This is a genomic window from Aquibium microcysteis (assembly GCF_014495845.1).
GTDB lineage: Bacteria > Pseudomonadota > Alphaproteobacteria > Rhizobiales > Rhizobiaceae > Aquibium > Aquibium microcysteis.
This window is the reverse complement of sequence record NZ_CP061080.1, coordinates 625,319-738,296: the sequence shown is the minus strand read 5'-3', so window position 1 is coordinate 738,296 and position 112,978 is coordinate 625,319. Positions and strand designations below refer to the sequence as shown.

Annotated in this window: 102 protein-coding genes, 1 tRNA gene, 3 pseudogenes and 1 riboswitch (2 of these 107 cut by a window edge); of the genes and pseudogenes, 43 read left to right on the top strand and 63 right to left on the bottom strand. The window is 67.7% G+C overall.

The window, feature by feature from the left end; translation table 11 throughout:
* From IAI54_RS03380 to IAI54_RS03350, 7 genes are all read right to left on the bottom strand, one after another.
* Positions 1–1,059, bottom strand: partial view of a Na+/H+ antiporter subunit D gene (locus IAI54_RS03380; protein WP_187971019.1) — the 5' portion only. 462 nt of this gene lie to the left of the window's left edge; the window shows 1,059 of its 1,521 coding nt (coding positions 1–1,059); the start codon lies at positions 1,057–1,059; its stop codon lies beyond the left edge, outside the window.
* Positions 1,052–1,438, bottom strand: coding sequence for an NADH-quinone oxidoreductase subunit K (locus tag IAI54_RS03375; RefSeq protein ID WP_187971018.1), 387 nt, complete (start codon positions 1,436–1,438; stop codon positions 1,052–1,054). Before IAI54_RS03375 ends, IAI54_RS03380 begins: the two co-directional genes overlap by 8 nt.
* Positions 1,435–1,839 carry an MnhB domain-containing protein gene (locus tag IAI54_RS03370; protein WP_187971017.1) on the bottom strand — a complete coding sequence of 135 codons (405 nt, stop codon included), beginning with the start codon at positions 1,837–1,839 and terminating at the stop codon, positions 1,435–1,437. Before IAI54_RS03370 ends, IAI54_RS03375 begins: the two co-directional genes overlap by 4 nt.
* A 4-nt stretch (positions 1,840–1,843) precedes the next feature.
* Positions 1,844–4,159 (bottom strand): hydrogen gas-evolving membrane-bound hydrogenase subunit E, encoded by a 2,316-nt coding sequence (gene mbhE / locus IAI54_RS03365; protein WP_187971016.1) that lies wholly within the window; start codon positions 4,157–4,159, stop codon positions 1,844–1,846.
* A gap of 175 nt (positions 4,160–4,334) precedes the next feature.
* Complete coding sequence (locus IAI54_RS03360) at positions 4,335–4,586, bottom strand: hypothetical protein (RefSeq protein WP_187971015.1); 252 nt, start codon at positions 4,584–4,586, stop codon at positions 4,335–4,337.
* Positions 4,583–5,689 (bottom strand): FAD-binding oxidoreductase, encoded by a 1,107-nt coding sequence (locus tag IAI54_RS03355; RefSeq protein WP_187971014.1) that lies wholly within the window; start codon positions 5,687–5,689, stop codon positions 4,583–4,585. The genes IAI54_RS03360 and IAI54_RS03355 overlap by 4 nt, the downstream gene beginning before the upstream one ends.
* A gap of 223 nt (positions 5,690–5,912) precedes the next feature.
* Positions 5,913–7,160 carry an aromatic ring-hydroxylating oxygenase subunit alpha gene (locus IAI54_RS03350; RefSeq protein ID WP_187971013.1) on the bottom strand — a complete coding sequence of 416 codons (1,248 nt, stop codon included), beginning with the start codon at positions 7,158–7,160 and terminating at the stop codon, positions 5,913–5,915.
* A 116-nt stretch (positions 7,161–7,276) separates the two neighbouring features.
* Positions 7,277–7,494: riboswitch (cobalamin riboswitch) on the bottom strand.
* A gap of 180 nt (positions 7,495–7,674) precedes the next feature.
* On the opposite strand from IAI54_RS03350, the gene IAI54_RS03345 reads away from it, so the two are divergent.
* A complete protein-coding gene (locus tag IAI54_RS03345) occupies positions 7,675–9,798 on the top strand; it encodes a DUF294 nucleotidyltransferase-like domain-containing protein (RefSeq protein ID WP_187971012.1) in 2,124 nt (707 codons plus the stop codon).
* A 134-nt stretch (positions 9,799–9,932) separates the two neighbouring features.
* On the top strand, positions 9,933–13,010 hold the full coding sequence (locus IAI54_RS03340; RefSeq protein ID WP_187971011.1) for an autotransporter outer membrane beta-barrel domain-containing protein: 3,078 nt from the start codon (positions 9,933–9,935) through the stop codon (positions 13,008–13,010).
* Positions 13,011–13,068: 58 nt separating this feature from the next.
* On the opposite strand, the gene IAI54_RS03335 is transcribed toward IAI54_RS03340, so the two are convergent.
* The 4 genes from IAI54_RS03335 to IAI54_RS03320 form a co-directional block, all read right to left on the bottom strand.
* Complete coding sequence (locus IAI54_RS03335; RefSeq protein WP_187971010.1) at positions 13,069–13,938, bottom strand: SDR family oxidoreductase; 870 nt, start codon at positions 13,936–13,938, stop codon at positions 13,069–13,071.
* Between the two features lie 68 nt (positions 13,939–14,006).
* Positions 14,007–14,195 (bottom strand): hypothetical protein, encoded by a 189-nt coding sequence (locus IAI54_RS03330; RefSeq protein ID WP_187971009.1) that lies wholly within the window; start codon positions 14,193–14,195, stop codon positions 14,007–14,009.
* A gap of 132 nt (positions 14,196–14,327) precedes the next feature.
* Entirely contained in the window at positions 14,328–14,735 is a 408-nt protein-coding gene (locus tag IAI54_RS03325; protein WP_187971008.1) for a hypothetical protein, read from the bottom strand.
* 110 nt (positions 14,736–14,845) lie between these two features.
* A complete protein-coding gene (locus IAI54_RS03320) occupies positions 14,846–15,397 on the bottom strand; it encodes a glyoxalase superfamily protein (RefSeq protein WP_187971007.1) in 552 nt (183 codons plus the stop codon).
* 265 nt (positions 15,398–15,662) lie between these two features.
* On the opposite strand from IAI54_RS03320, the pseudogene IAI54_RS03315 reads away from it, so the two are divergent.
* Positions 15,663–17,981: pseudogene (locus IAI54_RS03315) on the top strand (ATP-dependent helicase); the annotation flags it as partial.
* A 75-nt stretch (positions 17,982–18,056) separates the two neighbouring features.
* Positions 18,057–18,401 (top strand): annotated as a pseudogene (locus tag IAI54_RS29235) (ATP-dependent DNA helicase); the annotation flags it as partial.
* A 526-nt stretch (positions 18,402–18,927) separates the two neighbouring features.
* On the opposite strand, the gene IAI54_RS03310 reads toward IAI54_RS29235, so the two are convergent.
* A complete protein-coding gene (locus IAI54_RS03310; protein ID WP_187971005.1) occupies positions 18,928–19,566 on the bottom strand; it encodes a transposase in 639 nt (212 codons plus the stop codon).
* Positions 19,567–19,738: 172 nt separating this feature from the next.
* Between IAI54_RS03310 and IAI54_RS03305 the strand changes: the two genes are divergently transcribed.
* Positions 19,739–20,419 (top strand): isochorismatase family protein, encoded by a 681-nt coding sequence (locus IAI54_RS03305; RefSeq protein ID WP_187971004.1) that lies wholly within the window; start codon positions 19,739–19,741, stop codon positions 20,417–20,419.
* Between the two features lie 16 nt (positions 20,420–20,435).
* Here IAI54_RS03305 and IAI54_RS03300 read toward each other — a convergent pair whose 3' ends face one another.
* Positions 20,436–21,077: a DapH/DapD/GlmU-related protein gene (locus IAI54_RS03300; RefSeq protein WP_187971003.1), complete on the bottom strand. Its 642-nt coding sequence runs from the start codon at positions 21,075–21,077 to the stop codon at positions 20,436–20,438.
* A 44-nt stretch (positions 21,078–21,121) separates the two neighbouring features.
* Positions 21,122–21,613 carry a CreA family protein gene (locus IAI54_RS03295; RefSeq protein WP_187971002.1) on the bottom strand — a complete coding sequence of 164 codons (492 nt, stop codon included), beginning with the start codon at positions 21,611–21,613 and terminating at the stop codon, positions 21,122–21,124.
* Between the two features lie 143 nt (positions 21,614–21,756).
* On the opposite strand from IAI54_RS03295, the gene IAI54_RS03290 reads away from it, so the two are divergent.
* From IAI54_RS03290 to IAI54_RS03280, 3 genes are all read left to right on the top strand, one after another.
* Entirely contained in the window at positions 21,757–21,900 is a 144-nt protein-coding gene (locus IAI54_RS03290) for a hypothetical protein (protein WP_187971001.1), read from the top strand.
* A gap of 34 nt (positions 21,901–21,934) precedes the next feature.
* A complete protein-coding gene (locus IAI54_RS03285; RefSeq protein ID WP_187971000.1) occupies positions 21,935–22,513 on the top strand; it encodes an SCO family protein in 579 nt (192 codons plus the stop codon).
* A gap of 82 nt (positions 22,514–22,595) precedes the next feature.
* Positions 22,596–23,480 (top strand): 50S ribosomal protein L11 methyltransferase, encoded by an 885-nt coding sequence (locus tag IAI54_RS03280; RefSeq protein WP_187970999.1) that lies wholly within the window; start codon positions 22,596–22,598, stop codon positions 23,478–23,480.
* Positions 23,481–23,816: 336 nt separating this feature from the next.
* On the opposite strand, the gene IAI54_RS03275 is transcribed toward IAI54_RS03280, so the two are convergent.
* Positions 23,817–23,996: a hypothetical protein gene (locus tag IAI54_RS03275; RefSeq protein WP_187970998.1), complete on the bottom strand. Its 180-nt coding sequence runs from the start codon at positions 23,994–23,996 to the stop codon at positions 23,817–23,819.
* Between the two features lie 243 nt (positions 23,997–24,239).
* Here IAI54_RS03275 and IAI54_RS03270 point away from each other — a divergent pair, with 243 nt between their 5' ends.
* The 4 genes from IAI54_RS03270 to IAI54_RS03255 all read left to right on the top strand — a co-directional run bounded on the left by IAI54_RS03270 (position 24,240) and on the right by IAI54_RS03255 (position 28,224).
* Positions 24,240–26,066 (top strand): aminopeptidase P family protein, encoded by a 1,827-nt coding sequence (locus IAI54_RS03270; protein WP_187970997.1) that lies wholly within the window; start codon positions 24,240–24,242, stop codon positions 26,064–26,066.
* Between the two features lie 134 nt (positions 26,067–26,200).
* On the top strand, positions 26,201–27,496 hold the full coding sequence (locus IAI54_RS03265) for a hypothetical protein (protein WP_187970996.1): 1,296 nt from the start codon (positions 26,201–26,203) through the stop codon (positions 27,494–27,496).
* A 129-nt stretch (positions 27,497–27,625) separates the two neighbouring features.
* Positions 27,626–27,907 (top strand): type II toxin-antitoxin system ParD family antitoxin, encoded by a 282-nt coding sequence (locus IAI54_RS03260; RefSeq protein ID WP_187970995.1) that lies wholly within the window; start codon positions 27,626–27,628, stop codon positions 27,905–27,907.
* Positions 27,904–28,224 carry a type II toxin-antitoxin system RelE/ParE family toxin gene (locus IAI54_RS03255; RefSeq protein WP_187970994.1) on the top strand — a complete coding sequence of 107 codons (321 nt, stop codon included), beginning with the start codon at positions 27,904–27,906 and terminating at the stop codon, positions 28,222–28,224. The genes IAI54_RS03260 and IAI54_RS03255 overlap by 4 nt, the downstream gene beginning before the upstream one ends.
* 52 nt (positions 28,225–28,276) lie before the next feature.
* On the opposite strand, the gene IAI54_RS03250 is transcribed toward IAI54_RS03255, so the two are convergent.
* On the bottom strand, positions 28,277–28,879 hold the full coding sequence (locus IAI54_RS03250) for a flavin reductase family protein (protein WP_187970993.1): 603 nt from the start codon (positions 28,877–28,879) through the stop codon (positions 28,277–28,279).
* Positions 28,879–29,463: a nitroreductase family protein gene (locus IAI54_RS03245; RefSeq protein ID WP_187970992.1), complete on the bottom strand. Its 585-nt coding sequence runs from the start codon at positions 29,461–29,463 to the stop codon at positions 28,879–28,881. The genes IAI54_RS03250 and IAI54_RS03245 overlap by 1 nt, the downstream gene beginning before the upstream one ends.
* A 108-nt stretch (positions 29,464–29,571) precedes the next feature.
* Here IAI54_RS03245 and IAI54_RS03240 point away from each other — a divergent pair, with 108 nt between their 5' ends.
* Positions 29,572–30,561, top strand: a complete 990-nt coding sequence (locus IAI54_RS03240; RefSeq protein ID WP_187970991.1) for a hypothetical protein — start codon at positions 29,572–29,574, stop codon at positions 30,559–30,561.
* 22 nt (positions 30,562–30,583) lie between these two features.
* Here the strand turns inward: IAI54_RS03240 and IAI54_RS03235 are convergent, their stop codons facing one another.
* The 6 genes from IAI54_RS03235 to IAI54_RS03210 form a co-directional block, all read right to left on the bottom strand.
* Complete coding sequence (locus tag IAI54_RS03235; RefSeq protein ID WP_187972996.1) at positions 30,584–31,534, bottom strand: lysophospholipid acyltransferase family protein; 951 nt, start codon at positions 31,532–31,534, stop codon at positions 30,584–30,586.
* A gap of 104 nt (positions 31,535–31,638) precedes the next feature.
* Positions 31,639–33,636: a threonine--tRNA ligase gene (gene thrS, locus IAI54_RS03230; RefSeq protein ID WP_187970990.1), complete on the bottom strand. Its 1,998-nt coding sequence runs from the start codon at positions 33,634–33,636 to the stop codon at positions 31,639–31,641.
* A gap of 135 nt (positions 33,637–33,771) precedes the next feature.
* A complete protein-coding gene (yidD, locus tag IAI54_RS03225) occupies positions 33,772–34,131 on the bottom strand; it encodes a membrane protein insertion efficiency factor YidD (protein ID WP_187970989.1) in 360 nt (119 codons plus the stop codon).
* Entirely contained in the window at positions 34,124–34,486 is a 363-nt protein-coding gene (locus IAI54_RS03220) for a HepT-like ribonuclease domain-containing protein (protein ID WP_187970988.1), read from the bottom strand. The genes yidD and IAI54_RS03220 overlap by 8 nt, the downstream gene beginning before the upstream one ends.
* On the bottom strand, positions 34,483–34,776 hold the full coding sequence (locus tag IAI54_RS03215) for a nucleotidyltransferase family protein (RefSeq protein ID WP_187970987.1): 294 nt from the start codon (positions 34,774–34,776) through the stop codon (positions 34,483–34,485). The genes IAI54_RS03220 and IAI54_RS03215 overlap by 4 nt, the downstream gene beginning before the upstream one ends.
* A 17-nt stretch (positions 34,777–34,793) precedes the next feature.
* Positions 34,794–35,240 (bottom strand): iron-sulfur cluster assembly scaffold protein, encoded by a 447-nt coding sequence (locus IAI54_RS03210; protein WP_187970986.1) that lies wholly within the window; start codon positions 35,238–35,240, stop codon positions 34,794–34,796.
* A gap of 237 nt (positions 35,241–35,477) precedes the next feature.
* On the opposite strand from IAI54_RS03210, the gene folE reads away from it, so the two are divergent.
* From folE to IAI54_RS03195, 3 genes are all read left to right on the top strand, one after another.
* A complete protein-coding gene (gene folE / locus IAI54_RS03205) occupies positions 35,478–36,116 on the top strand; it encodes a GTP cyclohydrolase I FolE (protein ID WP_187970985.1) in 639 nt (212 codons plus the stop codon).
* A 34-nt stretch (positions 36,117–36,150) separates the two neighbouring features.
* On the top strand, positions 36,151–36,606 hold the full coding sequence (gene hisI / locus IAI54_RS03200; RefSeq protein ID WP_187970984.1) for a phosphoribosyl-AMP cyclohydrolase: 456 nt from the start codon (positions 36,151–36,153) through the stop codon (positions 36,604–36,606).
* A 161-nt stretch (positions 36,607–36,767) separates the two neighbouring features.
* Positions 36,768–37,736: a patatin-like phospholipase family protein gene (locus IAI54_RS03195; protein ID WP_187970983.1), complete on the top strand. Its 969-nt coding sequence runs from the start codon at positions 36,768–36,770 to the stop codon at positions 37,734–37,736.
* Between the two features lie 30 nt (positions 37,737–37,766).
* Here IAI54_RS03195 and recJ read toward each other — a convergent pair whose 3' ends face one another.
* Positions 37,767–39,554 carry a single-stranded-DNA-specific exonuclease RecJ gene (gene recJ / locus IAI54_RS03190; RefSeq protein WP_187970982.1) on the bottom strand — a complete coding sequence of 596 codons (1,788 nt, stop codon included), beginning with the start codon at positions 39,552–39,554 and terminating at the stop codon, positions 37,767–37,769.
* 196 nt (positions 39,555–39,750) lie between these two features.
* Between recJ and IAI54_RS03185 the strand changes: the two genes are divergently transcribed.
* Positions 39,751–40,791: a zinc-dependent alcohol dehydrogenase family protein gene (locus IAI54_RS03185; protein WP_187970981.1), complete on the top strand. Its 1,041-nt coding sequence runs from the start codon at positions 39,751–39,753 to the stop codon at positions 40,789–40,791.
* Between the two features lie 101 nt (positions 40,792–40,892).
* Here the strand turns inward: IAI54_RS03185 and glpX are convergent, their stop codons facing one another.
* From glpX to IAI54_RS03165, 4 genes are all read right to left on the bottom strand, one after another.
* Positions 40,893–41,870 carry a class II fructose-bisphosphatase gene (glpX, locus tag IAI54_RS03180; RefSeq protein ID WP_187970980.1) on the bottom strand — a complete coding sequence of 326 codons (978 nt, stop codon included), beginning with the start codon at positions 41,868–41,870 and terminating at the stop codon, positions 40,893–40,895.
* Between the two features lie 156 nt (positions 41,871–42,026).
* A complete protein-coding gene (locus IAI54_RS03175) occupies positions 42,027–43,340 on the bottom strand; it encodes a homoserine dehydrogenase (protein ID WP_187970979.1) in 1,314 nt (437 codons plus the stop codon).
* Positions 43,341–43,422: 82 nt separating this feature from the next.
* Entirely contained in the window at positions 43,423–44,643 is a 1,221-nt protein-coding gene (locus tag IAI54_RS03170) for an LL-diaminopimelate aminotransferase (protein ID WP_187970978.1), read from the bottom strand.
* A 94-nt stretch (positions 44,644–44,737) separates the two neighbouring features.
* Complete coding sequence (locus IAI54_RS03165) at positions 44,738–45,133, bottom strand: hypothetical protein (protein WP_187970977.1); 396 nt, start codon at positions 45,131–45,133, stop codon at positions 44,738–44,740.
* A gap of 117 nt (positions 45,134–45,250) precedes the next feature.
* On the opposite strand from IAI54_RS03165, the gene IAI54_RS03160 reads away from it, so the two are divergent.
* The 6 genes from IAI54_RS03160 (at position 45,251) to IAI54_RS03135 (ending at position 51,373) form a co-directional block, all read left to right on the top strand.
* Positions 45,251–47,083, top strand: a complete 1,833-nt coding sequence (locus IAI54_RS03160; protein WP_187970976.1) for a PHA/PHB synthase family protein — start codon at positions 45,251–45,253, stop codon at positions 47,081–47,083.
* Positions 47,084–47,401: 318 nt separating this feature from the next.
* Positions 47,402–48,517, top strand: a complete 1,116-nt coding sequence (locus IAI54_RS03155) for a YcbK family protein (protein WP_235679234.1) — start codon at positions 47,402–47,404, stop codon at positions 48,515–48,517.
* A 79-nt stretch (positions 48,518–48,596) separates the two neighbouring features.
* Positions 48,597–48,672: transfer RNA gene (locus IAI54_RS03150), tRNA-Glu, on the top strand.
* 123 nt (positions 48,673–48,795) lie between these two features.
* Positions 48,796–49,629, top strand: a complete 834-nt coding sequence (map, locus tag IAI54_RS03145; RefSeq protein WP_187970975.1) for a type I methionyl aminopeptidase — start codon at positions 48,796–48,798, stop codon at positions 49,627–49,629.
* Between the two features lie 110 nt (positions 49,630–49,739).
* A complete protein-coding gene (gene radC / locus IAI54_RS03140; RefSeq protein WP_187970974.1) occupies positions 49,740–50,498 on the top strand; it encodes a RadC family protein in 759 nt (252 codons plus the stop codon).
* 146 nt (positions 50,499–50,644) lie between these two features.
* The gene (locus IAI54_RS03135) at positions 50,645–51,373 is read left to right on the top strand and encodes a methyltransferase domain-containing protein (RefSeq protein ID WP_187970973.1); all 729 of its coding nucleotides are present in this window, start codon (positions 50,645–50,647) and stop codon (positions 51,371–51,373) included.
* 12 nt (positions 51,374–51,385) lie between these two features.
* On the opposite strand, the gene IAI54_RS03130 is transcribed toward IAI54_RS03135, so the two are convergent.
* The 8 genes from IAI54_RS03130 to IAI54_RS03095 form a co-directional block, all read right to left on the bottom strand.
* On the bottom strand, positions 51,386–51,769 hold the full coding sequence (locus IAI54_RS03130; RefSeq protein ID WP_187970972.1) for an SUF system Fe-S cluster assembly protein: 384 nt from the start codon (positions 51,767–51,769) through the stop codon (positions 51,386–51,388).
* Between the two features lie 5 nt (positions 51,770–51,774).
* Positions 51,775–53,055 carry a cysteine desulfurase gene (locus IAI54_RS03125; RefSeq protein WP_187970971.1) on the bottom strand — a complete coding sequence of 427 codons (1,281 nt, stop codon included), beginning with the start codon at positions 53,053–53,055 and terminating at the stop codon, positions 51,775–51,777.
* A gap of 58 nt (positions 53,056–53,113) precedes the next feature.
* Entirely contained in the window at positions 53,114–54,379 is a 1,266-nt protein-coding gene (gene sufD / locus IAI54_RS03120; protein WP_187970970.1) for a Fe-S cluster assembly protein SufD, read from the bottom strand.
* Positions 54,380–54,388: 9 nt separating this feature from the next.
* On the bottom strand, positions 54,389–55,144 hold the full coding sequence (gene sufC / locus IAI54_RS03115) for a Fe-S cluster assembly ATPase SufC (protein WP_187970969.1): 756 nt from the start codon (positions 55,142–55,144) through the stop codon (positions 54,389–54,391).
* Complete coding sequence (locus IAI54_RS03110; RefSeq protein WP_187970968.1) at positions 55,144–55,368, bottom strand: hypothetical protein; 225 nt, start codon at positions 55,366–55,368, stop codon at positions 55,144–55,146. The genes sufC and IAI54_RS03110 overlap by 1 nt, the downstream gene beginning before the upstream one ends.
* Before the next feature lie 244 nt (positions 55,369–55,612).
* A complete protein-coding gene (locus IAI54_RS03105; RefSeq protein WP_420838291.1) occupies positions 55,613–55,936 on the bottom strand; it encodes a GIY-YIG nuclease family protein in 324 nt (107 codons plus the stop codon).
* A 226-nt stretch (positions 55,937–56,162) separates the two neighbouring features.
* Entirely contained in the window at positions 56,163–57,674 is a 1,512-nt protein-coding gene (gene sufB / locus IAI54_RS03100; RefSeq protein ID WP_187970966.1) for a Fe-S cluster assembly protein SufB, read from the bottom strand.
* Positions 57,675–57,827: 153 nt separating this feature from the next.
* The gene (locus IAI54_RS03095; RefSeq protein WP_187970965.1) at positions 57,828–58,994 is read right to left on the bottom strand and encodes a cysteine desulfurase family protein; all 1,167 of its coding nucleotides are present in this window, start codon (positions 58,992–58,994) and stop codon (positions 57,828–57,830) included.
* A gap of 222 nt (positions 58,995–59,216) precedes the next feature.
* On the opposite strand from IAI54_RS03095, the gene IAI54_RS03090 reads away from it, so the two are divergent.
* Positions 59,217–59,891: an alpha/beta hydrolase gene (locus IAI54_RS03090; RefSeq protein ID WP_187970964.1), complete on the top strand. Its 675-nt coding sequence runs from the start codon at positions 59,217–59,219 to the stop codon at positions 59,889–59,891.
* Between the two features lie 251 nt (positions 59,892–60,142).
* On the opposite strand, the gene IAI54_RS03085 is transcribed toward IAI54_RS03090, so the two are convergent.
* Complete coding sequence (locus IAI54_RS03085; RefSeq protein ID WP_187970963.1) at positions 60,143–61,279, bottom strand: anhydro-N-acetylmuramic acid kinase; 1,137 nt, start codon at positions 61,277–61,279, stop codon at positions 60,143–60,145.
* Positions 61,280–61,386: 107 nt separating this feature from the next.
* On the opposite strand from IAI54_RS03085, the gene tyrS reads away from it, so the two are divergent.
* Positions 61,387–62,643, top strand: a complete 1,257-nt coding sequence (gene tyrS, locus IAI54_RS03080) for a tyrosine--tRNA ligase (protein WP_187970962.1) — start codon at positions 61,387–61,389, stop codon at positions 62,641–62,643.
* A 71-nt stretch (positions 62,644–62,714) separates the two neighbouring features.
* Here tyrS and IAI54_RS03075 read toward each other — a convergent pair whose 3' ends face one another.
* Positions 62,715–66,095, bottom strand: a complete 3,381-nt coding sequence (locus IAI54_RS03075; RefSeq protein WP_187970961.1) for a YhdP family protein — start codon at positions 66,093–66,095, stop codon at positions 62,715–62,717.
* A gap of 152 nt (positions 66,096–66,247) precedes the next feature.
* Between IAI54_RS03075 and IAI54_RS03070 the strand changes: the two genes are divergently transcribed.
* The 3 genes from IAI54_RS03070 to IAI54_RS03060 all read left to right on the top strand — a co-directional run bounded on the left by IAI54_RS03070 (position 66,248) and on the right by IAI54_RS03060 (position 68,944).
* Positions 66,248–66,715, top strand: coding sequence for a peroxiredoxin (locus tag IAI54_RS03070; RefSeq protein WP_187970960.1), 468 nt, complete (start codon positions 66,248–66,250; stop codon positions 66,713–66,715).
* Positions 66,716–66,720: 5 nt separating this feature from the next.
* The gene (locus IAI54_RS03065) at positions 66,721–67,572 is read left to right on the top strand and encodes a ferritin-like domain-containing protein (protein WP_187970959.1); all 852 of its coding nucleotides are present in this window, start codon (positions 66,721–66,723) and stop codon (positions 67,570–67,572) included.
* A gap of 94 nt (positions 67,573–67,666) precedes the next feature.
* On the top strand, positions 67,667–68,944 hold the full coding sequence (locus IAI54_RS03060) for a M23 family metallopeptidase (protein WP_187970958.1): 1,278 nt from the start codon (positions 67,667–67,669) through the stop codon (positions 68,942–68,944).
* Between the two features lie 194 nt (positions 68,945–69,138).
* Here IAI54_RS03060 and prfB read toward each other — a convergent pair.
* The 3 genes from prfB to IAI54_RS03045 all read right to left on the bottom strand — a co-directional run bounded on the left by prfB (position 69,139) and on the right by IAI54_RS03045 (position 74,288).
* Positions 69,139–70,267, bottom strand: a protein-coding gene (prfB, locus tag IAI54_RS03055) for a peptide chain release factor 2 (RefSeq protein WP_187970957.1) whose coding sequence is annotated in 2 segments (ribosomal slippage) — positions 69,139–70,200 and positions 70,202–70,267 — 1,128 coding nt in all. Because the reading frame shifts where the segments join, the coding sequence is not laid out codon by codon here.
* A 121-nt stretch (positions 70,268–70,388) separates the two neighbouring features.
* Positions 70,389–72,836 carry a penicillin-binding protein 1A gene (locus IAI54_RS03050; protein WP_187970956.1) on the bottom strand — a complete coding sequence of 816 codons (2,448 nt, stop codon included), beginning with the start codon at positions 72,834–72,836 and terminating at the stop codon, positions 70,389–70,391.
* Positions 72,837–73,040: 204 nt separating this feature from the next.
* Positions 73,041–74,288: an N-acetylmuramoyl-L-alanine amidase gene (locus IAI54_RS03045; RefSeq protein WP_187970955.1), complete on the bottom strand. Its 1,248-nt coding sequence runs from the start codon at positions 74,286–74,288 to the stop codon at positions 73,041–73,043.
* Between the two features lie 621 nt (positions 74,289–74,909).
* On the opposite strand from IAI54_RS03045, the gene IAI54_RS03040 reads away from it, so the two are divergent.
* A complete protein-coding gene (locus IAI54_RS03040) occupies positions 74,910–77,903 on the top strand; it encodes an Rne/Rng family ribonuclease (RefSeq protein ID WP_187970954.1) in 2,994 nt (997 codons plus the stop codon).
* A gap of 348 nt (positions 77,904–78,251) precedes the next feature.
* On the opposite strand, the gene IAI54_RS03035 is transcribed toward IAI54_RS03040, so the two are convergent.
* Positions 78,252–79,412: a pyridoxal phosphate-dependent aminotransferase gene (locus IAI54_RS03035; RefSeq protein ID WP_187970953.1), complete on the bottom strand. Its 1,161-nt coding sequence runs from the start codon at positions 79,410–79,412 to the stop codon at positions 78,252–78,254.
* 126 nt (positions 79,413–79,538) lie between these two features.
* Here IAI54_RS03035 and IAI54_RS03030 point away from each other — a divergent pair, with 126 nt between their 5' ends.
* The 5 genes from IAI54_RS03030 (at position 79,539) to aat (ending at position 84,423) form a co-directional block, all read left to right on the top strand.
* Positions 79,539–80,948: a M48 family metalloprotease gene (locus tag IAI54_RS03030; protein WP_187970952.1), complete on the top strand. Its 1,410-nt coding sequence runs from the start codon at positions 79,539–79,541 to the stop codon at positions 80,946–80,948.
* A 31-nt stretch (positions 80,949–80,979) separates the two neighbouring features.
* Positions 80,980–81,780: a DsbA family protein gene (locus IAI54_RS03025; protein ID WP_187970951.1), complete on the top strand. Its 801-nt coding sequence runs from the start codon at positions 80,980–80,982 to the stop codon at positions 81,778–81,780.
* A 199-nt stretch (positions 81,781–81,979) separates the two neighbouring features.
* Positions 81,980–82,441 (top strand): acetyl-CoA carboxylase biotin carboxyl carrier protein, encoded by a 462-nt coding sequence (gene accB, locus IAI54_RS03020; protein WP_187970950.1) that lies wholly within the window; start codon positions 81,980–81,982, stop codon positions 82,439–82,441.
* Positions 82,442–82,448: 7 nt separating this feature from the next.
* A complete protein-coding gene (gene accC / locus IAI54_RS03015) occupies positions 82,449–83,792 on the top strand; it encodes an acetyl-CoA carboxylase biotin carboxylase subunit (protein WP_187970949.1) in 1,344 nt (447 codons plus the stop codon).
* 13 nt (positions 83,793–83,805) lie between these two features.
* Entirely contained in the window at positions 83,806–84,423 is a 618-nt protein-coding gene (gene aat / locus IAI54_RS03010; RefSeq protein WP_187970948.1) for a leucyl/phenylalanyl-tRNA--protein transferase, read from the top strand.
* Positions 84,424–84,434: 11 nt separating this feature from the next.
* Here the strand turns inward: aat and IAI54_RS03005 are convergent, their stop codons facing one another.
* The 7 genes from IAI54_RS03005 to gatB form a co-directional block, all read right to left on the bottom strand.
* Positions 84,435–85,070 carry a LysE family translocator gene (locus IAI54_RS03005; RefSeq protein ID WP_187970947.1) on the bottom strand — a complete coding sequence of 212 codons (636 nt, stop codon included), beginning with the start codon at positions 85,068–85,070 and terminating at the stop codon, positions 84,435–84,437.
* Positions 85,071–85,144: 74 nt separating this feature from the next.
* Complete coding sequence (locus IAI54_RS03000; RefSeq protein WP_235679233.1) at positions 85,145–85,591, bottom strand: DUF2155 domain-containing protein; 447 nt, start codon at positions 85,589–85,591, stop codon at positions 85,145–85,147.
* 112 nt (positions 85,592–85,703) lie between these two features.
* Positions 85,704–86,102, bottom strand: a complete 399-nt coding sequence (locus tag IAI54_RS02995; protein ID WP_187970946.1) for an NADH:ubiquinone oxidoreductase subunit NDUFA12 — start codon at positions 86,100–86,102, stop codon at positions 85,704–85,706.
* 102 nt (positions 86,103–86,204) lie between these two features.
* A complete protein-coding gene (locus IAI54_RS02990) occupies positions 86,205–86,675 on the bottom strand; it encodes a GNAT family N-acetyltransferase (protein ID WP_187970945.1) in 471 nt (156 codons plus the stop codon).
* Positions 86,676–86,982: 307 nt separating this feature from the next.
* Positions 86,983–87,243, bottom strand: coding sequence for a hypothetical protein (locus tag IAI54_RS02985; protein WP_187970944.1), 261 nt, complete (start codon positions 87,241–87,243; stop codon positions 86,983–86,985).
* Positions 87,236–87,727, bottom strand: a complete 492-nt coding sequence (locus tag IAI54_RS02980) for a GNAT family N-acetyltransferase (RefSeq protein WP_187972993.1) — start codon at positions 87,725–87,727, stop codon at positions 87,236–87,238. Before IAI54_RS02980 ends, IAI54_RS02985 begins: the two co-directional genes overlap by 8 nt.
* Complete coding sequence (gene gatB / locus IAI54_RS02975; protein ID WP_187970943.1) at positions 87,727–89,226, bottom strand: Asp-tRNA(Asn)/Glu-tRNA(Gln) amidotransferase subunit GatB; 1,500 nt, start codon at positions 89,224–89,226, stop codon at positions 87,727–87,729. Before gatB ends, IAI54_RS02980 begins: the two co-directional genes overlap by 1 nt.
* A 77-nt stretch (positions 89,227–89,303) precedes the next feature.
* On the opposite strand from gatB, the gene IAI54_RS02970 reads away from it, so the two are divergent.
* Positions 89,304–89,633 (top strand): DUF6455 family protein, encoded by a 330-nt coding sequence (locus IAI54_RS02970; protein WP_187970942.1) that lies wholly within the window; start codon positions 89,304–89,306, stop codon positions 89,631–89,633.
* A gap of 290 nt (positions 89,634–89,923) precedes the next feature.
* On the opposite strand, the gene IAI54_RS02965 is transcribed toward IAI54_RS02970, so the two are convergent.
* Together IAI54_RS02965 and IAI54_RS02960 are read right to left on the bottom strand one after the other, a co-directional pair.
* On the bottom strand, positions 89,924–90,355 hold the full coding sequence (locus IAI54_RS02965) for a CBS domain-containing protein (protein ID WP_187970941.1): 432 nt from the start codon (positions 90,353–90,355) through the stop codon (positions 89,924–89,926).
* 93 nt (positions 90,356–90,448) lie between these two features.
* Complete coding sequence (locus tag IAI54_RS02960; protein ID WP_187972992.1) at positions 90,449–91,147, bottom strand: rhomboid family intramembrane serine protease; 699 nt, start codon at positions 91,145–91,147, stop codon at positions 90,449–90,451.
* Between the two features lie 414 nt (positions 91,148–91,561).
* Here IAI54_RS02960 and IAI54_RS02955 point away from each other — a divergent pair, with 414 nt between their 5' ends.
* From IAI54_RS02955 to IAI54_RS02945, 3 genes are all read left to right on the top strand, one after another.
* Positions 91,562–92,185, top strand: coding sequence for a PAS domain-containing protein (locus IAI54_RS02955; protein WP_187970940.1), 624 nt, complete (start codon positions 91,562–91,564; stop codon positions 92,183–92,185).
* A 185-nt stretch (positions 92,186–92,370) separates the two neighbouring features.
* Positions 92,371–92,988 carry a PilZ domain-containing protein gene (locus tag IAI54_RS02950; protein ID WP_187970939.1) on the top strand — a complete coding sequence of 206 codons (618 nt, stop codon included), beginning with the start codon at positions 92,371–92,373 and terminating at the stop codon, positions 92,986–92,988.
* A gap of 281 nt (positions 92,989–93,269) precedes the next feature.
* A complete protein-coding gene (locus tag IAI54_RS02945; protein ID WP_187972991.1) occupies positions 93,270–93,845 on the top strand; it encodes a transglutaminase-like cysteine peptidase in 576 nt (191 codons plus the stop codon).
* A gap of 131 nt (positions 93,846–93,976) precedes the next feature.
* Here IAI54_RS02945 and IAI54_RS02940 read toward each other — a convergent pair whose 3' ends face one another.
* Both IAI54_RS02940 and IAI54_RS02935 read right to left on the bottom strand, forming a co-directional pair.
* Positions 93,977–94,504, bottom strand: a complete 528-nt coding sequence (locus IAI54_RS02940; protein WP_187970938.1) for a gamma carbonic anhydrase family protein — start codon at positions 94,502–94,504, stop codon at positions 93,977–93,979.
* Between the two features lie 28 nt (positions 94,505–94,532).
* Complete coding sequence (locus IAI54_RS02935; RefSeq protein WP_187970937.1) at positions 94,533–94,832, bottom strand: DUF6949 family protein; 300 nt, start codon at positions 94,830–94,832, stop codon at positions 94,533–94,535.
* 143 nt (positions 94,833–94,975) lie between these two features.
* Here IAI54_RS02935 and IAI54_RS02930 point away from each other — a divergent pair, with 143 nt between their 5' ends.
* Positions 94,976–95,710 (top strand): hypothetical protein, encoded by a 735-nt coding sequence (locus IAI54_RS02930; RefSeq protein ID WP_187970936.1) that lies wholly within the window; start codon positions 94,976–94,978, stop codon positions 95,708–95,710.
* 18 nt (positions 95,711–95,728) lie between these two features.
* Here the strand turns inward: IAI54_RS02930 and IAI54_RS02925 are convergent, their stop codons facing one another.
* Positions 95,729–95,935, bottom strand: coding sequence for a DUF3126 family protein (locus IAI54_RS02925; RefSeq protein WP_187970935.1), 207 nt, complete (start codon positions 95,933–95,935; stop codon positions 95,729–95,731).
* 150 nt (positions 95,936–96,085) lie between these two features.
* Positions 96,086–96,907 carry a serine O-acetyltransferase gene (cysE, locus tag IAI54_RS02920; protein WP_187970934.1) on the bottom strand — a complete coding sequence of 274 codons (822 nt, stop codon included), beginning with the start codon at positions 96,905–96,907 and terminating at the stop codon, positions 96,086–96,088.
* A 133-nt stretch (positions 96,908–97,040) separates the two neighbouring features.
* Here cysE and IAI54_RS02915 point away from each other — a divergent pair, with 133 nt between their 5' ends.
* From IAI54_RS02915 to IAI54_RS28790, 4 genes and pseudogenes are all read left to right on the top strand, one after another.
* The gene (locus IAI54_RS02915; RefSeq protein WP_187970933.1) at positions 97,041–97,841 is read left to right on the top strand and encodes an enoyl-CoA hydratase-related protein; all 801 of its coding nucleotides are present in this window, start codon (positions 97,041–97,043) and stop codon (positions 97,839–97,841) included.
* A gap of 621 nt (positions 97,842–98,462) precedes the next feature.
* Positions 98,463–102,275 carry a vitamin B12-dependent ribonucleotide reductase gene (locus IAI54_RS02910; protein WP_187970932.1) on the top strand — a complete coding sequence of 1,271 codons (3,813 nt, stop codon included), beginning with the start codon at positions 98,463–98,465 and terminating at the stop codon, positions 102,273–102,275.
* Positions 102,276–102,281: 6 nt separating this feature from the next.
* A pseudogene (locus IAI54_RS28880) lies at positions 102,282–102,377 on the top strand (type II toxin-antitoxin system HicA family toxin); the annotation flags it as partial.
* Positions 102,378–102,485: 108 nt separating this feature from the next.
* Positions 102,486–102,692: a type II toxin-antitoxin system HicB family antitoxin gene (locus IAI54_RS28790; protein WP_210321201.1), complete on the top strand. Its 207-nt coding sequence runs from the start codon at positions 102,486–102,488 to the stop codon at positions 102,690–102,692.
* Positions 102,693–103,646: 954 nt separating this feature from the next.
* On the opposite strand, the gene IAI54_RS02900 is transcribed toward IAI54_RS28790, so the two are convergent.
* The 8 genes from IAI54_RS02900 to IAI54_RS02865 all read right to left on the bottom strand — a co-directional run.
* Positions 103,647–105,143 (bottom strand): sugar ABC transporter ATP-binding protein, encoded by a 1,497-nt coding sequence (locus IAI54_RS02900; RefSeq protein WP_187970930.1) that lies wholly within the window; start codon positions 105,141–105,143, stop codon positions 103,647–103,649.
* 1 nt (position 105,144) lies between these two features.
* The gene (locus IAI54_RS02895) at positions 105,145–106,239 is read right to left on the bottom strand and encodes an SMP-30/gluconolactonase/LRE family protein (protein ID WP_187970929.1); all 1,095 of its coding nucleotides are present in this window, start codon (positions 106,237–106,239) and stop codon (positions 105,145–105,147) included.
* Positions 106,236–108,359 (bottom strand): ABC transporter permease, encoded by a 2,124-nt coding sequence (locus tag IAI54_RS02890; RefSeq protein WP_187970928.1) that lies wholly within the window; start codon positions 108,357–108,359, stop codon positions 106,236–106,238. The genes IAI54_RS02895 and IAI54_RS02890 overlap by 4 nt, the downstream gene beginning before the upstream one ends.
* 73 nt (positions 108,360–108,432) lie before the next feature.
* Positions 108,433–109,458: a sugar ABC transporter substrate-binding protein gene (locus IAI54_RS02885; RefSeq protein WP_187970927.1), complete on the bottom strand. Its 1,026-nt coding sequence runs from the start codon at positions 109,456–109,458 to the stop codon at positions 108,433–108,435.
* Positions 109,459–109,486: 28 nt separating this feature from the next.
* Complete coding sequence (locus tag IAI54_RS02880) at positions 109,487–110,461, bottom strand: ABC transporter permease (RefSeq protein WP_187970926.1); 975 nt, start codon at positions 110,459–110,461, stop codon at positions 109,487–109,489.
* 205 nt (positions 110,462–110,666) lie between these two features.
* Positions 110,667–111,671 carry a DUF7064 domain-containing protein gene (locus tag IAI54_RS02875; protein WP_187970925.1) on the bottom strand — a complete coding sequence of 335 codons (1,005 nt, stop codon included), beginning with the start codon at positions 111,669–111,671 and terminating at the stop codon, positions 110,667–110,669.
* A complete protein-coding gene (locus tag IAI54_RS02870; protein WP_187970924.1) occupies positions 111,668–112,114 on the bottom strand; it encodes a MaoC family dehydratase in 447 nt (148 codons plus the stop codon). Before IAI54_RS02870 ends, IAI54_RS02875 begins: the two co-directional genes overlap by 4 nt.
* Positions 112,111–112,978, bottom strand: partial view of an acyl-CoA dehydrogenase family protein gene (locus IAI54_RS02865; RefSeq protein ID WP_187970923.1) — the 3' portion only. 350 nt of this gene lie beyond the right edge of the window; the window shows 868 of its 1,218 coding nt (coding positions 351–1,218); its start codon lies beyond the right edge, outside the window; its stop codon occupies positions 112,111–112,113. The genes IAI54_RS02870 and IAI54_RS02865 overlap by 4 nt, the downstream gene beginning before the upstream one ends.

Sequence of the window (112,978 nt, the reverse complement as noted above, 5' to 3'; positions counted from 1 at the left end):
GTGGATGGCGCCCGCCACGAAGAACAGGTTCGCCTTCACCACGATGTGGTGGATGATGTAGAAGACGGCGCCCGCCATGGCGAGCGGCGTGGCGATGGCCAGACCCAGCATGATGTAGCCGATCTGGCTGATGATGTGGAACGACAGGATGCGGCGGATGTCCCACTGGATCGCCGCGCCGAAGACGCCGAACAGCATGGTTCCCGCAGCGAAGAAGGCGACGATGGGCCGGATGCCGCCGTCGTTCACCTCGAACAGCAGCGTGAAGACGCGGAAGCAGGCATAGACGCCGACCTTGGTCAAAAGCCCGGCGAAGACTGCCGAGACGATGATCGTGGCGGTGTGGTAGGAGGCCGGCAGCCAGAAGAACAGCGGGAAGAAGCCGGCCTTGATGCCGAAGGCGAGCAGGAACAGCATGGCCGAGACGGTCAGCGCCATCGAGCCGTCGGTCTGCGGCAGGACGCGGGCGAGATCGGCCATGTTGAGCGTGCCGGTCACGCCGTAGAGCAGCCCGATCGCCATCAGGAAGAGGATGGTCGAGAACAGGTTGAGCACGGCGTATTTGATCGCGCCGTCGAGTTGCGCCCGGGTCCGGTCGAGCGTGATGAGGCCGAGCGTGGCGATCAGCATCACCTCGAACCAGACGTAGAGGTTGAAGATGTCGCCGGTGAGGAAGGCGCCGTTGACGCCGACCATCAGGCCCTGGAACAGCGGGTAGAACCCCGCCTTCACCTGCCGCCGCCTGACGTCGGCGATGGCGAAGAGGCCAGCCGCGAGTGCCAGCACGCCGGAGATCACCACCATGGCGGCGCCGAAGCGGTCGGCGACGAAGGAGATGCCGAAGGGCGGCGCCCAGCCGCCGAACTGCTTGGTCACGATGCCTTGCGCCATCACGGCGTCGAGCAGGACGAGCGACGCGCCGAGCGTCAGCACGAGGCCCGTCAGGCTCGCGGCCTGCTGGACGCGCGGGCTTGCCCAGGCCGCCGCGCAGAGCGCCGCGGTGGCGAGCGGGATGGCCAGCGGCCAGAGCAACACGGTGTCGGTGATGAAGTCAGGCATTGCGCGGCGCCTCCTTGGCGAACGGGCTGCCGAGCGCCTCTGCGTCGGTGTGGTCGCTGGTGATCACCGAGCCCACGGAGCGGTAGGTCTTCAGCATCAGCGCGGCGGCGAAGGAGACGAGCGCGAAGCCGATGACGATGGCGGTCAGGATCAGCGCCTGCGGCAGCGCGTTGGCGGTTTCGGCGGCCAGCACCTGCAGGCCCGGCTCGATCACCGGCGGCGCGGTGAAACGCAGGCCGCCGGCCACGAAGATCAGCAGGTTGGTCGCCGTCGACAGGAGCACGATGCCGATCAGGATGCGCATGCCGTGGCGCGACAGCAGCAGATAGACGCCGCAGCCCATCTGGGCGGCGATGGCGAAGGCGTAGACGAGGTTCACTGCTCGATCCCTTCATAGAGGCGGAAGACGAGGCACAGCACGCCGCCGACGACGACGCAGTAGACGCCGATGTCGAAGGTCGTGGCTGTGCCGAGATGGGTGGAGCCGATCTCCATCCACCAGTGGGTGAGGAAGGAGCGATCGGACAGGAGGCCCGGCAGGCCGCTGACGAAGGACAGGAGCAGCCCGCCGCCCATCAGCGCGACCGGATGGACGACGAGCGCCCGCCTGGCCGTCTCCACGTCGCGGGCCATGGCCAGCAGCGCGAAGCCGAGGGCCGCGATCAGGCCGCCGATGAAGCCGCCGCCGGGCTCGTTGTGGCCGCGAAACAGCATGAACAGCGACACGCCGATCATCAGCACGAAAAACAGCCGCGACATGGTGGCGAAGATGATCTGCATGGGACTACTCCTTGGTCCGCACCCTGGCGCCGCTGCCACGCAGCAGCGCCCAGGCGGCGATGGTGGCGAAGGCGACGACGGCGATCTCGCCCAGCGTGTCGATGGCGCGGTAATCGACCAGGATCACGTTGACGACGTTGCGGCCGAAGCCCTCGAGGTAGCTCGTCTGGCCGAAATACTCGGTCAGGCTCATGTCGATCGGGATGGCGCTCATGCTGGCGACGGCGAGGAAGATGACCAGGCCGAAGGCCGTCGCCAGCGCCGCGTCTCGGCGCCGCTCCCCGGTGGTCCGCGAGTGGCGCTGCCGCGCAGGCAGGCGCAGCAGCACCGCCGTCAGCAGGATGACGAGAAGCGTCTCCACCGCGATCTGCGTCAGGGCGAGGTCCGGCGCGCCGTTCAGCATGAAGATGACGGCGACCGCGAAGCCGACGATGCCGACCGAGACGAGCGCCGCGATCAGCGAGCGGGCGAGCACGGTGGCGACCGCGCCGGCGGCACTCAGCGCCAGGACGAGGGTCACCGAGACGCGCAGCGACCCGTCGGGCGCGGCGATGTAGAAACCCGCCGGGCCGGCGAAGAGCGCGATCGCCAGCCCCGCCACCACAACGGCCACGACGACCGCGGTGTAGCGGCGCTGGTCGCCGTTCTGCAGCAGGCGGGTCGAGGCACGCGCGATCTCGAGGGTCCCGTCGACGACGAAGTGGTAGCCGCCGTCGCCGATCAGGCGGAACAGCCGGTCGTGGCGGCGCAGGCGGTCGTGGATGGCGTCCCACCAGACGACGATGGCGACACCGATCGAAACCACCAGGGCGCTCAGCACCAGCATCGGCGTCAGCCCGTGCCAGAGCTTGAACGAGACGTCGATCGGGCTGCCGTGGAGGGCGGAGGCCGCCGGGCCGATCAGCAGGTCGCCGATGCCGCCAGGGAAGAGGCCGATGACGACGCCGCCGGTCGCCAGCAGCAGCGGGCCGACGAGGAGACCGGGCGTCTCGCCGTGCTTCACGGCATCGACGCGGTGGCTCTTGAAATAGAACGGCTTGATCGAGACGACGCCCGCCACGCCGCACATCACCGCGTTGACCAGCACGGCGACGACGATCGGCACGACGTTCCAGCCGTTGGTGAGCTGCGCCTCGAAGAGGTATTCCTTTGAGATGAAGCCGACGAAGGGTGGCAGGCCGGCCATGCTGAGGCTGGCCAGCACGGCGGCCACCGCCGTCACCGGCAGGAAGCGGGCGAGGCCGCCGAGCTTGCGCAGGCTGGTCTCGCCGGTGGCGTGGATCGCGGTGCCGGCGCAGAAGAACAGCGCCGCCTTGTAGAGCGCGTGCGCCAGGATGAACCCGACGGTCGCCACCGCCGCCACCTCCCCGTCGAGCCCGATCAGCATGACCAGGATGCCGAGCGAGGCGACGGTCGAGTGCGCCAGCACCGCCTTGTAGCCCTCCGCCCGCAGCGCCTTCAGCGCGGCCACCGTCATGGTCAGGGAGCCGACGACCACCAGGGTCGTGCCGAAGGCCGGCATGGTCGCGAACACCGCGTCGAAGCGGGCGAGCAGGAAGATGCCGAGCTTCACCATGGTGGCGGAGTGCAGGTAGGCGGACGCCGGCGTCGGCGCGGCCATGGCGTTGGGCAGCCAGAAGTGGAACGGCACCTGCGCCGACTTGGTGAAGGCGCCGATCATGATCAGCGCGGCGATCACGCCGGCCCAGGGGCTGGCGACGAGTTCGCCGGAACGCGAAAGAACCTCGGTGAAGGAGAAGGTGCCGAGCGTCATGCCGATCAGCAGGATGCCCGCGAACAGCACCAGCCCGCCGCCGCCGGTGACCAGCAGCGACTGGATCGCCGCCTTGCGCGCCTCCGGCTTGTGGCCGTCGAAGCCGATCAGCATGAAGGAGGTGAGGCTCGTCAGCTCCCAGAAGACGAACATGACGATCAGATCGTCGGACAGCACGGTGCCGAGCATGGCCGCCATGAACAGCAGGATCAGCGCCAGGAAGCGGCCCATGTCGGCCACGGGCTTTTCGGCGAAATAGGCGCCGGCATAGATCGTCACCAGCGTGCCGATGCCGGTGATCAGCAGCGAAAAGAGCATGGAGAAGCCGTCGAGCCGCAGGGTGACGTCGACGCCCAGCGACGGCACCCACGAGATCGTCGACATCACCGCGCCGCCGTCGGCCACGTCGCCCGCGTGCTGCAGGATCATGACGAACAGGGCGAGCGGCACCAGGCTCATCACCCAGCCGGAGGCCTTGCCCAGCAGCTCGGCAGCGGGCCGCGCGATGGCCGCGCCCGCCAGTGCAATGAGGATGATCCAAGCCATGTCCACGATGTTCCCTTCGCTGGTCGCCCTCCCCTTGCATGGGGCGTGCCAGTTTCGGAAACGTCGTTATTTCAAGATCTTGGCCAGGTTCCCGGCCGCGGGCGTCAGGAATTCCGAACGGCTTTGGCGGACCTGTTCGGATTTCCGGACGGCGCGCCGGAACGGGCCGGGGCGGCTACGCGCCCTCCCCCGCGACGGCGACCAGCAGCAGGCGCAGGCACGCGACGTCGGGATGCGACTGGCCTCGCGCGTCGATCAGCTCGACCTGGCGGCGGGCGGCCGCGGCGAGATCCTCTCCATGCGGCACCGACAGGAGCCAGTCGGCGAAGACCTCGTCGGGCGGCGGCAGCGGCGAGACGCGTGTCCGTCCGCCCGCGCGGGGCGGGCTCGACCGCGTGGGCGAGGCGTCGGGATCGCGGCCGGTCATGCCGCGACCTCCACCGCCGTCAGCGGCTTCGAACAGCAGGCGAGGATGAAGCCCTCGGCGATCTCGTCGTCGAGGATGCCGCCATTGTGCGCCATCTCGACCTCCCCTGAGAGCTTCATCGTCTTGCAGGTGCCGCACAGCCCGAACTCGCAGGCGGCCGGAATGCGCACGCCCGCCGCCCGCGCCGCCTGGAGGATCGTCTGGCCGGGCAGGCATTCGCCGCTGGCGTCCGACAGGGAGAAGCGGATCGGCAGCGCCTCCTGCACCGGCGCGCCGTCCTCGGCCGCCAGCGCCTCGACATCCACCGGCGCCGGAGCCGGAGCCGGCGCGGCAAAGCTCTCCTGGTGGTAGTGCGTCATGTCGAAGCCCGAGGCTTCCAGCATGCCGCGCACCGCGCGCATGAAGGGATCGGGGCCGCAGCAGAACACCTCGCGCTCGCGGAAGTCGGGCGACAGCAGCGGCAGGCGCACGGCGTCGATGCGGCCCATGTGGCCGAACCAGCTCTCGCGGCTCGACCGCTCCTCGATCAGGAAGCCGAGCGACAGGCCGGGCATCCGGCTGCCCAGAAGCTCGAGCTCCTTGCGGAAGATGATCTCCTCGGGCCGCCGCGCGCAGTTGACGAAGGCGACGTCGGACCACGGCGCGCAGTCGGAAAACCAGCGCAGCATCGACATCATCGGCGTGACGCCGGACCCCGCGGAGATGAACAGGTACTTTCCCGCCGGGTGATCGTGATGGGTGAAGCCGCCCGCCGGGCCGTAGGCGCGGACATGGGCGCCGGGCTTCAGGTTCTCGAACATCCAGCGCGTGCCGATGCTGCCCGCCTGCGCCTTCGCGGTCACCGCGATCGAGAAGGGCCGCGAGGGCGAGGACGACAGCGTGTAGGTACGCAGCAGCGGCTCCGGCCCGACCGGCAGTTCCAGCGTCACGAACTGGCCGGGCTTGTAGCGGAACCAGGTCTGCGCGTCGGAGCGGAAGGTGAAGGTGCGCACGTCCGGCGCCTCCTCGGTCACGCCGGTCACCTCCAGCACCTGCAGCCGGTCGTCCCACGGGGTCATCTCGTCGAGATGGCGGTAGAGGGCGGGATCGGCGGGGGCGTTCATGCCCATTCTCCAGCCGCAGCGCCAAGCACCCCCTCACCGGTTCGCTGCGCAAACCACCTCTCCCCCTGCCCGGGGGAGAGGAAGCCGTGCCGGAGGAGCGGCGAAGACAAGGCGGGCGTTTCCTCTCCCCCGGGCAGGGGGAGAGGTGGCCCGAAGGGCCGGTGAGGGGGTGCTTCGGCGACAGAGCGAGCAGCTCGGGGGAAATGCACCATCCTCCCCTCCCTCACGCCACGCTCTTCAGCCGCGGCGCGGCACCTTCCGCGAGGCGCGGCGCCATGAAGCCGGCATACCAGTCGACGAACTGGATCACGCCGCCCTCGTGCAGTTCCGAATAGGGTCCCGGCTCGTAGGCGGGCGAGCGGATGCCGAAGGCGTTCTCCTCGACGATGCGGCGGTCCTGGTCGTTGGTTTCGGTCCAGACGTGGGTGAGTTCGGCGAGGTCGTAGTCGACCCCCTCCACCGCGTCCTTGTGGACCAGCCACTTGGTCGTCACCGCCGTCTCGTTGGCGCTGATCGGCAGCACGCGGAAGGTCACGGCATGGTCGCCCAGCACATGGTTCCAGGTCGTCGGGTAGTGGTAGAGGAGCAGCGTGCCGATCCGGTCGGCGGCGACGTCGTCGGAGAGATTTCGCTTCACCGCGCGCCGGCCGCTCATGGTGTAGCTGACGGCGTCGCGCAGCAGCGGCGCGCGGGTGGCGCGGTACTGGCCGCGCTCGTCGATGCGGAAGCGCGACGGCAGGCCGGCCGCCTCGCATCTGGCCCAGTGCGCCAGCATGTCCGGGTCGCTCTCGGCGCCGTTGACGCCGGTCACCGTCGGCGCTTCCGGGAAGGTCTTGCAGAGTTCGGGATGATTGCCCGCGCAATGGTAGCACTCGCGGTTGTTCTCCCAGACGAGCTTCCAGTTGCCCTTCTCGACGATGGTGCTCTCGAAGGCCACCTTGGCCTCGGTCAGCCGGTGCGGCCGGAAATAGGGCTCCATCAGGGCGCGGAACGGAGCGAAGTCCGCCGGTTCGTTCGCCAGGCAGATGAAGACGTAGCCGCCGACGCTCTCGCAGGCGACCGGCTTCAGGCCGAACTCCTCCTTGCGGAAGTCCTCCGCCATCTGCCTGGCGAAGACGAGCGATCCGTCGAGGTCGTAGGTCCACTGGTGATAGGGGCACACCAGCCGCGCCGACGTGCCCTTCTGCGTCGTGCAGACCCGGCTGCCGCGATGCCGGCAGGAATTGTGGAAGGCGCGGATCTGGCCGTCGCGGCCGCGGACGATCACCACCGGATAGTCGCCCACCTGCACCGTGAAATAGGCGCCCGGCTTCGCCACCTCGCAGTCATGGCCGACGAACAGCCAGTCGCGGTACCAGATGAGTTCGAGGTCGAGCCTGTGGTAGTCCGGGTCGGTGTAGAAGGGCTGTTCCAGGCTGAAGCCCGGCCGCCGGCTCTTCAGGAGCCTCAGCATGTCGTTGCGCGTGTCCATGTCCGTCCTCGCTTCCGCACAAGGACTGAACTGGTGGTGATGGAGGAACAGCGGCGCGTGCGCCGCCAGGGCTGCCCGAACCGCTCCGCCTCTTGACCGCCCACCGCGATCAGTCGGTTTTCAACAGGTCCGAGGCTGGTTTCCGGGCTCCGGAGCTGGCCGGTCAGGCCTCCCCGACACCTTCCCGGGCCTTCAGGCCCAGTGGTCTCCCGTCGGGTTTCTCGCTCCGCCACCGTTGCGGGGGCAGCGCCGGCTTCCCCCTTCCGGGGTTCCGGCTTCCCAATTATCCCTCCGGGCGTCGCCGCCGGAAGGCACCTTGAACGCGCCCACAACACCATGTCGCAATCGGGCAGGATCGCACGAATGCGACATGGGCCGCATTGGAAGGCGACAGTCCCCAGGGCGGACCACTCGCCCGTCCACCGGCCCCCGACCGGCGCGGGCCTGATCAGGATCAAGCGCCGGTCCGACCCCGCATGCTATGTCTGACGCGATTTCCGGGGGAGGACGCCGCATGAGGATCCTGAGCGGGGCGACGCCGCTGATCGCGCTCGACGCGGTCTGCGCCGACACCGAGACGACCGGCCTCGACACCACCACCGCGCGGATCGTGCAGATCGGCGCGGTCGCGATCTCGGGCGGCCGGGTGCGTACCGGCGAGACCTTCGAGACGCTGGTCGATCCGAAGATGCCGATCCCGCCCGCCTCGTCCGCCATCCACCGGATCGGCGACGCGGACGTCGCCGGCGCGCCGGCCTTCGCGGAGGCGCTCGCCCGCTTCGACGCCTTTGCCAGCCACCGCGTGCTGATCGGCTTTTCCATCGGCTTCGACCTCGCCGTCATCGAGCATGAGGCGAAGCGCGCCGGCATCCGCTGGAGCAGGCCGCGGACGCTATGCGTGCGTCTGCTCTCGGCCGCGGCCAATGCGAACCTGCCCGACCAGTCGCTCGACATGATCGCGCAGTGGCTCGGCATTCCCATCGAGGGACGCCACCAGGCACCCGGGGACGCGAGAGCCGCCGCGGACGTCTTCGTGGCGCTGCTGCCGCGGCTGGCCGAGCGCGGGATCCGCACGCTGGCCGAGGCCGAGCGGGCCTGCCTGTCGCAGACGGCGCAGATCGACAGCCATCACAAGGCCGGCTGGGCGGAGCCGGCCACGCGGCCGGAAGCGCCAGGACCGCGCGCATTCGGTGCCGTCGATCCCTACGCCTATCGCCACCGCATCCGCGACCTGATGGCGTCGCCGCCGCAGGTCGTCCCGGCCGACCTTCCCCTGCGTGGCGCCATCGACCTGATGGTGGAGAAGCGCATCTCCTCGCTGTTCGTCGCCGATACGCCCGAGCCCGGCCAGCCGCTGGCGGCCTACGGCATCGTCACCGAGCGCGACGTCATGCGCCGCATCGCCGCCAGCGGCGCGGATGCGCTGTATGAATCCGTCGGCCCGATCGCCACCCGCAGCCTCGCCTCCATCCGCGCCGAGGCCTTCGTCTACCGCGCCGTCGGTCGCATGGACCGGCTGAAGATCCGCCACCTCGCCGTGCGCGACGACCTCGGGCGGCTGGTGGGCGTGGTTTCGGCGCGCGATCTCCTGCGCCTGCGCGCGGGCGCCGCCGTCAGCCTCGACGACGAGATCGAGGCCGCCGCCGACCCGAGCGCGCTGGCCTCGGCATGGTCCACCCTGCCCGCCGTCGCCGAGGCGCTGATCGGCGAGGCGATCGAGGCACGGGTGATCGCCGAGATCGTCAGCGAGGAGCTGCGCATCGTCACCCGCCGCGCAGCGCAGCTGGCAGAGGCGGAGATGCTGGCGCAGGGCCACGGCCAGCCGCCCTGCCCCTATGCGGTGCTGGTGCTCGGATCGGGCGGTCGCGGCGAATCGCTGCTCGCCGCCGACCAGGACAATGCGATCGTGTATGCCGACGGCGCGCCGGACGGACCGGAAGACCGCTGGTTCGCCGCCCTCGGCGAGAGGATGGCGGCGATCCTCGACCAGGCCGGCATCCCGCTCTGCAAGGGCGGCGTGATGGCGAAGAACCCGGCCTTTCGCGGCTCCGCGGCGTTGTGGGCCGACCGGGTCTCCGACTGGGTCGGCCGGTCGCGGCCCGACGACCTGCTCAACGTCGACATCTTCTACGACTTCGCGCCGGTGCATGGCGATTTCGCGCTCGCGGCAAGCCTCTTCGACCTCGCCTATGCGCTCGGTTCGCAGAACCCGGTCTTCGCCAAGCTCCTCGGCGAGCGCATCGCCGTCGGCGCCGGTCCCTTCACCCTGCTCGGCGGCTTCCGCACCGAGGGCGGCCGCGTCGACCTGAAGATGCACGGCCTGTTCCCGATCGTCGCCTTCGCCCGCGCGCTCGCCATCCGCCACGGCGTGACCGAGCGCTCCACCAAGGCGAGGCTCTCCGGCCTGATCGCCAGAGGGCTCGGCAGCACCGGCGACATCGAGCGCCTCATCGCCGCGCACGGCACCATCATCAAGGCCATGCTCGCCCAGCAGAGCCGCGACCTGCTCGCAGGCATCCCCGTCTCCAACACGGTCGAGGTGGGCGCGATGTCGCGGACGGAACAGGGGGACCTGAAGGCCGCCCTGAAGACGATCCAGGTGATCCCGGAATTGCTCCGGACGCTGATGTTTTCCTGAGCGGGAACAGCGGCCTGGACCATATGAGAATTCACTCATGCATGTTGACTCAGCACTGAGGGCTGAAGTACCCCGCTTGAAGTACTGCAACCGTCGATTGCTCGACTGCTCAGTCTATGGGGGATTACTGGACCGTGAACAGCATCTTTTCTGGCCGCCACACGTGCGCCCGAGCCGCCGAAACCAGCCTCCTGCGTCGCGAGCCGTACGGTACTCTCCCGCGTCGTCCTGAACGGTCCGTCCCAGATGCGACGCTGCGGAGCGGCGTCTGCCTGGCCGCCCTTTCGCTCGCCGGGCTCACGGTCCTGGCCGCGCAGCCGGTGCTCGCCGCCGACCTGACCGTCCCGCAGGGCACCGTCACGGTCGAGGACACGCGCAGCGTCGGTACGGTCACCGTCGGCAGCGATGTCGCGGCGACGCTCGCGATCGCCGGCGGCAGCCTCACCAGCGAGAACGGCACCATCGGCGGTCCCGACGGGGGCGCAGGCGCCGTGACCATCACCGGAGCGGGCTCCAGCTGGACGAGCACCGGGGAGCTCACGGTCGGCCTCGATGGCGGCGAAGGCAGCATCACCGTCTCCGGCGGCGCCTCCTTCACGGCCCGCCGGTTCGCCCTTTCGACCGGAAGCTGGCAGTCGGGCGGCGGCGGCGACGGGTCGCTGACCGTGACCGGTGCCGGCACGACCTGGACCAATACCGGCGGCGTCGACATCGCCCGCACGGCCGGCTCGACCGGTTCGCTGACGATCTCGAACGGCGCGACCGCCTCGATCGTCAAGACCGGGATCTACACCGGCGCCGGCGCAGAGATCACGATCACCGGCGAAGGCACCTCGGTCACCATCGGCTCCAGGACGGTCGAGGAGGACCGGGCCTGGCTCAGCCCCGAGGGCGGGACGGTGACGGTTTCGGACGGCGCCTCTCTCTTCGCCAACGGCATCTATGTCGGTGCCGGCGGCAGCAACCTCACCACCATGACGGTCACCGGCCAGGACACGGTCGTGGAGGCGGACGTGCGCCTCTATGTCGGCGGCCAGAACGGCTCCAGGGACGTCGACCCGATGAACGGCAACGGCGTCCTCGTCGTCTCGGACGGCGCCGAGATCACCATTGCCGGCACCATCGGCGCGGGCATGGATCCGAAGTCGAAGGGCGCGATCACCGTCACGGGAGAAGGTTCGCTGCTGTGGGCAAAGGCCAACCCGGCAGCCAGCGCGCTCGGCAATGTCTATGTCGGCTACAACGGATCGGGCACCGTCACGGTCGCGGACGGCGCCACTATCAGGGCCGACAACGAAGTCCGCATCGGCTATGACGACCAGGGCGACGGCACGCTGATCATCGGAGCCGCCGAAGGCTCGGACGCTGCGGCCGCCGGCACCGTCGACACGGCGACGATCGTCTTCGGCACGGGCGGCGGGCAGATCGTCTTCAACCACACCTTCCTCGACACCGGCACAGGCGAACCCATCGACTACGGCTTCGCACCGGCCATCGAAGGCGATGGCGAGATTCTCCATCTCGAGGGCCTGACCCGGCTCACCGGCGCCAGCGGCGCCTTCAGCGGATCGGTGGTGCATCTGGGCGGCATCCTCGTCGTCGACGGTACGCTTGGCGACGGCACCGCGACCCTCGAGATCGGCGAGACGGGCGGACCCACGCCGGACGTCGTGGCGATCCTCTCGGGTGCCGGCACGATCGGAGGGAACGTGACGGTGCGGGCCGGCGGTATCGCCGCCGGCGACGTCGGAGGAATCGGCACCCTGACCATCGACGGGAACCTCGTCATGACAGGGGAATCGGTGCTCGGCGCCCAGTTCGATCCCGCGAGCGCCAATGCGAGCCTGCTGCACGTCACCGGCGAGGCGGAACTCGCCGGCAGCGTCGAACTGATACCGGCCGGCGACCGGTTTGCGGGCGACCGGACCTACACGATCCTGACGGCCGACGGCGGAACCAGCGGCGCCTTCCACCCGGTCGGGCCGGTCTCGGCCTTCGTCGATGCCGAACTCGCCCATGTCGACGATGACGTCCGGTTGATCATCACGCGCAACGCGGTGGCGCTTTCAGACGTGGCGGTCACGCCGAACCAGGCGGCGACCGCAAACGCCATCGCTTCGCTCGGCGCGAACGACGAGATCGGGCAGCGCATCCTGATGCTCGGGGCGGACGGCGCCCGCGACAGCTACGACAGCCTGTCGGGCGAGATCGCAGCGACCACCCAGAGCGGCCTCGTCCTGTCGTCTCAGTTCTTCAGCCGCACCGCCATCGACCGGATCGGCCAGGCCTTCGGCGACGGCGACGAGACCCGCACGGGCAGCATTCTCGTCTCCAGCTACGGACCGGCGGGAGACCTCGCCCCGGCGGCCACAGGACCCGGCGTCTCGCTCTGGACGTCCTTCGACGGTTCGCGCGGGTCGCTCGACGGATCGGGCAACGCCGCCTCGCTCGATCGCAGTTCGGTCGGTGCCGCCTTCGGTGCCGACTTCGCGCCGGGCGAGGCCAGTCGCTTCGGCCTCCTCGCCGCCTACCATTCGTCGGACTACGACGTCGACGGCCGCGCCTCCACCTCCGCCGCCGAAAGCTGGGAAGTCGGCGCCTATGGCGGCGTCCGGTTCGGCGACGTCACGCTCAGCGGCGGCGCGGGCTATGCCTGGCACGACATCGAGACCGCGCGCGTCGCCTCCATCGGCAATTTCTCGGAGGCGCTATCCGGCTCGACCACGGGCGGCTCGCTGCAGGTCTTCGGCGAGATCAGCCGGTCCTACGTGCTGCCCTTCGGCGCGGACACGCTGCAGGTCGAACCCTTCGCGGGGATCGACTACGTCCGCCTGACGGTGGACGGCTACCGCGAGACGGGCGGCCTCGCTGCCCTCACCGTCACCGGCAGCGAAACCGACGTCGGCTATTCGACCCTCGGCATGCGAACCTCGATGCGTCTTCATTCCGTCGGCGCCGGTGCGCGGCTCACCGGGATGCTCGGCTGGCGCCACGGTTTCGGCGACCTGACCCCGACGTCGACGGCGAGCTTCGCCGGCGGTTCGGCCTTCGCCGTCGACGGCGCCCCCCTGTCGGAAAACCTTGCGCTGGTGGGCGCGGGCTTCGCCGTCGATCTTGCGCCGAAGGCAACCCTGTCGTTCGACTATCGCGGGGCGTTCGGCGAAGCCTCGGCGGAAAACGGCGGCGAGGCGCGCTTCAGCCTGCGCTTCTGAAGTCCTCCGCGAAGACGGAAGACCGGTCCGCGGCGGGCCGGCCTTCCTTCCCGGACCGTCAGGCCTGCATCCCGGCGAGCTTCGTGTCCGTCTTCGCGACGACCTCGTCCGGCACGAAGAAATCCGCCGCCAGCGGTCCCTTTGCGCCGGGCGCATAGGCGGAGAAGTCGGTGACGCCTTCCTCGCGCAGCACGAGTTCGTCGATGAAGAAATTGCCGGTGCAGGCGCGCGACGAGCGCACGAGGATCGCATGCGCGGCGTCGGCCATGATCTCGGGCAGCCGGCTCATCGAAGCCATCGCGTCGCCGCCGAGCAGATTGCGCACGGCTGCCGTGTCGATCGCGGTCAGCGGCCAGAGCGAGTTCACCGCGATGCCGTCCTTCGCGAACTCGGCGCTCATGCCCAGCGTGCACATCGACATGCCGAACTTCGCCATCGTGTAGGCGACGTGGTTCCTGAACCATTTCGGGTCCATGTCGAGCGGCGGCGCGAGGTTGAGGATGTGCGGGTTCTGCGCCTTCTTCAGGTGCGGGATGCAGGTCTTGGAGACGAGAAACGTGCCGCGCGTGTTGATCTGGTGCATCAGGTCGTAGCGCTTCATGTCGGTTTCCAGCGTGCCGGTCAGCTGGATGGCGCTGGCATTGTTGATGCAGATGTCGATGCCGCCGAACGCCTCCACCGTCGCCTTCACCGCGAGATCGACCATCTCCTCGCTGCGGATGTCGCAGAGCACCGGCAGCGCCTTCCCTCCGGCTTCCTCGATCAGCGCGGCGGCGGTGTGAATCGTGCCGGGAAGCTTCGGATGGGGCTCCGCGGTCTTGGCCGCGATCGTGACGTTGGCGCCGTCGCGCGCCGCGCGCAGCGCGATCGCCAGGCCGATGCCCCGCGACCCACCGGAAATGAAGAGGGTCTTTCCCTTCAGCGACATGGCGTCCTCCCGCAAACGGTCCCGAGTGCATCCTCGCCCGCCGGCCGTCCCGACGCAAGCAGTGGCGGTCAGGACCTGTCGGCGAGGTCGCTCAGGAAGGCGCGCAGGCGCATCAGTTCCGGCGCGATCGGCCGGCCATCGGCGCGCTGATCGAAGATGTAGTGCTCGAGATCGCGCCGCGCGCGCCAGAGATCGTAGGCCTCCACCGGCGGCAGGGACGACATCCCGTCTTGCGGCAACTTCTCGACTGCGGACATCGGACTCCCTCGCACCGGCAGCAACCCATGCCGTATTCCAAGAAGCGCTCATGGACGCATTGCGCTGGGTCAATCCGGCCCCGCGCGCCCGCCCGGCGCCGCGGCGGCGGTGTCGGGACAGATGTTGCCGCGTCAGGCCTCGCCGGCCTCCAGTCCCCATTGCTCGACCAGCCTCGGGTGGACCAGCTTCGCATGGAGCGTCAGGAGCACGATGTCGGCGTCGAAGCCCTCGCCCGCCGCGAGGGCGGCCTCCAGCCGCCGTTCCGCATCCGCTGCCGGCTGCGGCCCGTTGGCGATCGTGAAGGCCTCGGCCCCGAGCGCGCAATAGGCGAACAGCCAGGCCGTGAAGGGATAGGCATGCTCGGGCGGCTCGCCCTCCGGAGCGTAATCCTTCATCAGGTTGACCAGTGCCAGCTTGGCGCCCTCCGGCACGCGGGCCGGATGCAGGTCGAAGGCGCGCAGCGCGTCGTCGAGCAAGAGCAGGTCCCGCGACCGGCCGAAACGCCCCAGAAATCCGAACGACGATCCCCGCCTGGCCATGTACCCTCCCGCTCCGACGCGGCAGGCATGCGCCCCGCGTCGCACGCACATCGGGATCGGGCGGGCCAGGTTCAAGAGCTTGCCGCCGCCGCGCGGTCCGGCGGCCCGCGTCAGCCCGGCTTGCGCTCGATGAAGCGGATGCGGTTGCTGAAGGGATCGGTCACCGACATCTGCGCTCCCCAGTCCAGGTTCTCGATCCCCGGCTTCATGTAGCGGTAGTCCTTCGCCTTCAGTTCCGCATGAAATGCGGCGATGCCGGTCATGAAGACCACCATGTTGCCGCCCGGCGACGCGTCGCCGGCATGTTCGGAAAGATGCAGCCGGACGTTTTCCCGCGACACCTGGCAGTAGAGTGGAAAATTCTCGCCGAAGCGGTGCTCCCAGTCGACCGAGAAGCCGAGGAAGCCGCAATAGAACTCGCGCGCCTTGGCCTCGTCGAAGATGCGCACGATCGGCACTGGCGGTTCGAAGGCGAAGGCCGGCGACGCGCCTTCCCTTGCGTCGGTCGCGCCGATCTTCGCCGACAGCACGTTCCAGTCCGGCTGGTCGAATTGCCGCGCCACCAGTTCGAGGGCCGCCGAGTGCGTCAGGTCGACGCCCGTCTCGCGCAAGGCCTCGCGCAGCGATTTCGCCATCGCCTTGGCGTCCAGATGGGTCCGCATGGAATTTCCGATCCTTCCATTGACGGCGAACAGTCCCCGGCGCCCGCGTTGCCGGTGTCGTCCGCCGAGGGAGAGACCGGTTGGAAAATCGTTCTTGCGCGTTCGCCATCCCCTTTCGGGGTGCGGGCTGCGGGCCGCGCCAGCCTTGGCCGAACGATAGTGCAGGCGGTCGCGGAGCGTCAATGTCGCGTCGCGCGGCGGGCACGCCGGAACAAAACGGACACGCTCGCTGGCCTTTGCCGGGCGAATCACTACATTCGGACGCATGTCAGACTTTCCCGATATGCCGTTCTTCGACGAGGACGACGCAACTCCCCCCCGTCCGGCCTCCCCCGCTCCGGGCGGCATCGCGGCCCGCGCCATGGCCGCGCGGCGACCGCAGGCGCCGGACTATCTCGCCGGGCTGAACCCCGAGCAGCGACTCGCGGTCGAGACGACGGAGGGCCCGGTCCTGGTCTTGGCCGGTGCCGGCACCGGCAAGACGCGCGTGCTCACCACGCGCATCGCCCACATCCTGGCCACCGGCCGCGCCTACCCCTCGCAGATCCTCGCGGTGACCTTCACCAACAAGGCCGCGCGCGAGATGAAGCACCGCATCGGCGTGCTCGTCGGCGAGGCGAGCGTCGAGGGCATGCCCTGGCTCGGCACCTTCCACTCGATCGGCGTCAAGATCCTGCGCCGCCATGCCGAACTGGCCGGCCTGCGTTCCGACTTCACCATCCTCGACACGGACGACGTCATCCGGCTGATCAAGCAGATCATCCAGGCCGAAGGGCTCGACGACAAGCGCTGGCCGGCGCGGCAGTTCGCGCAGATGATCGACGGCTGGAAGAACAAGGGCCTGGCGCCGAAGGACATCCCCGAAGGCGACGCCCGCGCCTTCGGCGACGGCCGCGGCCGCGCGCTCTACGCCGCCTACCAGGAGCGGCTGAAGACGCTGAACGCCTGCGACTTCGGCGACCTGCTCTGCCACCCGATCCGGCTCCTGCGCGACAATCCCGACGTGCTGGCCGACTATCACCGCCGGTTCAGGTACATCCTGGTCGACGAGTACCAGGACACCAACACGGCGCAGTACATGTGGCTGCGGCTTCTGGCGCAGCGGCCGAAACTGCCCTCTTCTCCCCGTTCACGGGGAGAAGATGCCGGCAGGCAGATGAGGGGCGGCGCGACCGTCAGCGAGGATGGCACCGGCCCCTCATCCGCCCCTTCGGGGCACCTTCTCCCCGTGAACGGGGAGAAGGAAAGGCCCACCGTCAACATCTGCTGCGTCGGCGACGACGACCAGTCGATCTACGGCTGGCGCGGGGCGGAGGTGGACAACATCCTGCGCTTCGACAAGGATTTCCCGGGCGCCACCGTCGTGCGGCTGGAGCGCAACTACCGTTCGACGGCGCATATCCTCGGCGCCGCCTCGCATCTCATCGCCAACAACGAGGGCCGCCTCGGCAAGACGCTGTTCACGGAGAAATCCGATCCCGAGGACGCCAAGGTGCAGGTGCATTCCGCCTGGGATTCCGAGGAGGAGGCGCGCGCGGTCGGCGAGGAGCTGGAGCAGATCGAGCGCAAGGGCGGGTCGCTCAACGACGTCGCCATCCTGGTGCGGGCCTCGTTCCAGATGCGCGAGTTCGAGGAACGCTTCATCACCCTCGGCCTCGCCTACCGCGTCATCGGCGGCCCGCGCTTCTACGAGCGCCAGGAGATCCGCGACGCCATGGCCTATCTGCGCGTCGTGGCCAATCCCACCGACGACCTCGCCTTCGAGCGCATCGTCAACGTGCCGAAGCGCGGGCTCGGCGAGGCGGCCATCCGCCAGGTGCACGACGCCGCCCGCGCGCTCGGCATTCCGATGCTCGAAGCCGCGCGAAAGCTCGCCGAGAGCGACGAGATGAAGCCGAAGCCGCGCGCGGCGCTGCGCGAACTCGCCGCCTCCTTCCAGCGCTGGCAGGAGGCGCTGGAGGCGACGGCGCACACCGAGCTCGCCGAGACCATCCTGGAGGAGAGCGGCTACACCGACATGTGGAAGGCCGACAAGTCGGCCGAGGCGCCGGGGCGACTGGAGAACCTCAAGGAACTTATCCGCTCCATGGACGGCTACGAGAGCCTGCGCGGCTTCCTGGAACACGTCGCGCTGGTCATGGATGCCGAACAGACCGAGGCGACCGACGCCGTCTCGATCATGACGCTGCACTCGGCCAAGGGGCTCGAATTCGACACCGTCTTCCTCCCCGGCTGGGAGGAGGGCCTGTTCCCGCACCAGCGCGCGCTCGACGAGGGCGGCCGCACGGGGCTGGAGGAGGAGCGGCGGCTCGCCTATGTCGGCGTCACCCGCGCCAAGCGCGTGCTGCACATCTGGTTCGTGTCGAACCGCCGCATCCACGGGCTGTGGCAGTCCACCATCCCCTCGCGCTTCCTCGACGAACTGCCAGAGGCGCATGTCGAGGTGGCCGATGCCGGCCAGTCCTATGGCGGCTACGGCGCGGGCGGCTATGGCGGCGGCCAGGGCCATGGCGGAGGGCGTGGCTCCTTCGCCGACGGCAATGCCGGCCGGCGCAACCCCTACGGCGCCTCGCGCTTCGACAGCCTGGGCGCGTCGGGCGGCGGCCAGGGCGGCGCCACCGGCGGGCGCGGCGGCCAGGGCGGCGGCGCCTTCTCCTCGACCTACGCCACGCCCGGCTGGGCGCGGGCGCAGAAGAACCGCACCGAAGCCACCGACCGCAACTGGGGCAACCGCTCCGGCCATGCCGTCGAGCGCATCGGCTACGGCGAGACCGATTCGGGCTACGGCGCCGGCCGCGGCTCGGTGAAAGGCCGCGTCATCGAGGGCGAACTGGTCGCCAAATCCGTCTCCGACACCCCCTCCCCCTTCGCCGTCGGCGACCGGGTCTTCCACCTCAAGTTCGGCAACGGCAACATCGCCGCGATCGAAGGCAACAAGCTGACGATCGATTTCGACAAGGCCGGGCAGAAGCGGGTGCTGGACGGGTTCGTGGAGAAGGTGTGAAGAGGAGCCGCTGACGGGGACAGTTTACTTTTTCCGGTAAAGGCACCGCACTGCCGCAGTCCGCGCACCGGAAAAAGTAAACTGTCCCCTGCGCTCCACCTCAAGTTCGGCAACGGCAACATCGCGGCGATCGAAGTCAACAAGCTCACGATCGACTTCGACAAGGCCGGGCAGAAGCGGGTGCTGGACGGGTTCGTGGAGAAGGTGTGAAGAGGAGCCGCTGACGGGGACAGTTTACTTTTTCCGGTAAAGGCACCGCACTGCCGCAGTCCGCGCACCGGAAAAAGTAAACTGTCCCCTGCGCTCCACCTCAAGTTCGGCAACGGCAACATTGCCGCGATCGAGGGCAACAAGCTGACGATCGATTTCGACAAGGCTGGGCAGAAGCGGGTGCTGGACGGGTTCGTGGAGAAGGTGTGAAGAGGAGCCGCTGACGGGGACAGTTTACTTTTTCCGGTAAAGGCACCGCACTGCCGCAGTCTGCACACCGGAAAAAGTAAACTGTCCCCTGCGCTTGTCCCAGCGCTCAGATCGGTTTCCGCGCACGCTTCCCCAGCTTCGCTCCCAGCCCTTCGACCCAGGCCCTGGCGCCTAGCGGGCGGCCGGTCGTCTCGGCTTTGCGCAAGGCGCGCATGGCGGCATCCGTGGCTTCCACGGAGATCATCGAAGCGAAGTCCGGCCACCGGTCGAGCACCGGCCGCACGGTCACGACGCCATCGTCGAACCCTGCAAGATGCGCCCGGGCGCTGGACCACGGCCATTCCTGCGCGGCCTTCACCAAGCCCGCCCGCACCGGGTTCAGCGATACGTAGCGCACGGCGCTTTCCAGGTGGTCCTCGTCCATCGGCGCGGAGCCGAAGCGCCCCTGCCAGAGATGACCCGTCCAACCCTCACGGTCGTTGATGAAGCGGGTGTAGCGCCGGTGCGCATCGGCAAGCGTCGCGCGCAGTCCATCAGGGTCGGACGGTACGAGAACGAGATGAACGTGGTTGGGCATCAGGCAATAGGCCCATATGGCCGTTGCCGCTTCTCCTGCCGCTTCGGCAAGTATCCTGCGGTAGAGCCGATAGTCGTGCGGCGAAAAGAACACACGTTCGCGGCGGTTTCCGCGCTGCGTCACATGATGCGGGACGCCGGGGACGACGATACGGGCGAGCCGTGGCAAGGACAATTTCCCCGGGACGGTTACTGTTTTCACTCTACCACAGCGAACCGCGGACAGTTCTACATTTTCCTCGTTCTCGGACGGCGTCCTGATGCGCGTGTCGGGGCGAGACGGCAAACTGTCCCCGCCTTCGCCCCTTGCCCCACCCCGCCCCGCATGGCATCCCTGCCCCATGCACAGCGTCACCATCCCCGACCATTTCCGCGACAAGATCGCCCGCCGGCGCGGGCGGTTCGAGATCTTCGACCGGCTGGACCCCGCCCGCACCGCACTCGTCGTCGTCGACATGCAAAAGGCCTTCGTGGCCGAAGGGGCGCCGGTGGAGGTGCCGCTGGCGCGGGGGATCATCGGCAACGTCAACCGGCTCGCCGCCGCCTGCCGCGCCGTCGGGGCGCCGGTGGTGTGGATCAAAACGACGCTGACCGACGCGACGGGCGAGCATCCCTGGCCGGTGTTCTTCGATCTCTTCAACACGCCCGAGAGCGGCGCGCGGCTGCTGGCCGCCTTGAGCGACAACTCGCCGTGGCACGGGCTCGCCGAGGGGCTGGACGTCCTGCCGGGCGACCTGCACGTGTCGAAGAACCGCTTCTCCGCCTTCATCCAGGGCGCATCGACGCTCGACATGGTGCTGCGCGCCCGCGGCATCGACCATGTCGTCATCTGCGGCACGCTGACCAACCGCTGCTGCGAGAGCACGGCGCGCGACGCCATGATGATCGGCTACCGGGTGGTCTTCGTGGAGGACGCCAACGCCGCCGTCACCGACGAGGAGCACGTCGCCGCACTCGTCAACGTGGCCGCCACCTTCGGCGACGTGCGGCGGACGGACGACGTGGTCGGCATGCTCGGCTGACGGCCGAGAGCGGGCGTCAGCCGCCGGAGGCCATCGCCTCCCACCGATCCAGAAACGCTTCCACGGAGAGCACCTGCATGTCCGGCACCGCCTCGAACAGCCGCTCCTTCGGCCAGTCCCACCAGGCGAGCGCCTCGAGCCGTGCCACGACGTCGGCGGCAAAGCGCGCGCGCAGCACGCGGGCGGGCGAGCCGGCGACGATCGTGTAGGCCGCCACGTCCTTCGTCACCACCGCATTGGCGCCGACGGCCGCGCCGTTGCCGATGGTGACGCCCGGCAGGATCACCGCGCCGTGGCCGATCCAGACGTCGTGGCCGATCGTGACGGGCTTCGCGCGCCGTCGCTCGCGAAAGATCTGGTCGACGCCGAGATAGCGGAAATACTCGTTCGGCCGATAGGTCAGCTTGTGCGTGGTCACCCGCTCCAGCGGGTGGTCCAGCGCGTTGATACGGCTGTTGGCGGCGATCGAGCAGAACTTTCCGATCGCGGCATAGATGCCCTCGGCGTGGCGCTCGACATAGGAATAGTCGCCCACCGTCACCTCGCGCAGGATCACCCGCTCGCCGATCGACACATGCCGGCCGAGCCGGCAGCCCTTCAGCTCGGCGGTGGAATGGATGCGCGGCTCGTCGTCGGTGAAGCGGGGATCCTCGGCCATGCCACGGCTCTAGCGGCCAGCCGGCCGGGCGGCAAGCGGCAGCGCTACTGCGGCTTGCCCTTCGTCCACTCGACCTGCTGGCCGTAGAGCGGCACCGTCGAGATCGCCATCTTGGCGGAGCCGTCCTGCACCTGACGCGAATGCGACAGGTAGATCAGCGTCTGGTTCTTCCGGTCGTAGATGCGGTTCACCACCTGCTGCTTCCAGATCAGGCTGATGCCCTGGTTGAACACCTCCTCGCCGTCCTTCGACAGGTCGATGTCGCCGATCCGGATCGGGCCGGTCTGCCGGCAGGCGATGGAGGAATCGGAGGGATCCTCGAACCAGTTGCCCTTCTGCAGCCGGTCGATCACGCCGCGCTCGAAATAGGAGACGTGGCAGGTGACGCCCTGGACCTCCGGATCGGAAATGGCCTCGATGATGATGTCGTTGCCGAGCCAGTCGACGCCGACCTCGCCCACCTCCTCGGCCCGGGCGGCGAGCGGAAGGGCGATGAGCCCGGCAAGGGCGGCCGCAGCGAGGCGGTTGCGGATCATGGCGTGTCTCCTGGAACTGTCGCCCCGCAGATGGGCCTTCGCGCCGCCTCGCGCAAGATTGAAGCGGCCGCGACGACCGGCCGCCTTTGCACCTGCGGGCCGAAACGCCTATATCGCTGGCACGACGACACGAAAGAGCCCCGATGCCCGCCCGCCCGGCCCTCCTCTCCGCCACGATCCTCGCAGCGCTCGCCGCGGCAACGGGTGTGGCGTTCGCGGCATGGGGCGAGAAGGGCCCGGCGATGTTCATGGTGCTCGCCGAGGGCGGGCTTTCCTGGTGCTTCTAGCTCCGTCCGCGAAACCGACAGCGAGAAAACGAACATGATGCGTGGAATTCTGGTCGGCATCGTGGTTCTGATGGCAGGCGCCATCGGCTGGCTGACCTTCGACTGGTACCGGACGACGCATTCGGGCGAACCCTTCGGCGACGCTTTCGCGCTCACCGACCAGTCGGGCCAGCCAATCACCGAAGCGGCCTTCCGCGGTCACCCGACCGCCGTGTTCTTCGGCTTCACCCATTGCCCGGAGGTCTGTCCGACGACGCTGTTCGAGCTCGACGGCTGGCTGAAGCAGCTCGGGCCGGAGGGCGAATCCATCCGCGCCTACTTCGTCTCGGTCGATCCGGAGCGCGACACGCCGGAAATCATGAACACCTATGTCTCCAACGTGTCCGACCGCATCACCGGCATCACCGGCGAGACGGCGAAGGTGGAGGCGATGGCAAAATCCTTCGGCATCTACTGGAAGAAGGTGCCGCTGGACGGCGGCGACTACACGATGGACCACACCGCCTCGATCCTGCTGCTCGGCCGCGACGGCGATTTCTTCGGCACCATCGCCTATGGCGAGAACCCCGACACGGCGATCGCCAAGCTGAAGCGGCTGGTCGCCGAGGGCTGAGGCTTGAAGCGCCGGGCCGGCTGAGGCAGGAAGAGCGCCCGGCCTCCCCACCCTGCGCCGGCCGAACGTTCCGGAGTTTCCCGTGCCGCAGACCAAATTCTCCTTCACCGCGCCGCGCGCGCTCGCCCGGCAGGTCTACGGTCTCGTCGAGGCTGCGTTCGAGGAGGATGGCTGGCCCGTCGCGCTGACCGACATCGACGAGGACAAGGGTCCCGCGCAAGGCATCGAGACGGTCGACCTCTATGTCGACGGCGACGGCGAGGACGAGGCCGGGCGCCTCGCAGGGCTGCTCGCGGCGGAAGGCATCGAAGGCGCGTTCGCACGCGAGGTTCTTCCCGAGACGGACTGGGTCACGGCCTCGCTCGACGGGCTGAAGCCGGTGCGCGCCGGGCGCTTCCTCGTCCACGGCAGCCACGACCGCGACAAGGTGCGGGCGAACGACCTCGCCATCGAGATCGAGGCCGGCCTGGCCTTCGGCACCGGCCACCACGGCACGACGGCCGGCTGCCTGGAAACGATCGAGAGACTGGTGAGGAACCGGCGGCCCCGCCGCGTGCTCGACCTCGGCACCGGCAGCGCGGTGCTGGCGATCGCGGTGGCGAAGCTCGCGCGGGTGCCGGTGCTCGCCACCGACATCGATCCGGTCGCCGTCGACGTGGCGCGCGAGAACGCGCGGCTCAACGGCGTCGCCGGCCTGGTGCGCTGCGTCACCGCCACCGGCTTCGGCCATCTCGAGATCGCGACGCGTGCGCCCTACGACCTGATCGTCGCCAACATCCTCGCCAACCCGCTGATGAAGCTCGCACCGCAGATGGCCGCGCATCTGGCGCCCGGCGGCTCGCTCATCCTGTCGGGCATCCTGGTGCGCCAGCGCAACGCGGTGGTGGCCACCTATGCCGGCCAGCGCTTCCGACACGTCTCGACGCTGACGCGCGGCGACTGGGTGACCATTCACTTCGAGCGCTGAGGGGCTGGTCGCATCGTGGGCGGCAGGCGTCTCCGGCGGGTCCTGAGCCCTTGGGACACCCCCCTCTGCCTGCCGGCATCTCGCCCTCAAGGGGGGAGATCGGCTGTCGCAATGCCATCGCCATTCTGATCGACGGAGAGAGAGCGCTGCCGCTGCAATTGTCGATCTCCCCCCTTGAGGGGGAGATGCCGGCAGGCAGAGGGGGGTATCGCAGGGCGCTGTCGCTGAAAGGTCCGCACGTCACGCTGCCGCCCCCAAAACAACCAAAGGCGGCCCTTCCGTCCGGAAGAAGCCGCCTTCGATGCATGCGGCGGGCACGAAGCCCGCGCAGGCCGATCAGAACATGTAGTAGGCCCCGCCGCGCTTCTTCAGGTCGGCGCGGTCGTAGCCGTGCGACTTCAGCGTCTCGTCGTCGAGCATCAGGAGCGCGCCGTTGACGTAGCGGCTGACCTGGCGCTGCCGGGCCTCGACGAGCGCGTCGACTGCATTGCGGAAAAATCCGGTCTTGGTGGCCATGTCGAATGTCCTTCGTGACTGGCGTTGATCTGTCTTCGTCTGGTTTGAAAGGTAAGTCGTGCTGAGCTTTTCAACCAGAGCAGTTGCAGCATGCCACCCATGCATTCTTCGCATATGCGAGATTGCCTTGTGCGTCGCAGCAATCACGGCTGTCGCCGATTCCGGAGACGATGCATGGCGACGGTTCAACCGGCCGACGGAATCCTCTAGGGTCGCGCCGACCTCGCATCAGACGGACCCTTCATGTTCCAGACCTTCGACAGCGTTTCCGACCCCTCCCTCGCCGGTCCGCGCGTGGCGCGGCTTCGCGCCTGGCTGGCGGCGCAGGGCCTCGACGGCTTTCTCGTGCCCCGCGCCGACGAGCACCAGGGTGAGTATGTGCCGGCGCGGGCCGAGCGGCTGCGCTGGATCACCGGCTTCACCGGCTCGGCCGGCGTGGCGCTGATCCTCTCCGACCGGGCGCATCTCTTCGTCGACGGGCGCTACACGCTGCAGGCCGCGCAGCAGGCCGACCCGTCGATCTTCTCGGTCGAGAGCCTGATCGAGACCCCGCCGCCGGCCTTCATGCGCGAGCACCTGCCGCAGGATCTGGCCATCGGCTTCGATCCCTGGCTGCACACGATCGGCGATGCGGCGGCGCTGAAGAGCGCGGTCGAAGCGCGCGGCGGACGGCTGGTGGCGCTGGAGCGCAATGCCGTCGACGCCGTCTGGGATGACCAGCCGGCCCCTCCCCTCGAGCCCGTCGAGGTCCATCCCGAGCCGTTCGCCGGGCGGCTGGCGAAGGACAAGCTCGCCGATCTGGCCGAAGCGGTCGGCAAGGCCGGCGCCGGCTGTTGCGTGCTCACCGATCCGGCCTCGCTCGCCTGGGCCTTCAACATCCGCGGCAACGACGTGCCGCACACGCCGCTGGCGCTCGGCTTCGCCATCCTGCGCGCCGAGGGGCTGCCGCTGCTCTTCCTCGACGAGCGCAAGCTGCCGATGCGCACCGAAGCCTATCTTACCCAGCTCGCCGACCTGATGCCGCCGTCGGCCCTCGACGACGAGCTGAAGCGGCTTGCGTCCGCAGGCACGAAGGTCGGCCTCGACACCGCGCTCGCGGCCGAGAAGCTGCGCACGATCGTCGAGGAGAACGGCGGAACCGTCGTTTCGATGGCCGATCCGGTGCGCCTGCCGCGCGCCACCAAGAACGAAGCCGAACTTGCCGGCACGCGCGCCGCCCACCGCCGCGACGGCGTGGCGGTGACGCGCTACCTCGCCTGGCTCGACCGGCAACAACCGGGCACGGTCGACGAGATCGGCGCGGTGACGGCGCTGGAGGAGGTTCGCCGCAAGGCCGGCGAGGAGGCGCAGATGCGGCTGCGCGACATCTCCTTCGACACGATCTCGGGCGCCGGGCCGAACGGCGCCATCATCCACTACCGGGTGTCGACGGCGACCAACCGCGTGCTTGGCGACGGCGAACTGTTCCTGGTCGATTCCGGCGCGCAATACCAGGACGGCACCACCGACATCACCCGCACGGCGCCGATCGGGCAGCCGAGCGACGAGATGCGCGAACGCTACACGCTGGTGCTGAAGGGCCTGATCGGCATCTCGCTCTTGCGCTTCCCTTCAGGCACGCGCGGCGCCGACATCGACGCCGTGGCGCGGATGGCGCTGTGGAAGGCAGGCCTCGACTACGGCCACGGCACAGGCCACGGCGTCGGCTCCTACCTCTCCGTCCACGAAGGCCCGCAGCGGATCGCGAGAACCGGCACCGAAAAGCTTCTGCCCGGCATGATCCTTTCCAACGAGCCCGGCTACTACAAGGCCGGCGCCTACGGCATCCGGCTGGAAAACCTGATCGTCGTCACCGAGCCGCAGGCGATCGAAGGCGGCGACAAGCCCATGCACGGCTTCGAAACCCTGACGCTCGCGCCCTTCGACCGGCGGCTGATCGTGGCGGAGATGCTGACCGCCGAGGAGCGCGGCTGGCTCGAGGCGTATCATGCGCGGGTGGTGGCGGAGATCGGGCCGATGCTGGGGGACGAGGATCGGGCGTGGCTGGAGGGGATGGCGGGGGCGGTGTGAGGGCACAATCCGCCAACACGTGAGCATGGGAACGCTGGCTATACGGACTATTCTGCGAGAAGTCGTTCCTATTTAGATGGACGCAAAGTCTGCCTTGAATCGAAACGAAGACATAGGGGCAAGTGGCGGCCGAGATGGCGAAGAAGGTAAACCGAATAGCTGACTTGCCATCTGTGCAGCAAATATCTGCTGCGCTACCGTTCATACGATTGACTCGGCACCTTGCGAGGCTGGCTCTATTAACGGGCCTTGGAGGAGAAAAGGCATGTAAATTTATCGATGTTTCCGATCAAATTCTGGCCCAATCCGAAGTACTTGATCTCCCCGACCGCTTCAACGCCGCATTCGCAGAGCGCGGTTGGATTGCGACCTCTTCAATGTCGGTAGAGGCGATGCGTGCCGCGTTGGATAAGCACGAAGAGGGCGATACGAATGCAGGAGAGGAAATCATCCTTGAATGGGTGCTAGACTCAGGGACTTTGAACTTCTTTGCTATTAGCCGCAGCAAGCGATTCGGCGAAGTCCACGGCCGGTGGGATCAACTGCGCGAAGCACTCGCGCTGACAGAAGAACGCCGCTACTGGTCCGCCGTGCCACTAGTCCTAATCGCCTGTGATGGTTTCGCATCCGATGTGTTGGGAACCTCACCGTTCGAGAAGAACGCGGACCTGAGGATGTTCGACTCAATGGTCGCTCATCCATCTTCGCTCCCCGCAGCAATCACGCGAATCACAAAGGGGGTGCGCAAGTCGAGCGACGAAACGCTGTATCTCCCCCTTCGGCACGGTATCCTGCACGGCCGCTCGCTAGGCTACGCGAACCGCGCTGTCTGCGGGAAGGCGTGGATGCTGATGATCGCTTTGGTTGATTGGGCGGCGGACAAGCGGGACGAAGAGGTGCGCCGAGCCAAGGACAAGGCGCGACACTCGACCGATTGGAGGGAACTATCCTCATCGCTACAGAAGAGTCAGGCTGACAAGGCGGCTATTGAGGCGTTCGTACAGCGACGCTGGGAGGGGTCCTTCGGCGAGGCCTTGGCCGAGAACGACCCTCCATTAGCGTTCTTTGAGTTTCTGACCGGTTGGCGGACGCGGAACTTTGGACTGATGGCGAAGCGGGCCGTCAACCTTACTCAGCAGAAGCACGGGCATCTCGCAGGGCGCCTTCGAACAGATGCAGAACATCTATTTCTCACCGATTTCGAGATTCTTCGGGTGTCTCAGACAACGGTTGCGCGTGCGGAAGCGGTAGTTCGAATGAAAGGTCAAACGCTGAAAGGCGAGGTCAGCGGCAAGTTCATGGTTTTGGCTTTCCGAAACACGGCCGATGGCGGCGTCGCGATGCCTTCAGATGAGGGTACCTGGCAGGTTCGGCAAGCGTGCATGTTCGACCTTCTGCACGAAAGAACGATCGATAAGCACGAAAACTAGACATGAGGCTATCATCCTACGGCGACCGTCCTTCCCGGCTGCGGACGGGCACCTTCGCAAGCGGCTTCTCACCTGGTCGTGGCGTGGTAGGATGATGGCACATCACGCTGCCGAGCCTTTGGAGCCGTCATGCCCGCCACCGAGAAGCGAACCTTCACGCTGCCCGTCGATCAGAGCAGCTTCATCGACCAGATGGTCGAGTCCGGATCCTATGAGTCCGCCAGCGACGTCGTTCGCGCCGGGCTTCGGGCGCTGCAGGAACGCGACGAGGCCGTCGAACGGTGGCTGCGCGACGAGGTCGCCCCGGTCTATGACGCGATGAAGGCCGATCCGTCGCGGGGCATTCCCGCCGAGGACGCCTTAGCCGCCGTGCGCGCCCGGCATGCCGCGCGGCTCAAGGAGAACAGGTGACGCGGGAAATCGTCTTTTCGCCCGAAGCGCTGGCGGACCTGCTTTCGCTGTACGACTATGTTGCCGATCAGTCTGGGGAAAGTTGTGCCGTTGCCTACATCACCCGGATTGAAGCCTATTGCGCGGGCTTCGCGGAGTTCCCCGAGCGCGGGATGCGCCGTGACGAACTTCGCGAAGGCCTGCGCGTCGTCGGCTTCGAACGGCGCGTAACGATCGCCTTCCATGTCGAGCCGGATCGCGTCGTCTTCGACCGCATCCTGTACGGAGGCCGCAACATGGAGGGCGCGATCGCCCAACCAGATCGCGACATGACCTAGACGCCGCGGCCTCACCTCCCGTTCGACCGCCACTGCTGCCGTTGGCCGCCCCTCACCCCCATCGCGGCCGACGCATCCGGAACACGCGCTCCACCGCCGCATAGTCCATATACCCCAATCTCGCCAGGTTCTGCGCCTTCGCGCTGTCGAACAGCCCGTCCGTCAGGCACGCGTCGTCGATGTGGACGCCGATCACCTGCCCCGTCACCACGGTGACGCCGGCCTCCGAGCCGTCGAGCAGCACCGGGCGGCGGATTTCCGTCACCCGGCATTCCAGCGCGGCGTGGGCCTCGGCGACGCGGGGGGCGGCGACGAGGCGGGAGGGGGCGGGGGTGAGGCCGGCATAGCCGAACTCGCTTACCCCGCGCGGGGCGTCGACGGAGGTGGCGTTCATCTTGTCGGCGAGGTCGAGCGTGACGAGATTGGCGACGAACTCGCCGGTCTGCCGGATGAAGGCGACGCTGTCCTTCTCGCCCTCCGACGAGAACCAGACCAGCATCGGCTTCGACGACAACGCGTTGAAGAACGAATAGGGCGCGAGGTTGAGGGCGCCTTCGGCCGACCGGCTGGAAATCCAGCCGATCGGGCGCGGCGCGACGATCGCCTTCAAGGGGTCGTGCGGCAGGCCGTGGCCATGGGCTGCTTCGTAGAACATCAGATCTCCCTCGGCCCCGCATAGTCGGAAACGAGCGCGGCCGGGTCGGGCCGCGGCCGCTCGGCGATCTCGCCGGCATGGTTGCCGATGTGGACGAAGCCGACCACGCGCTCCTCCGGCGCGAGGCCGAGGAGCGCGCGGCCCTCCTCGACGTCCGAATACCAGTTGGTGATCAGGTTGGCGCCGTAGCCCAGCGCGTTGGCGGCGATGATCAGGTTCATGGCGGCCATGCCGGCCGACAGGAACATCTCCCATTGCGGGATCTTCGGATTGGCCTTGGGCACGAAGACCACGCCGATGACGAGCGGCGCGCGCGAGAAGCGGGTGCGTTCCTGTTCGATGCGGGCGGGTGGCAGTTCGCCCTCGCGCTTCACCGCGAGGGCCGCCAGCCTCTCGCCCACCACCTGCCGCGCGTCGCCGCGATAGAGGACGAAGCGGAAGGGCGCCAGCCGGCCGTGGTCGGGCACGCGCGCGGCGATGCGCAGCATGGTGGCGATGTCGTCGTCGCCCGGTCCGGGGCCGGCGAGTTCCTGGATCGGCGCGGACTTGCGGGCCAGCATGAAGTCGATGACGGGTGAATTCAAAGGGCGTTTCCTTGCGGTCGGACTGTCTTGAAAAAAGTGCGGCGGTGCGGACCACGTGCCTGCCGATGGCCTTGAAATTGCCACCGCATTGGGCTTGATGGCAACCCGATGCACGAAGACACGCCGTTCACCGCCGCACGCCGACTGCGCGCCCTCCTGGCGGCGACAATTCTCGTCTTCTGCGGAGGTGCGGCCTTCGCCCAGTCCGGAGACGTGCCGAAGGCACCGGCCCCCGGCACGAGCGGCTTCACCGCCACCGAGCGAGGCCCCTCCCTCCCCTTCGTCGGCACCCAGCCGGTGACGCTGTCGGCGCAACTCACGGCCGAATCGCCGGAACTGTCGCGCGGGCTGATCTGGCGCATCTTCAAGCCCGAGGCGGGCGACGACGGCAAGCTGCCGCTCGTCATGGCCGAACAGGGCGGCACGCGCACCTTCGATCTCGCCCCGGGCAGCTATCTCGTGCACGCGGCCTTCGGCCGGGCCGGCGCCACCAAGCGCATCAGCGTCGGCGACGAGCCGCGGACCGAGAACTTCGTCCTCGATGCCGGCGGCCTGAAGCTCAACGCGACGCTGGCAGGCGGGTCGCGGCTCGCTCCAGCCAAGGTGCGGTTCGACATTCTCGAAGCCGACGAAGGGTCCGACGGCGAACGCGCGATGATCGCGCCCCAGGTCCGTCCCAACAGCGTCGTGCGGCTCAACGCCGGCGTCTATCACGTGGTCTCCTACTACGGGCAAGTCAACGCCGTCATCCGCTCCGACATCCGCATCGACCCGGGCAAGCTCACGGTGGCGACCATGGAGCACAAGGCCGCGCAACTCTCCATGAAGCTGGTGCGCGCAGCGGGTGGCGAGGCGATCGCCGACACGGCCTGGTCGGTGCTGACGGAATCGGGCGACGTGGTGCGCGAATCGGTCGGCCCCTTCGCGGCCATGGTGCTGGCGGAAGGCGACTACACGGTGATCGCCAACAACCGCGACCGCATCTACCAGCGCAGCTTCACGGTGAAGTCCGGCCAGGACGAGGACATCGAGCTGATCACCAGCCGCGACCTCGCCGACATCGGCGCCGACGGGACCGAGAAGGCGCCGGTCGAGTAGCTTCGGCAGGCCGGCGATCCGCCTAGACGGGGATGCGCGCGCCGCCGGACCGGCGCGGCAGGCGGATGCGCCTGCGGGCCGGCTGCTCTGCCGGCGCCATCGAAAACACCGCGTCCTTCAGGAAAGCCAGCAGCGCCTTGCGGTCGCGGATCGGCTCCATCTCGCTCCACGGGATGACGCGGCCGATGCGTGCGGTCAGCGTCTTGCCCGACAGCCGCGCGAATTCGTGGATCAGCAGCGAGGTGCGCAGGGTCAGCGAGATGTTGCCGATCAGCCGCGGGAGCGGACGCCTGTCCGCGGTCAGGTCCATGTGGCGGCTGACGATGTGGAAGAGCCGGCCGCACTGTCCGTCGAAATGCAGCGGAACCACCGATGCCTTCGCCTCCTGCACCAGCCGCGCCGCGAAGATCTTCCAGGGCAGATCTTCGGCGCGGCCAAAGCCCTTCGGCGCGGTGGCGACCCCGCCCGCCGGGAAGATGACGATGGTGACGCCCTCGCGCAGCAGCCGCAGCGCCTCGTGGCGGACCTCGAGATTGTTCTTCAGCGCTTCCTTCGTCTCCGAGAAGTCGACGGGCAGCGAATAGGGCGCGATCTCCGGCACCTTCAGGAGCTCAGCATTGATCATCACCTTGAAGGGCCGGCCGAGCTGCTCGGCCAGCGACAGGACGGCGATGCCGTCCCCGATGCCGTAGGGATGGTTGGCGATGATGACGAGCGGCGCGTCCGGCGCCGGCTGCGGCGGCCAGGCCCGGTCATGGCTCACCCTGACGTCGATCAGCTCGAGCATACGGCCGAAGATGCGGTCGCCGGAGGGAACGATCCGGTCGCGCCAGATGCCGTAGAGCGCGGCGTAGCGGTCGCGGCCGGACATGCCCTCGATCGAGCGGATCACCCAGCGCTTCAGGCGCGGCTGGCTGTCATTGGCATAGGACAGCTCCGGGAACGGAATGGTGCGGCTGCGCAGTCGGGGCATCATTCAGCCGATATGCGCCTGGTCCATGACAGGCGGATGAAGGCCGCGCGATGTCGCCGCGACGTCGAGACGGGAGAGGTCGACCCTCCCCCGTCACGCTTCGATCAGGCCGCGTCCGCAGCGGCGCGACGCCGCTGGTCCGGCGGCACCGCCTCGGCGCCGAGCGCCGCCAGGGCCTCGCCGAGCGCCATCGAATGCTGGTCCCGCGAGCCGAGCCGGCGGATGTTGACGGTGCCCTCCTCCGCCTCCCGCCTGCCGCAGACGAGCATGACGGGTACCTTGGCGTGGCTGTGCTCGCGGACCTTGTAGTTGATCTTCTCGTTGCGGAGATCGGCCTCGGCGGCCAGCCCCAGCGCCTTCAGCTTCTTCACCACCTCGCGGGCATAGTCGTCGGCCTCCGACGTGATGGTGGCGACGACGACCTGCAGCGGCGCGAACCAGAGCGGCAGGTGGCCGGCATAGTTCTCGAGCAGGATACCGAGGAAGCGCTCCATCGAGCCGCAGATGGCGCGGTGGACCATGACCGGCCGCTTCTTCTCGGAATCCTTGTCGATGTAGAAGGCGCCGAACCGTTCCGGCAGGTTGAAGTCGACCTGCGTGGTGCCGCACTGCCATTCGCGCCCGATCGCGTCGCGCAGGACATATTCGAACTTCGGGCCGTAGAAGGCGCCCTCGCCCGGGTTGATCGAGGTCTTGATCTTCCCGCCCGACTGCTGCGCGATGGTCTCCAGCACGCCGCTCATGATCGCTTCCGCGTGATCCCACGCCTCGTCCGAGCCGACGCGCTTCTCCGGCCGCGTGGAAAGCTTGACGCTCACCTCCTCGAAGCCGAAATCGGCATAGGTCGACAGGATCAGGTCGTTGATCCTGAGGCACTCGGCGGCGAGCTGCTCCTCGGTGCAGAAGATGTGGGCGTCGTCCTGCGTGAAGCCGCGCACGCGCATCAGCCCGTGCAGCGCGCCGGACGGCTCGTAGCGGTGGACATTGCCGAATTCGGCATAGCGGATCGGCAGTTCGCGGTAGGACTTGAGTCCGTGCTTGAAGATCTGCACGTGGCCCGGGCAGTTCATCGGCTTGATGGCGAAGACGCGATGATCCGCCTCCTCGTCATCCGGGTTCGTGAAGGCATGCGCCGACTTCACCGCGAACATGTTCTCCTGGTACCAGCCCCAGTGGCCGGACGTCTCCCACAGCGACTTGTCGAGGATCTGCGGCGCATTCACCTCCTCATAGGTGCCGTCGAGCCGGCGACGCATATAGGACACGAGGCTCTGGAACATCCGCCAGCCCTTGGAATGCCAGAACACGACGCCCGGCCCCTCCTCCTGGAAATGGAACAGGTCCATCTCGCGGCCGAGCCGGCGGTGGTCGCGCTTCTCGGCCTCCTCCAGCATGTGGATGTAGGCGTCGAGCTGCTCCTGCGTGGCCCAGGCGGTGCCGTAGATGCGCGTCAGCATCGGGTTGTTCGAATCGCCGCGCCAGTAGGCGCCGGCGACCTTCATCAGCTTGAACGCATTGCCGACCTGTGCGGTCGAGGCCATGTGGGGGCCGCGGCAGAGATCGAACCAGTCGCCCTGGTAATAGATCTTCAGGTCCTGGCCTTCCGGGATCGCGTCGATCAGCTGGACCTTGTAGCTCTCGCCCTTGTCGCCGAAGACCTGGCGCGCGCGGTCACGGTCCCACACCTCCTTGGTGAAGGGACGGCCCCGCTGGATGATCTCGCGCATCTTCTTCTCGATGACCGGGAAGTCGTCGGGCGTGAAGGGCACGGCGCGGGCGAAGTCGTAGTAGAATCCGTTTTCGATCACCGGACCGATGGTGACCTGGGTGTCGGGCCAGAGTTCCTGAACGGCCTCCGCCAGAACGTGGGCGGTGTCGTGGCGGATGAGTTCCAGCGCGCGCGGATCGTCGCGGGTGACGATCTCGACGGCGCCCGAGCGGCCGATCGGATCGGACAGGTCGCGCACCTCGCCGTCGAGCGCATAGGCGACCGACTTCTTGGCGAGCGACTTCGAGATGGACTCGGCCAGCTGGGCACCGGTCATCGCCGCGTCGTAGTCGCGGACGGATCCGTCGGGGAATTTCAGGGAAACCTGGGACATTCTTCTCTCCTTATCCAGTCCCGCAAACGAGCGCGGGTGGTTCCGTGCCGGATGCGTCCGGCGGCGCGGGCTATCTAGCGGTCATCCGCGCGGTCGTAAAGGCGATGCGCAGGCTTGTCGGCCGACGGTCGACAGCTAGGCCGCGTGGTCGTGCCCGCAGCCGCATTTCCTGGAGACCCGCCAGAAGCGCCAGGGTGTCCACCAGCGGAGGTCCGGCGCGAGCGTCGGCGGCACGTTGTCGATGCCGCTGGTGCCGCCCGGGCCGCAGCGCATGACCCGAAACAGTCCCATCCAGCCGCCGTTCCACAGCCCGTGCCGCGCGATCGCCTCATAGGCGAATTCCGAGCAGGTCGGCAGATGCCGGCAGGTGTTGCCGATGAAACCCGACAGCGTCAGCTGGTAGAGCCGCACGAAGCCCACGCCGAACAGGCGGCCGGGCGTCCTGCGCCAGGGGCCGGCGTAGTTGCGGGAGTGGGGACCGGATGCGTTACGCATGGGTTGCGAGGACCGCCTTCGCCTCCTCGACCATTGGAGGAACGAACTTCGTGGCCGTCGTCCAGAGGATCGAGAGATCGACCGAGCCGTAGCCGTGCGTCAGGTGGTTGCGCATGGCATAGGCCTGCTTCAGCGGCAGGCCCGGGTACCGAGCCGCGTAGTCGGTTTCGAGCTTCAGGATGTTCGCCGAAGCTTCTCCAAGGACCTCGATGCACTTCCAGACCGCGAGATGGCAAGGCTGATCCTGCGCGAATGCCTCGTAGGTCCTGTCCTCGATTATGACACGGACCCGCTCTCCCCAGTCCACGATATCGCTCAGGAGGTCGATGAATCGCTGTTCGGACCCAGGCTTCACAACGGCAACAGTTCCGGCGCGATGCGGCCGAGTGTCTGGGGACGGAGTCCGCCCGGTGTCGAGACGTCCACCTCGATGCCCAGAACGTCGGCCAGCTTGCCGCGAAGTTCACCAAGATGGGCGAAGGTCGTGACTTCGAACACCGGATCGACAAGGATGTCGATGTCGCTCCCCTCCACGTCCTCGCCGCGCGCCACCGATCCGAAGACGCGCGGGTTCGTCACCGGATAGCGCGCGATGATCGCCAGCACTTCGTCGCGGTGCTTCGCCAGGGCCTCGGAGGGGCGCATGCCGGTGTCCCTTCGCCTCAGGCCGCCGCGTCGGCGGCCTTCCTCTCGATCTGGCCGACCGCGTCGACGACGGCGTCGAAGGTCAGCAGCGTCGAGGCGTGCCTGGCCTTGTAGTCGCGCACCGGCTCAAGATACTTCATGTCCTCGAAGCGGCCTTCGGGCGGAGAGCCGTTCTCCCTGAGCATGCGCCGCACGGCCTCGCGGGCCGCACGCAGTTCGTCGGCGGTGGCGCCGACGACGTGGCTCGCCATCACCGACGATGACGCCTGGCCCAGCGCGCAGGCCTTCACGTCGTGGGCGAAGTCGGTGACGACCCCGTCCTGCATCTTCAGGTCGACCGTGACCGTCGAGCCGCAGAGCTTCGAATGGGCGGTCGCGGTCGCGTCCGGGTCGGCCAGGCGGCCGATCCGGGGGATGTTCCCGGCGAAGCCGAGGATTTTCGCGTTGTAGACATCGTCGATCATGGTTTTCCGATCGTCGCGGCCTGGCGGACAATGCGTTTCACGCCGCCTTCTTTCATTTGATACTCGAACCCAATATATAGGGGTCGTGGCCCTCGGGCGGCAAGATGCACAGGATCGTGCCGCCGGGAGCCAGCCGCCATTTCCGGGCACGTCGCGGATTTTCCGTTCATCCCTGAAAAGGCTGTGGTCCGTTCAACTCGTTCCCCCGTAAGAGGGGAACTACGGGAGACACTTTTCATGGATGCCATCGTCAAGAAGCTCGAAACCGTCGCCAGCAACACACCCCTGCCCCCGGCCGAACGGCCGTCGCAGGCGGAGGTCGAGGCGGCCGTCAATACCCTGCTGCGGTGGATCGGCGAGGATCCGTCGCGTGAAGGCCTGGTCGACACGCCCCGCCGCGTCGCCAAGGCCTATCGGGAAATGTTCTCCGGCTACGACAAGGATCCGGCCGAGGAACTCGGCCGCACCTTCGAGGAGGTCGCCGGCTTCGACGACATGGTCCTGATCCGCGACATCACCTTCCATTCGCATTGCGAGCACCACATGGTGCCGATCATCGGCCGGGCGCATGTCGGCTACCTGCCGGACGGCAAGGTGGTGGGCCTGTCGAAGGTCGCGCGCGTGGTGGAGATTTTCGCGCAGCGCCTCCAGACGCAGGAGGCGATGACCGCGCAGATTGCAGCTTCGATCCAGGACGTGCTAAATCCGCGCGGTGTTGCCGTCATCATCGAGGCCGAGCACATGTGCATGGCCATGCGCGGCATCCGCATGCAGGGGTCTTCCACGCTGACCTCGACCTTCACCGGCGCCTTCCGCGACCATCCCGAGGAACAGGTGCGCTTCATGACGTTGCTGCGCGCCGGCGCCAGGGGCTGACCCCTCCCCGCCGGCCATTCGAAGATGGACCGGCATGGCCAGGATCGATTTCTCCCCTCCCCCCGCCGACAAGGCCGCGCTCGAGGAAGGCGCGGCCTTCACGCCGCGTTTCGATGCCGCCGGCCTCGTGACCGCCGTCGTGACCGACGCGGAGGACGGCGTGCTGCTGATGGTGGCGCACATGAACGCGGAGGCGCTGGCGCTGACGCTCGAGACCGGCATCGCGCACTACTGGTCCCGCTCCCGCAACAGTCTCTGGAAGAAGGGCGAGACCTCCGGCAACATGCAGCGCGTGGTCGCCATCAAGACCGATTGCGATCAGGATGCGGTCTGGCTCTCGGTCACCGTGGAAGGCGATCGCGCCACCTGCCACACCGGTCGCCGCTCCTGCTTCTATCGGGACGTCGCGCTCTCGGGCGGCAGTGCGGTGCTCGTGCCGGACGGCAGCAGGCCTCTCTTCTCCCCTCACGAAGTATACGGCAAATCGTGATCGCCCCTGGCGGAACCGTGACCACCGGCGACGGCACGGTTGGCGTAACGTCCGGTGCGGGCGACAGTGCTGCAATCGCGCCCGGACGGTGGACGTGACATTCATGATTTCGACAGGGGTTTGTCGTATCTTGCGCTGCAGAGAAGCATCGGGAGGGACGGATGCTCGACTGGGCACCCCTTCGGGGCAGGCAAGTGATGCGTGACGAGGCGGAGCCGCCCTTCGTGCCGACGGCGGAGCCGGAGCGCCCGGATCGGAACGGCATCGCGCTGGCCCTCGGCGGCGGCGCCGCGCGGGGCTGGGCCCACATCGGCGTGCTACGCGCCCTCGACGAAGCCCGCATCCCGATCGACATGATCGCTGGCACCTCCATCGGCGCGCTGGTGGGGGGCTGCTATCTCGCCGGCAAGCTCGACGAGCTCGAGGAATTCGCCCGCGGCCTGACCAAGCGGCGCATATTCGGCCTGCTCGACTTCCACATCGGCGGCTCGGGCCTGCTCGGCGGCATCAAGCTGACCGCGCGGCTGAAGGAGCACATGAACGGACTGACCTTCGCCGACCTGCCGAGGCCCTTCGTCTGCGTGGCGGCCGAAATCCGCACCGGCCACGAGATCTGGCTGTCGAGCGGCAGCCTGATCACCGCCATGCGCGCTTCCTACGCGCTGCCGGGCGTGTTCGAGCCGGTGACGGCCAACAAGCGCGTGCTGGTGGACGGCGCGCTGGTCAATCCGGTTCCCGTCTCGGTCTGCCGCGCCTACGAGCAGCCGCTCGTGGTGGCGGTGAACCTGCACTACGACCTGTTCGGCCGCGCCGCCGTCATCCGGCATTCGGCCGGCGATCTGCTGGTCGAGAAGGACGCGCAGCAACCGACGCGGGCCGAGAGCCAGGTCCGCGAGCGCGAGGCCAAGCTCGGCATCACCGGCGTCATGGTGGAGGCGTTCAACATCATCCAGGACCGCATCTCGCGGGCGCGGCTCGCCGGCGATCCGCCCGACATGTCGCTGCAGCCGAAGCTCGGCCATATCGGGCTGACCGAATTCCATCGGGCCGACGAGGCGATCCGGCTCGGCTACGAGGCGACGGTCGCCAACATCAACGAACTGAAGCGGCTGCAGACGGTGCTGGCGTAGGTCGCGTACCGACCCGGCGGCGCGCCTCCGCTACCCGGCGAGCGCAGCGTCGGCCAGCCTGAACTGCACCGACTTCGCGCCGTTCCAGTGGTTGGCCGAGATCGAACCGGCGACGTGAACGGTGCGTCCCTGCTGCTTCAGGAGAAAGTTGCCGAGTTCGGTTTCCGCCGAACGGAATGCCATCGCCTGTACGTTTCCGCCGCTCCCCGACCGCAGGTCGACGCGCAGATGGCCGACGCCCACCGGACGCACGCGCACGATCTCGTGGCGCGGCAGCACGAACAACGGCTGCGCGTGGCCGGCGCCGAAGGGGCCGGCGCGCTCCAGAACGTCGAGCAGGGCGAGATTGGCGCCCTCGGCCATCAGCGCCGCGTCGATCTTCAGCTTCTCCTCGTCGCGCAGGCGGAAGACGGCGGCGGCGGCCTCGTCCTCGAAATAAGCCCGCAGCGCGCCGAGCTTCGCACGCTCGACGGTGATGCCCGCCGCCATGGCATGGCCGCCACCCTTGACCAGCAGCCCGCGCTCCACCGCCCCGCGCACAAGACGGCCGAGATCGAGACCCGGGATCGACCGGCCGGACCCCGTGCCGATACCGTTGGCATTGAAGGCGATGGCGAAAGCGGGGCGGCGGGCGTGGTCCTTCAGGCGCGAGGCGAGTAGGCCGACGATCCCCGGGTGCCAGTGCTCGCTCGCCGTCACGACGACCGCAGGCCCCTTTCCGCTCATCAGCTCCGCATCCGCTTCCGCGCGGGCCTCCGCCAGCATCGCCTTCTCCATCGCCTGGCGCTCCTGGTTCAGCCGGTCGAGCGTCTCGGCGATCGACTGCGCCTGAACCGGATCGTCCGTGGCGAGCAGCCGCGCCCCGAGGGCGGCGTCGCCGATGCGGCCGCCGGCATTGATGCGCGGACCGATCAGGAAGCCGAGATGGAAGGTGTTGAGCGGCTCGCCGATCCGGGCGGCACGCTGCAGCGCAGCCAGGCCCGGATTCTGCATGTGCCGCGCCGCGACAAGTCCCTTCACGACGAAGGCGCGGTTGACGCCGACGAGCGGAACGACGTCGCAGACGGTTGCCAGCGCGACGAGATCGAGAAGGCCGAGCAGGTCCGGAGGACGAATCGCTTCCGTACGTTGCCGCAGGATCTTCACGACATGCACGAGCGTGAGGAACACCACGCCAGCAGCGCAGAGGTGTCCCTGCCCGGAGAGATCGTCCTCGCGGTTCGGGTTGACGATCGCGACGGCCGCGGGCAGCGGTCCGCCGACCTGGTGGTGGTCGAGCACCACGACGTCGGCGCCGGCTTCGTTCGCGGCCGCGACCGACGGTGCGCTGTTGGTGCCGCAGTCGACGGTCACGATCAGCCGCGCGCCCTTGGCGACGAGGTCGCGCATGGCGTCGGGATTGGGACCGTAGCCCTCGAAGATGCGATCGGGGATGTAGATCTCGTTCGGCACCCGGTAGTGGTCGAGCACCCGCTTCAGCAGGGCCGACGAGGCTGCGCCGTCGACGTCGTAGTCGCCGAAGATCGCGACGCGTTCGCCCCGCAGGACGGCATGGGCGATGCGCGCGGCGGCCTTCTCCATGTCGGTCAGCGAGGCCGGGTCGGGCAGCAGGTCGCGGATCGTCGGGTCGAGGAAGCGCTGCGCGGTGTCCGCGTCGATGCCCCGGCCGGCGAGCACCCGGGCGACGATGTCCGGCAGGCCGTGGTTCTGCGATATCGCCAGCGCGACGTTCTCGTCGCGCTCCGACAGGCGGTGAACCCATGCGAGCCCGTTCGCCGACCGCCTCACGTCCAGAAATGTGCGCCTTTCGCCAACCATACCCGAATCCGTCTGCACAGAGCGCGCGACACTAGAGCATTTCGGGACGACAGTGGAACGCGTTCCCCGCGCGGCGGGACGAAAGCCGGCGCTTGTTCCGGCGACCTTCCTGCCTTACTGCAACGATGTGGCATTGTCGGGAGAAAGGGCGGCGTTCCTCCGTCCCCGGCCGGCGAGCGTCCCGGGAGAGACCACCATGCGCGCCGCCGTCCTGCGTCAGTACAATGCGGAACTCGTCGTCGAGACCGTGCCCGACCCGCGATGCGAGGAGGATGGGGTCGTGCTGAAGGTCAAGGCCTGCGGCATCTGCCGCTCGGACTGGCACGGCTGGGTGGGCGAGCATCCGCGCGTCAAGCCCGGACAGATCCTCGGGCACGAGTACTGCGGCGAGGTCGTGGAAGCGGGGCCACGCGCGCGCTGGGCCGTCGGAGACGAGGTGATCGCGCCCTTCATCCTGGCCTGCGGCACCTGCCCGCAATGCCAGTCGGGCGAATCCAACACCTGCGAAGACCAGCGACTGCCGGGCTTCACCGAAGCCGGCGCCTATGCGCAGTACATCTCCGTGCCGCGCGCCCACAATCTCGCCCGGCTGCCGGAAAGCCTGTCGCCGGTGACCGCGGCAGGCCTCGGCTGCCGGGTCACGACGGCATGGCACGCGCTGACCGGAAGGGCAGCGCTGAAGGGTGGCGAGTGGCTGGCCGTGCACGGGACCGGCGGCATCGGCCTCTCCTGCCTGATCCTCGGTCAGGCGCTGGGCGCGCGGGTGATCGTGGTCGACGTGGTGCCCGAAAAACTAAGCCACGCCCTCTCGCTCGGCGCCGAGGCGGCGATCGACGCGCGTGACGGCGACGTCGCCGCCCGCATCATCGAGCTGACCGGCGGCAAGGGCGCGCATGTCTCCGTCGAGGCGCTTGGCATCGAGGCGACCACAAATGCCTCCATCGCCTGCCTGCGGGCGCTGGGACGCCACGTGCAGGTGGGCATGCCTGTCGGCCATACGGCGCACATGCAGATCAACATGAACACCGTCTACATGCGCAATCTCGCGCTCTACGGAACGCGCGGCATGCCGGCCTGGCGGTACCCGTCCCTGCTCGGGCTGATCGAGGCCGGCCGCGTCGACGTCAGTCCGCTGATCGCCCGCGAGATCGCGCTCTCCGACGCTTCGGCCGAGCTCGCCGCTTTCGACGGCCCGACCCCGCCCGGCGTCGCGGTGATCGGCGACTTCGCGCATTGAGGCGCCGCAGGTCGAAGTCCGCGCCGCGATGAGCGGCGCAGGACGTCATGCTTCGGCTAGTGCCTCCGATGCCGCCCTCGGCGCGCGGATGCCGACGCCGTTCAGAACTTGTCCATGTCCTGGTGCTTGGCCTTGATCTCGCGCACGGTGAGCGACGACGAGCGCATGACGATCGTGTGGGTCTGGATGTAGTCGCGCGAGAACTTCACGCCGGCGAGGAGATTGCCGTCGGTCACGCCGGTGGCGGCAAAGAGCACGTCGCCCCGCGCCATCTCTTCCATCTGGTACACCTTGGTCGGGTCCGAGATGCCCATCTTGGCGGCACGGGCCACCTTCTCGTCGGTGTTGAGCTGCAGCCGGCCCTGCATCTGGCCGCCGATGCAGCGCAGTGCGGCCGCCGCCAGCACGCCTTCCGGCGCGCCGCCGATGCCGAGATAGATGTCGATGCCGGTCTCGTCCGGATCGGTCGTGTGGATCACGCCGGCCACGTCGCCGTCGCCGATGAGGCGGATCGCCGCGCCGGTCGAGCGGACTTCCTCGATCAGGCGCGCATGGCGTGGCCGGTCGAGGATGCAGGCGGTGATCTCCGAGACCTTGACGCCCTTGGCCCTGGCCACGTTTTCCAGGTTCTCGATCGCAGGCGCATCGAGATTGATCACGCCCGCAGGGTAGCCCGGTCCGATCGCGATCTTGTCCATGTAGACGTCGGGTGCATAGAGCAGGCTGCCCTTCTCGGCGATGGCGATCACCGCCAGCGAGTTCGGCAGGTTCTTGGCGCAGATCGTCGTGCCCTCCAGCGGATCGAGCGCGATGTCGACGTCCGGACCGTCGCCGAGCCCCACTTCCTCGCCGATGTAGAGCATCGGCGCCTCGTCGCGCTCGCCCTCGCCGATGACGACGGTGCCCTTGATCGGCAGGCGGTTGAGTTCGGAGCGCATGGCATCCACCGCCACCTGGTCGGCCGCCTTCTCGTCACCGCGCCCGCGCAGGCGCGCGGCAGCCACCGCGGCGCGTTCGGTCACGCGGACGAGTTCGAGTGTCAGGATACGATCGAGGCCGGGCGATACGGTCTTTGCCATGACGGGCTTTCCTGCAAGGGGGACTTCGCGGTGGAGGCGCCCCCTTTTGTCAAAGCCGTCCCCGCGCGGCAAGGGCTTGCGGGCAGGATATCCGAGGGCGTGTCGGGATCAATCGATTGAATGTCGAAGGCCTGCCGACGCTGCCGGTCGAACCGTTCAGGCGGCCCGCTCGATGCGGATGACCTGCGCCTTGTCGATCAGGTGTCCGTCCTTCGTGATGCCCTCGACGGCCTTGCGCACGGCGGCCTCGGTGGTCTCGTGAGTGACCAGGATCACCGTCTTGCGATCCGCGCCGTCACCGGCATCGGCGTGCTGGACGATCGATTCGAGCGAAATGTCGTTGTCGGCCATACGCTTGGCGATGGCGGCGAAGACGCCGATGCGGTCGTGGACCGTCAGCCGGATGAAATAGCCGCCGGCATGGGCGCGGATGCCGGCCTTCTTGTAGGGCGCCAGTTCCTTCACCGGGCGGCCGAAGACCGGCCCATGCTGGAAGCCGGGGCGGCTCTTGGCGATGTCGGCGATGTCGCCGATGACGGCCGACGCGGTGGCGTTGCCGCCGGCACCGGGTCCCGAGAGCAGCAGTTCGCCGAGGATGTCCGTCTCGATCGCCACCGCGTTGGTGACGCCATGGACCTGCGCGATGACGGAGGCGGTCGGCACCATCGTCGGATGCACGCGCTGCTCGATGCCGCTCTCCGTGCGCTGGGCGACGCCGAGCAGCTTGATGCGATAGCCGAGCTCGCCTGCCGCACGGATGTCGGCCTGGGTGATGTTGGAGATGCCTTCCATGTAGATGGCGCTCGGCGCAATGCGGGTGCCGAAGGCGAGGCTGGTCAGGATCGACAGCTTGTGGGCGGTGTCGTGCCCCTCGATGTCGAAGGTCGGATCGGCCTCCGCGTAGCCCAGGCGCTGCGCATCGGCCAGGCAATCCGCAAACGAGATGCCCTCCTGCTCCATGCGCGTGAGGATGTAGTTGCAGGTGCCGTTGAGGATGCCGAAGACGCGGCTGATCGTGTTTCCGGCGAGCGATTCGCGCATGGTCTTGATGACCGGGATGCCGCCGGCGACCGCTGCCTCGTAGTTGAGCAGCACACCCTTCTTCTCGGCTGCTTCCGCGAGCGACAGGCCGTGGGCGGCGAGCAACGCCTTGTTGGCCGTCACGACGTGGCGGCCGGCCTCGAGGGCTGCCTTGACGGCCGACTTCGCCGGCCCTTCGTCGCCGCCGATCAGTTCGACGAAGACGTCGATGTCTCCCTTGCGGGCGAGTTCCACGGGATCGTCGAACCAGGCGACGCCGTCGAGCGCAAGTCCGCGATCCTTGCCGCGGTTTCGCGCGCTGACGGCTGTGACCCGGAGCTCGCGGCCGCACTGGCGGGTGAGTTCGCCGGCCTTTTCGGTGAGGACGCGGACGACGGAGGCGCCCACGGTTCCAAGGCCGGCAATCCCGACACGCAATGCTTCGCCCATGGTTCCGGACCCCTCCTGAACGCTTTCCATCAACGAGAAAAAAGCTCAGCGGCGAGCGCCGAGCGGGAAGCCTGAGATCCGCTCAGCGGCGGGCGCTGAGCGGTATGACGTTGTCGAGCGTCTGGCCCGCGGTCGACAGGAAGCGCTTGATGTTGCGGGCGGCCTGACGGATGCGGTGCTCGTTCTCGACGAGCGCGAGGCGGACGTAGTCGTCGCCGTGCTCGCCGAAGCCGATGCCCGGCGCGACGGCGACGTCCGCCTTCTCGACGAGGAGCTTGGAGAATTCGAGCGAGCCGATCGACTTGAAGGGTTCGGGGATCGGCGCCCAGGCGAACATGGTGGCCTGCGGCGCCGGGATCGCCCAGCCGGCCTTGGCGAAGGTGTCGACCATCACGTCGCGGCGGCGGCGATAGACGTCGCGCACCTCGGCGATGTCGGCCCCATCGCCGTTGAGGGCCGCACTCGCCGCCACCTGGATCGGCGTGAAGGCGCCGTAGTCGAGATAGGACTTCACCCGCGTCAGCGCCGCGATCAGGCGTTCGTTGCCGACGGCAAAGCCGATGCGCCAGCCCGGCATCGAGAAGGTCTTCGACATCGACGTGAACTCGACGGCGACGTCCATCGCGCCCGGAACCTGCAGCACCGAGGGCGGCGGGTTGTTCTCGTCGAAATAGATCTCGGCATAGGCGAGATCGGAGAGGATGATGATGTCGTTCTTGCGCGCGAAGGCGACGACGTCCTTGTAGAAGTCGAGCGACGCCACGTGCGCCGTGGGGTTCGACGGATAGTTGAGGATCAGCGCCAGCGGCTTGGGGATCGAATGACGCATGCCGCGCTCGAGCGCCGGAATGAAGCCGTCATCCGGCTCGGCCTGCATGGAGCGGATCACGCCGCCAGACATGATGAAGCCGAAGGCGTGGATCGGATAGGTCGGGTTGGGACACAGCACGACGTCGCCCGGCGCCGTGATGGCCTGCGCCATGTTGGCGAAACCCTCCTTCGAGCCGAGCGTGGCGACCACCTGGCGCTCGGGATCCAGCTTCACCCCGAAGCGGCGCGCATAGTAGCTGGCCTGGGCGCGGCGCAGGCCCGGGATGCCGCGCGACGACGAGTAGCGGTGCGTGCGCGGATCGCGGACGACGTCGCAGAGCTTGTCGACGATCGACTTCGGCGTCGGCAGATCCGGATTGCCCATGCCCAGGTCGATGATGTCGGCGCCCTGCGAGCGGGCCGAAGCCTTGAGCCGGTTCACCTGCTCGAAGACGTAGGGCGGCAGCCTGCGGGTCTTGTGGAACTCTTCCATGGCGGTACCGGTGTGTTGGGGGTGCGCGGAGTGGCGGCGATATACACCCATTCACGGGTGCGGTCGATAGAGTCCCGGGCCGCGGCCGATAGCGTCAGCGGCCTTCGATCTCGCTGATGACGTCGGCGCCTCGGTTGTTGCCGAGGACCCTCAGCCGCTCGCCGGCACCGGGCCTCGACAGCGACGCGACGGTGCGTTTCGCACGCTGCTGGGCCAGCAGCAACTCGCTGGTGGTCGCGCTGGCCTCGGCATCCGAAAACTGCTCCGTGGCAGCCCGCGCCGGGACATTGAGATTGGGGAACTGCCCGGTCTGCCGCGGCGCGGACGGACCGGTGCCGATCGTGTCGGTGGGTGCCGCCTGTGCGGCGACAGGCACTGCGTCCTCGATCGACATGGCAGAGCAGCCGCCCAGCGCCAGCAGCGCGGCGCATGCGACGATGGGCAGCGCCCGCGAGGGCGAAATATGTCTGCAAACTTTGGTCGAGGACATATTTTCTATCCAGGTGATGACTAAGCGAGGGACGTGGCTGCCGGGATGACCGTTGGACCGGTATGGTCGTCACATGATATTGTGTCAAGAAAAGGCTTCCGGAGGAGACACGGCGTCATGAAGAGTTCCGACGGAGACGGGCCGAAGCTGGCGGGCTCATCGGCCGAACAATACGTCATCAAGGACCCCGAGCTCTTCGCGCGCAACGTCGCACGCATGATCGAGAGCGCCGGCAAGGCCGCATCCGCGTGGGTCAATCCGCGCGAGAAGGGCGAGGTGCGCGACAGCATGGCCGACCCGATGGCCGACATGGTGAAGACCTTCTCCAGGCTGTCGGAGTACTGGCTGTCCGACCCGTCCCGCGCGCTGGAGGCGCAGACGAAGCTCTTCTCCGGCTATCTGGACATCTGGTCGAACGCGATCCGGCGCATGGGCAGCGACGGCAGCGCCCCGCCCGCCGAGACGCCGGCGATGGCCGACAAGCGCTTCCGCGACCCGGAATGGAGCACCAACGCCTTCTTCGACTTCCTCAAGCAGGCCTATCTCGTCACCACGAAATGGGCGAACGACCTCGTGACGAATGCCGAGGGCCTCGACGAGCACACCCGCCACAAGGCCGAGTTCTACGTCCGGCAGGTGTCGCAGGCGATCTCGCCGTCGAACTTCATCCTGACGAACCCCGAGCTCTTCCGCGAGACGGTCGCCAGCCACGGCGAGAACCTCGCCAGGGGCATGCAGATGCTGGCCGAGGACATCGCCGCCGGAAAGGGCGAACTGAAACTGCGGCAGGCCGACTACACCAAGTTCGAGGTCGGCAGGAACCTCGCCACGACGCCGGGCAAGGTCATCGCCCGCAGCGATGTGGCCGAGATCATCCAGTATGCGCCGACGACACGGAAGGTGCTGAAGCGCCCGCTGCTGATCTGTCCGCCCTGGATCAACAAGTTTTACATCCTCGATCTCAACCCGCAGAAGTCCTTCATCGCCTGGGCCGTCGAGCAGGGCCACAGCGTCTTCGTCATCTCCTGGGTCAATCCCGACGAGCGCCACGGGCGCAAGAGCTGGGAGGATTACATCGAGGAGGGTCTGAAGTTCGCCCTCGACCAGATCGAGAAGGCCACCGGCGAGCGGGAGGTCAACGCCATCGGCTATTGCGTCGGCGGCACGCTGCTGGCCGCAGCGCTGGCCCTGATGGCGCAGGAAGGCGACGACCGGATCGCATCGGCGACCTTCTTCACGACGCAGGTCGACTTCACCCATGCCGGCGACCTCAAGGTGTTCGTCGACGAGGACCAGGTCGCGGCGCTGGAAAGGGCCATGGGGGAGAAGGGCTATCTCGACGGAACCAAGATGGCGACGGCCTTCAACATGCTGCGCGCCGGCGACCTGATCTGGCCCTACGTCGTCAACAACTACATGCGCGGCAAGGAGCCGATGCCGTTCGACCTGCTCTACTGGAACGCCGATTCGACGCGGATGGCGGCGGCGAACCACTCCTTCTACCTGCGCAACTGCTACATGAACAACACGTTGTCGAAGGGCGAGATGATGCTGTCCGGCAGGACGGTCTCGCTGAAGGACGTCACCATCCCTGTCTACAACCTCGCGGCCAAGGAAGACCACATCGCGCCCGCCCGCTCGGTGTTCACGGGGTGCTCCTTCTTCGGCGGCAACGACGTGCAGTTCGTGATGTCCGGGTCGGGACACATCGCCGGGGTGGTCAACCCGCCCGTGCTCAACAAGTACCAGTACTGGACCGGCGGCACGCCGGTGGGAAGCTTCGAGTCCTGGCTGGCGACGGCGAAGGAGACGCCGGGATCCTGGTGGCCGCACTGGCACGCCTGGGCTGCGGGTCTAGATGACCGGCTGGCGACGGCGCGGCGGCCGGGCGCGCGCGGGATGCCGCTCCTGGGCGATGCGCCGGGCACCTACGTCACGGTCCGCGTCTGACCTGTGACAGGGAGACATGCTTTGTGACCGGCGGGCGCCGGTCCTGGCATCTTCGGGTATCTCCGCGCACGGGGATGCCGGTTTTCCTTTCGAATTCTTTTCCTGCCGAAGACGATACCGTCGCGGCCACAGGTTTCGCATGACCGATCCGATGATGAACAGCGTCCTTCCGGACGAGCGTCGGCCGTGACGCCCGGTTTGCCTATTTCGGCCAATCGCTTTACGGCTGCGTGGGAAGGACATGTTGCGGATCATCTCCGGATCGGTCACGCAGCCGCCCGGACGAAGCCGGCCTGACGGGCAAGGGGAGCACGCCACTTGACGACCATCGCACCGCGTCTCGGCAGGAAGAGGCTGCACAGCATCTGCGTGGTTGCGGCCGCCGCCTTCGCCGCATCCTGTTCGGTGACCGGCGAAGATTCGCCGCGGGCCGGGGCTCCCGGCTTCGGTTCCGCGCTCGCCTCCGTCCTGAGCGAGGCGAAGGGGCAGATCGCCGCGGACGGCGAGGGAGAGCGGGCCGCCACGAGTTTCGCCGGCGCCGAAAGCGGCGCGCAGCCGCCGGTCACGGGCGCCAGCGAAGCCGGACTGCCGGCGGCCGTCGGGTTCGTGCCCGCCGAAAACCCGGCCACGCGCACCGCGACCGCGGCACCGCAAACGGCCGCCGCTCCGGTCGAACCGGCAAGGCGGCCAGCGGCCGAAACGCCTGCCCCGGCGACCGCGGCAACGACCGATCCGTCGGAGCCGCCTGCCGCCGCCGGCAAACGCGGCTTCCTCGCCTCGCTCTTCTCGTCCGATCCGGCAGCAGCCGCAGCCGCGCCGCGGCCGGTGACCGGGCTCGACGACAAGCCGAAGGACGATTCGCCCGTCGAGCCGACGAAACCGCTCGTCAAGCTCGCCTCGACCGGCAAGCCGGGCGAATCACGGCGGGTGTTCTCCGACGACCCCCTGCCCGGCGTGCGTCAGTCGTCGCTGTTCGAGATCACCCGCAAATCGGGCCTGGACGACGATTCGGATATCGACCTCTACGAGGTCGAGCCTTCCTACCAGGTCGCGTCGGCGGCTGGTCTCGCCCGCCTCGCGCCGAACGGGCTCCTGAAGCAGTCGTCGAGCGTCGACGTCGCCTGCCTGAAGCCGTCGCTGGTGCGCATGCTCAAGACGGCCGAGCAGCATTTCGGCAAGAAGATGATCATCACGTCCGGCTATCGCAGCCCCGAGCGCAACCGCGCGGTCCGCGGCGCGCGCAATTCCATGCATATGCACTGTGCGGCGGTCGACGTCGTGATGCCGGGAATCGAAAAGCACCGGCTCGCCGCCTACATGCGCGCCCTGCCCGGGCGCGGCGGCGTCGGCACCTATTGCCACATCTCCGCGATCCACGTCGACGTCGGACCCGAACGCGACTGGAACTGGCGCTGCCGCGCCCGCAAGGGCTGACGAAAAATTGTCGTCGCCCGCGGTGTAGCGGGGTTGCCCGCCCGATCGAAGCTGACTATAAGGCCGCACGTTCTGCCACGCGCCCATCGTCTAGCGGTCTAGGACGCCGCCCTTTCACGGCGGAAACACGGGTTCGATTCCCGTTGGGCGTGCCAGGCAGCGTTTCTCCCTGTCGTCGGTCAGTCTTGCTTTCGATCTGCGGCCTTGATGCCCGGGCGGATCGGTGTCACATCAGGACCGGACGCCCGCCGCCACCGATCGCCAATGGAAGCCGCAAGATGGTCACATATCAGGATGCCGCGCTCGCGCCGCTGAAGAACACCGGCCAGATCCGGCTCTACGACGAGGCGTCGTTCGAGGGCATGCGCAAGGCCTGCCAGCTGACGGCGCGTGCGCTGGACGAACTGGCGAGCCGCGTGGCGCCCGGGGTGACGACGGAGGAGATCGATCGTTTCGTCTTCGAGTTCGGCATGGACCACGGCGCGCTGCCCGCCACGCTCAACTACCGCGGCTACACGAAGTCCTCCTGCACCTCCATCAACCACGTCGTCTGCCACGGCATTCCCGATTCGAAGCCGCTGCGCGAGGGCGACATCCTCAACATCGACGTGACCTACATCCTCGACGGATGGCATGGCGATTCCTCGCGCATGTATCCGGTCGGCCGGATCAAGCGCGCAGCCGAGCGGCTGCTCGAGGTGACCCACGAATCGATGATGCGCGGCATCGCCGCCGTCGTGCCCGGCGCCCGCACCGGCGCCATCGGCGCGGCGATCCAGTCCTTCGCGGAGGCCGAGCGCTGCTCGGTGGTGCGCGACTTCTGCGGCCATGGCGTCGGCCGGCTGTTCCACGACGCGCCGAACATCCTGCACTACGGCAGCCGCAACGAGGGCGTCGAGATGCGGCCCGGCATGATCTTCACCATCGAACCGATGATCAATCTCGGCCGCCCGCACGTGAAGGTGCTGTCGGACGGCTGGACGGCGGTGACGCGCGACCGTTCGCTGTCGGCGCAGTACGAGCACACGGTGGGCGTCACGTCGACCGGCTGCGAGATTTTCACCCTCTCGCCGGGCGGGCTCGACCGGCCGGGTCTGCCCGAGGCGGCCTGAGCGCACCCCACGCGGCAGCGCGAGCGGCGCTGCAACCTGTTCAATCTCGCCGCAGCATGATCTAATCTTGCAACCGGCCGACGGGTGGGGCCGGCGTGGCGGGGACCGGGATGGGCAGCGAAGACGAGGACGAGCGCGGCTTCTTCTCCGAACGCAACGTCGTCCCGGCGCGTCCACCGGCCGCGCGCGCCGTCGCCAAGCCCCATTATGCCGGCCATCGCGAGCGCCTGCGCGACCGTTTCGTCCAGGCGGGTGCGGACGCGCTTGCCGACTACGAACTGCTCGAACTCCTCCTCTTCCGCGCGATCCCGCGGGCCGACACGAAGCCGCTCGCCAAGGCGCTGATCGACCGCTTCGGCTCGTTCGCCGAGGTGCTCGGCGCGCCCCCTCGCCTGCTCGGCGAGGTCAAGGGCGTCGGCCCGGCGGTGGCGCTGGAGATCAAGATCGCCGCGGCGGCTGCCGAGCGCATGCTGAAGAGCACGATCCGCGGGCGCCAGGTGCTGACGTCGTGGAGCGCGGTGATCGACTACTGCCGCGCCGCGATGGCTTTCGAGACCCGCGAGCAGTTCCGCATCCTGTTCCTCGACAAGAAGAACGCGCTGATCGCCGACGAGGTGCAGCAGACCGGCACCGTCGACCACACCCCGGTCTATCCCCGCGAGATCGTGCGGCGCGCGCTGGAACTCTCCTCCACCGCCATCATTCTCGTCCACAACCATCCGTCCGGCGACCCGACACCGTCGCGCGCCGACATCGAGATGACGAAGCTGATCGTCGACTCGGCGAGACCACTCGGCATCTCCGTCCACGACCATATCATCATCGGCAAATCGGGACATGCGAGCCTGAAGGGTCTGCAGTTGATGTGACCGGCTTCCCCGGCCGCAGCTCCGACACCCGGTTCGCCTCGCATTTGAATCAACTGGTCGATATTCATTAACCTTTACAGAAGGTTAATGATGCGTTCATGTTTTATTTACCCTATCTGTAGCCTCGGGATAATACGGGGACGACAATGACGAACGCATCGATTGCCGGCGCAGCTCTCGGCGCTCCGGTCAAGGCCGATCCATACGCCAACACGCAGAGCATCGAGTTCCGCTTCCGCGCGAGACGGTTCGCGCACGTCCAGCGGCTGATCGAGGCGATCCTGGCGGAGCGCGGCCGCGCCGACATCGTCGATCTGGGCGGCACCGAGACCTACTGGCGCATCGGCGCGGACTTCATCCGCGCCAACCGTCACCGGCTGTCGATCACCATGATCAACACCGAGCCGCAGGCGATCGAGGATCGCGATCTCTTTTCCTTCCACGTGGGCAGCGCAACGGACGAAGCCCTCTTCGCCGACCGCCGCTTCGACCTCGTCCACTCCAATTCGGTGATCGAGCATGTCGGCAGCTGGCAGGCCATGGAGGATTTCGCGGCCAATGCGCGCCGGCTGGCACCGCGCTACTATATCCAGACGCCGAACTTCTGGTTTCCCTACGAGCCGCATTTCCGGTTCCCCGGATTCCAGTACCTGCCGGCGGCGCTGCGGGCGCGGCTGATCATGCGCTTATCGCTGGGCTTCTTCCGCCGGATCGACGACCGGGCAGAGGCCGACGACATCATCCGGCACCACCGTCTGCTGTCGACGCGCGAAATGGCCGGGCTTTTTCCCGACGCGCAGGTGTTTCACGAGAAGGCGTTCGGGCTGAACAAGTCGATCATCGCCATGTGCGAAGGCGCCCCGCGCGGCGCCTGACGGCGCGGGCGGTCAGTACCAGCCGACGGCGACCTGCGCCTCTTCGGACATGCGGTCGGGCGTCCAGGGCGGATCGAAGACCATCGACACCGCGACGCCGGAGACGCCTTCCACCGAGCCGACGGCATTCTCGACCCAGCCCGGCATCTCGCCGGCCACCGGGCATCCGGGCGCCGTCAGCGTCATGTCGATCCTGACCTGACGGTCGTCCTCGATGTCGATCTTGTAGATCAGGCCGAGCTCGTAGATGTCGGCGGGAATCTCCGGGTCGTAGACGGTCTTCAGCGCACCGACGATGTCGTCGGTCAGCCGCGCGAGCTCGTCGGCGGGAATGGCGGAGGACGCCTCGATCGTGTCGGCGGGCATGGCGGGAACCGGTGCAGTCTGGTCTGTCATTGCATTCACCCGAAGAATTTCCGCGCCTTCTCCAGCGCTTCGGCGAGGACGTCGATCTCCGCCACGGTGTTGTACATGCCGAAAGACGCCCGGCATGTCGAGGTCACGCCGAAGCGCTTCAGCAGCGGCTGGGCGCAATGGGTGCCCGCCCGCACCGCAACACCGGACCGGTCGATCAGCATCGAGACGTCGTGGGCGTGGATGCCCTGCAGCTCGAACGACACGATGGCACCCTTGCCCGGGGCGTTGCCGAAGATGCGCAGCGAATTGATGGCGCCGAGCCGCTCATGCGCATAGTTGCGCAGCGTCGCCTCGTGCGCGGCGATCCTGTCGCGGCCGATCCGATCCATGTAGTCGAGCGCGACGCCGAGCCCGATCGCCTGGACGATCGGCGGCGTGCCGGCCTCGAAGCGATGCGGCGGATGGTTGTAGGTGACGCGGTCCATCGAGACGTCCTCGATCATCTCGCCGCCGCCCTGGAAGGGTCGCATCGTCTCCAGCAGGTCCATCCGTCCCCACAGCACGCCGATGCCGGAGGGACCGTAGACCTTGTGGCCGGTGAAGACGTAGAAATCGCAGCCGAGGGCCTGGACGTCGACCGGCATGTGGACCGCGCCCTGGCTGCCGTCGACCAGCACCTTGATGCCGCGCTCGTGCGCGATGCGGCAGATCTCCTTGATCGGCGTCACGGTGCCGAGCGCATTCGACATCTGCGTGATGGCGACGAGCTTCGTGCGGTCGGTGAGCGCCGCCTCGAAGTCGGCGAGATGGAAGGCGCCGTCGTCGTCGACCGGCAGCCAGACCAGCTTCGCGCCCTGGCGCTCGCGGATGAAGTGCCAGGGAACGATGTTGGAATGATGCTCCATGATCGACAGCACGATCTCGTCGCCCTCGCCGATGTTGGGCATGCCCCAGCCATAGGCGACGGTGTTGATCGATTCCGTCGCGTTCCTGGTGAAGACGATCTCGTCGACGGAGGGCGCATTGAGGAAGCGCCGCACGCTCTCGCGCGCCTTCTCGTAGGCGTCGGTGGAGGCATTGGACAGGAAGTGCAGGCCGCGGTGGACGTTGGCGTATTCGCTGCCATAAGCCCTGGCGACGGCGTCGATCACCACCTGCGGCTTCTGCGCCGAAGCGCCGTTGTCGAGATAGACCAGCGGCTTGCCGTAGACCTCGCGCGACAGGATCGGAAAGTCGCGGCGGATCGCCTCGACATCGTAGGATCGGCCGTCTTCCTCGGGCTTGTCCCGAGGATCAACTGCCCTCAGATCAACAGAATCGGCCATCGCGAAACTCCCATGCGCTGCAGATCCTCGGGAGGCCCGAGGATGACGTCAGCCAGACTCACCCGTTCTTCGCAAACCAGGCCTCGAGCCGTTCCTCCAGCGCCGAAACCAGCGCCTCGTCCTCCAGTTCCTCGATGACCTCGGCCACGAAGGCCTTCACCAGGAGGCCGCGCGCCAGTTTCTCCGGCACGCCGCGCGCCATCAGGTAGAACAGGTGGCTGCGGTCGATCTCGGTCACCGTGGCGCCATGGCCGCAGGCCACGTCGTCGGCGAAGATCTCGAGTTCCGGCTTCGCCGAAAACTCGCCTTCGTCCGACAGGAGCAGCGTGTTGCAGGCCATCTTGGCGTCGGTCTTCTGCGCCAGCCGGTCGACGCGGATCTGGCCCTGGAAGACGCCGCGGGCCTTGCCCGTCACGACGTTGCGGATGATTTCGGACGACGTGGTGACGGGTGCCGAATGGTCGAGCACCATGGTCACGTCGGTGTGGCTGTCGCCGGTGAGCAGGTTGACGCCGCGCAGATTGAAGACCGCGCCTTCGCCATTCGCGTCCACCTTGATCTCCTGGCGCACCAACTTGCCGCCGGTGTTCATCACGAAGAGCGTCAGCGTCGCGTCCTTCGCCAGCACCGCATTGAATTGACCGAAATGGGTCGCGCCTGCCGGCTGTTCCTGCAGGATCACCCAGGTGACCTCCGCACCCTCGCCCACCGTCATGTGGCTGACGGAGGACACCAGCGCGTCGCCGCTGCCGCTCTGGCGCTCGACGATGGTGGCCCTGGCGCCCGCGCCGACCCGCACCGGAAAGCGGACATGCGCCTGGCCGCCGGCCTGGACGTTCTGCAGTTCGATCGGAGCCTCGACGGCGGCGCCCTCGGCGATGTCGAGGAACCAGCCGTCGGTCACGAAGGCCGCATTGAGCGGCGCGATGACGTCGGCCGCTTCGCCGGCCGCCATCGCGGGCGCCATCGACCCGTCGGCAAGCTTCTGCTCGAGCGGGACGACGGTCACGCCTTCGACGCGCGGCGCATTGGCCGCGACACCGTTCAGGACCGGCAGGACGGTCGAACCCGCGAGCAGCGACGGCAATGGCTTCGCGCGGGCCGCCGCGTCATGGGCCGGAACGATCGCCAGCAGCCGACGCAGGTCCGTGTAGTGCCAGGCCTCGACGCGACGGGTCGGCAGGCCAGCCTTCAGCCGTTCGACCGCATCGTCGCGGCAGCGGATCACCGCCTCGTTGCCGGGCAGGTCCGAGAAGCGCGCGACGAAGCCGTCGATGAGCGCCGTCTCGGCCTGCGTCCTCTGGGGCTTCGCGTGCATGTTCATGACGTCCACCTATGCCGCCTCGCCGATGATGTCGGCGTAACCGTTCTGCTCGAGGTCGAGCGCCAGCGACTTGTCTCCCGACTTGATGACCCGGCCCTTGTAGAGCACGTGCACCGTGTCCGGCACGATGTAGTCGAGCAGGCGCTGGTAGTGCGTGATGACCACCATCGAGCGGTCGGGCGCGCGCAGCGCGTTGACGCCGTCGGCCACCACCTTCAGCGCGTCGATGTCGAGCCCGGAATCGGTCTCGTCGAGCACGCAGAGCTTCGGCTCGAGCAGCGACATCTGCAGGATCTCGGCGCGCTTCTTCTCGCCGCCGGAAAAGCCGACGTTGAGCGGGCGCTTCAGCATGGCCATGTCCATGTTGAGCCGGCCGGCCGCCTCGCGAACCTTCTTCAGGAGGTCCGGAATTTTCAGCTCCGGCTCGCCGCGCGCCTTGCGCTGCGCGTTGAGCGCGACCTTGAGGAACTCCATGGTCGCGACGCCGGGGATTTCCAGCGGATACTGGAACGCCAGGAAGACTCCGGAAGCGGCGCGCTCGGCCGGGTCCATCCCGAGGATGGACTGCCCGTTGAACAGGATCTCGCCCTCGGTGACCTCGTAGTCGTCGCGGCCCGCGAGGATGTAGGACAAGGTCGACTTGCCCGAGCCGTTCGGCCCCATGATCGCGGCGACCTCGCCGTCCCTGACGGTCAGGTCGAGCCCGCGAATGATCTCCGTGCCGGTCTCGGCGATGCGGGCGTGGAGGTTTCTGATTTCAAGCATCAGTCGTTTCCTGTCTTCTTCTCAGCCCTCAAGGAGGCAATTTTCGTTATCAGCATGATGATCGGCACGATGACGAGGCCATGGACGATCCAATAAAGGACGATTGGCACGTTCAGAAACCAGCCAAACAGCACGTCGTTCAGCCGATCCATCCGGTCGCGCAGATAGACATGCTTCTCGCGCGCCACCGGCCGGTCTTTCCGTGTCCCGTCATCCCGCGTCACCTGAGCCGTCCTTCCAGTCGTCGTTGCGCCTCAGACGTCCAGCCATCATGTCGAACTCGTCGGTTCCGCCATCATTCCGGGGCCGCGCAGCGGAACCCGGAACCCAGAAGCGCAGGTCCCTGTTCAGCGGGCCTATGCGTTAAAACCTATTGCGTCCGCTTCTTCCTTCCGCGCCACCGCTCTGGATTCCGGGTTCCGCTGCGCGGCCCCGGAATGACGGCAGGTAGCAGCTTTGCCAAAACCCTTAGTCCACTTGCCGGAAGATAACCGATCTCGCCCTGATCGCCTCGGACGGGTTGTCCCGCTCGTAGCACGTCTCGAAAAGGTCATCCCATTCACCGTTGAACCCCTCGATCAGATAAAGCTTCCAGGACCGCCGCCAGGTCTTCAGTTCCTTCTCCCGGGCAATCGCCTCAATGATGTTGTCGTGCCGTTCGTACCAGACGAGGCGATGACAGCCGTGTCTGCTCGTAAACCCGGGTCGCGCGGACGTTCGATGCTCGTAGGCACGTCCCTGCAGATCGCTCGTCACTCCGATGTATAGCGTTCCGTTTCTTTGGGATGCCATGATGTAGACCCACCCTGACATACGGCGTTTCCTTCGGCGTCACCCTGCGGCCCGTCATTCCGGGGCCGCGCAGCGGAACCCGGAATCCAGAGCGCCGGCCTTCGTCCATCTGTTCAAAACCTCCGGTGTCGTTCGCAACGCACACACACATCGCTACCCCGTCCACCCTTGCCACCCTGGACTTCGGGTTCCATCGCGCGGCCCCGGAAGGACGGAGCATACCCCCTCACCCCACGCTCCCCTCCAGCGAGATCCCGATCAGCTTCTGCGCTTCCACCGCGAATTCCATCGGCAGTTCCTGGATGACCTCGCGCACGAAGCCGCCGACGATCAGGGCTACGGCCTCCTCCTCCGGGATGCCGCGCTGCATGACGTAGAACAGCTGGTCTTCCGAAATCTTCGACGTGGTCGCCTCGTGCTCGAACTTCGCCGTGGCGTTCTTGGCCTCGATGTAGGGCACGGTGTGCGCGCCGCAGTCGTTGCCGATCAGAAGCGAATCGCACTGGGTGAAGTTGCGCGCGTTCGTGGCCTTGCGGTGGGCCGAGACCTGGCCGCGATAGGTGTTGTTCGACTTGCCGGCCGAGATGCCCTTGGAAATGATGCGGCTCGACGTGTTCTTGCCGAGATGGATCATCTTGGTGCCCGAATCGACCTGCTGGTGTCCGTTCGACACCGCGATCGAGTAGAACTCGCCGCGGCTGTCGTCGCCGCGCAGGATGCAGGACGGGTACTTCCAGGTGATGGCAGAGCCGGTCTCGACCTGCGTCCACGAGATCTTCGACCGGTCGCCGCGGCAGTCGCCGCGCTTGGTGACGAAGTTGTAGATGCCGCCCTTGCCGTCCTTGTCGCCCGGGTACCAGTTCTGCACCGTGGAATACTTGATCTCGGCGTCGTCGAGCGCGACGAGCTCGACCACGGCGGCGTGCAGCTGGTTCTCGTCGCGCTGCGGCGCCGTGCAGCCTTCGAGATAGGAGACGTAGGCCCCCTCCTCGGCGATGATCAGGGTGCGCTCGAACTGGCCGGTGTTCTTCTCGTTGATGCGGAAATAGGTCGACAGTTCCATCGGGCAGCGCACGCCCTTCGGCACGAAGACGAAGGAGCCGTCGGTGAAGACGGCCGAATTCAGCGTCGCATAGTAGTTGTCGGAGACCGGGACGACGGAACCGAGATATTTCTGCACCAGTTCGGGATGTTCGCGGATCGCTTCCGAGATCGAACAGAAGATGACGCCCGCCCTGGCCAGTTCCTTCTTGAAGGTGGTGACGACCGAGACCGAATCGAAGACGGCGTCGACGGCCACGCGGCCCGACTTGTAGACGTTGTCGCCGGCTTCCTCGCCGGTCGCGTCCTTCTGCACGCCGGCAAGGATCTCCTGCTCCTTCAGCGGAATGCCGAGCTTCTCGTAGACGCGCAACAGTTCGGGATCGACCTCGTCGAGCGACTTCGGCCCGGACTGGTTCTTCGGCGCGGCATAGTAGTAGAGATCCTGGAAGTCGATCTTCGGATAGTCGACGCGCGCCCAGGTCGGCTCCTCGAGCGTCAGCCAGCGGCGATAGGCCTGCAGGCGCCACTCCAGCATCCAGGCCGGCTCGTCCTTCTTGGCCGAAATGAAACGGATCGTGTCCTCGGACAGGCCCTTGGGGGCCTTGTCCATTTCGATGAAGGATTCGAATCCGTATTTGTACTGGTCCACGTCGATACGGCGGACCTGTTCGATCGTCTCCTGCACGGCAGGCATCGGTGTTCTCCATCCTTGCCGGGTTCAAGGCCCGGCAGTTTTCAAACTCTGGCACCGCTCGCGGCGTGTGCCTGATCTAGTGCGTCCGCGCCCGGAATTCACCCTCCAAAGGCCCGAATTCGAGCGGAAACGCGTGTTTTTTCCCTCCCGGCATCACGCCGCCCGCGACGCCGACCGCGTCTGGCGCGAAACCAGTGCACCCAGCGCCTGCGTGAACATCGATACCTCGCGCTCGCCGGTCGACCGGCCGATCGAAACGCGCAGCGCCGAAGCCTGGTCGCCCAGTCCCATCGCCTTCAGGACATGGCTCGGACCGACCTTTCCCGACGAGCAGGCGGAGCCTGCCGACAGCGCGACGCCGGCAAGGTCGAAGGCGATCTGGGCGGTCTCGGCCTTCACGCCCGGCAGGTCGAAGAAGATCGTGTTGGGCAGCCGCGGCGCGCCTGCCCCGTAGACGGTCGCGCCCGGCGCAGCGGTCAGCAGCGCGGTCTCGATGCGGTCCCGAAGGGCTGCCACGGCCGGCATGTCGGCGAGCCCCGCGCGCGCCTGTTCGGCCGCCGCGCCGAAGCCGGCGATGGCAGCGACGTTCTCGGTCCCCGAACGGTGGCCCCTCTCCTGCCCGCCCCCCGGAACCAGCGGCGAGGGCATCAGCAGATCGGACGCGCCGACGATGGCGCCGGCCCCTTTCGGGCCTCCGATCTTGTGCGAGGAGAGAATCAGGAAATCCGCAGAACCGTCGGATATGTCGAGCGGAATGCGCCCAGCCGCCTGGACTGCGTCGGCGACGACGAGCGCCTTCGCCGCCCTGGCGATGCGGCCGATTTCTGCGATCGGCTGGATGACGCCGGTCTCGTTGTTGGCGGTATGGATCGCCACCAACGCCATGCCCCCGGCGGGGTCATGCCCCGCAAGAGCCATCTCCAGCGCAGCGAGGTCGATCAGCCCGTCCCGGCCGACCGGCAGGACGGTGACCGCGTCCGCGGGAAAATGCCCGCCGCACAGGATGCAGGGATGGTCGGCCGCCGTGACGAACAGGCGCGAGACGCGCAACGCGCCGCGGCCCATGCGCCAGTGGGGCGTCAGCAGGGTCGCGGCGGCTTCCGTCGCACCGGAGGTGAAGACGACGTGCTCCGCCTTGCCCCCCACCAGGGCCGCCACGTGACGCCGCGCGGTCTCGACCAGCCGGCGCGCCGCCCGCCCTTCCGCATGGACGGAGGACGGATTGCCGTCGGCCTCCAGCGCGGCCAGCATCGCCGCGCGCGCGGCCGCGAGCAGCGGTGCGCTGGCGTTGTGGTCGAGATAGGCGCGTTCGACGGCCATCGGCGGAATGCGATCTCCAGAGTGGGCGTTGATGCCGGTGATGTCGCAATTTCCTTGAAATTGCGAGGCCACACGTCCTATTTAGCCGCTTCGTCCAGACTGGCGGCCAGCCGCCGAGTTTTGAACAATTCTAAACTGGTTTCTATGGAGGCGACGGCCCCTCGTCAAGGGCGGTCCCCATGTGTCGGGCGTCCCGCCCGGCGGCCGTGAAGTGGAGTACCCATGCCCGAAGTCATTTTCGCCGGACCGGACGGACGCCTCGAGGGCCGCTACCAGCCCTCGACCGAAAAGAATGCGCCGATCGCCATCGTGCTGCACCCGCACCCGCAGTTCGGCGGGACGATGAACAACAAGATCGTCTACGACCTGTTCTACATGTTCCAGAAGCGCAATTTCACGACGCTGCGCTTCAATTTCCGCGGCATCGGCCGCAGCCAGGGCGAGTTCGACCATGGCGCGGGCGAGCTGTCGGACGCCGCCGCAGCACTCGACTGGGTGCAGTCGCTGCATCCGGATTCCAAGAGCTGCTGGGTCGCCGGCTATTCCTTCGGCGCCTGGATCGGCATGCAGCTTCTGATGCGCCGGCCGGAGATCGAGGGTTTCATCTCCGTCGCCCCGCAGCCCAACACCTACGACTTCTCCTTCCTCGCCCCCTGCCCCTCGTCGGGCCTCATCATCCACGGCGATTCCGACAAGGTCGCGCCGCCGAAGGACGTGCAGGGCCTGGTCGACAAGCTGCACACGCAGAAGGGCATCACGATCACGCAGAAGACGCTGCCCGGCGCCAACCACTTCTTCTCAAACGACACCGACCTGCTGATCTCGGAATGCTCGGACTATCTCGACCGGCGGCTCGCCGGCGAATTGTCGGACGCGCGGCCGAAGCGGCTGCGGTAGGACAAGGCGGCGCGGACACGCACGCCCTTCGGTCCGGGGCCTCGAACGGCGAGCCCTACGGCCCCCCCTCTGTCCTGCCGGACATCTCCCCTCAAGGGGGGGAGATCAGCAGCTTCGGTCATCGCGTCCATTCTGCAACGTTGGCAGGCCGGCAGAGCGGTTGGGGCCGCCGATCTCCCCCCTTGAGGGGGAGACGCCGGCAGGCAGAGGGGGGTATCGTCGAGCGCGACATCTTTAGTTTCCCGTTCAAATCACCGACCGCGGTCACGCCTTCCCGCCAGCACTCCGCCCGTCACCGCCTCCCGGCACCCCGTCGTCGTCGGAAAGGTCAGCGGCAGGCCCAGCACGGATCGCACCGCGAGATAGGCCCAGGCCTCCGCCTCCATCGCGTCGCCGTCGAGCCCGACGTCCTCGGCGAGCATCACCGCGCCGCCGCGCCTTTCCGCCCCCGCCCGCAGGTCCGACACGATGTGCGGGTTCCTGCGTCCGCCGCCGCAGACGATCCACAGCCGGGGCTGTGCCGGCATGTGGGCGGCGGCTGCGAGAATCGCCTCGGCCGAGACCGCGGCCAGCGTGCGCGCGCCGTCGGCGAGTTCCAGCCCCCCGGCAAGGTCCAGCGTGAAGTCGTTGCGGTCGAGCGATTTCGGCGCCTTGCGGGCAAAGAACGGGGTGTCGAGATAGGCGTCCACCACCGCCCGCACCACGCCGCCCTCGCTCGCGATCATGCCGTCGGCATCGTAGGGCACGCCGCCTTCGGCCGAGACCCATTGGTCGATCAGGGCATTGCCCGGGCCGGAATCGAAGGCGACGGGATCGCCGGTCTCGGGCACGAAGGTGACGTTGGAGATGCCGCCGACATTGACCAGGCACACCGGAAACAGCCGATGCTGCGCCGGCAGCGAGCGAGCGAGCGCGGCGTGATAGACGGGCACCAGCGGCGCGCCCTGCCCGCCATGGACCATGTCGTTGGCGCGCATGTCGTAGACCACCGGCAGGCCGGTCTCGCGGGAGAGCAGCGCGCCGTCGCCGAGCTGGACGGTCAGGGCCTTCTCCGGCCGGTGCAGCACGGTCTGGCCGTGGAAGCCGACGAGTTCCGCCCGTCCCGCCGTCTGCGGAAAGTCGGCACGGAACCGTGCGACGGCGCGGGCATGGCGCAGGGTGATCTCGCGCTCCAGATCGGCCAGGTCGCCCGGCCGCTCGTCACGGCGGCCGATCGCCTTCGCGTCGGTCAGCGCCGCCTCGATGCGGCGGCGGAAGGCCGCTTCGTAGGGCACGAAGGCCGACGGCCCGCGCCGGACGATTTCGGCCCCGTCGGTCTCGACGACAGCGAGGTCGATGCCGTCCATCGACGTGCCGCTCATCAGCCCGATCGCGCATTTGACCGCCATGGAGACCCGTCCAGCTTGTGATTCGCGTCGCGGCGATGCTAAAGGCGCGCATTCCCGAACGCCACGGTCGCGGCCGCGGCATCGACCGTCCACCGAAAGAGCCGACCATGTCCGCCTTCAAGTCCGATTTCCTGCGCATCCTGTCGGAGCGCGGCTTCATTCACCAGCTGTCCGACGAGACGGGGCTGGACGAACTGCTCGCCCGGGAAAGCGTGACGGCCTATATCGGCTACGACCCGACGGCATCGAGCCTGCATGTCGGCCATCTGATGCAGATCATGATGCTGCGCTGGTTCCAGCAGACCGGCCACCAGCCGATCTCGCTGATGGGCGGCGGCACCGGCATGGTCGGCGATCCCTCCTTCAAGGAGGAGGCGCGCAAGCTGATGACGGTCGAGACGATCGAGGAGAACATCGCTTCGATCAAGCGCTGCTTCTCGCGCTATCTCGACTACGACAAGGGGCCGAAGGGCGGCGCCCTGATGATCAACAATGCCGAATGGCTGCGCCCGCTCAACTATCTCGAATTCCTGCGCGACGTCGGCCGGCATTTCTCGGTCAACCGCATGCTGTCCTTCGACAGCGTCAAGACGCGGCTCGACCGCGAGCAGTCGCTGTCCTTCCTCGAATTCAACTACATGATCCTCCAGGCCTACGACTTCGTCGAGCTGAACCAGCGCTACGGCTGCCGGCTGCAGATGGGCGGTTCGGATCAGTGGGGCAACATCGTCAACGGCATCGACCTCGGCCACCGGATGGGGACGCCGCAGCTCTACGCGCTGACGGCGCCGCTGCTGACCACCTCGTCCGGCGCCAAGATGGGCAAGTCCGCCTCGGGCGCCGTCTGGCTCAATGCCGACCTGCTGCCGGTCTACGACTTCTGGCAGTACTGGCGAAACACCGAGGACGCGGACGTCGTGCGCTTCCTGAAGCTCTTCACCATGCTGCCGATGGACGAGATCGCGCGTCTCGGGGCGCTGGGCGGCTCGGAGATCAACGAGGCGAAGAAGATCCTCGCCACGGAAGTGACCGCGCTGCTGCACGGGCGCGAAGCAGCCCACCAGGCTGCCGAGACGGCCCGCAAGACCTTCGAGGAAGGCGCGCTGGCCGATACGCTGCCGTCGATCGAGGTGCCGAAGGCCGAACTCGAAGCCGGCATCGGTCTGTTGTCGCTCCTCGTCCGCGCCGGCCTCGCCGGCTCCAACGGCGAGGCGCGACGGCACGTGCAGGGCGGCGCAGTGAAGATCAACGACGCCGCGGTGTCGGACGAGCGCCTTATGGTCGGCAGCAGCGAGATCACCGCCGAGGGCGTGGTCAAGCTGTCGCTCGGCAAGAAGAAGCACATCCTGGTCCGCCCTGTCTGAAGGCTGTTTCGGGCGTTCACCGCAGGACGCAGGCCGCGGCACGCTCCTGCCGACCGAACGTCCGCGCCCCCTCAGTCGAACTCGAAGATCGACCGGAAGATGCCCGGTGCGATGGCCGAGATCGGATTGACCTGGAGCTGCGGTGACTTCGAGTCGCCGGCCAGCCTGAAGGTGATGCCGATCAGCCCGCGGTCGCGGCCATTGCCGAGGATCTGGCCGAAGAGCGGGATCTCACCGAAGAGCCGGTTGACGCCATAGGCGGGCATGAAGGTGCCGGTAATGTCCATGTTGCCGCGCTGGTCGTAGAGCGCGCCCTGGAAGGTCGCACCGATCTCGGCGCCGCGCAGCAGGCCGCGGTCGATGGAGAGATAGCCGTCGCCCTTCTCCACCAGCGCATAGCCGCGCTGGAACCGCGCCTTTCGGTCGTCGAGCTCGCGTCTGGCCACCTGGCTCAGCGAACGCCCGTCGCCGTCGGGAGGCGGTGCCGAGACGAGCGAGCGCAGCTTCGGATCGTTGATGACCTGGAAGTCGCGCGCCTCGATCTGGCCGCGCAACGGTCCGGAAGGCTTCGCCGCGAGCGCGAGGTCGATGGTGCCGCCATGCATGTATTCGTAGATGTTGAGGAAGCGTAGCACCGCGCCGGCGTCGCTCGAGCGGATGCTGACGTTGCGGCCGTTGGCGTCGGCTTCGTTGACGATAGACACGGGCGCGCCGCGGGAGGAAAGCGCGGCGATGCGGAGCGCGCCGAGATCGGTTCCGGTCCCGCGCAGGCTGACGTTCAGGCCGGTCATCACCTCGTTGTTGAAGCCGACCGTGCGGCCGACCGCGACGCCGAGCGTGATCGGGACGGATTCGACGGCCTCCTCCGCCTTCTCGGTCTCCGAGAGATAGAGCTTGATGACGGCGCGCGCGTCCAGCGACGCGCCGTTGATGCCGACGTCGTAGCCCTTGCCGCTGCGAACGAGCTTGACCGCGATCTCGTCTCCACGGTTGAGGGAAACGGTGGGGAAATCCGCTTCCGACAAGGCGCCCCCGGCCAGAACGATGGTGCCCTTCGCCAGGAAGGTCTCGCCGGTCAGCTCGAAGTCGGAAAGCCGCATGCGGTCGCCGTCCTGCTTCATGACGAAGCGGGCGGTTGCCGGAATGCCGGCGCCTTTCGTCCAGCCGATCCAGGGAAAGGTGAGCCTGGCCTTGGCGAGGTCGATGTCGAACCGCTGCTCCTGCGGCGCCAAGATCGTCACCTTCGCCGTCACCGGACCCGACAGCATCTCGTTCAGTCCGGGCGCCAGGCGCCTGCGCGCGGCATCGTCGAGCACCAGCGAGACGTCGCGCGACCGCTCCGCGCCCGACGGGCCGAGCGGCTCGGTCATGGCGATCTCGGCGGGTACGCCGTTCAGGAGCGCCTTGGCGCGGATCACGGCACGCTGCGGGTCGACGTCGATCGTGCCGTTCGCCTGCGTCACCTGCTGTCCGTCGAAGGGCTTGGCGATGTCGAGATTCTCGTAGGCCAGGTCCACTTCCCAATCGAGCTCCTCGACGGGAAAGTCCTTGCGCAGCGGAATCTCGACCTTGACGTTTCCCTTGACCCTGCCGGTGAAGTCCTCAGCCGCCAGACCGAGGCGGCGCATGGCGTCGATAGGGCGGTAGGAGGCGAACTCCGCCGCTGCCTGCGCGTCGCCTTCGACATCGATGTCGACGAAGCCCGTCGTCGGCCGCGATTCGACCTTGCGGATCAGGACCGAGCCGTTCGACGCCGCGAGCGTCCGGCCCGTCGGCATGAAGACGGTGCCCTTCAAGAGCGTGATGTCGACGTCCGACCCGCGGAAATCGACGGTCCCGTCGGCGTCGCGCACGGCGGGCAGTTCGCCGGTGATGTCGAAGCGGGTATCGGCGATCGTGAAGGAGCCGTTGACCTCGTCGCCGTTCAGCTCGACACCGTTGCCGAGCCGCCCCGGACCGACGCGGAAGCGCACGCGGGAGTTCTCGATCGTTCCGCCGAAGACGTTCGCCATCACCCAGGCACGGGCCCCCGGCGCGGTCGGCGTCGGCCAGAGCTGCTTGGCATGGGCCACCGGCATCGACGGGATGTCGAGCGCCAGCGCCACGGAGGGGCTGATCCCGTCGAAGAACTGCACCGTCGCCTGGCCATAGACCTCGCCCGGTCGCGTGCGGACCCCGATCTCGGCCGCACTGAGCAGCCTGGCGGCCGGATCGTAGGTTCCAGCGACACGCGCCAGGAACGGCAAGGCGGGCTCCGATACCCCGCTGACGGCGACCACCGATCCGTCGGAATTGAACTCCCAGCGATAGGCCGGCGATGCGGCTCCCTGGCTGGCGGCGGGGACGGGACCGATGGCGCCGTGGAAGGCGAAAGTGGAACGCGGGGTCCTGAGCGAGATGCGCTCGAATTCGAGCTTCCCCGATCCCGCGGCGAGCACCGCCGCAAGGTCGAGATCCGCCCGCTGCTCGCCGAACTCGGGCAGCGTGGCGATGATCTCGGAGCCGGTCGCGGCGATGCGGATGCGGCCCCGCCCCGGCGCGGGCCGCGACCCCGTCAGGCGGATACGCCCGCTGCCGTCGATCGACGGCGCGCTCGCCCCTTCCGTATCCGCCGCAAGCCGCTGGACGTCGATCTGCAGGTCGAACTTCAGCCCGGCGGCGGAACGGCGCGAGGCGGAGCCGGTCATCGTCACCGGCCTGCCGAGGAGGTCGAAGGTGCCCTCGAGCTTGAGTCCCTGCCCCCGCTCGCGCCATGCCGACACGTGATCGGCATGGACGCTGCTGCGCCCCGGACCGGCGAAGAGCAACTCCACGTCGCGCAGCACCACCCGCGGCGCCTGCCGCCCCTCCAGCGCGTCGAAGAGCTGGTTCATACCGCCGAAGATCGAGGCAACCACCTTGTCGGGATCGACGAGACCACGTGCGTCGGCGACGCCGTCGAGCCAGCCGGGCTCGTCCGATTTCGGAAGGGCGGCACCGTCGATCACGGCCTCCTTCAGCGCCACTTCGGCGACGGAGAGCCGGCCAGACAGCAGCGGTCGGAGCGAGAAGCCGAAGCGCATCGCCCCGGCCCGCGCGAACTCGCGGCCGTCCTCGGCGATCAGCAGGCGCACGGAGGGGACTTCGATCGAAACGAGGCCGAGCTGTCCCCAGGACAGGCGCGCGGTTCCGGCCTCGACCCGAACCGGCACGCCGGCATAGGCCGACAGCGCGATCTCGGCCTCGCGTTTGATGCGTTCGTTGCCGAACCCGGCCGCACCCGCCAGATAGAGTCCGGCCGCGGCCACCACCATCAGCGCCACGATCCCCAGGATCGAGTAGAGGAACGCCTTCAGCACGCCGCGCCCCCGGCCGGCCCGCCGCTTGGCCAGCGGCGGCGGCACGCAGGCCGACGGCAGAGTCTCCAGGGCCGCGATGTCGGCCTTCCGGAAGCGCACCCTTTCGTGCTGCACGGTCCTCTCTTCCACTCGTCCGTCGTCTCAGCGGTGATCCATGGACGAATCCCGCACGTGAACTATAAGGCGAACCGTCGATGTCGCTAACGAAAATCGGCTGCGGGGTCGTTCCCGTCCGACGGGCGTCGCCGGCACAGAAGGGACAACATATGGCACTTCCAGAAATCGGACAGGATGCACCGGACTTCGAACTCCCCAGCGACGGAGGCGGCACCATCGCGCTCTCCGCCCTGAAGGGAAAGGCGGTCGTCCTCTATTTCTACCCGAAGGACGACACCAGCGGCTGTACCACCGAAGCCGTCGACTTCTCCGCGCTGCGGGACGACTTCGAAGCGGCAGGCGCGACGGTCGTCGGCGTTTCACCCGATAGCGCAAAAAGTCATGACAAATTCAAGGCGAAGCATTCGCTGAGCGTGGCGCTGGCGGCCGACGAGGAGAAGTCGACGCTCGAGGCCTACGGCGTCTGGGTCGAGAAGAGCATGTACGGCAAGAAGTACATGGGCGTCGAACGCACCACGTTTCTCATCGGCCCGGACGGCAAGGTGCGCCGCGTCTGGTCCAAGGTGAAGGTGCCCGGCCATGCGAAGGACGTGCTCGAGGCCGTGAAGAGCCTGTGACGCCGATGGAGGCAGCCACCCCCGCGGACGCCGACGGTTACCGTCCCCGCAGCCTGCGGGGCGGCTGCATCGACGCGATCGGCGAGAGCGACCTCGACCGCAAGACGGCGATCGTGCGCGCCGTCGCGCGGCGCTGGTTCGACCGCGCCATCTCGGTCATGAGCCCGCTGGACGGTACGCCGCCCGATTATCCCGGCCGCCCCGCGCGGCCGGAACTGGTCGAGCCGAAGCGGGTGCCGCGGCGGTCGCTGCACACCCATCACGGGCGCATCGCGCTCGCCCACGCGCTTGCCCATATCGAGCTCAACGCCATCGATCTGGCGCTCGACATCGTCGCCCGCTTCGCCGCAGAGCGGCCGCCGGCGAGCTTCTTCGACGGCTGGATGCAGGTCGCCTTCGAGGAGGCCAAGCACTTCACGCTGCTGCGAAACCGGCTGCGCTCGCTCGGCGCCGACTATGGCGACCTGCCCGCCCATGGCGGATTGTGGGAAGCCGCCCACCAGACCCGCAACGACCTGCACGCGCGTCTCGCTGTCGTGCCGCTGATTCTCGAGGCACGCGGCCTCGACGTCACGCCCTCGCTGCTGGAGAAGATGGAGGAGACGGGCGACGCCGAGACGGCTGCCATCCTGCGGGTCATCTACGAGGACGAGAAGAAGCACGTCGCCATCGGCGCCAAATGGTTCCGCTTCTATTGCGCGCGCGACCGGCTCAATCCCGCGCAGCGTTTCCAGGAACTGGTCCGGACCAATTTCCGCGGCGACCTGAAGCCGCCCTTCAACGACCGTGCCCGCGCCGCGGCAGGACTGACGCCGCTCTTCTACCGCGCGCTCAGCGCCTCCTCGCGGCACGGTTGAAGCCGTGCCCGCCGGCCGCCCCGAAAACCTTTGTTAACCCTAATGGAGTGTAATCTCCTGGCATCGACGATCGTGCTACGGAAAGCAGTGCCCTGTGTCAAAGAGCCGTTCATCCGCCGTCTTCGGCAAACGCAAGGAACCGCACACCTTCATCATCGCCCGCGGCGAGGAGATCCGCCATTTCACCGTCCGCCCCTGGATGACGGCGCTCGCCGGGTCCGCCGTCGCTGCCTGTGCGGTCGGCTACCTGCTCGCCACCAGCTATCTCGTCCTGCGTGACGACCTGATCGGCGCCACGGTCGCGCGCCAGGCCCGCCTGCAGCAGGCCTATGAGGACCGCATCTCGGCACTGCGCGCCCAGGTCGACCGCATCACCAGCCGGCAGATGCTCGACCAGCAGCTGGTCGAGAGCAAGGTCGCCGAGCTGATCGACCGCCAGGAGGAACTCTCCGCGCGCAACGGGATGATCCTGCCCCTGCTCGAGAAGGCCGCGGGCGAGGACGCGCTTCCGGCGCGCGGCCCCGTGCCGCTCGACAAGCCGGAGATCCGCGCCGAGCTGCCCCTCGAGAACGCCTTCGCACCTGGCGCCACCGCCAGCGCGGCGGCATCGGCCCTGTCCAGTCTCGCCGCCGGCACCGGGCCGGCCGTCGACCCGCGGCGCCTGTCGGCGGCCGATCGCGCCGACCTGCTGTTCGTGAAGATCAACCGCTCCCTGCACGCCATCGAGACGCTGCAGTTCCAGAAGGTCCGGGCCGTCAAGGAAAACGCCTACAAGACCGCCGACGCGATCGTCGCCGCGCTCAAGGACGCCGGCCTGCCCGTCGATCCGGACTACGGCACCGGCGACGTCGGCGGGCCGCTCGTGCCGGTCGGCGCAGACGATCCTTTCGAGACCGAGGTCGAGGAGCTGGACGACGCGCTGACCAAGCTCGACGGCATCCGCCAGGCGGCCGTCCGGCTGCCGATCGCCAATCCGGCGCCCGGCCAGAGCGTGACCAGCGGCTTCGGCGTCCGCCGGGACCCGCTGATCGGCCGGCCCGCCTTCCATGCCGGCATCGACTTTCGCGCGTCCGTCGGCATTCCCGTGCTCGCCAGCGGCTCGGGCACGGTCGTCAAGGCGGGCTGGAACGGCGGCTACGGCCGGATGGTCGAAATCGACCACGGCAACGGCCTGACCACCCGCTACGCGCATCTGAGCCGGGTCGAGGTATCCGAGGGCGATACCGTCGCGGCAGGAGCCGTCGTCGGCCTCGCCGGAAGCTCCGGCCGCTCGACCGGCCCGCACCTGCACTACGAAGTGCGGCGCAACGGCAAGGCCACGAACCCGGTGCGTTACATCAGCGCCGGCAAGGCCATCAAGGATCTGCTCTGAGAGACGGTCCGGGAACCCGGCGGCGGAAGGCCGGCAAGGGATTCTGCGCCGCCCGAAAGCTGCCGAACGAAGCGGATGCTCCGGACATCTTCGAACCGACGACGGATCGGGACCCGCCGGACCGATGCGCCCCGGGTTTCCGGACTGTCCCTGAGTCCGGACCCGAACAGGGGCGCGACCCGGTGCGGCCGACGTCAGTCGATGTCCTGCACGGGGGTCGCGCCGCCCTCGATGCGCTGTGACAGCGAGGCCTCCATGAAGGCGTCCAGGTCGCCGTCCAGCACGCCCTGCGGGTTCGTGCTCTCCATGCCGGTGCGCAGGTCCTTCACGAGCTGGTAGGGCTGCAGCACGTAGGACCGGATCTGGTGGCCCCAGCCGATGTCGGATTTCGACGCCTCGGTGGCGTTGGCCGCCTCCTCGCGCTTCTGCAGTTCCACCTCGTACAGGCGCGAGCGCAGCATCTCCCAGGCCTTGGCCTTGTTCTTGTGCTGCGACCGCTCCTGCTGGCACGACACGGCGATGCCGGTTGCCAGATGGGTGATGCGCACCGCCGAGTCGGTCGTGTTGATGTGCTGCCCGCCCGAGCCGGACGCACGATAGGTGTCGATGCGCACGTCCGATTCGGAGACCTCGATCTCGATGGTGTCGTCGATGACCGGGTAGACCCAGATGCTCGAGAACGAGGTATGCCGCCGCGCATTGCTGTCGAAAGGCGAGATGCGCACCAGACGGTGCACGCCCGATTCGGTCTTCAGCCAGCCATAGGCGTTGTGGCCCCTGATGAGCAGGGTGGCCGACTTGATGCCCGCCTCCTCGCCATCATGCATCTCGAGCACTTCGACCTTGAACTTCCGCCGCTCGGCCCAGCGCGTGTACATGCGCAAGAGCATGTTGGCCCAGTCCTGGCTCTCGGTGCCGCCGGCGCCGGCATGCACTTCGAGATAGGTGTCGTTCTTGTCGGCCTCGCCCGACAGCAGCGTCTCGATCTGGCGCGCGGCGATCTCCGCGCGAAGCTCGCGGATCGAGGCCTCGGCCTCGCCGACGACCGCCTGGTCGCCCTCCTCCTCGCCGAGCTCGATCAGGCCGATGCCGTCGTCGAGCTGGGCGGAGAGCCGCCGGATCGCCGAGATCTGGTCCTCGAGCGACTGACGCTCGCGCATCAGGTCCTGTGCCTTCTGGGGATCGTTCCAGAGCTCGCCGTCCTCGGCGAGCATGTTCAGGTAGTCCAGTCTCTTGTGGGCCTGATCCCAGTCAAAGATGCCTCCTCAGCAGGCCTATGCCCTGCTGGATCTCGCTGACGAGGTTCTGGGTTTCCGCGCGCATGGCAGTTCGCCTGCTCTTCCTGACTTGATCGGGTGGGTGATGAATCGCGGCGGACCATATTTCCGTGGTCCGCCGCTGTAAAGACGACGCGAAGAGGATCGTCGCGCGGAAGTGCCGCGCCTCAGTAGAGACCGCCGCCCCCGGTCGAGATCGCGCGGCTCGCCGAGGGCGAGATGGCGGCGCCCTCCACGGAGGTGCCGAACTCGCCGCCGATGATCGAGTAGGAATCCGCGGGGCCGGTGCCGGGCTTGAAGGCTTCCATGATCACGCCCGGCTCGCCTTCGGAGGCCTGCATGCCGGTCTGGCGGTTGATCGGAATCAGCTTCATGCCCTGGGGGATCTGGAAGTCGACCGGTCGCATGTCCTTGAGCGCCTCGGCCATGAACTCCTTGAAGATCGGAGCCGCCAGGCCGCCGCCCGTCGAACCCTTGCCCATCGGCGACGGCTGGTCGTAGCCGAGATAGACGCCGACCACGATGTCGGGCGTGAAGCCGATGAACCAGGCGTCCTTCTCGTCGTTGGTGGTTCCGGTCTTGCCGGCGATCGGCCGACCGAGTTCGGCGATGGTGGTCGCCGTGCCGCGCTGCACCACGCCCTGCATCATCGAGGTGATCTGGTAGGCCGTCATCGGGTCGAGCACCTGCTCGGCGGTGTCGATCAGCTCGGGCTCGCCCTGGCCGCGCCATTCCGCCGCGTTGCAGCCCTCGCAGCCGCGGTCGTCGTGCTTGTAGACGGTCTTGCCGTAGCGATCCTGGATGCGGTCGATGAGCGACGGCTTGATCGATTTGCCGCCGTTGGCGAAAACCGAATAGGCCGAGACCATGCGCATGACCGTCGTCTCGCCCGAGCCGAGCGACATGGCGATGTGCGGCGGCATGCGATCGTAGACGCCGAAGCGCTCGGCGTATTCGGCCACCAGCGGCATGCCCATGTCGTTGGCCAGCCGCACGGTCATCAGGTTTCGCGAGCGCTCGATGCCCGCCCGCAGCGTCGAGGGGCCGGCGGCCTGGCCGCCGTAGTTCTTGGGCGACCAGACCTCGTTGCCGATCGTGATGGTGATGGGCCCGTCCAGCACCACGGAGGCCGGCGTGTAGCCGTTGTCGAGCGCCGCGGCGTAGAGGATCGGCTTGAACGAGGAGCCCGGCTGGCGCATCGCCTGGGTCGCCCGGTTGAACTCGGAGGCGGCGAAGGAGAAGCCGCCGACCATCGCCAGCACGCGGCCGGTGTGGGGATCCATCGCCACCATGCCGCCGCCGACCTTGGGAACCTGGCGAAGGGTCCAGCCGTCGTCCGCGGTCTTCTCGACGTAGACGACGTCGCCGACCTTGAGGACGTCGGCGGGCGACTTCGCCTTCACCAGCTTGCCGTCGACGACGTGTCGCATGGCCCAGCCCATCTCGGCAGCCGACAGCGAGATCGTCCGGCGTTCGGCCTCGAGTTGGCCCGACACCTCGCGCTGCGGCTGCAGCCCGAGCTCCAGGCCCTTGGCGCCGACCTCCAGCACCACCGCGAGCGTCCATTCCGGGACGTCGGACAGCGCCGGAACCTCGGCCAGCGCCACACCCCAGTCCCCGCCCGTGGAGATGTTCTTCACCGGGCCGCGGAAGCCGCGCAGCGTGTCGAAGCGGATCAGGCCGTGCTGCAGCGCGGTGCGCGCCATCATCTGCAGCTTCGGATCGAGGGTGGTCCGGATCGAGAGGCCGCCGGCATAGAGCGCGTCCTCGCCGTAGCGCTGGATGATCTCGCGGCGCACTTCCTCGGTGAAGTACTCGCCCGCGAACAGGTTGCTGCCGCGGCGGCGCGGATTGACGTTGAGGCCGGTCTCCTTGGCCTTGGCGCCTTCGGCGGGATCGACGTAGCCGTTCTCCACCATCTGGTCGATCACCCAGTTGCGGCGCTCGATGGCGCGCTCGGTGTGACGGAAGGGATGGTAGTTCGACGGGCCCTTCGGCAGTGCCGCGAGGTAGGCCGCCTCGGCGATGGTCAGCTCGTTGACCGACTTGTCGAAATAGGCGAGAGCCGCGCCGGCGATGCCGTAGGAGCCGAGCCCGAAGAAGATCTCGTTCAGGTAGAGTTCGAGGATGCGGTCCTTCGAGTAGGCCTGCTCGATGCGGAAGGCGAGGATCATCTCGCGGATCTTGCGATCGTAGGTCTGATCGGCCGTCAGCAGGAAGTTCTTGGCGACCTGCTGGGTGATCGTCGATGCGCCGACCGGCCGGCGACCGCTGCCGACGTTCTGCAGGTTGGTGACGATGGCTCGGGCGAGGCCCGTCAGGTCGATGCCCGGATGGGTGTAGAAATTCTTGTCCTCGGCAGACAGAAACGCCGCCTTCACACGGTCCGGGATGGCCTGGATCGGCAGGAACAGCCGCCGTTCCTTGGCGAATTCGGCCATCAGCTCGCCGTCCGAGGCGTGGACACGGCTCGTCACGGCCGGCTCATAGCGGGCGAGGACCTCGTAGTCCGGCAGGTCGTTGGTCAACTGGCTGATGTAGAGGGCGATGCCTCCGGCCACCACCAGACCGAGCATGATGGCAACGCCGAAGAAATATCCAATCAGTCGAATCATACCCGCTCCAATCCGGACAACCCGAAGTCCGGCAGTCTTCCGGAAGCGCCTCCGCCGGCAGAAGCCGCCCTCCGTCTCACCGACCGCTCATTGCCTCCCTCATGTGGGCAAAATGCGGCAGGAAAACCGTTCGTCCAACCCGGTGCGCCCGGGCGGACAGCCATGTTGCCAAAAGGCCACGACCGTCAATCCCCTCGGGCCGTTTCAGCCGCCGGCGCCGGTGCGGACCGCTGCGAACGCCTCGATGGCCGCCGTCATGCTGGTCACCGCCTTCTCCCGCCATGCGGGATCCTGCAGCTGGGCGGCATCCTTGGCGTTGGACAGGTAGCCGAGCTCGACGAGCACGGACGGCACGTCGGGCGCGCGCAGCACCCGGAAACCGGCCGATCGCTGCGGATTGTTGATCAGTTCGATCGCCCGCCCGAGTTCGTCGACCAGCGAGCGGGCGAAGGCCACGGAAAACCCGTGCGTCTCGCGCCGCACGAGGTCGAAGAGGATGTCGGCGACCTGCTGGTTCTCCTCGGCGATCTCGATGCCGGCCACGGAGTCGGAGAGGTTCTCCCGCTCGGCCGCCGCACGGGCGACCTCGTCGGAGGCCTTCTCGGAAATGGTGTAGACGGTGGCGCCGCGGATGCCGGGCAGGCTGATCGTGTCGGCATGGATCGACACGAACAGGTCGGCCTCGTGCTGGCGGGCGATCCGTACCCGGTCGTCGAGCCGCAGGAACACGTCGTCGTCGCGCGTCATGAAGACGTTGAGGTTGCCGCGCGACTTCAGGCGCTCGACGAGCTCGCGCGAGAAGGAGAGCGTCAGATCCTTCTCCGCCGTGCCGCTGACGGACTTGGCTCCCCCGTCGATGCCGCCATGGCCGGGATCGACCACGATCGTGAACGGTTTCTCGACCGGTGGCCGTACTCCCACCCGGTCGCTCTTGTCGGTCGTGACGGTCGAGGCCGTCGTGGCCGCCTGATCGGCCAGCGCGCGCTCGAACGCCGCTTCCGAATCGGCGACGATGTCGATCACCATGCGGTGGCCGGGCGAGTTCTCGTTCTGCAGCAGCGACAGGTTCTCGACCGTGAACGGCCCCTTCCCCGTCAATATGATTCGCGAGGACCCGGTGCCGAGATTGCCGTAGCGAACCCCGGCCACGAGACCGCGCGGATCGAGCTGGTCCGGCTCGAAGGCGAAGGTCGTCGCCGGCAGATCGACGATCAGCCGGTGCGGGCCGCGCAGCAGGAACCACTTCATGTCGGGCTCGCGGTCGAACTCCACCACGACGCGCATGCGCACCGCGTCCCCGGCCATGCGATAGGCATGCGCCCGCAGCGCACCCTCCCCGGCTTCCGGCGCCGCCACCGCCGTCACCTGACCGATCAGGAGCGCCAGAAACGCCGCAAACCATGCGAATCCCGAACGCAGCAGTCGCCGGCCCTGATCCTGCGATCGTTGCATAGGTTCCTGTCCCGTCACCCTGTTTGCTCGCGTCCGGCCCTCCGGACAGGCGTCTCGTTAACGGATCGTATCCGCGCGTGGTTAACCGAATGTTGTCGCGCGGCGGTTGCCGGAGCCCCCTTTGCCGGCATCGGAAACGGGGGTTGCCATCGTCGCGCCCAAATCATAAAAGCGTCGCTGGGTTACTTCAATGCTCGGGACCGCCTCCCGATCGGCCTTCCGGCTTTCGCCGGGAGTTCTCGCCGATGGCGACGGCTGGTCGACGGCGGGTAGTGAACCAGAAGGTTTTCGTCAAGGCGTTCGCGATTTTCCCGGATACCTTGAGTGATGAAAACGGCCGGAAGTCGTCTTCCGCGCCGGCTCTGTAGGAGCAAAGAGCTGGTCCGGCGCGCCGGGCCTTGGTTGAAAACGTTTCGCCTGGAAATGCGATGACCTTGGGCGCCCTGAAGACAAACCCCGATCAGAACCGCGCCTGCGTGGCTGCGGACGGGTCTCTTCCGGCGTTCCGGTCACGGCAGTCGGCGGACCACAGATTATCCGGCACGATCCCTCCGAGAATTACCAGGCGGTGCGCAGCGACGCGGCCGCCGGTGATGGGGGCTGCCGGGGAGACAGGTACTTATGCCCAACAAAATGCTTATCGATGCCTCCCACCCGGAGGAAACGCGGGTCGTCGTCACACGCGGTAACCGTATCGAGGAATTCGACTTCGAGTCCCAGGACAAGAAGCAGCTCAAAGGCAACATCTATCTCGCCCGCGTGACGCGGGTCGAGCCGTCGCTCCAGGCGGCCTTCGTGGAGTATGGCGGCAACCGCCACGGCTTCCTGGCCTTCAGCGAGATCCATCCCGACTACTACCAGATCCCGGTGGCCGACCGTCAGGCGCTGCTCAGGGCCGAGGCGGAAGCCGCGGAGGAGGAGGACGAGGACGAGGATCCGGAAGAGCGCAGCGAGCGCGGCAAGCAGAAGCGCCGCCGCAACGGCCGCGGCCGCGGTCGCAACCGCCGCGACGACGAAGCAGCCGCATCGGGCGATGCCGCCGAGGCTGGTTCCGAACCTGAACCGGAAGCGGACGAAGGCGTCGAGTCGGTCGGCAGCTTCGAGAACGGCGATCCGGAATCGGAGAGCGACGAAATCTCCGCCGAGGACCGGCAGGACGCGCCGTCCGACGAGGACGACGGCGGCGCGGACGATGGCGGGCGCGGCGGTCCGGCGATGGCTGCGGCGATATCGGCCGACGTCGTGTCGGAGGATGCCGACGGCCATGCGGAGCGGTCGCGCGACTTCGGCAGCGACGACGGCGACGACAATGGCGGCCCGCGCTCCATCGAGGAAGCCGACGAGGAGGTCGAGTCGGTCGGCGCCGAGGATGCGATGGAGGAACTGCCGAACCGTCGCAAGGTGTTCCGCAAGCAGTACAAGATCCAGGAAGTCATCAAGCGCCGGCAGATCCTGCTCGTCCAGGTCGTGAAGGAGGAGCGCGGCAACAAGGGCGCTGCGCTCACCACCTACCTGTCGCTCGCCGGCCGCTATTCCGTCCTGATGCCCAACACGGCGCGCGGCGGCGGCATCTCGCGCAAGATCACCAGCCTGCAGGACCGCAAGCGGCTGAAGGACGTCGTCAAGGAACTCGAGGTGCCGCAGGGCATGGGCGTGATCCTGCGCACGGCCGGCGCCAACCGCACCAAGCCCGAGATCAAGCGCGACTACGAATATCTGATGCGGCTGTGGGAGAACGTCCGCACGCTGACGCTGCAGTCGACGGCCCCTGCCCTCGTCTACGAGGAAGGAAGCCTGATCAAGCGCTCGGTGCGCGATCTCTACAACAAGGACATCGACGAAATCCTCGTCGCCGGCGACGACGGCTACCGCGAGGCCAAGGACTTCATGCGCATGCTGATGCCCAGCCATGCCAAGGTGGTCCAGCCCTACCGCGACGTGGTGCCGATCTTTGCGCGCAACGGCATCGAGGCGCAGCTCGACCGCATGCTGCAGCCGCAGGTCACGCTGAAGTCCGGCGGCTACATCATCATCAACCAGACCGAGGCGCTGGTTTCCATCGACGTCAACTCCGGCCGCTCGACGCGGGAGCATTCGATCGAGGACACCGCCCTGCAGACCAATCTGGAGGCCGCCGAGGAAGTGGCCCGCCAGCTGCGCCTGCGCGACCTCGCCGGACTGATCGTCATCGACTTCATCGACATGGAAGAAAAGCGCAACAACCGCGCCGTCGAGAAGAAGATGAAGGATTGCCTGAAGAACGACCGGGCGCGCATCCAGGTCGGTCGCATCTCGCATTTCGGCCTGCTCGAAATGTCGCGCCAGCGCATCCGCGCCAGCGTGCTCGAATCGACGATGAAGCCCTGCCCGCACTGCGGCGGCACCGGCCACGTCCGGTCGGATTCGTCGGTGGCCCTGCACGTCGTGCGGGCGATCGAGGAGCACCTGCTCAAGGACAACCGCCACCACATCACGGTGCGCACCCCGGTGGCGACGGCGCTCTACGTGCTCAACCACAAGCGCGCCAACATCATCGATCTCGAGACCCGCTTCGGCCTGTCGATCACCATCGAGGCCGACGAGAGCGTCGGCATCCAGCACTACGCGATCATGCGCGGCGCGGTGGTCGAGAATCCGGTCGCCATTCCGGCCATGCCTTCCTATGCCGACACCGCCGAGGACGAGATCCTCGACGCGGCGATCGTGCCGGAGGTCGAGGACGAGGAAGAGGAGGTCGTCGCCGCGCAGCCCGAGCGGCGGGAACCCCGCGAGCAGCGGGAACCGCGCGAGAGCACGTCCGAAGACGGCCAGGGACGGCGCAAGCGCAAGCGCCGGCGGCGGCGCGGCGGACGCGACCGCGACGGCCAGGAAACCGGCACGCAGGTGGCCGCGGACGCCGCGACGAACGCCGACACGGATGAGCCGGAGCAGGACGGGAGCGAGTCGGAAGCCGTCGAGATGGCCGATGAGCCCGGCACCGACGCCGACGGCGGCAAGAAGCGCCGGCGTGGCAAGCGCGGCGGTCGCAAGAACCGTCGCGATGCGGATGGCAGCGAGATCGAAGCGGGCGCCGAGGGCTCCGACGACGATGGCGACGACGTCCAGGCCGCCGAGGCTCCTGCCGAAGCGCCTGCAGTGGAAACGGCCGAAGCGCCGGTGGTCGTGACGGCGGAAGTGCCGGTGGCCGAACCGATCGCCACCGAAGCAGCCGCGGAACCGGTAGCCGAGCCGGCACCGGAGTCGGAGGACAAGCCGGCGCCGAAGAAGCGCGCCCGTCGGCCCTCCAAGAAGGCGCTCGCCGAAGCCGAGGCGGCGGCCCGGGCCGCAGAAGAGGCAGCGCAGGCGTCAGCCGCCGCGGCGGCGGAGACCGAAGCGGCCCCGGCCGCCGAAACGCCGGCCGAACCGGCTGCTGCGCCGATGACGTCCGCCGAAGCCCCCGTGGCGGCTCCGGAACCGGCCGTCGCCGACGACGCGGCCGAACCGTCCCGCGCCTCCCGGCGCAAGCCGTCGGCGCCGCTCGCCACCGAACCGGTGGTCACGTCGACCGCGACACCCGCGGAAGGCGAGGAGAAGCCGCGCAAGGCCGGCTGGTGGCAGCGCAAGAGCTTCTTCTGACGCGCGCTTGAAATCCTGCGCGGCGCTCTCGCCGCACAGCGAAGGGGCTGCCGACGGCGGCCCCTTTTATCTTTCCGGCAGCCCCTCGGCGGAGCGCGCCGTGGCGGCACCGTCCGCCGAGGGCGATGTCATACTACTGGCCTTTACCTTCGACCTTCGCGCCGCCCCTCATCCGCCTGACGGCTTCGCCAGTCGCAAAGGTCGCCTACCTGGTGCCGATGTCGCGGCCGTGACCCCTTCTCCCCGCTTGCGGGGAGAAGGTGCCGGCAGGCGGATGAGGGGCGGCGCCGAGGGTCAATCGGAAAGACCGCTGGTATCAGGTGCTGCGGAGCCTCGCCCGTCCCGGGCTCACGTCCGCTCCGCCGGCAGCCAGGCTTCCAGCCTGTCCATCGCCGTGGCCATGTCGGCCGGGGCGCCGGCGTAGGAGAAGCGCATGGTGCGATGGCCGTTGACGGTGTCGAAGTCGATGCCGGGCGTCGCCGCGACATGGGCCTGCGCGATCATCCGTCGGGCGAAGTCCATGCTGTCGTTGGTGAAGCGCGAGACGTCGCAATAGGCGTAGAAACCGCCGTCCATCGGCGACGCCAGGGTGAGACCGAGCCGCGGCAGGCGCTCCATCAGCATGGCGCGGCTCTGTGCGTAGCGCGCCTTCACGGCCTCCAGCTCCGCCGTGGCGGCGAAGGCCGGAATCGCGGCGATCTGGGAAATCTCCGGTGCCGAGATATAGAGGCTCTGCTGGATGCGCTCGACGGGACGCAGCAGCGCCTGCGGCAGCACCATCCAGCCGATGCGCCATCCGGTCATGCAGTAGTATTTCGAGAACGAGTTGATCACCACGACGTCCGGATCGATCGACAGCGCGGTCCGGTCCGGCCGGTCGTAAGCCAGCCGATGGTAGATCTCGTCGGAGATCACCTTGATGCCCAGCCGCGCACAGGTCGCGAGGATGCGGCCGATCTCGTCGTCCGGGGTGATAGAGCCGGTCGGGTTGGCGGGGCTGGCGAAGAGCAGGCCCTGGAACGGGGACCGCGCATGCGCTTCCTCGAGACGCCCGGCCGTCAGCCAGCCGGCGCCCGCGAGATCGATCTCGACCGCATCGAGGCCGAGCACCTTGAGGATGTTGCGGTAGGCCGGATAGCCGGGCGCCGTGATGGCGACGCGCTCGCCGGCGTCGAACATGGCGAGGAATGCGAGGTTGAAGGCGGCCGAGGAGCCGGTCGTGGCGACGACGCGCGACGGATCGACGGTCACGCCGTAGTGATCGGCGTAGTGCGCCGCGATCGCCTCCCGCAGGGCGGGCAGGCCGAGCGAATCCGTGTAGCCGATGCGCCCGTCGGCCGCAGCGCGGGCGGCCGCCTCGCGTACGGCACGCGGTGCCGGATCGGAGGGCTGGCCGACGGCCATCGAGATGATCGGCGCCCCTTGCGCACGCAGCCGGTTGGCTTCCGCCAGCACGTCCATCGCGTGGAAGGGCTCGATGGCGCTGCGTCTCGACATGCCCGTATTCATCCCGTCTCCCGTGCCTTGCGTCGAACTCGCCGTATAATCGCCCGATTGCTCCGGGATCACAAAACGAGGAAGCCGCTTCACCTGGCTTTTCATCCGTGTGAGGCTCGTCTACCTGTGATCCCCGCCATGATCCATTCCCCCTCCTCCCGGTCGACGACGTTTCGCAGCGTCCTGCGCCGTCTCGTGGCTCCGCTGGCGGCCGTCCAGCTGTTCTTTGCCGCAGTCCATCCCGCGGCTGCCCAGCAGCAGCGCCTGCCCATCGTGCGCGACGCGGAGATCGAGGCGCTGGTGCGCGACTATGCGCGGCCGATCCTCGCCGCGGCCGGGCTGCAGAAGGCCGGTGTCGACATCATCCTGGTCAACGACCGTGGCTTCAACGCCTTCGTCGTCGGGCGGCGCATGTTCATCAACACGGGCGCGCTGATGACGGCCGAGACGCCCGGCGAAATCATCGGCGTCATCGCCCACGAGGCCGGGCATATCGCCGGACGCCATCAGGAAAAGCTGCGCCAGCAGCTCGAGCGCGCGCAGACCATGGCACTGGTCGCCACCCTGCTCGGCGTCGGCGCGGCCGTCGGCGGGGCGCTGTCGGGCAATGGCGAGCTGGCGCAGGGCGGCACCGGCATCGCGGCCGGCGGCAGCGAGGTCGCGCGGCGCACGCTGCTCGGCTACCAGCGGGCGGAGGAGATCGCCGCCGACCGCTCGGCGCTGACCTATCTGGACAAGACGGGCCAGTCGGCCGCCGGCATGCTGAAGACCTTCCAGCGCTTCCAGAGCGCGCTGTCGCTGTCGGGCGCCCGCATCGACCCCTACCAGATCAGCCATCCGATGCCGCGCGAGCGCATCTCCAACCTGGAGACGCTGGCGCGCCAGAGCCGCTATTTCGACAAGCAGGATCCGGCCGCGCTGCAGCTGCGCCACGACCTGATGCGCGCCAAGATCGCCGCCTACATGGAAGGTCCGGCCGCCACGTCCCGGCTGTTCCGCAATGATCCGCTGGGGCTGCCCGCGCGCTATGCGGACGCCATCAACACGCATCTGCGCGGCAGCCCGGCCAACGCCATCGCCAAGATCGACGCCCTGATTCGCGAGAACCCGAAGAACCCCTTCTTCCACGAGATCCGCGGCGAGGCGCTGATCCGCGCCAACAAGCCGGCCGAAGCGGCGAAGGCCTATGGCCAGGCGCTGGCGCTCGATCCGGCGAAGTCGGCGATCATCCAGATCCAGCGCGGCCAGGCCCTGCTGGCGGTCGGCGACCGGGATTCGGCGCGGCAGGCCGTGAAGGACATCCGCGGCGCGCTCGACCGCGATCGCGAGAATGCCGCGGCCTACCGCTATCTGGCGCAGGCCTACGGCATCCTTGGCGAGATCGCGGAGGCGGAGCTGGCGACGGCCGAGGCCTCCTACTATGCGGGCGCCTTCCAGGATGCGAGCATCTTCGCCATGCGGGCGCAGCAGAAGTTCAAGCCCGGTTCGCCGAGCTGGGTTCGCGCCCAGGACATCATCAACACGAGCAAGCCCCGGAAGAAGAAGTGAGGGGCCTCGTCCAATGCGGGAAAATCCGGTCATGAAGAAATCGTTCGGTCTGCGCGCCTCCCGCCTCGCCCTGCTCGCGGGCGTGCTCGTTTCGGGGACCCTGGTCGGGCCGGCAGGCACCATCGCCGCCGAGTCCGCGGGCGAAAAGACGGCCGGGTTCACCCGTGCCGAGATCGAATCGATCGTGCGCGAATACCTGATCGCCAATCCAGAGATCATGCTCGAGGTGCAGGACGCGCTCGAAGCCAGGCAGCGCGACCAGCAGCAGGCGGCCCAGCTGGAGACGATCCGCGACGCCGCCGACGACATCTTCAACTCCGGGCATGACGGCGTCTACGGCAATCCCGATGCCAAGTACACGCTGGTCGAGTTCTTCGACTACAATTGCGGCTACTGCAAGCGCGCGCTCGGCGACATGCTGGACATGACGAAAGCCAATCCGGACGTCCGTTTCGTGCTGAAGGAGTTCCCGATCCTCGGCCCGGATTCGCAGCGCGCCCATGTCGTCGGCCAGGCCTTCCAGCATCTCATGCCCGAGAAATACGGCGAGTTCCACGTCAAGCTGATGAGCGCGGCCGGCCGCGCGACCGAGGAGAGCGCGATCAAGGTGGCGCTGTCGCTGGGGGCCGACGAGGCGGCGCTGCGGCAGGAGATGAAGGATCCGAAGATCGCCGACGTCTTCAACCGCACCTACGAGATCGCCAACCGGCTCGGCATCACCGGCACGCCGTCCTACGTCGTCGGCGAAGAGGTGGTCTTCGGCGCGCTCGGCCGCGACGTGCTGGAGCAGAAGATCGCCAACCTCGGTCAGTGCGGCAAGGCCACCTGCTGATACGGGGAAGAAGCCGGCGGAACCCGCACCGCGCACGGGGAAAGAACGCGTTTGCGCTCTTTCACGCGCGCATCATCCCGACTATAGAGGTGCGGCGCCCGGCGGGCGCGATTGCGCCACGATCGGCAGGCCGGCGGATCGGGGGCAGCGGACCGCCGCCCCGCGCGCATGAGCGGAATTGCGAAGGAACACAGGCCCAATGGCGACCAAGACCCCCGGCATAGACCAGAAGCTCATTCGCGACCTGGCGGGCATCCTCAACGATACCAACCTCTCGGAGATCGAGGTCGAGCAGGGCGATCTGCGCATCAAGGTGTCGCGTCAGGCGACGATGGTCCAGGCCGTGGCCGCTCCGATCGCAGCCCCCGCAGCCGTCTACGACCGCCCGGCGCCGGTCGAAGCCGCCAAGCCCTCGGCCCCGCCGTCCGACAAGATCGTCCCCTCGCCGATGGTTGGCACCGCCTATGCCTCTCCCTCCCCCGGCTCGCCCGCCTTCATCGAGGTCGGCCAGAAGGTGCGCGAGGGGCAGACGCTGCTGATCATCGAAGCCATGAAGACGATGAACCAGATCCCCTCCCCGCGCGCCGGCACGGTCACGCAGATCCTGTTCGAGGATGCGCAGCCGGTCGAGTTCGGCGAGCCTCTCGTCGTGATCGAGTAGCCGCGGCATGTTCCAGAAGATCCTCATCGCCAACCGGGGCGAAATCGCGCTCAGGGTCCTGCGCGCGGCCAAGGAACTCGGCATCCAGACGGTGGCCGTCCACTCCACGGCCGACGCGGACGCCATGCATGTGCGCCTCGCCGACGAGAGCGTCTGCATCGGCCCGCCGCCCTCGCGCGACAGCTATCTCAACATCCACCAGATCGTCGCGGCCTGCGAGATCACCGGCGCCGACGCGATCCATCCCGGCTACGGCTTCCTGTCGGAGAACGCCCGCTTCGCCGACATCCTGGCGGCCCACAACATCACCTTCATCGGCCCCTCCGGCGACCACATCCGCATCATGGGCGACAAGATCGAGGCCAAGCGCACTGCCAAGCGCCTCGGCATCCCGGTCGTCCCCGGCTCCGACGGCGCGGTGACCGAGGAGAAGGAGGCCCGGCGCATCGCCGGCGAGATCGGCTATCCCGTCATCATCAAGGCGTCGGCCGGCGGCGGCGGACGCGGCATGAAGGTCGCGCGCAGCGAGGCCGATCTCGAGATCGCGCTCGCCACGGCGCGCACGGAGGCCGGCGCCGCCTTCGGCGACGACGCCGTCTACATCGAGAAATATCTCGAGAAGCCGCGCCACATCGAGGTCCAGATCGTCGGCGACGGCCGCGGCGGCGCCATCCACCTCGGCGAGCGCGACTGTTCTCTGCAGCGGCGCCACCAGAAGGTCTGGGAGGAGGCGAACTCGCCCGCCCTCAACGCCGAGGAGCGCGCGCGCATCGGCGCGATCTGCGCCAACGCCATCGCCGATCTCGGCTATTCGGGCGCCGGCACCATCGAGTTCCTCTACGAGGACGGCGAGTTCTACTTCATCGAGATGAACACCCGCCTGCAGGTCGAGCACCCGGTGACGGAAGCGATCACCGGCATCGATCTCGTCCACGAGCAGATCCGCGTCGCCTCCGGCGGCGGCCTGTCGGTGCGCCAGGACGAGGTCCGCTTCCAGGGGCACGCCATCGAGTGCCGCATCAACGCGGAAGACCCGCGCACCTTCACGCCTTCGCCGGGCACCATCACCCATTTCCATACGCCCGGCGGCCTCGGCATCCGGGTCGATTCCGGCGTCTATTCCGGCTACCGCATCCCGCCCTACTACGACAGCCTGATCGGCAAGCTCATCGTGCACGGCCGCAACCGCGTCGAATGCATGATGCGCCTGCGTCGCGCGCTCGACGAATTCGTGGTCGACGGCATCAAGACGACGCTGCCGCTGTTCCGTGACCTCGTCGGCAATGGCGACATCGCCAATGGCGACTACGACATCCACTGGCTGGAAAAGTACCTCGCGGCCAAGGACTGAGCCGGGGCCGGCGATGGAACGTCCCTTCGCGCCCGGCCACCGCATCCCGCCGGACCTTTTGCTCAAGGCCTATGCCTCGGGCGTCTTCCCGATGGCCGAGAATGCCGACGATCCGGAGGTGTTCTGGGTCCGTCCAGAGACGCGCGGCATCATCCCGCTCGACGCCTTCCACGTGCCGAAGAGCCTGGCGAAGACGATCCGGCGGCAGGTCTTCTCGATCGATGTCGACCGCGATTTCTCGGCCGTCATCGACGGCTGCGCGCAGTCGCGCGAGGTTCGCCCGTCGACCTGGATCAACGGGCCGATCCGCGAGGCCTACGGCATCCTGTTTGAGCGCGGCCACTGCCACACGGTCGAGGCGCGACGCGACGGCCGGCTCGTCGGCGGCCTCTACGGGGTGACGCTCGGGCGCACCTTCTTCGGCGAGAGCATGTTCTCGCTGGAGACCGATGCCTCGAAGGTCTGCCTCGTGGCCCTGGTGGAGCGTCTGCGGGACCGCGGTTTCATCCTCCTCGACACGCAGTTCACCACCGAGCACCTGAAGCGCTTCGGCGCCGTCGACGTGCCGCGGCGAAAATACGAAAAAATGCTCGCCGAGGGCATTTCGGGCAAGGCCGTCTTCTACCCCTGACCGCCAGGCGTTCAGCCCCGCTGCAGCGCCATCTGCACGCCGAGCCCGACCAGCACGCCGCCGCCGAGCCGCTGCGCCATCCGCTGTGCGCGCGACGAGTGGCGCATCGCCTCCACCAGCCGGCCCGCGATCAGCACGCAGACGATGTCGGCCAGCGAGAAGGTCAAATTGACCACCGTTCCGAGGATCAGCAACTGGGTCCAGACAGGCAGCGTCGCCGCCGGATCGACGAATTGCGGCAGGAAGGCCAGGAAGAAGATCGCCGTCTTCGGGTTCAGCACCTCCACCACGACGCTTTCGGCGAAGGCGCGCCGGCCCGATTTGCGCGGCAGATCGTGTGGCAGGCCGGCCGACGATCCGCCGCTGCCGCGAAAGAGGGAGATGCCGAGCCAGACCAGATAGGCGGCACCGGCGAGCTTCACGGCCAGATAGAGCGCAGGCACCGCATGGAACAGCACCGACAGCCCGGCGGCCGCGGCCACCACATGGGCATAGCAGCCGATGTGGATGCCGAGGCTCGCCATCAGGCCGGCCGACCGGCCGCCGGCCAGCGTGCGCGCCGCCGCATACATCATCGCCGGACCGGGAATGAAGGCAAAGAGCGCCGTGGTGACGGCGAACGTCAGAAGGATCTCGATGGCGGGCATGTTTGCTCCCCGACCCGTGCCGGGCCGCCGCCTTCCCTAGCCGGTCGCGGCGCGCCGCGCCAGCCGTCGCTCGGTCATTCCGCCTTGGCGGTCGCCGGCGGCGGGACGTCGGAACTCTGCTTGCAGGCCTTCAGCCAGACGTCGTACACCGAATGCTCGACGGCGTTGAGGCCCGGGCTCTCGGCGAACATCCAGCCGGTGAAGATGCGCCGGATCTTGCGGTCGAGCGTGATCTCGTCGACCTCGACGAAGGAGTCGGTCTTGGCCTCCTCGGTGTCCGGGCTCGACAGGCAGATGCGCGGCGTCACCTGCAGGGCGCCGAACTGCACCGTCTCGTCGATATAGACGTCGAAGGTGATGATTCGGCCGGTGACCTTGTCGATGCCGGTGAACTCGGCGACCGGATTCTTGATGCGCTCCGTCGGCTGCGTCTCCTGCGCCGCGGCGGCGTGAGCCAGGAGGGTGAGACCGACCGCGCAGAAAAGCGACCGGGCCGCGCGTGTGGATGCCTTGGCTATCATCTGTCTTCGACCGAACCCTCTGCCCTTCGCTTCGACCGCGACCGTCCCGGCCTGCCCGCGCCAGCAGACGGGTAGCCGCGAATTATGGCGATTCGATTGCTCTTGCCGACGATCAGTTGCCCGGCGTCCAGGCGTCGTAGTCGCCGGTGACGGCCGGACGGTCGCCCGGACGCAGCACGGAACCCTTGGGACGGTAGGCCTTCCAGGAGCCGGTATGGTTCGGCTCGTGCGGCTTCTGCCATTCGCGGGGCGTGTAGTTCTCCTGGACCGGCGCGACGTCGACGCGGTGATGCAGCCAGCCATGCCAGCCGGGCGGCACGCGCGTGGCTTCCGACAGGCCGTTATAGATCACCCAGCGGCGCTGCCGTCCTTCCGAATCGACCCCGCCGGTGTAGTACCGGTTGCCCTGCTCGTCGGCGCCGACGAAGGTGCCGTTGCGCCAGGTGTGGAAGCGCGTGTTCAGCGTCTGGCCGTTCCACCAGGTGAACATCTGGGTCAGGAATTTCAGCATCGAAAACCTCGCGCGGACATGCCCGCCTTATGGCGCCCGAAGCCGGCGAAAGCAAGGGGCGCGGCGTCGCGCCTGGGCTTGCCGATACCGGCCGCGGCTCCGTCAGAGCTTCATCTTGAACGCCACGTGGCTCTTCTCGAATCCCAGCCGTTCGTAGAAGCGATGCGCTTCGGTGCGGCGGGCGTTGGAGGAAAGCTGGACGAGCCCCGCGCCGGTCTCCCGGGCCAGCGCCACCGCATGCCGCATCATCGCCGCCCCGATGCCGAGCCCCCGCCGGTCGGCCCGCGTCTGGACGCCCTCGACCGTCATCACCAGCCGGCCGCGGCCCGTCATCATCGGCGTCAGCGTCGTCTGGAAGGTGCCGACCACCGCCCCGTCGCGTTCGGCCACGAACAGCCGGTCGGCGGGGCTCGCCGCGATCCGGTCGAAGGCGGCGAAATAGTCCGGCAGCGCCGCCGGATCGGCGCTGTCGCCATGGCCGCCGACACCGTCCGCCGCAAACAGCGCGACGATGGCGGGCACGTCCGTGCGCTCGGCCTCCCGGATGACGAGATCGGTCGTATCGGGTTTCATTTCGGGCGTCTCCGGTGTTCGTACCGGCGACTTCTAGCGCCGCGCCGTTCGCATTTCGAGATGCGGGATCTGCGCCGATGCGATGATCCCGGCAGCGGGCGGTCTCGGCGCGGCGGCACGAGCCGCCAGACCTCGCCGCTTCACCGCCCCCAGCCGGACGCGTGCGGCCCGACCGCCGGAACAGCGCGTAGATCCCTGCCTCGGCGCCCCTCCGCCTGCCCGGAGGAATGGTTTCACATGACCTCAAGGATGAACGGAAGCGGGCCGTGCGCGAGCGACCGATGCCCGAAGGGCGGAGACCATAATGTCAATCGGCGCGCAAGTTGGACACCGGATCGGCGTCCCAAAATCGCGCGCCGGTTAGAACCAGAAGCCGGTTTGATGTTTCCTTGAAAGACTCAACCTGATTGAGGCTGCAAGCCCGCTCACGAACCAGCTCGCCGCACGCGATCTCGTGGATCGGCATCGTCCTCGTCGCCGGCGCGGGAATCGTCATCTTCTGGCGCGAGATGCGGGGCCGGCAGCGGCAGTTCGGCGCGCCGGTCGCGCGCGGCCGCCGATTAGCCAAACACGCGCTCCAGGATCAGCGCGGGGATGCCGGACTGTCCGCGCCCGCAATTCTCCGTGCGGCCGATCTCGACGAAGCCCTGCGCGCGATAGAAGGCGATGGCGCGGGCGTTGGCCGGCTCGACCTCGAGCCGGATTCGCTCGGCATCCGGAAAACTGTCGATGATCTCGTCGAGCAGCATCCCGCCGATCCCCTGCCCCTGGCGATCCGGCCGGACGTAGAGCTGCGACAGCGTCACGGTCTTGCCCTCGTCCGCTGCGCAGGCGAAGGCCATCCCGGCGATCGCCACGCCGTCGTCGGCCACCACGAACTCGGCGTCCGGCTGGTCCAGCTGCGCCTTCAGCACGCGCAGCGAGTGCCAGTCATTGGTGATCTCCGTCACCTTCGCCACGCCGTAGAGGCCGTCATAGGTGGCGTGCCATGTCTCCACCAGAAGCGTCCGGATCGCCGGCAGGTCGTTGGGGCCGGCGGTGCGGATGAACATCATTCGATCCCGAGCTTGGCCTTCACCAGGTCGTTGACCGCCTGCGGATTGGCCTTGCCGCCGGTGGACTTCATCACCTGGCCGACGAACCAGCCGGCCATGGTGGGCTTGGCGCGGGCCTGCTCCACCTTGTCGGGATTGGCCGCGATCACTGCGTCGACCGCCTTCTCGATGGCGCCGGTGTCGGTGACCTGCTTCAGACCGCGGCTCTCGACGAGGTCGCGCGGGTCGCCGCCCTCGGTCCAGACGATCTCGAACAGGTCCTTGGCGATCTTTCCGGAGATGGTGCCGTCCTTGATCAGGTCGATGATGGCGCCGAGCTGGGCGGCGGAAACCGGAGTCTCTTCAATGGTCTTGCCGGACTTGTTCAAGGCGCCCAGCAGGTCGTTGATGACCCAGTTCGCCGCCGTCTTGCCATCGCGGCCCTCGGCCACCTTTTCGAAGAAATCGGCGACGGCCTTCTCGGCCACCAGCACCGACGCGTCGTAGGCCGACAGGCCCATGACCGAAACGAAGCGCTCCTTCTTCTGGTCGGGCAGTTCCGGCAGCGCAGACGCCAGCGCGTCGACATAGGCCTGGTCGAACTCGAGCGGCAGCAGGTCCGGATCGGGGAAGTAGCGGTAGTCGTGCGCCTCTTCCTTGGAGCGCATCGAGCGCGTCTCGCCCTTCACGGGATCGAAGAGCCGGGTTTCCTGGTCGATCCTGCCGCCGTCTTCGAGGATGGCGATCTGGCGCTGCGCCTCCGCCTCGATCGCCTGGCCGATGAAGCGGATCGAGTTGACGTTCTTGATCTCGCAGCGCGTGCCGAATTCGCCTCCCGGTTTGCGCACGGAGACGTTGACGTCGGCGCGCAGCGAACCCTCGTCCATGTTGCCGTCGCAGGTGCCGAGATAGCGCATGATGGTGCGCAGCTTGGTGACATAGGCCTTCGCCTCGTCGGCCGAGCGGATGTCGGGCTTCGACACGATCTCCATCAGCGCCACGCCGGACCGGTTGAGATCCACGTAGGACATGGTCGGGTGCTGGTCGTGCATCGACTTGCCGGCGTCCTGCTCCAGATGAAGCCGTTCGATACCCACCTCGATGTCCTCGAACTGGCCCTGCCGGTCGGGACCGACGGAGACGATCACCTTGCCCTCGCCGACGATCGGCTGCTTGAACTGCGAGATCTGGTAGCCCTGCGGCAGATCGGGATAGAAGTAGTTCTTGCGGTCGAAGACCGACTTCAGGTTGATCTGCGCCTTCAGCCCCAGACCGGTGCGGATCGCCTGCTTCACGCATTCCTCGTTGATCACCGGCAGCATGCCGGGCATCGCCGCGTCGACCAGGCTGACGTTGTCGTTCGGCGCCGAGCCGAAATCGGTCGCGGCCCCCGAGAACAGCTTCGAATTCGAGCTCACCTGGGCATGGACCTCCAGTCCCACGATCACCTCCCAGTCGCCGGTGGCGCCGGAAATCAGCCGCTTCGGGTCGGGCGTGCGGGTGTCGATGATGCTCATGGCAGGCCTGAAACCTCACATTCGGATATGCCGGTTGGCTAGAACAATCGCCATGCGGAGGCAAGGCTTTCCGCCGCTTGATCCAGATCAAGGCGGCCCGCCGGCCGCGCGCCGATCCTGATCCTGCAGACCGGAGCGGGAGAATCGACGTGGGCAGCATGGGGTTCGTGGAACGGATGGCGGCGAAGGCCGATCTGATGGAAAGCATGATGCGCAAGCTGGATGTCCGCGAGGCCATCGCCGAGATGCCCGCCGCTCCGTCGGTGATGCGCGGCGCCGCGCTTCGCTGCCTGACCTGCGGTCATGCCGGCGAGTGCAGATCCTGGCTGGAAGAGAACGAGGCCCCGCAGCACGCTCCGGATTACTGCCGCAACAAGGATCTGTTCGAGTTCGCGGCCGAGGCCTGAAGCCCGTCTCCCGAAAGGGGGCGCCCGGTATCGGGCGGAAGGCATGCGCGGATACGAGGAACGGAGGCGGGCGGAGCAAATCCGAACGATCGCGATGTGCTCGGCGAGCGCGACGGCGGCACGTCCGCGAAAGGAACGGAACGGATCGGCCCGACACGTCGACACGAAAGTGAATCCGCGGCGGCGGACGCAACGACCCGTCCGCCCGCGTCATGAGACTACAGTGCCCCTGTAGCTGGGCCGGCCCGCCTCCTCCCTCCCTGGCGGCCGGCCCTCTTTTTTTTTTTTTTTCAGGCCGTGGCGATGTAGTTGCGGATTTCCTGCGCCTCGTGCTCGACCTGCTCGATGCGCTTCTTCACCACGTCGCCGATCGAGATGATGCCGACCAGCACGCCGTCGCGCTCGACGGGCAGGTGCCGGAAGCGGCCGGCGGTCATGATTTCCATCACGTCGTTGATCGAGTTGTCCTCGTGGCAGACCTGCACCCTGGCGGTCATCGCCGCCGAGATCGGCTTTTCCAGGACGCCGGGGCCCTCGCCCGCCAGGATGCGGACGATATCGCGTTCCGAGAGGATGCCGGCGATCCGGCCGTCCGTCCCCGTCAGCACGACCGCGCCGATGCGGCGCCTGGCCAGCAACTGCACCGCCTCGGCGAGCGTGCGGTCAGGCGTCATCGTCTCGACGCCGGATCCCTTCTCGGCAAGGATGTTCTTGACCAGCATTGCGTCCTCCTCGAAATGCAGCCTCCCGTCCGGCGGCATCGCTGCCGGACGGTCATGGTGCGCGGAGTTTGCCGCCTTTGCAAGGCTCGGCCGTCAGGCGCGGCGCCGGTCGAAGGGGCGCACCGCGAGGAACCCGGCGAGGAAGCCGCCGACATGCGCCTCCCACGCGATCGCACCGTCGACGCCGGGAATGCCGCTCGCCAGCCCGGTCGCCAGGTTGATCACGAACCAGATCGCCAGGAAGGTCACGACCGTTCGCGAGGACAGCGCCTCGGGAATGGTGAGCAGCCGGCCCTCGAAGGCCGCGCGCCCGGCCGCGCGGCTGCTGCGGAAGCCGAATCGGGCCGCGGCGCCCATCATTCCCGAGATCGCGCCCGAGGCGCCGACCAGGGGGACGTTGCTGTCCATGTGCAGGACGTAGTGCAGGGCCACGGCGGCGAGCGTCGTCGCGCACCAGAACAGGACGAAGCGGACGGCGCCGATCCGCGTCGCGAGCGGTGATCCGAAGGCGGCGAGCCAGATCATGTTCACGGCCAGGTGCGCCAGGCCGCCATGCAGCAGCGAATAGGTGAGCGGACTGGTGAAGGCCGGCAGATCGAGGAGGTACTGCCCCGAATAGCGGACGGGGATGAAGGCGCCCGCCAGGATCACTTCGAAGTCCATGGCAGGCGTCAGCAGCCACTCCCGCACGAGGTGGATGCCGACGCAGAGCGCGATGAAGGCGAGCACGACGCCGGGAATGTTGAAGGCTGGCTCGTGCCGCGGCGGTCGCGTGAAGGGGCCACCGCGCATGTCGCGGTCGGTGTCGTGCAAGGGGTCTGCTGGCAAGGTCGGAGACTCCGGACTGTCGGGGGACCTATATGGCGGCGCAGGCCCGCCGCTGGAACTCCCGGATGGCCGAAAGGTTAAAAAAAACGCCGCCCGGAAGCTGGTCCCGGGCGGCCGGTCGAGTCCCCACTCGATCGAAGGTGATCGCTCGCGCGACCGAATTCGCTGTGAAGCCAACGGCTTCGGAGTTCCCGCTCTTCCCACGCCGGCGGCCGGAGCGCAATCTCAACCTTTCGTTAACCTTAACGGCGACGCACCGTGCACAATGGTTAATTTGGCTGGCATGCAACCTGCTCCCTCCTCCATGAAGCATGGCGGATGTCACCCCGTTGTGCGTGGTTGAAACAGGTCCACGTGAAGATGCATGAGTGGGGACAGATGAGACAGAAGGGTACGGCGGAGCTGTTCCAGTATTGGGACAGGCTGCGCGATGGTCGCCCGGCGCCGAGGCGCACCGAGATCGAACCGGCAGACATCAAGTCGATGCTGGCCGACACGTTCATCCTCGAGCGAGACCTGCGCGGCGACGCGGTGTTCCGGCTCGCAGGGACGCGTCTGTGCGCGACGTTCGGGCGCGAGCTGAAGGGCTTCGCCTTCACCTCGCTGTGGACCCACGACGACCAGCCGAGGGCCGCGCGGCTGGCTCTCGGAACCCTCATCGACAAGTCAGTGACCGTGACCACCCTCCTCGGCACGACCGCCGGGGGGCGTCCGCTCGACCTCGAACTGCTGCTGCTGCCGCTGGAGGGCGGAGCCGAGAACACGCGCGCCATGGGCTCGATCTGCCCGGCCGAGAAACCCTACTGGCTGGGCGCCGAGCCGATCGTCGAATGCACGATCGAGCGCGTGCGGTCCGTCGATCCCGACCGCGAGCCACGCCCGGGCGCGGGCATGATGCAGGTCGATGCCCCTCCCCTGGCTCCCGGACAGTCCGCGCTCGCAGGGGCACCGGCACGGCGCTTCCGTCACCTCGTGGTGATCGAGGGAGGGCGGAACCGCTGACGGATCCCGGTGCCGCAACCGGGTTCCCGCCTGCCGGCCCGGCGACTAGTTTAGACATTGCTTGAGCATTGTTGAGAACTTGCTGCGGTACAACCGCGAATTACCGACTGTTAACCCATCCCGGTCATATTGGTGAAAGCCCTTTGCGGCCATCCGATCGGATCATGGGTAGAACAGGGACAGAGATGACGTCAGCGGCGACAGATGCCATGCCGTCCAGGGCCGAGAGGCGTTACTTCCAGCGCGTGCGCGTCAAGATCTATGGCCGCTTCATGCTCGAGGACCGCACCGAGCATCCCTGCCAGGTCATCGACATGTCCCCGGGCAATGCGCTGCTGCGCGCCGACCGCGTCGGCGAGCTCGGCGAGAAGGTCATCGCCTACATCGATCACATCGGCCGCATCGAAGGTGTCGTCACGCGCATTTCCGCCGACGGTTTCGCCATGACCATCGTCGCGTCGGAGCGCAAGAAGGACAAGCTCGCGGCCCAGCTCACCTGGCTCGCCAACAAGCACGAGCTGGACCTGCCGGAAGACCGCCGCCACGACCGCGTCTCGCCACGCAACCCGATCAGCGTCCTGCAGCTCGCCGACGGCCGGCAGTACCAGTGCCGCATCGTGGACCTGTCGCTCTCCGGCGCCGCCGTGGAGATCGACGTGCGTCCGGCGCTCGGGACGCCCGTCACGCTCGGCACCATGCGCGGCCGCGTCGTCCGCCATTTCGAGGACGGCGTCGCCGTCGAGTTCGCCGCCGTCCAGCGCGTCGATGCGCTCGAGGCCGAATTCAGCGACGACGACCGCTAGCCTGCGCCATCCATCCCGCCTGTCATCCGGCGCGGTCCCGTGACGTCACGGGACCTTCGCGCTGCGTCCGGCCGGTCGCGGCGAAGGGCAACCGGTGGGTCGCCTTCGATTCGATATTTAGCTAAATGCATCTTGCATTTTATTCTTGTTTGAATTTGATCGATCACGCGTTTTACTTAAATCTCCAGCAGCAATTTTGCCTGAAGTAAATCCGTACCTGTCATTGTGCTTCCAAACGGGGAGACACGGAGATGGGGTTTCGGGACAGGGTGGTCGCGTTGATGTCGGCGGGCTTGCTGCTCGCCATCCTGCCGATCACCGGCCATGCGTCCGGTATGGGGATGCCGACGGGCGGACGGACGACGCAGCCGGTCGGCCACTACGAATTCTGCAAGCGCCTGCCGGCGGAATGCGCCGACCGCGCACGCAGCAGCCGGCCCGTCGAGCTGACGCGAAAGCTCTGGGACCGGATCGTGGCGGTCAACCATGACGTCAACACGTCGGTCGCGCCGCGGACCGACTACGAGATGTGGGGCCGCGAGGAGTACTGGTCCTATCCGACCGACGTCGGCGACTGCGAGGACTATGTCCTCGAGAAACGCCGCCGGCTCATGGAGATCGGCGTCCCCGCGTCCAACCTGCTGATCACGGTGGTCCGTCAGACGAACGGGGACGGCCACGCCGTCCTCACCGTCGAGACGAGCCTCGGCGACTTCATCCTCGATAATCTCGAGCCCCGCGTGCTGGCCTGGACGGATACCGAGTATCGCTACCTCAAGCGGCAGTCGAACCGCGACGCGAGCATCTGGGTCTCGATCGGCGACGACCGCAACGTCGCCGTCGGCAGCGTCAGATAGAGTTTTCTAGAGGTTCCCGGTCGAGTCCCCACCCCCCGTCCCCAACGACCGGGCACACGGAGCCGGCCCCTGTCCCCGGGCCGGCTCCTCCTTTTTTCGGGGGAGCCCGTCCCGATCCGGGACCGGCGGGTTCAGGCGGGCGTCAGCCCCTTCGCGAAGCGGCGACCGTTCTCGACATAGTGCCCGGCCGACCAGCGCAGGAGTTCGATCGCCTTGTCGTCGAGCTGGCGGATGGCCTTGGCCGGCGAGCCGACGATCAGCGAATTCGGCGGAAATTCCTTGCCCTCGGTCACCAGCGCGCCGGCGCCTACGAGCGAATTCTCGCGGATCCGGGCGCCGTTGAGCACGATCGCGCCCATCCCGATCAGGCTGTTGTCGCCGATGGTGCAGCCGTGCAGCATGGCGCGGTGGCCGATCGTGCATCCTTTGCCGATCGTCAGCGGGAAGCCGACGTCGGTGTGCATGACGGTGTGCTCCTGCACGTTCGATCCCTCGCCGATCTCGATCGGCTCGTTGTCGCCGCGCAGCACCGCGCCGAACCAGATGCCGACGTCGCGGCCGATCCGCAGCCGGCCGATCAGCGTCGCGTCCGGCGCGATCCAGTTCGTCGCGGGATCGTCGAACTGCGGCGCCACGCCGTTGAGCGCGTAGATGGGCATGCTGGGGTCTCCTCGCCTCTTCGCCGGATCAGGAAAACAGGCCGCCGATGAAGAAGGCCAGATCGACGACCACGATGCCCGTCAGAAAGGCCCAGGTCATCGACAGCGCGGCGCTGCTTCCGACGGTGGTCCAGCCGACGCGTCGCGCCCGAAAGGCCTCGAGGGCCTCGTTGAAGAGCATGAAGGGGCCGGTGAAGGCCGTCATGAGCAGCGAGCGGAGCGGCCGGCGCATCGTCACGAAGGGCTCGGCGAAGGCGAGGCGGCGCCCGCTCCACATCTCCAGCAGCACGCCGAGGATGCCGCCGGCGACGAGCCCGCTCAAGAACACGAAAGATACGATCCACACACCGGTCATCATTTACCGCCCGTTTACCATGGCAGACGAAGGTCGTCACCGGTCGGCGCAAAAAACATGCCGGTTTTCCCGTGCCATGACGGGACGGTGACGGCCCAGGGAGTTCTGGCGGGACGATGCAGGCAACGGCGGGACGAGGCGCGGGGACGCGGTGGATCGACGACCGGCTGATGGTGAAGGTCTTCGTCGCCTTCGCGCTCCTGGCGCTGGCTTCGGCCCTGATCAGCGTCGGCGGCAAGTGGCTCGGCCGTTCGATCGCCCTCGCCGGTCACACCGAAGACGCGACGCCGCATGAGATCGTCATCGGCAACAACGTTCTCGTCGTGCCGGCCAACGCCATCCGGTTCGAGGACGACCGCCGCGACGGCGTCGCCTCGTCGCTGCGTCTCTATCTGCGGTGGCCGGACCTCGACGGCTACAGCGCCGCCGCGCGCGACGACTTCAACCATGCCGGCGGATCGCGCAACATCCTGTTCGTCTCCTTCGAGCAGCAGATCATGTCGCGCGACATGAGCGGCCGCTTCGATCCGATCTACGCCTCGCTGATCGAGTCTGAAGGCACGCCGGGTCCGGCCGGCGTGACGTTGTACGGTTTCAAGCCGCAGTCGGGCTATCTGGACGAGAGCCTCGCGGTCGGCCCCGCACAAGCGGGTGGCCGCTTCGTGGCGCGCTGCCTGACGGGTGCGGTCGCAGCCGAATCGCTCGCCGACTGCGAGCGCGACGTCGCCGTCGGCGACAGGCTCGTGCTCGTCTACCGCTTTCCGTCGCGTCTTCTGGGGGAATGGAAGCGGCTGGACGAATCCATGCTCGCCTATGCGCGCAAGGCGCTGAAGACGCCGGCCGGGGGCTGACCCCGCCGGCGCCGGCCGTCAGAGATCGACGTCGAGGATCGCCATCGAGAAGTTGTAGGACAGTTCGCCGTCCTCGTCGTCCTTGAAGATGATGCCGAGGAACTCATCGCCGATGTAGAGCTCGCACGAATCGTTCTTGCGCGGACGCGCCTTCACGGTGAGCGCGGGATTCTGGAAGACGCGCTTGAAGTAGGCGTCCAGCTTCCTGATTTCATCGGCTTTCAAATCGACTTCTCCCGGTCGGTGTGCGTGATGCGCCTGCCCGGGCACGCGCCCTGCGTGCCCATGTGCGCAGGCTTCTGGCATGCCCGCCGCCGGCCTGTAAACCCCGCAGGCAGTCGCTCCGTTCCGGCATCCCCGGGCGCGACGGCCGCGTCAGTCGCTGCTGCCGATCAGCTGGTCCATGGCGCGCGACGGCTCGGCGCAGCCGGCCTCGCCGACGATCCGCGCCGGCACGCCCGCCACCGTCTTGTTGTGCGGCACCGCCGCCAGCACCACCGAGCCGGCTGCGATCTTGCTGCAATGGCCGATCTCGATGTTGCCGAGAATCTTGGCGCCGGCCCCGATCAGCACGCCGTCGCGGATCTTGGGGTGGCGGTCACCGGTCTCCTTTCCCGTCCCGCCGAGCGTGACGCCCTGCAGTATGGAGACGTTGTCGCCGATGACGGCCGTGGCGCCGACGACGAGACCCGTCGCATGGTCGAGGAAGATGCCCTTGCCGATGCGCGATGCCGGATTGATGTCGGTCTGGAACACCGCAGAGGATCGACTCTGCAACCAGAGAGCGAAGTCGCGCCGTCCCTCGCTCCACAACCAGTGGGCAAGGCGATGCGTCTGGATGGCGTGGAAGCCCTTGAAGTAGAGCACCGGCATGATGAAGCGGTCGCAGGCCGGGTCGCGGTCGAAATAGGCCTGGATGTCGACCCGAACCGTCGCGCTGAACGACGGGTCTGCCTTCACCATCGTCTTGAAGGTCTGGGCGATCAGGTCGGCGGTGATGTCGCTGTGGCCGAGCCGTTCGGAGACGCGATGGATGACGGCCTCCTCCAGCGTCTCCTGGTTGAGGATCGTCGAGTAGATGAAGGCCGCCATCAGCGGATCGCGGGCCACCGCTTCCTCCGCCTCCTGGCGGACGGTCAGCCAGATCGGATCGACGGGGCGGATCTCGCTCGACCGCGCGTTGCTGCGTGTGCTCATGCTGTCGCTCCCTTGACGCGCCCCGGGCGCTCTCTGGTCTCGCGCCCTTGCCGGGTCGCTCAACATAGGCCAGAACCGCGTCCGATAGAACCGCGAATTCCTCAACACACTCTTCAATTGGATTGAAACCGGCGTGATTCAAGTCGAACCCGATCCGCGCATCCGCGTCGCCAGATCCGATGACGGCATCGTCGGCGTCACCATCGACCGCGCCGACAAGAAGAACGCCCTCTCCCTGTCGATGTGGCAGACCCTGGCAGCCGTCTTTTCGCGCGAGGCGGCCGATCCGGCAACGCGCGTCATCGTGCTGTCCGGTGCAGGGGCCGACTTCTGCGCCGGCGCCGACATTGGCGAGTTCGGCGACCTTCGCGGCGCGGCCGAGACCGCACGGGCCTACGAGGCAGCGAATTCGGCTGCGTTCCGGGCCATTCGCGAGGCCGGCGTGCCGACGATCGCGGCCATCGCGGGCATCTGCTTCGGCGGCGGCTTCGGCATCGCGGCGGCCTGCGACCTCAGGCTCGCCACGCGCGACGCGCGCTTTTCCGTTCCGGCCGCCCGCCTCGGCCTCGCCTATCCGCAGGACGCCATGCAGGACATCGTCCGCGCCTGCGGCGCGCAGACGGCGATGTATCTCGCCTTCACGGCCGCCCGCCTCACGGCCGACGAGGCCAGCGAGGGCGGCATCCTGCTGGAAACCGTCGCCGACCGCCCTGCCCTCGACGCCCGCGTCGCGGAAATCGCCGGCGCGATCGCCGCGAACGCACCGCTCTCGGTCCGCGCCTCGAAGGCCTCGATCGCCGCCGTCGAAAGCCGCGATCCCGCGGATGCGGAGCGTGCACGCGGGCTCGGCGACGCCACCTTCGACAGCGGCGACTACGCCGAAGGCCGTGCAGCCTTCGCCGGGCGGCGCGCGCCGCGCTTCCGCGGGGCCTGAAAAGCCGGCTTGACGCGCCAGGCCGCAGCCGCCTGCGGCGCGGCGCGCCGAGCCATCGCCGACGCGTGGTTCCGTCCCCGCTATCCACATGCTTGCACACAATATCTAGCGTCATCGCTCCGTCACGAAACGAGGCCTTGACGCTCCGGTACGAGTCGCATTTTATGGTCCGCGTACCCGTGTTGAGGGTACGGCCGGCGCGTTTCGATCGGTCTGATTTTCCAGATAATCCTGCGTTTCTGGGGTGCGCCCGCGGTTTTCGAGGACCGCGGGGGCGAGTGGCGTGATCGGCTTGCGAGGAGACGTGCGGAGAATTTGCAGGGTCGGCTAAATCTTCTGTTAACACTATATTTAGTGTTTGCGCCGCACCCTGACGCTAGATACGGTCGATGACATCACCCCACCGAGTCGTGTCGACCAAGTGAGAGCGGAACCCGCAAGGGTTCGTCCGAAGCCGGACGGCGCCTGAAGGAGGCGCCGGTCGTGGCGTTCAGGCGACAGCGTGCGGAAGGAGAGCCGGCGGTCCCGATCGGGATTGCCGGATGGCGGACCACGCGTCTTTGCCGGGCTATGGGAAGCCTGGACGAAAGACGCTATATATAGATGTCGAAGGGACACAGCATGCGGATCGAACGTCGGTTCACCAAGAGCGAGAATGCCAGCCCCTATGCGGAGATCGAATTCCGCAAGGCCCTGAGCGAGATCAGGAATCCGGACGGGTCCGTGGTCTTCCGTCTGGCCGACATCGACGTTCCGGCGCAGTTCTCCCAGGTGGCCACCGACGTTCTGGCGCAGAAATATTTCCGCAAGGCCGGCGTGCCCGCGCGGCTGAAGAAGATCGAGGAGAACGACGTCCCCTCCTTCCTGTGGCGCTCCGTGCCCGACGAGGCGGCGCTGGCGGCGCTGCCCGAGAGCGAGCGCTACGGTTCGGAGACCGATGCGCGCCAGGTCTTCGACCGGCTGGCCGGCACCTGGGCCTACTGGGGCTGGAAGGGCGGCTATTTCGACGGCGAGGAGGACGCGCGCGCCTTCCGCGACGAGCTCGCCTACATGCTGGCCACACAGCGCGTCGCGCCGAACTCGCCGCAGTGGTTCAACACCGGCCTGCACTGGGCCTACGGCATCGACGGGCCTGGCCAGGGCCACTATTACGTGGATCCCTTCACCGGCAAGATGACCAAGTCGAAGTCGGCCTACGAGCATCCGCAGCCGCATGCCTGCTTCATCCAGGGCGTCCAGGACGACCTCGTCAACGAGGGCGGCATCATGGACCTGTGGGTGCGCGAGGCGCGCCTGTTCAAGTACGGCTCCGGCACCGGCTCCAACTTCTCCTTCCTGCGCGGCGAGGGCGAAAAGCTGTCGGGCGGCGGCAAGTCGTCGGGCCTGATGTCCTTCCTCAAGATCGGCGACCGCGCGGCGGGCGCCATCAAGTCGGGCGGCACGACGCGGCGCGCCGCCAAGATGGTCGTCGTCGACATCGACCATCCCGACATCGAGGAATACATCGACTGGAAGGTGAAGGAGGAGCAGAAGGTCGCCTCGCTCGTCACCGGCTCCAGGATCGTCAAGCAGCACATGGCGGCCGTCATGAAGGCCTGCGTCAACTGCGAGGCAGACAATGAAGACTGCTTCGACCCGGCGAAGAACCCGGCGCTGAAGCGCGAGATCAAGGCCGCCAAGAAGAATTCCGTGCCGGAAAACTACATCCAGCGCGTCATCCAGTTCGCCCGCCAGGGCTACACCGCCATCGAGTTCAAGACCTACGACACCGACTGGGATTCGGAGGCCTATCTCACGGTCTCCGGCCAGAACTCCAACAATTCCGTCTCGCTCAAGGACGACTTCCTGCGGGCCGTCGAGGCCGACGGCAGCTGGAACCTGACCGCCCGCAAGGACGGCAAGGTGATGAAGACGCTGAAGGCGCGGGATCTCTGGGAGAAGATCGGCTACGCCGCCTGGGCGTCGGCCGATCCCGGCCTGCACTTCAACACCACCATGAACGACTGGCACACCTGCGCGGCCGCCGGCCCGATCCGGGCGTCGAACCCGTGCTCGGAATACATGTTCCTCGACGACACGGCCTGCAACCTCGCCTCGATCAACCTGCTCACCTATCGCAACCGCGACGGCAGCATCGACGTCGCGGCCTACGAGCACACCGTGCGGCTGTGGACCGTCGTGCTCGAGATCTCGGTCATGATGGCGCAGTTCCCGTCCAAGGAGATCGCGCGGCTGTCCTACGAGTACCGCACGCTCGGCCTCGGCTACGCCAACATCGGCGGCCTCCTGATGACCTCCGGCATCCCCTATGATTCCGACGAGGGCCGCGGCATCTGCGCGGCGCTGACCGCGCTGATGACGGGCGTGGCCTACGCCACCTCGGCCGAGATGGCCGGCCAGCTCGGCGCCTTCCGCGACTACGACCGCAACGCGGCCAACATGCTGCGGGTCATGCGCAACCATCGCCGCGCCGCCTATGGCGAGAAGGACGGCTACGAGCAGCTGGCCGTCAGCCCGGTGCCGCTGGTGGCCGAGCACGTGCCGCAGAAGGATCTCGTGACGCGCGCCCGCGCCGCCTGGGACCGTGCCATCGAGCTCGGCGAGGAGCACGGCTACCGCAACGCGCAGGCCACCGTCATCGCGCCCACCGGCACGATCGGCCTCGTGATGGACTGCGACACCACCGGCATCGAGCCCGACTTCGCGCTGGTGAAGTTCAAGAAGCTCGCCGGCGGCGGCTATTTTAAGATCATCAACCGCGCCGTTCCGGAGGCCTTGCGCACGCTCGGCTATTCCGAGAGCCAGATCGCCGAGATCGAGGCCTATGCCGTCGGCCACGGCAACCTGAACCAGGCGCCGGGCGTCAACCCGTCGACGCTCCGGGCCAAGGGCTTCACCGACGAGAAGATCGCCGCCGTCAACGCGGCCCTGAAGAGCGCCTTCGACATCAAGTTCGTCTTCAACCAGTGGACGCTCGGCGCCGACTGGCTGAAGCAGACGATGGGCTTCACCGACGAGCAGCTCAACGACATGTCGTTCGAGATCCTGCCGGCGCTCGGCTTCTCGAAGAAGGAAATCGAGGCGGCCAACGTCCACATCTGCGGCGCCATGACGCTGGAAGGCGCGCCCTTCCTCAAGGCCGAGCATCTGGCCGTGTTCGACTGCGCCAATCCCTGCGGCAAGATCGGCAAGCGCTATCTGTCGGTCGACAGCCACATCCGCATGATGGCGGCCGCCCAGCCCTTCATCTCGGGCGCCATTTCCAAGACGATCAACATGCCCAACGAGGCGACCGTCGAGGACTGCAAGTCGGCCTACATGCTGTCCTGGAAGCTGGCGCTGAAGGCCAACGCGCTCTACCGCGACGGCTCCAAGCTGTCGCAGCCGCTGAACGCCTCGCTGATTGCCGACGAGGACGACGAGGACGAGGCGGTGGAAGAGCTGGCGGCCGCCCCCGCGGCGGCCCGCGCTGTCGCCGTCACCGAGAAGATCGTGGAGCGCATCGTCGAGCGCGTGGTGCGCGAGCGCGAGAAGCTGCCGAACCGCCGCAAGGGCTACACCCAGAAGGCGGTCGTCGGCGGCCACAAGGTCTATCTGCGCACCGGCGAGTTCGACGACGGGCGGCTCGGCGAGATCTTCATCGACATGCACAAGGAGGGCGCCGCCTTCCGCGCGATGATGAACAATTTCGCCATCGCGATTTCGCTCGGCCTGCAGTACGGCGTGCCGCTCGAGGAATATGTCGAGGCCTTCACCTTCACCAAGTTCGAGCCGGCCGGCATGGTCATCGGCAACGACGCCATCAAGAACGCCACGTCGATCCTCGACTACGTGTTCCGCGAGCTCGCCGTCTCCTATCTGTCGCGCCACGACCTCGCCCATGTCGACATGTCGGACTTCTCCAACACCGCGCTCGGCAAGGGCATCTCGGAAGGCAAGTCGAGCCCCTTCTCCAAGGGCCTGACGCGGGGCGCCTCGCCGCTAAAGGTGGTGGCGGGCGGCGGCGACCCGAAGGGCCAGGCGGGCTTGGACCGCGGCCAGCCCTCGCGCGCCGCACCGACCGCCTTCGGCTCCAACGTGCGGGCGATCTCGACGGCGGCCACCGTGACCGCGCTGAAGCCCGCCACCTCCGAACTGCGCGAGGAAGCCACCGCCTTCCGCCGCGACTACGAGGAGCGCGCCCGCGAACTGGAAGAAGCCGCCGCCTTCGAGGAAGCCGCCAATGCGGCGACCGAGATCGGCGAGAGCCTCTTCACCGACACGGCCGCCAGGGAAGCCGCCGACGCCAAGGCGCTGGCCAACGAACGCCGCGCCCGCGCCGTCATGCAAGGCTACACCGGCAACATGTGCTCGGAGTGCCAGAACTTCACGATGGTGCGGAACGGGACGTGCGAAAAGTGCGACACGTGCGGTGCGACGAGCGGGTGCAGCTGAGGGGGAGTGCCGCCGCGCTACACCGTCCGCGACATCGTTCGGCTGATCGAAGCCGATGGGTGGCGACACGTTGCGACGCGCGGCAGTCATCGCCAGTATAAGCATGACAGGAGGGCCGGCCGCGTCACAGTGGCCGGCAAGGCGTCTGACGAGGTTCGCCGGGAACGCTCAACAGCATCCCGAAACAGGCGGGGCCCAAGGAGCACTGACATGCGCTATGCGGTCGTCATCGAACAGGCGGGCAGCAACTACTCCGCCTACGTCCCGGATCTGCCGGGCTGCATCGCCACCGCAGCCACCGTGGAAGACATCGAGCGGGAGATTCGCGATGCGATCCGGTTTCACATCGAGGGGCTTCGCGAAGACGGCCTTCCCGTCCCGCCCTCGGTGAGCCGCGCCGCCTACATCGAGGCGTAGGGCGGCCCGCCAGCGCTGCACCACCGCGCCACCCCCCCTTCGTCATCCCGGAACGGCGTCCGAGCGCAGCTCATACTACTGGCCTTTACCTTCGACCCTCACGCCGCCCCTCATCCGCCTGCCGGCACCTTCTCCCCGTAACACGGGGAGAAGAACGCCGTCACCGACGGCTTCGCCAGTCGCAAAGGTCGCCTACCTGGTGCCGATGTCGCGGCCGTGCCCCCTTCTCCCCGCTTGCGGGGAGAAGGTGCCGGCAGGCGGATGAGGGGCAGCGCCGTGGGTCAATCGAAAAGACCGCTGGTATCGGTACGCCGTATCCGGGATCCATGCCTCGCCCTTCGCACACGCGATCCAGCGCAGGACGACCCGCGCGCAGCCAGCGTCGCGACCGCCGCCCCCCGCCGAGGCATGGATCCTCGGGTCTCCGCGACGGCCTTCGGCCTGCTCCGCCCGAGGATGACGACGCGGAGGGCGGCGCGCGCTCCGGCCGAACGGGCGGGCGAGGCGGAAGGCCGCACAGACGGTTCGCCGGTGCGATCGGGCGCTGCGCCCGCGCGCCCCTTTCCCGAGAAGAACGCGCCCAGGCCCGCCAGCGCTGCGCCAGGCCGCCCCCTTCCCTTCGTCATCCCGGAACGGCGTCCGAGCGAAGCGCAGGACGACGTATCCGGGATCCATGCCTCGCGCTGCGCATCCGCGATCCGACGCAGGACGGCCGCCTCCCCGCGCATCCCGCTCCGTCGAGGCATGGATCCTCGGGTCTGCGCGACGGCCTTCGGCCTGCTTCGCCCGAGGATGACGACGCCGAGGGAGGCGCGCTCCCGTCGGTTGAGGATGACAACGGGGAAACTGCGAACGCGGACGGAGGCCGGGACGCGCGCTGAAGGCGGTAGCTCCATCCCCGGCCGGAGTACCGCGGGCGGCGACCCGCAGCGCGCCGAGCCGTCCGCACCCCGCTCAGTGCACCGCCGCGTACATGATCTTCTCTTCGGTCGCTTCGCCCGGAGCGAACTCCTCCACGACGCGGCCGGAGCGGCAGACCAGGATGCGGTCCGAGACGTTCAAGATCTCGGGCAGGTAGGAGGAGATGACGACCACGGCCAGACCCTCGTCGGCCAGCCGGTTGATGAAGGCGTGGATCTCGGCGATGGCGCCGACGTCGACGCCGCGCGTCGGTTCGTCGAAGATGATGATCTTCGGCGTCTGCACCAGCGACTTTGCGATCACGACCTTCTGCTGGTTGCCGCCGGAGAGTTCGATCACCCGCGCGCCGGGGTCGATGGCCCTGACGTTCAGCGCCGCGGTCCATTCCTGCGCCATCGCGCGCATCCGGTTCATGTCGACGACCATGCCCGGCGCGACGCCGGCGGCCAGCGCGCCCATGTAGAGGTTCTCCGGAATGGTCATCGTCTCGAAGAAGCCTTCGACCTTGCGGTCCTCGGTCACGTAGACGATGCCGTCTCGCACCGCCTGGCGCGGCACCCGGTAGCGCACGGCGCGGTCGTTGAGCCGGATTTCGCCCCCGTTGAAGAAGTTGCGCTTGACCACGCCCGCCACGATCTTGGCGATCTCGGTGCGGCCCGAGCCGATCAGCCCGAACATGCCGGTGATCTGGCCGGCATAGACCGAGAAGGAGGTGTTGCGCACGAGCGCGCCCATCGACACGTTCTGCACCGACAGCACCTTCTCGCCGACGCTGCGCGCCGGCTGGCTCGACTGGTGGCGGTAGATCTCCCCCGACAGCGAGCGGCCGACCATGGCGCGCACGATCGCGTCGCGGTCGAAATTCGACGCCGCGTCGCTCACCACCCGTTCGCCGTCGCGCAGCACGGTGATGCGGTCGGCGATCGCCAGCGCCTCCTCCAGCGCATGACTGATGAAGATGATCGCGACGCCGCTCGCCTTCAGACGCTTCACGAGCGCGAAGAAATGGTGCTTCTCCTCCGGCGTCAGCGCCGCCGTCGGCTCGTCGAAGATGATGACCTGTACCTTCTTGCGCACCGCGCGCGCGATCTCGACCATCTGCTTGTGGGCGGCGCCGAGCGAGGAGACGAGCGCGGTCGGGTTCACGTTGAAGTTCAGCGACTGCAGGAAGGTCTGGGCCGCGATGTTCAGGCCGCGGATGCGGTTGAACAGGCTCTCGTCACCGAGATAGAGGTTCTGCGCCACCGTCATGGACGGCACCAGGCTCGTCTCCTGGAACACCATCGCGACGCCGGCGTCGAGCGCTTCGGCGGGCGTGGCGAAGGAAAAGGGCTTCCCGTCGAGCAGCATCTCGCCGCTCGTCGGCCGGGTGACGCCGCAGATCATCTTGGTCAGCGTCGACTTGCCGGCGCCGTTCTCGCCCAGCAGCGCGTGGATCTCGCCCTTCTGGAGCACGAAATCGACCTTGGTCACGGCCGGCACGCCGCGATACTCCTTGGTCACGCCGCGCATTTCGATCAGAGGCTGCATGTCAGGCTCTCCTTGCCGCATCGCCGCGGTCGAGGGCCACGACGGCGTCCCCGCCCTTGGCTGCCGCGAACACGGCATCGCCCACCGGCAGGACCGTCATGATGCCGTGGCGCGTCCCGTCGGCCCGGCTGTGGAACGAGCGCGTCGGCCGCAGCCGGCCGTCCAGATGCACGACGAGGCCGTAGGATCGGGTCGGGGCCCAAGGCTTCAGCATGCCGAGATGCTTCTGGGCGCCCCCCTGCAGGGGCTCGAGGAAGGTGGCGGAGGGTTTCAGCGACGGCGCGGCCCAGTAGGCCTCGTCCACCTCCTCCATCATGCGCCCCAGGAAGGCCGGTTCGCGCTGGATGAACTCGATGATCTGGTTGCGCGGCGAAAACAGCGCGAGCCACCAGCCGCCGGCGGGGTCGGGGTGGATGCGGGCGGGATAGCCCGGCAGGTCGGCCAGCACCGGCTCGGGCGCCCGACCGCCGGACAGCGCGACGAGGCGATGGCGCCAGCTTTCGGACACGATCAGCCGGTCGCCGGTCCCGGCGGCAATGCCGAGCGGCCAGGCCAGTGCTGCGGCGATCCGTTCCTGCCCGCTGCCGTCGGGCATGGTCCGCCAGACCGCGCCATCGCTGCGGCGCTCCATCAGGTCCCGCTTCCAGTCGGCGGCAGCTCGGCGGACGGACCCCTGTGCCACGAACAGCGTGTCGTCGCCGGCGATGCACAGGGCGGTCACGCAGGTCGCCGGGCCGTCGCCCAGCCGCGCCACGGTGCGGCGCGTCCCGTCGGGATCGAGCACGACGATCAGCCCCTCGGCGAGTGCTGCCGCGATGCGTCCGGACGGCGCGGCGGCGAGGGCGGTGACGGCCGAGCCGAACTCGGCGAGCGTTTCCAGCCCGGCCGGCGTGATGCGGCAGATCCGGCGGCCGGTGGAGACGAGCGGCGAGCTGCCGTCATGGGCGAGGTCGTCCGGCGCCTCGACCGCCGCGACGAGTTCCGCCTCCTCGATCAGGCGGTTGGGGCGCAGCGCGCCGTCCATCGACGGGATCGTGACGGCGGCTTCGCCGCTGCCGCGAAAGGCGTCCCATCTCCGCTTCAAGGCGCCGATCACGTCCGGCCTCCCCAGTAGTCGTCGTTCGAGGTCCAGGTCGGGTCGGCGCCGGGGATGCGGTACTTGCCGACGCGGTTGTTGTAGATACCGCCCAGATACAGCCAGCCCTTGTGCTCGCGGATCGAGGTGATCATCGGATGGGCCTCGCCGCCGAGGTCCCACAGCACGTCGAGGATGGTGCCGGCGGAATCGAACTTGATGACGCAGCCGGTGTTCATGTTGGGGTAGAGCCAGTCGTCGCGTCCGACCTTCTGCACCATGCGGCGGCGGAAATCGGGCATCCGCAGCGCGAGGTCGAAGACCGGCGAGCGCATGCCGCAGAGCGCGCACCAGTAGGTGCCGTCGGAGGCACGGTTGATGTTGTCGGGATAGCCGGGCAGGTTGTCGATGACGATCTCGCGCGTCCCCTTCTTCGGACCGTCGAAGTACCAGCGCGTGATGCGGCAGCCCCAGGTCTCGGCAAAGAGCAGCGACTGGCCGGTCTTCTCCACGCAGATGCCGTTGGGCAGCTGCAGATTGGGCAGCACGGTGCGGGAGGCGCCGGTCGCCGGGTCGTAGCAGATGATGCGGCCGTTGCCGCGGCCCTCGAGCGCGTCGACCATCCAGTCGTACATCTCGTAGCGGACCGTCGCCTCGGAGAAATAGACCTTGCCGTCGGGCGCGATGTCGAGGTCGTCGGCGAGGCGAAGGCGGCTGTCGTCGACGATCGAGAGCAGGCTGCGGTTGGTTTCGTCGGAGAGCTTCGTCACCTCGCCGGCCGGCGAGATCTTGAACAGGCCCATGCCGCCGACGCAGGAATGCAGATTGCCATCGGCGTCGAAGGCCATGCCCAGCGGATGGCCGCCGATATGGGCGAAGATCTCCCAGCGTTTGTGGTCGGGCGCGAAGAAGCGGATGATGTCGCCGTGGCGGCTGCCGCAATAGAGGTTGTCGTCGCGATCGAAGATGACGTCCTCCGGCCCGTCGAGCTCGCCGAGGCCGATCGCCTCGACGCCGCGCAGCTTGTCGTTCAGCGCGTAGGGCGAGCCCGAACCCGCGGCGGTCTCGGGCAGCGGCGGCAGGCGGAAATAGGTCGGCGAGACGTAGGCGCGGGCGAGCACCTTGTGCCGGTTCTTGACCCAGCGCACGTCGATGGCGACGGCGGCGAGCAGGATCAGGCCGAGCACGAGCGAACTCGTGCCGCTGGTCAGCCCCATGCGGATCAGGCTGTTCTGGACGAGCAGGATGATCAGGGCGCCGAGCATGGCCTTGACGATGGAGCCGCGCCCGCCGCCGAGGCTGATGCCGCCGAGCACGGCCGCCGTCAGCATGGTGACCTCGAGCCCCTTGCCGACGTCGGTGCCGGCACTCGACAGCCGCGCGGCGTAGAAGGTCGCGGCGAGCCCGGTGAGCGCCCCCGACAGGACGTAGGTCGCGCAGATGGTGCGCTTGACCCGGATGCCGGCATTGTAGGCCGAGCGGCGCGAGCCGCCGACGGCCATGACGTGCCAGCCGAAGCGCATCCGCGTCAGAACGACGTGGCCGACGAGGGCGATGACGGCCGCCACGACGAGGCTCGACGGAATGCCGAACAGCTTGCCGATGGCCATGAACTCCCAGGCCGCCGAGGGATTGAAACCGCGGGCGATGGTCTGGCCGTAGTCGAGCAGGCCCTGGTCGACGACCGCGCGCACGATGATCAGCATCACCAGCGTCGTCAGGAAGGCGCGCATGCCGAGATAGCCGATCAGCAGGCCGTTCACGAGGCCGATCAGGCCGCCGAGCAGCATGATCGCCGGGATGCCGACCGCCAGGTTGATCTCCATCGTGTTGATGAAGAGCAGCGCGGCGAGGTTGCAGAGGGCAAAGACCGAGCCGACGGTGAGATCGATGCCGCCGGCCATCATCACGAAGGTGATGCCGACGATGATGATCAGGTATTCGCCGTAGATCTGGGCGATGTCGGAGAGATTGGAGCCGCGCAGGAAGCCCGACATCGCCAGGCTGAAGAAGGTGAAGACGGCGGCCAGGATGACGACCGGAATCAGCGTGTCGATCCAGTTCTTGGACAGGATCTCGCCCACGAACTTGTCCGGCACCCAGCGGTATCGCCAGCGTGTCCAGGTTTCCGAAACCGCCATCTCAGTCATTCTCCGAAAGAGCACCGGGATCGAGGAGCGGCGCGCGGTGCGCCGCTCCCGCCCCGCAACGGCGTCAGCCGCCGAAGGCCTTCATGTCCTCGAGCGTCCAGCAGGACGAGGGCGTGAGGTTGTCCTTGGTCAGGATCTTGAGCGGGGTGTAGAGCGCGAAGGGTGCGCTGCCCGGCTCGGGCGCGGTCTGCAGCAGGATCTTCACCGCCGCGTTGAGGTCGCGCGCCTGGCCGGGCACGTCGTAGCTCACATAGGCGTCGAAGCTGCCGTTCTCGATGTTGTCGCAGGCCGCCGACTTCGAGCCGCCGCCGGACGAGACGAAATAGATCTGGTCCTGCATGTTGGCTTCGCGGATGGCCGCCGCCGTGCCGGTGTCCTGCCCGTCCCAGACGCCGAGGATGCCGCAGAGGTCGGGGTTCTGCTTGAGCACGGTCGAGGTGATGGCCTGCGCCTTGGCGGGGTCGAAGTCGGCCGACTGCCGGGCAACGACCTGGATCTCGGGGTGCTCTGCGAAGACGTCTTCGAAGGCCTGGTTGCCGATGACGATGGTGGGCGTGGCGGCCTGACCGGTGACGATGGCGATCTTGCCGTTCTTGCCGGAGCCCTCGCCGCAGGCCTTGACGATCGCCTCCGCCTGCTTGAGCCCGAGGTCGTACCAGTCGGCGCCGACATAGGCATCGCCGTTGGTGACGGACTTCAGGTTGACCTGGATGACGTTGATCCCGGCGCTCATGGCCTTGGGCACGATGCGGTTGTAGGCCTGCTGGTCGAGCGGATGCAGGATCAGCACGTCCGGCTCGTCGGCGATGAAGCCGTTGGCGGCCTGCACGCCGGCCTCGACGTTCCAGTTGGGATCGCGCACGTCGACGGTGTAGCCGAGCGCCTTCGCCTGGTTCTGCAGGCCGGCGTTCCATCCCTCGGTCAGGTCGAAGCCCATGGAGAGCGGCACGAAGGCCACCTTCTTGCCCTTCATGCTCTCGTAGTAGGTCTTCGACTGGCCGTCGTCGTAGGGTTCCGACATCGCCGCGCCGACGGACGCCAGAAGGGCGCCCCCGGCGGCGAGCGCCTTGAGAAGCTTCAGTCCACGCATGTCATTTTCCTCCACTTGAAACGACGGTTCAGATGTCGCCGTGCTGAGCGGTCTGCTCGTCACGGGGATTGAGAAGCGTATCGACCACGATCGCGAGCAGCAGGATCACGCTCTTCAGGATGCTCTGGATCGTGTAGGTCAGGTTCATGATCGTCATTCCGTTGAGCAGGATGCCGATCAGGATGGTGCCGACGACGACGTTGCGGATGCCGCCCTTGCCGCCCGACAGGCCGATGCCGCCGAGCACCACGACCAGGATCACGTCGTAGACCATGGTCGAGAGCGCGAGCCGCGTGTTGATGCCGGCGAGCGCGGTCGCCATGACGATGCCGGCCACCAGCGCGATGATCGAGGTGAGCACGTATTGCAGGACGATCATGGGCCTGACCGGCAGTCCCGTGATGCGCGCGGCGGCGGGGTTGTCGCCCATGCCGTAGATGAATCGCCCCGGCTTCAGATAGCGCAGGAAGAGCCAGGCCGCCGCCGCCACCAGCGCGAAGACGATGACGGGCGTCGGCACGCCGAGCACGCGGCCGCTGCCGATCGAATAGAACCAGGACTCGCCGCCGGTGACGTAGACGGCCTCGATCGGCACCAGCAGCGACTTGCCGAACCCGTAGACGACGATGCCCATGGCCAGCGTGGCGAAGATCGCCGGAATCTCGACATAGGCGATGAGCACGCCGTTGACGATGCCGACGGCCACCACGAAGGCGAGCGCGCAGAGGAAGGCGAGCCAGATCGGGAAGCCGCCGTTCACGAGGTTGAGCAACCAGGCGACCGAGACCGGCATGGTCGAGAGGATCGACAGGTCGATGCCGCGGCCAATGATGGCGATCGCCATGCCCACACCGAGAATGCCGAGGATCGAGACGTTCTGGATCAGCGACAGGAGATTGCCGGCGTCCAGGAATCCCGGCAGCACGATCGAGAACAGGACGAAAAGCCCCGCCGCAATGGCGACGACGATCCGCTCCTGGGAAATGCCCATCAATATGGCCATCGGTTCCTCCGGGTGCGCCGTTCTGCGGCAGCGCTTAATGAATACTGTTCATCTGCAACGGGGAAAGTCAACGCAATTCCTGCGTGGCGGGTTGGTCTTCGCAAAGAATTCCGTTATCTGTGCAGATATTTGCGCGCAGGATTCCGGCTGGTCCGGGTTAATGAACCCGACCCATCTGCAGGCCATGGAAGCGCCGGCCGCGCGGCTAGAGCGGATAGCCGACGTAGGCTCCGTCCTCGATCCGCTCGATGTATTCCGTCATGCCGACGCCCGTCTGGTCCCCCCAGGTGAAGCGGGAGAAGCCTTCGGCGATGCGCGACACGAGGACGCCCTCTTCGGTCTTGCGGCGGTTGCGAAGCGGCGCGAGCTTCAGGATCTCGACGTCGATGCGCACCTTGCGCTGCTTCGTCATCACGCCGAGCCGCACGAAGGCCGGGTCGCGATCGGCGGTCCAGTCGGTCTGGACCTCCAGATCGAGCACCTCCTCGTACTGGCCGTCGACGAGCAGCACGCCCTGGCGGCGGACCTTGCCGGCCTGGTCGGTGATCTTGAGCAGCATCAGGCCGTCGCCGTTCGGGAAGTTGGCGATGAACAGGCGGTAGAAATAGATGACCTGCCAGTAGCGCGGGCCCCAGGAATGGTCGCGCCAGCCGCGGCCGTCGATCTCCCAGCTCTCGTCGCCCACCCTGATGATGCCGCGGGCGCGGCCGTGCTGGTTGAAATGACCGAGCGAGAAATCGCGCCCGTACATGGTCTGCACGCTGTCGTCCGCCGGCTCGCCGCCGTGGACGGGCGATTCGGCCTCGTGGGTCCAGGACACGTGACCGGGCAGGCGCGGGCCGCGGGCGAAGAGTTCCTGCGGATTGCGCAGGTCGTCGGGATCGTCGACGATGATGAAGTCGCCGTCATAGCGCATGGTCACGCTCTTCAGCGGCTCGTTGACCGTGTAGGTGATGCCGCCCGCCTCGAACCGGTCGTTGGCGGTGATCGCCGGCCGCTGGAACTGGCAGGCGATGCGGCCGTCGGGCAGATAGAGGCACACCGACAGTTCGGCATACCCCTCGTTGACGCGGTTGCCGAGCCGCATCCAGCCACCGAAGGCGTTCACCGGGTCGAAGGCGTTGGTGTAGACGCTTTCGTTGAAGTTCGGCGAGGCGTCCGGCACGTGGTTGAACTCGTGCTCCGGCCGCATGATGTATCTGTCGCTCATCGCTTCGCCTCCTGCGGCTCGTCCAGCACGACGACCACCTTCATGCGGCCGCGCTGGATCGGTTGATCGTTCTGGTTCAGGACCTCGAAGGCGTAGGTCGCGAGACCCCGCCCCGGCTTCGACGTCGGACGGACGTCCTCCACCGTGACGCGCGAGCGGATCGTGTCGCCGATCTTCACCGCGCCCGAGAAATCCCAGGTGATGTTGACGAGGCCGATCACGCGCGCCCCGAACAGGCCGGTATGCGTCGCCATGCCGATCGCGGTCGCCATGGAGTGCGGACCATGCGCGATGCGGGTCCCGTGCGGGGTCGACCGCGCGAAGGTCTCGTCGACGTGGACCGGCGTGAAGTCGCCGACCAGCCCGGCGAACAGGGTGACGTCGCCCTCGCCGATGGTGCGGCCGGCCGTCTCGACGGTCTCTCCGATGACGAGCGGTCTCATGCGGCGGCTCCTTCCAGGGACTTCGACAGTTCGACGCGCGCCAACGCCTCGCGGTGCACCTCGTCGGGACCGTCGCCGATGCGCAGAAAGCGGGTCTCGGCGAAGGCTTCGGCGAGGAAGAAATCCTGCGACAGCCCTGCCCCGCCATGCACCTGGATGGCGCGGTCGATGACGCGGCCGGCCGTCTCCGGCACGACGATCTTGGCGACCGCGATCTCGTTGCGGGCGGCCTTGTTGCCGAGCCTGTCCATGGTCCAGGCCGCCTTCAGCGTCACCAGCCGGGCCTGTTCGATGTCGCAGCGCGATTGGCCGATCGCCTGGCGCACGCCGCCCATCTCGGCCAGCGTCGAGCCGAAGGCGCGGCGCGAGCGCGCCCGTTCGCACATGATCTCCAGCGCCCGCTCGGCCAGACCGATGAAGCGCATGCAGTGGTGGATGCGGCCGGGGCCGAGCCGGCCCTGCGCGATCTCGAAGCCGCGCCCCTCTCCCAGAAGCACGTTTTCGGCCGGCACGCGCACCTCCTCGAAGACGATCTCGGCGTGGCCGAGCGGCGCATGCTCGTAGCCGTAGACGCTGAGCGGGCGCACCACCCGCACGCCCGGCGCGTCCATCGGCACCAGGATCATCGTCTGCTGCCTGTGCTTCTGGGCGGACGGATCGCTCTTGCCCATGACGATGGCCACCTTGCACCGCGCCGACGGCGCGCCGGTCGCCCACCATTTGCGGCCGTTGACGACGTAGTGGTCCCCGTCGCGCCGGATCGCGGTCTCGATGTTGGTCGCGTCCGAGGAGGCCACCTGCGGCTCGGTCATGGCGAAGCAGGAGCGGATCTCTCCCGACAGCAGCGGCTTCAGCCAGCGCTCC

What these genes read in the sequence shown, in the direction of transcription:
- IAI54_RS03070 (WP_187970960.1), top strand. Translation starts at nt 66,248, where the DNA reads ATGGCACTTCCAGAAATCGGACAGGATGCACCGGACTTCGAACTCCCC.
- IAI54_RS03295 (WP_187971002.1), bottom strand. Translation starts at nt 21,613, where the DNA reads ATGATCCGCAACCGCCTCGCTGCGGCCGCCCTTGCCGGGCTCATCGCC.
- IAI54_RS03125 (WP_187970971.1), bottom strand. Translation starts at nt 53,055, where the DNA reads ATGGCCGATTCTGTTGATCTGAGGGCAGTTGATCCTCGGGACAAGCCC.
- IAI54_RS03105 (WP_420838291.1), bottom strand. Translation starts at nt 55,936, where the DNA reads ATGGCATCCCAAAGAAACGGAACGCTATACATCGGAGTGACGAGCGAT.
- IAI54_RS02890 (WP_187970928.1), bottom strand. Translation starts at nt 108,359, where the DNA reads ATGGCGGTTTCGGAAACCTGGACACGCTGGCGATACCGCTGGGTGCCG.
- IAI54_RS03085 (WP_187970963.1), bottom strand. Translation starts at nt 61,279, where the DNA reads ATGGCGGTCAAATGCGCGATCGGGCTGATGAGCGGCACGTCGATGGAC.
- IAI54_RS02930 (WP_187970936.1), top strand. Translation starts at nt 94,976, where the DNA reads ATGCAGGCAACGGCGGGACGAGGCGCGGGGACGCGGTGGATCGACGAC.
- IAI54_RS03005 (WP_187970947.1), bottom strand. Translation starts at nt 85,070, where the DNA reads ATGCCCGCCATCGAGATCCTTCTGACGTTCGCCGTCACCACGGCGCTC.
- IAI54_RS03305 (WP_187971004.1), top strand. Translation starts at nt 19,739, where the DNA reads ATGCACAGCGTCACCATCCCCGACCATTTCCGCGACAAGATCGCCCGC.
- IAI54_RS02990 (WP_187970945.1), bottom strand. Translation starts at nt 86,675, where the DNA reads ATGAAACCCGATACGACCGATCTCGTCATCCGGGAGGCCGAGCGCACG.
- IAI54_RS03240 (WP_187970991.1), top strand. Translation starts at nt 29,572, where the DNA reads ATGCACGAAGACACGCCGTTCACCGCCGCACGCCGACTGCGCGCCCTC.
- cysE (WP_187970934.1), bottom strand. Translation starts at nt 96,907, where the DNA reads ATGAGCACACGCAGCAACGCGCGGTCGAGCGAGATCCGCCCCGTCGAT.
- accC (WP_187970949.1), top strand. Translation starts at nt 82,449, where the DNA reads ATGTTCCAGAAGATCCTCATCGCCAACCGGGGCGAAATCGCGCTCAGG.
- IAI54_RS03265 (WP_187970996.1), top strand. Translation starts at nt 26,201, where the DNA reads ATGGCGAAGAAGGTAAACCGAATAGCTGACTTGCCATCTGTGCAGCAA.
- IAI54_RS03325 (WP_187971008.1), bottom strand. Translation starts at nt 14,735, where the DNA reads ATGGCCAGGCGGGGATCGTCGTTCGGATTTCTGGGGCGTTTCGGCCGG.
- IAI54_RS02880 (WP_187970926.1), bottom strand. Translation starts at nt 110,461, where the DNA reads ATGGCCATATTGATGGGCATTTCCCAGGAGCGGATCGTCGTCGCCATT.
- IAI54_RS03025 (WP_187970951.1), top strand. Translation starts at nt 80,980, where the DNA reads ATGAAGAAATCGTTCGGTCTGCGCGCCTCCCGCCTCGCCCTGCTCGCG.
- IAI54_RS02885 (WP_187970927.1), bottom strand. Translation starts at nt 109,458, where the DNA reads ATGCGTGGACTGAAGCTTCTCAAGGCGCTCGCCGCCGGGGGCGCCCTT.
- IAI54_RS03000 (WP_235679233.1), bottom strand. Translation starts at nt 85,591, where the DNA reads ATGATAGCCAAGGCATCCACACGCGCGGCCCGGTCGCTTTTCTGCGCG.
- IAI54_RS02870 (WP_187970924.1), bottom strand. Translation starts at nt 112,114, where the DNA reads ATGAGACCGCTCGTCATCGGAGAGACCGTCGAGACGGCCGGCCGCACC.
- IAI54_RS03320 (WP_187971007.1), bottom strand. Translation starts at nt 15,397, where the DNA reads ATGCGGACCCATCTGGACGCCAAGGCGATGGCGAAATCGCTGCGCGAG.
- IAI54_RS02965 (WP_187970941.1), bottom strand. Translation starts at nt 90,355, where the DNA reads ATGCTGGTCAAGAACATCCTTGCCGAGAAGGGATCCGGCGTCGAGACG.
- IAI54_RS03250 (WP_187970993.1), bottom strand. Translation starts at nt 28,879, where the DNA reads ATGTTCTACGAAGCAGCCCATGGCCACGGCCTGCCGCACGACCCCTTG.
- IAI54_RS03275 (WP_187970998.1), bottom strand. Translation starts at nt 23,996, where the DNA reads ATGGCCACCAAGACCGGATTTTTCCGCAATGCAGTCGACGCGCTCGTC.
- IAI54_RS03065 (WP_187970959.1), top strand. Translation starts at nt 66,721, where the DNA reads ATGGAGGCAGCCACCCCCGCGGACGCCGACGGTTACCGTCCCCGCAGC.
- IAI54_RS03195 (WP_187970983.1), top strand. Translation starts at nt 36,768, where the DNA reads ATGCTCGACTGGGCACCCCTTCGGGGCAGGCAAGTGATGCGTGACGAG.
- IAI54_RS03270 (WP_187970997.1), top strand. Translation starts at nt 24,240, where the DNA reads ATGTTCCAGACCTTCGACAGCGTTTCCGACCCCTCCCTCGCCGGTCCG.
- IAI54_RS03045 (WP_187970955.1), bottom strand. Translation starts at nt 74,288, where the DNA reads ATGCAACGATCGCAGGATCAGGGCCGGCGACTGCTGCGTTCGGGATTC.
- IAI54_RS03185 (WP_187970981.1), top strand. Translation starts at nt 39,751, where the DNA reads ATGCGCGCCGCCGTCCTGCGTCAGTACAATGCGGAACTCGTCGTCGAG.
- yidD (WP_187970989.1), bottom strand. Translation starts at nt 34,131, where the DNA reads ATGCGTAACGCATCCGGTCCCCACTCCCGCAACTACGCCGGCCCCTGG.
- IAI54_RS03260 (WP_187970995.1), top strand. Translation starts at nt 27,626, where the DNA reads ATGCCCGCCACCGAGAAGCGAACCTTCACGCTGCCCGTCGATCAGAGC.
- IAI54_RS03235 (WP_187972996.1), bottom strand. Translation starts at nt 31,534, where the DNA reads ATGCCCCGACTGCGCAGCCGCACCATTCCGTTCCCGGAGCTGTCCTAT.
- IAI54_RS02945 (WP_187972991.1), top strand. Translation starts at nt 93,270, where the DNA reads ATGTCGGCGGGCTTGCTGCTCGCCATCCTGCCGATCACCGGCCATGCG.
- IAI54_RS02980 (WP_187972993.1), bottom strand. Translation starts at nt 87,727, where the DNA reads ATGTTCATCCGCACCGCCGGCCCCAACGACCTGCCGGCGATCCGGACG.
- IAI54_RS03135 (WP_187970973.1), top strand. Translation starts at nt 50,645, where the DNA reads ATGACGAACGCATCGATTGCCGGCGCAGCTCTCGGCGCTCCGGTCAAG.
- IAI54_RS02940 (WP_187970938.1), bottom strand. Translation starts at nt 94,504, where the DNA reads ATGCCCATCTACGCGCTCAACGGCGTGGCGCCGCAGTTCGACGATCCC.
- IAI54_RS03040 (WP_187970954.1), top strand. Translation starts at nt 74,910, where the DNA reads ATGCCCAACAAAATGCTTATCGATGCCTCCCACCCGGAGGAAACGCGG.
- IAI54_RS03210 (WP_187970986.1), bottom strand. Translation starts at nt 35,240, where the DNA reads ATGATCGACGATGTCTACAACGCGAAAATCCTCGGCTTCGCCGGGAAC.
- map (WP_187970975.1), top strand. Translation starts at nt 48,796, where the DNA reads ATGGTCACATATCAGGATGCCGCGCTCGCGCCGCTGAAGAACACCGGC.
- accB (WP_187970950.1), top strand. Translation starts at nt 81,980, where the DNA reads ATGGCGACCAAGACCCCCGGCATAGACCAGAAGCTCATTCGCGACCTG.
- IAI54_RS03035 (WP_187970953.1), bottom strand. Translation starts at nt 79,412, where the DNA reads ATGAATACGGGCATGTCGAGACGCAGCGCCATCGAGCCCTTCCACGCG.
- IAI54_RS03130 (WP_187970972.1), bottom strand. Translation starts at nt 51,769, where the DNA reads ATGACAGACCAGACTGCACCGGTTCCCGCCATGCCCGCCGACACGATC.
- thrS (WP_187970990.1), bottom strand. Translation starts at nt 33,636, where the DNA reads ATGTCCCAGGTTTCCCTGAAATTCCCCGACGGATCCGTCCGCGACTAC.
- IAI54_RS03300 (WP_187971003.1), bottom strand. Translation starts at nt 21,077, where the DNA reads ATGGCCGAGGATCCCCGCTTCACCGACGACGAGCCGCGCATCCATTCC.
- IAI54_RS03355 (WP_187971014.1), bottom strand. Translation starts at nt 5,689, where the DNA reads ATGAACGCCCCCGCCGATCCCGCCCTCTACCGCCATCTCGACGAGATG.
- recJ (WP_187970982.1), bottom strand. Translation starts at nt 39,554, where the DNA reads ATGGTTGGCGAAAGGCGCACATTTCTGGACGTGAGGCGGTCGGCGAAC.
- IAI54_RS03345 (WP_187971012.1), top strand. Translation starts at nt 7,675, where the DNA reads ATGAGGATCCTGAGCGGGGCGACGCCGCTGATCGCGCTCGACGCGGTC.
- IAI54_RS03165 (WP_187970977.1), bottom strand. Translation starts at nt 45,133, where the DNA reads ATGTCCTCGACCAAAGTTTGCAGACATATTTCGCCCTCGCGGGCGCTG.
- folE (WP_187970985.1), top strand. Translation starts at nt 35,478, where the DNA reads ATGGATGCCATCGTCAAGAAGCTCGAAACCGTCGCCAGCAACACACCC.
- gatB (WP_187970943.1), bottom strand. Translation starts at nt 89,226, where the DNA reads ATGAGCATCATCGACACCCGCACGCCCGACCCGAAGCGGCTGATTTCC.
- IAI54_RS03335 (WP_187971010.1), bottom strand. Translation starts at nt 13,938, where the DNA reads ATGTCGCTGAAGGGAAAGACCCTCTTCATTTCCGGTGGGTCGCGGGGC.
- IAI54_RS02875 (WP_187970925.1), bottom strand. Translation starts at nt 111,671, where the DNA reads ATGAGCGACAGATACATCATGCGGCCGGAGCACGAGTTCAACCACGTG.
- IAI54_RS02900 (WP_187970930.1), bottom strand. Translation starts at nt 105,143, where the DNA reads ATGCAGCCTCTGATCGAAATGCGCGGCGTGACCAAGGAGTATCGCGGC.
- IAI54_RS03350 (WP_187971013.1), bottom strand. Translation starts at nt 7,160, where the DNA reads ATGGACACGCGCAACGACATGCTGAGGCTCCTGAAGAGCCGGCGGCCG.
- sufC (WP_187970969.1), bottom strand. Translation starts at nt 55,144, where the DNA reads ATGCTTGAAATCAGAAACCTCCACGCCCGCATCGCCGAGACCGGCACG.
- IAI54_RS02995 (WP_187970946.1), bottom strand. Translation starts at nt 86,102, where the DNA reads ATGCTGAAATTCCTGACCCAGATGTTCACCTGGTGGAACGGCCAGACG.
- IAI54_RS03330 (WP_187971009.1), bottom strand. Translation starts at nt 14,195, where the DNA reads ATGTCCGCAGTCGAGAAGTTGCCGCAAGACGGGATGTCGTCCCTGCCG.
- IAI54_RS03370 (WP_187971017.1), bottom strand. Translation starts at nt 1,839, where the DNA reads ATGCAGATCATCTTCGCCACCATGTCGCGGCTGTTTTTCGTGCTGATG.
- mbhE (WP_187971016.1), bottom strand. Translation starts at nt 4,159, where the DNA reads ATGGCTTGGATCATCCTCATTGCACTGGCGGGCGCGGCCATCGCGCGG.
- IAI54_RS28790 (WP_210321201.1), top strand. Translation starts at nt 102,486, where the DNA reads ATGCGCTATGCGGTCGTCATCGAACAGGCGGGCAGCAACTACTCCGCC.
- IAI54_RS02950 (WP_187970939.1), top strand. Translation starts at nt 92,371, where the DNA reads ATGACGTCAGCGGCGACAGATGCCATGCCGTCCAGGGCCGAGAGGCGT.
- hisI (WP_187970984.1), top strand. Translation starts at nt 36,151, where the DNA reads ATGGCCAGGATCGATTTCTCCCCTCCCCCCGCCGACAAGGCCGCGCTC.
- IAI54_RS03290 (WP_187971001.1), top strand. Translation starts at nt 21,757, where the DNA reads ATGCCCGCCCGCCCGGCCCTCCTCTCCGCCACGATCCTCGCAGCGCTC.
- IAI54_RS03360 (WP_187971015.1), bottom strand. Translation starts at nt 4,586, where the DNA reads ATGACCGGCCGCGATCCCGACGCCTCGCCCACGCGGTCGAGCCCGCCC.
- IAI54_RS03050 (WP_187970956.1), bottom strand. Translation starts at nt 72,836, where the DNA reads ATGATTCGACTGATTGGATATTTCTTCGGCGTTGCCATCATGCTCGGT.
- sufB (WP_187970966.1), bottom strand. Translation starts at nt 57,674, where the DNA reads ATGCCTGCCGTGCAGGAGACGATCGAACAGGTCCGCCGTATCGACGTG.
- IAI54_RS02955 (WP_187970940.1), top strand. Translation starts at nt 91,562, where the DNA reads ATGAGACAGAAGGGTACGGCGGAGCTGTTCCAGTATTGGGACAGGCTG.
- IAI54_RS03160 (WP_187970976.1), top strand. Translation starts at nt 45,251, where the DNA reads ATGAAGAGTTCCGACGGAGACGGGCCGAAGCTGGCGGGCTCATCGGCC.
- aat (WP_187970948.1), top strand. Translation starts at nt 83,806, where the DNA reads ATGGAACGTCCCTTCGCGCCCGGCCACCGCATCCCGCCGGACCTTTTG.
- IAI54_RS03090 (WP_187970964.1), top strand. Translation starts at nt 59,217, where the DNA reads ATGCCCGAAGTCATTTTCGCCGGACCGGACGGACGCCTCGAGGGCCGC.
- radC (WP_187970974.1), top strand. Translation starts at nt 49,740, where the DNA reads ATGGGCAGCGAAGACGAGGACGAGCGCGGCTTCTTCTCCGAACGCAAC.
- tyrS (WP_187970962.1), top strand. Translation starts at nt 61,387, where the DNA reads ATGTCCGCCTTCAAGTCCGATTTCCTGCGCATCCTGTCGGAGCGCGGC.
- IAI54_RS03095 (WP_187970965.1), bottom strand. Translation starts at nt 58,994, where the DNA reads ATGGCCGTCGAACGCGCCTATCTCGACCACAACGCCAGCGCACCGCTG.
- IAI54_RS02960 (WP_187972992.1), bottom strand. Translation starts at nt 91,147, where the DNA reads ATGCGCGGTGGCCCCTTCACGCGACCGCCGCGGCACGAGCCAGCCTTC.
- IAI54_RS03030 (WP_187970952.1), top strand. Translation starts at nt 79,539, where the DNA reads ATGATCCATTCCCCCTCCTCCCGGTCGACGACGTTTCGCAGCGTCCTG.
- IAI54_RS03170 (WP_187970978.1), bottom strand. Translation starts at nt 44,643, where the DNA reads ATGGAAGAGTTCCACAAGACCCGCAGGCTGCCGCCCTACGTCTTCGAG.
- IAI54_RS03175 (WP_187970979.1), bottom strand. Translation starts at nt 43,340, where the DNA reads ATGGGCGAAGCATTGCGTGTCGGGATTGCCGGCCTTGGAACCGTGGGC.
- IAI54_RS03215 (WP_187970987.1), bottom strand. Translation starts at nt 34,776, where the DNA reads ATGCGCCCCTCCGAGGCCCTGGCGAAGCACCGCGACGAAGTGCTGGCG.
- IAI54_RS02910 (WP_187970932.1), top strand. Translation starts at nt 98,463, where the DNA reads ATGCGGATCGAACGTCGGTTCACCAAGAGCGAGAATGCCAGCCCCTAT.
- IAI54_RS03285 (WP_187971000.1), top strand. Translation starts at nt 21,935, where the DNA reads ATGATGCGTGGAATTCTGGTCGGCATCGTGGTTCTGATGGCAGGCGCC.
- glpX (WP_187970980.1), bottom strand. Translation starts at nt 41,870, where the DNA reads ATGGCAAAGACCGTATCGCCCGGCCTCGATCGTATCCTGACACTCGAA.
- sufD (WP_187970970.1), bottom strand. Translation starts at nt 54,379, where the DNA reads ATGAACATGCACGCGAAGCCCCAGAGGACGCAGGCCGAGACGGCGCTC.